This window comes from Kitasatospora sp. NBC_01539 (genome assembly GCF_045040525.1).
Taxonomy (GTDB): domain Bacteria; phylum Actinomycetota; class Actinomycetes; order Streptomycetales; family Streptomycetaceae; genus Kitasatospora.
In genome coordinates this window covers 6119479-6234137 of the sequence record NZ_CP109390.1, presented here as the reverse complement: position 1 = coordinate 6234137, position 114659 = coordinate 6119479, and the positions used below count along the sequence as shown (strand labels likewise).

At 73.5% G+C, this 114659-nt stretch carries 97 protein-coding genes, 1 pseudogene and 2 riboswitches (2 of these 100 only partly in view); of the genes and pseudogenes, 44 read left to right on the top strand and 54 right to left on the bottom strand.

Annotation, left to right across the window (positions count from 1 at the left end; translation table 11 throughout):
- The 6 genes from OG335_RS27015 to OG335_RS26990 all read right to left on the bottom strand — a co-directional run.
- Positions 1 to 1033: the 5' portion of a hypothetical protein gene (locus tag OG335_RS27015; RefSeq protein WP_405013717.1), read on the bottom strand. 197 nt of this gene lie to the left of the window's left edge; the window shows 1033 of its 1230 coding nt (coding positions 1-1033); it begins with the start codon at positions 1031 to 1033; the stop codon falls past the left edge of the window.
- 110 nt (positions 1034 to 1143) lie between these two features.
- Positions 1144 to 2211: an NlpC/P60 family protein gene (locus OG335_RS27010; RefSeq protein WP_405013716.1), complete on the bottom strand. Its 1068-nt coding sequence runs from the start codon at positions 2209 to 2211 to the stop codon at positions 1144 to 1146.
- A gap of 247 nt (positions 2212 to 2458) precedes the next feature.
- Positions 2459 to 3526 (bottom strand): NlpC/P60 family protein, encoded by a 1068-nt coding sequence (locus OG335_RS27005; RefSeq protein ID WP_405013715.1) that lies wholly within the window; start codon positions 3524 to 3526, stop codon positions 2459 to 2461.
- A 10-nt stretch (positions 3527 to 3536) separates the two neighbouring features.
- Positions 3537 to 3721, bottom strand: a riboswitch (cyclic di-AMP (ydaO/yuaA leader).
- Between the two features lie 358 nt (positions 3722 to 4079).
- Positions 4080 to 5105, bottom strand: a complete 1026-nt coding sequence (locus OG335_RS27000; RefSeq protein ID WP_405013714.1) for an NlpC/P60 family protein — start codon at positions 5103 to 5105, stop codon at positions 4080 to 4082.
- 190 nt (positions 5106 to 5295) lie between these two features.
- A complete protein-coding gene (locus OG335_RS26995; protein WP_405015537.1) occupies positions 5296 to 6657 on the bottom strand; it encodes an NYN domain-containing protein in 1362 nt (453 codons plus the stop codon).
- 248 nt (positions 6658 to 6905) lie between these two features.
- Positions 6906 to 7190: a hypothetical protein gene (locus tag OG335_RS26990; protein ID WP_405013713.1), complete on the bottom strand. Its 285-nt coding sequence runs from the start codon at positions 7188 to 7190 to the stop codon at positions 6906 to 6908.
- A gap of 150 nt (positions 7191 to 7340) precedes the next feature.
- Here OG335_RS26990 and OG335_RS26985 point away from each other — a divergent pair, with 150 nt between their 5' ends.
- Entirely contained in the window at positions 7341 to 8126 is a 786-nt protein-coding gene (locus tag OG335_RS26985; RefSeq protein WP_405013712.1) for a rhomboid family intramembrane serine protease, read from the top strand.
- A gap of 45 nt (positions 8127 to 8171) precedes the next feature.
- A complete protein-coding gene (locus tag OG335_RS26980) occupies positions 8172 to 8453 on the top strand; it encodes an Lrp/AsnC ligand binding domain-containing protein (RefSeq protein ID WP_405013711.1) in 282 nt (93 codons plus the stop codon).
- 1 nt (position 8454) lies between these two features.
- Here the strand turns inward: OG335_RS26980 and OG335_RS26975 are convergent, their stop codons facing one another.
- The 3 genes from OG335_RS26975 to OG335_RS26965 form a co-directional block, all read right to left on the bottom strand.
- Positions 8455 to 9819: an aminotransferase class V-fold PLP-dependent enzyme gene (locus tag OG335_RS26975; protein ID WP_405013710.1), complete on the bottom strand. Its 1365-nt coding sequence runs from the start codon at positions 9817 to 9819 to the stop codon at positions 8455 to 8457.
- Between the two features lie 46 nt (positions 9820 to 9865).
- Positions 9866 to 9983, bottom strand: a riboswitch (SAM riboswitch).
- A gap of 102 nt (positions 9984 to 10085) precedes the next feature.
- On the bottom strand, positions 10086 to 11162 hold the full coding sequence (trpD, locus tag OG335_RS26970; protein ID WP_405013709.1) for an anthranilate phosphoribosyltransferase: 1077 nt from the start codon (positions 11160 to 11162) through the stop codon (positions 10086 to 10088).
- Between the two features lie 132 nt (positions 11163 to 11294).
- Positions 11295 to 11720, bottom strand: a complete 426-nt coding sequence (locus OG335_RS26965) for a hypothetical protein (protein ID WP_405013708.1) — start codon at positions 11718 to 11720, stop codon at positions 11295 to 11297.
- Between the two features lie 326 nt (positions 11721 to 12046).
- Between OG335_RS26965 and OG335_RS26960 the strand changes: the two genes are divergently transcribed.
- The 5 genes from OG335_RS26960 to OG335_RS26940 all read left to right on the top strand — a co-directional run bounded on the left by OG335_RS26960 (position 12047) and on the right by OG335_RS26940 (position 16835).
- Entirely contained in the window at positions 12047 to 12667 is a 621-nt protein-coding gene (locus tag OG335_RS26960) for a heme-copper oxidase subunit III (RefSeq protein ID WP_405013707.1), read from the top strand.
- 158 nt (positions 12668 to 12825) lie between these two features.
- Positions 12826 to 13632: a c-type cytochrome gene (locus tag OG335_RS26955; RefSeq protein ID WP_405013706.1), complete on the top strand. Its 807-nt coding sequence runs from the start codon at positions 12826 to 12828 to the stop codon at positions 13630 to 13632.
- Between the two features lie 8 nt (positions 13633 to 13640).
- Positions 13641 to 14693: a Rieske 2Fe-2S domain-containing protein gene (locus OG335_RS26950; protein WP_405015536.1), complete on the top strand. Its 1053-nt coding sequence runs from the start codon at positions 13641 to 13643 to the stop codon at positions 14691 to 14693.
- On the top strand, positions 14690 to 16348 hold the full coding sequence (locus tag OG335_RS26945; RefSeq protein ID WP_405013705.1) for a cytochrome bc complex cytochrome b subunit: 1659 nt from the start codon (positions 14690 to 14692) through the stop codon (positions 16346 to 16348). Before OG335_RS26950 ends, OG335_RS26945 begins: the two co-directional genes overlap by 4 nt.
- A 118-nt stretch (positions 16349 to 16466) precedes the next feature.
- Entirely contained in the window at positions 16467 to 16835 is a 369-nt protein-coding gene (locus OG335_RS26940; protein WP_405013704.1) for a GntR family transcriptional regulator, read from the top strand.
- Positions 16836 to 16908: 73 nt separating this feature from the next.
- Here OG335_RS26940 and OG335_RS26935 read toward each other — a convergent pair whose 3' ends face one another.
- From OG335_RS26935 to coxB, 4 genes are all read right to left on the bottom strand, one after another.
- Entirely contained in the window at positions 16909 to 18135 is a 1227-nt protein-coding gene (locus tag OG335_RS26935) for an Ig-like domain-containing protein (RefSeq protein ID WP_405013703.1), read from the bottom strand.
- A 220-nt stretch (positions 18136 to 18355) separates the two neighbouring features.
- Positions 18356 to 18772 (bottom strand): cytochrome c oxidase subunit 4, encoded by a 417-nt coding sequence (locus tag OG335_RS26930; protein WP_405013702.1) that lies wholly within the window; start codon positions 18770 to 18772, stop codon positions 18356 to 18358.
- Positions 18772 to 20550, bottom strand: a complete 1779-nt coding sequence (ctaD, locus tag OG335_RS26925) for a cytochrome c oxidase subunit I (protein ID WP_405013701.1) — start codon at positions 20548 to 20550, stop codon at positions 18772 to 18774. The genes OG335_RS26930 and ctaD overlap by 1 nt, the downstream gene beginning before the upstream one ends.
- Positions 20547 to 21401 carry a cytochrome c oxidase subunit II gene (gene coxB / locus OG335_RS26920; protein ID WP_405013700.1) on the bottom strand — a complete coding sequence of 285 codons (855 nt, stop codon included), beginning with the start codon at positions 21399 to 21401 and terminating at the stop codon, positions 20547 to 20549. The genes ctaD and coxB overlap by 4 nt, the downstream gene beginning before the upstream one ends.
- Positions 21402 to 21741: 340 nt before the next feature.
- Here coxB and OG335_RS26915 point away from each other — a divergent pair, with 340 nt between their 5' ends.
- A complete protein-coding gene (locus OG335_RS26915; protein WP_405013699.1) occupies positions 21742 to 23187 on the top strand; it encodes a cysteine desulfurase/sulfurtransferase TusA family protein in 1446 nt (481 codons plus the stop codon).
- Here the strand turns inward: OG335_RS26915 and OG335_RS26910 are convergent.
- Positions 23180 to 24154 (bottom strand): carbohydrate kinase family protein, encoded by a 975-nt coding sequence (locus OG335_RS26910; RefSeq protein WP_405013698.1) that lies wholly within the window; start codon positions 24152 to 24154, stop codon positions 23180 to 23182. The two genes, OG335_RS26915 and OG335_RS26910, sit on opposite strands and share 8 nt — an antisense overlap.
- Before the next feature lie 232 nt (positions 24155 to 24386).
- On the opposite strand from OG335_RS26910, the gene OG335_RS26905 reads away from it, so the two are divergent.
- Entirely contained in the window at positions 24387 to 24602 is a 216-nt protein-coding gene (locus OG335_RS26905) for a hypothetical protein (RefSeq protein ID WP_405013697.1), read from the top strand.
- 103 nt (positions 24603 to 24705) lie between these two features.
- The gene (locus OG335_RS26900) at positions 24706 to 25302 is read left to right on the top strand and encodes a hypothetical protein (protein ID WP_405013696.1); all 597 of its coding nucleotides are present in this window, start codon (positions 24706 to 24708) and stop codon (positions 25300 to 25302) included.
- A 79-nt stretch (positions 25303 to 25381) separates the two neighbouring features.
- On the opposite strand, the gene OG335_RS26895 is transcribed toward OG335_RS26900, so the two are convergent.
- Positions 25382 to 25735 carry a HesB/IscA family protein gene (locus tag OG335_RS26895; protein ID WP_405013695.1) on the bottom strand — a complete coding sequence of 118 codons (354 nt, stop codon included), beginning with the start codon at positions 25733 to 25735 and terminating at the stop codon, positions 25382 to 25384.
- A gap of 154 nt (positions 25736 to 25889) precedes the next feature.
- Here OG335_RS26895 and OG335_RS26890 point away from each other — a divergent pair, with 154 nt between their 5' ends.
- Positions 25890 to 26801 (top strand): GNAT family N-acetyltransferase, encoded by a 912-nt coding sequence (locus tag OG335_RS26890; protein WP_405015535.1) that lies wholly within the window; start codon positions 25890 to 25892, stop codon positions 26799 to 26801.
- A gap of 34 nt (positions 26802 to 26835) precedes the next feature.
- On the opposite strand, the gene OG335_RS26885 is transcribed toward OG335_RS26890, so the two are convergent.
- From OG335_RS26885 to OG335_RS26875, 3 genes are all read right to left on the bottom strand, one after another.
- A complete protein-coding gene (locus tag OG335_RS26885; protein WP_405013694.1) occupies positions 26836 to 28203 on the bottom strand; it encodes a pyridoxal phosphate-dependent decarboxylase family protein in 1368 nt (455 codons plus the stop codon).
- A 201-nt stretch (positions 28204 to 28404) separates the two neighbouring features.
- Positions 28405 to 28869: an Lrp/AsnC family transcriptional regulator gene (locus OG335_RS26880; protein ID WP_405013693.1), complete on the bottom strand. Its 465-nt coding sequence runs from the start codon at positions 28867 to 28869 to the stop codon at positions 28405 to 28407.
- 86 nt (positions 28870 to 28955) lie between these two features.
- The gene (locus tag OG335_RS26875) at positions 28956 to 29882 is read right to left on the bottom strand and encodes an NADP-dependent oxidoreductase (protein ID WP_405013692.1); all 927 of its coding nucleotides are present in this window, start codon (positions 29880 to 29882) and stop codon (positions 28956 to 28958) included.
- Positions 29883 to 30099: 217 nt separating this feature from the next.
- On the opposite strand from OG335_RS26875, the gene nadA reads away from it, so the two are divergent.
- Entirely contained in the window at positions 30100 to 31281 is a 1182-nt protein-coding gene (nadA, locus tag OG335_RS26870) for a quinolinate synthase NadA (protein WP_405013691.1), read from the top strand.
- A gap of 82 nt (positions 31282 to 31363) precedes the next feature.
- On the opposite strand, the gene OG335_RS26865 is transcribed toward nadA, so the two are convergent.
- Positions 31364 to 31657, bottom strand: coding sequence for a hypothetical protein (locus OG335_RS26865; RefSeq protein ID WP_405013690.1), 294 nt, complete (start codon positions 31655 to 31657; stop codon positions 31364 to 31366).
- Positions 31658 to 31741: 84 nt separating this feature from the next.
- A complete protein-coding gene (locus tag OG335_RS26860) occupies positions 31742 to 32524 on the bottom strand; it encodes a PspA/IM30 family protein (protein ID WP_405013689.1) in 783 nt (260 codons plus the stop codon).
- A 295-nt stretch (positions 32525 to 32819) separates the two neighbouring features.
- Between OG335_RS26860 and OG335_RS26855 the strand changes: the two genes are divergently transcribed.
- Positions 32820 to 33419 carry a DUF3043 domain-containing protein gene (locus OG335_RS26855; protein ID WP_405013688.1) on the top strand — a complete coding sequence of 200 codons (600 nt, stop codon included), beginning with the start codon at positions 32820 to 32822 and terminating at the stop codon, positions 33417 to 33419.
- Positions 33420 to 33430: 11 nt separating this feature from the next.
- Positions 33431 to 34303 carry a class I SAM-dependent methyltransferase gene (locus OG335_RS26850; RefSeq protein WP_405013687.1) on the top strand — a complete coding sequence of 291 codons (873 nt, stop codon included), beginning with the start codon at positions 33431 to 33433 and terminating at the stop codon, positions 34301 to 34303.
- A 40-nt stretch (positions 34304 to 34343) separates the two neighbouring features.
- On the opposite strand, the gene OG335_RS26845 is transcribed toward OG335_RS26850, so the two are convergent.
- Positions 34344 to 34544: a hypothetical protein gene (locus OG335_RS26845; RefSeq protein WP_405013686.1), complete on the bottom strand. Its 201-nt coding sequence runs from the start codon at positions 34542 to 34544 to the stop codon at positions 34344 to 34346.
- Between the two features lie 97 nt (positions 34545 to 34641).
- On the opposite strand from OG335_RS26845, the pseudogene cobU reads away from it, so the two are divergent.
- The 7 genes and pseudogenes from cobU to OG335_RS26810 all read left to right on the top strand — a co-directional run.
- Positions 34642 to 35199 (top strand): annotated as a pseudogene (cobU, locus tag OG335_RS26840) (bifunctional adenosylcobinamide kinase/adenosylcobinamide-phosphate guanylyltransferase); the annotation flags it as partial.
- A gap of 11 nt (positions 35200 to 35210) precedes the next feature.
- Positions 35211 to 36335 carry a nicotinate-nucleotide--dimethylbenzimidazole phosphoribosyltransferase gene (locus OG335_RS26835; RefSeq protein WP_405013685.1) on the top strand — a complete coding sequence of 375 codons (1125 nt, stop codon included), beginning with the start codon at positions 35211 to 35213 and terminating at the stop codon, positions 36333 to 36335.
- 2 nt (positions 36336 to 36337) lie between these two features.
- A complete protein-coding gene (locus tag OG335_RS26830; RefSeq protein ID WP_405013684.1) occupies positions 36338 to 37108 on the top strand; it encodes an adenosylcobinamide-GDP ribazoletransferase in 771 nt (256 codons plus the stop codon).
- Positions 37109 to 37371: 263 nt separating this feature from the next.
- Positions 37372 to 38868, top strand: coding sequence for a leucyl aminopeptidase (locus OG335_RS26825; RefSeq protein WP_405013683.1), 1497 nt, complete (start codon positions 37372 to 37374; stop codon positions 38866 to 38868).
- A gap of 440 nt (positions 38869 to 39308) precedes the next feature.
- Positions 39309 to 40697 (top strand): dihydrolipoyl dehydrogenase, encoded by a 1389-nt coding sequence (gene lpdA, locus OG335_RS26820; RefSeq protein WP_405013682.1) that lies wholly within the window; start codon positions 39309 to 39311, stop codon positions 40695 to 40697.
- Between the two features lie 63 nt (positions 40698 to 40760).
- Positions 40761 to 42545, top strand: coding sequence for a 2-oxoglutarate dehydrogenase, E2 component, dihydrolipoamide succinyltransferase (gene sucB, locus OG335_RS26815; protein WP_405013681.1), 1785 nt, complete (start codon positions 40761 to 40763; stop codon positions 42543 to 42545).
- 278 nt (positions 42546 to 42823) lie between these two features.
- Positions 42824 to 43339, top strand: a complete 516-nt coding sequence (locus OG335_RS26810) for a DUF4240 domain-containing protein (protein WP_405015534.1) — start codon at positions 42824 to 42826, stop codon at positions 43337 to 43339.
- Between the two features lie 33 nt (positions 43340 to 43372).
- Here the strand turns inward: OG335_RS26810 and OG335_RS26805 are convergent, their stop codons facing one another.
- Together OG335_RS26805 and OG335_RS26800 are read right to left on the bottom strand one after the other, a co-directional pair.
- On the bottom strand, positions 43373 to 44374 hold the full coding sequence (locus OG335_RS26805; protein ID WP_405013680.1) for a DUF2510 domain-containing protein: 1002 nt from the start codon (positions 44372 to 44374) through the stop codon (positions 43373 to 43375).
- A gap of 82 nt (positions 44375 to 44456) precedes the next feature.
- Positions 44457 to 44963 carry a GNAT family N-acetyltransferase gene (locus OG335_RS26800; RefSeq protein ID WP_405013679.1) on the bottom strand — a complete coding sequence of 169 codons (507 nt, stop codon included), beginning with the start codon at positions 44961 to 44963 and terminating at the stop codon, positions 44457 to 44459.
- Between the two features lie 54 nt (positions 44964 to 45017).
- Here OG335_RS26800 and OG335_RS26795 point away from each other — a divergent pair, with 54 nt between their 5' ends.
- Positions 45018 to 45929 carry a TIGR01777 family oxidoreductase gene (locus tag OG335_RS26795; protein WP_405013678.1) on the top strand — a complete coding sequence of 304 codons (912 nt, stop codon included), beginning with the start codon at positions 45018 to 45020 and terminating at the stop codon, positions 45927 to 45929.
- A 351-nt stretch (positions 45930 to 46280) separates the two neighbouring features.
- Positions 46281 to 47654, top strand: a complete 1374-nt coding sequence (locus OG335_RS26790) for an FAD-dependent oxidoreductase (RefSeq protein WP_405013677.1) — start codon at positions 46281 to 46283, stop codon at positions 47652 to 47654.
- Positions 47655 to 47731: 77 nt separating this feature from the next.
- Here OG335_RS26790 and OG335_RS26785 read toward each other — a convergent pair whose 3' ends face one another.
- Positions 47732 to 49399, bottom strand: a complete 1668-nt coding sequence (locus OG335_RS26785; RefSeq protein ID WP_405013676.1) for a regulator — start codon at positions 49397 to 49399, stop codon at positions 47732 to 47734.
- 298 nt (positions 49400 to 49697) lie between these two features.
- Here OG335_RS26785 and OG335_RS26780 point away from each other — a divergent pair, with 298 nt between their 5' ends.
- From OG335_RS26780 to OG335_RS26750, 7 genes are all read left to right on the top strand, one after another.
- On the top strand, positions 49698 to 50471 hold the full coding sequence (locus OG335_RS26780; protein WP_405013675.1) for a 3-hydroxybutyrate dehydrogenase: 774 nt from the start codon (positions 49698 to 49700) through the stop codon (positions 50469 to 50471).
- Positions 50472 to 50538: 67 nt separating this feature from the next.
- A complete protein-coding gene (locus OG335_RS26775) occupies positions 50539 to 51903 on the top strand; it encodes an MFS transporter (RefSeq protein WP_405013674.1) in 1365 nt (454 codons plus the stop codon).
- Positions 51904 to 51985: 82 nt separating this feature from the next.
- Complete coding sequence (locus OG335_RS26770) at positions 51986 to 53878, top strand: helix-turn-helix domain-containing protein (RefSeq protein WP_405013673.1); 1893 nt, start codon at positions 51986 to 51988, stop codon at positions 53876 to 53878.
- A gap of 101 nt (positions 53879 to 53979) precedes the next feature.
- On the top strand, positions 53980 to 54750 hold the full coding sequence (gene lipB, locus OG335_RS26765) for a lipoyl(octanoyl) transferase LipB (RefSeq protein WP_405015533.1): 771 nt from the start codon (positions 53980 to 53982) through the stop codon (positions 54748 to 54750).
- Positions 54751 to 54870: 120 nt separating this feature from the next.
- Complete coding sequence (locus tag OG335_RS26760; protein WP_405013672.1) at positions 54871 to 55824, top strand: lipoyl synthase; 954 nt, start codon at positions 54871 to 54873, stop codon at positions 55822 to 55824.
- Positions 55825 to 56070: 246 nt separating this feature from the next.
- The gene (locus tag OG335_RS26755) at positions 56071 to 56283 is read left to right on the top strand and encodes a hypothetical protein (protein WP_405013671.1); all 213 of its coding nucleotides are present in this window, start codon (positions 56071 to 56073) and stop codon (positions 56281 to 56283) included.
- A gap of 247 nt (positions 56284 to 56530) precedes the next feature.
- Positions 56531 to 57220: a DUF4191 domain-containing protein gene (locus tag OG335_RS26750; protein ID WP_405013670.1), complete on the top strand. Its 690-nt coding sequence runs from the start codon at positions 56531 to 56533 to the stop codon at positions 57218 to 57220.
- A gap of 96 nt (positions 57221 to 57316) precedes the next feature.
- Here OG335_RS26750 and OG335_RS26745 read toward each other — a convergent pair whose 3' ends face one another.
- The gene (locus OG335_RS26745) at positions 57317 to 57784 is read right to left on the bottom strand and encodes an RDD family protein (protein ID WP_405013669.1); all 468 of its coding nucleotides are present in this window, start codon (positions 57782 to 57784) and stop codon (positions 57317 to 57319) included.
- A 267-nt stretch (positions 57785 to 58051) separates the two neighbouring features.
- Between OG335_RS26745 and glnA (OG335_RS26740) the strand changes: the two genes are divergently transcribed.
- On the top strand, positions 58052 to 59467 hold the full coding sequence (gene glnA, locus OG335_RS26740; protein ID WP_405013668.1) for a type I glutamate--ammonia ligase: 1416 nt from the start codon (positions 58052 to 58054) through the stop codon (positions 59465 to 59467).
- A gap of 45 nt (positions 59468 to 59512) precedes the next feature.
- On the opposite strand, the gene murQ is transcribed toward glnA (OG335_RS26740), so the two are convergent.
- The 5 genes from murQ to OG335_RS26715 form a co-directional block, all read right to left on the bottom strand.
- A complete protein-coding gene (gene murQ, locus OG335_RS26735) occupies positions 59513 to 60442 on the bottom strand; it encodes an N-acetylmuramic acid 6-phosphate etherase (RefSeq protein ID WP_405013667.1) in 930 nt (309 codons plus the stop codon).
- Entirely contained in the window at positions 60439 to 60732 is a 294-nt protein-coding gene (locus tag OG335_RS26730; RefSeq protein ID WP_405013666.1) for a DUF6011 domain-containing protein, read from the bottom strand. Before OG335_RS26730 ends, murQ begins: the two co-directional genes overlap by 4 nt.
- A gap of 68 nt (positions 60733 to 60800) precedes the next feature.
- Positions 60801 to 61175 (bottom strand): VOC family protein, encoded by a 375-nt coding sequence (locus OG335_RS26725; protein WP_405013665.1) that lies wholly within the window; start codon positions 61173 to 61175, stop codon positions 60801 to 60803.
- A 253-nt stretch (positions 61176 to 61428) separates the two neighbouring features.
- Positions 61429 to 62565 carry a PP2C family protein-serine/threonine phosphatase gene (locus OG335_RS26720; protein WP_405013664.1) on the bottom strand — a complete coding sequence of 379 codons (1137 nt, stop codon included), beginning with the start codon at positions 62563 to 62565 and terminating at the stop codon, positions 61429 to 61431.
- 256 nt (positions 62566 to 62821) lie between these two features.
- Positions 62822 to 64039: a cytochrome P450 gene (locus tag OG335_RS26715; protein WP_405013663.1), complete on the bottom strand. Its 1218-nt coding sequence runs from the start codon at positions 64037 to 64039 to the stop codon at positions 62822 to 62824.
- 92 nt (positions 64040 to 64131) lie between these two features.
- Between OG335_RS26715 and OG335_RS26710 the strand changes: the two genes are divergently transcribed.
- On the top strand, positions 64132 to 64491 hold the full coding sequence (locus OG335_RS26710; protein WP_405013662.1) for an arsenate reductase family protein: 360 nt from the start codon (positions 64132 to 64134) through the stop codon (positions 64489 to 64491).
- Between the two features lie 17 nt (positions 64492 to 64508).
- Here OG335_RS26710 and OG335_RS26705 read toward each other — a convergent pair whose 3' ends face one another.
- On the bottom strand, positions 64509 to 64979 hold the full coding sequence (locus OG335_RS26705) for a pyridoxamine 5'-phosphate oxidase family protein (protein WP_405013661.1): 471 nt from the start codon (positions 64977 to 64979) through the stop codon (positions 64509 to 64511).
- Positions 64980 to 65017: 38 nt separating this feature from the next.
- Here OG335_RS26705 and OG335_RS26700 point away from each other — a divergent pair, with 38 nt between their 5' ends.
- Positions 65018 to 65563 (top strand): DUF1697 domain-containing protein, encoded by a 546-nt coding sequence (locus tag OG335_RS26700; RefSeq protein WP_405013660.1) that lies wholly within the window; start codon positions 65018 to 65020, stop codon positions 65561 to 65563.
- 171 nt (positions 65564 to 65734) lie between these two features.
- Here the strand turns inward: OG335_RS26700 and OG335_RS26695 are convergent, their stop codons facing one another.
- The 4 genes from OG335_RS26695 to OG335_RS26680 form a co-directional block, all read right to left on the bottom strand.
- The gene (locus OG335_RS26695; RefSeq protein ID WP_405013659.1) at positions 65735 to 68056 is read right to left on the bottom strand and encodes a germacradienol/geosmin synthase; all 2322 of its coding nucleotides are present in this window, start codon (positions 68054 to 68056) and stop codon (positions 65735 to 65737) included.
- 226 nt (positions 68057 to 68282) lie between these two features.
- Positions 68283 to 69245 carry a DUF1152 domain-containing protein gene (locus tag OG335_RS26690; RefSeq protein WP_405013658.1) on the bottom strand — a complete coding sequence of 321 codons (963 nt, stop codon included), beginning with the start codon at positions 69243 to 69245 and terminating at the stop codon, positions 68283 to 68285.
- Positions 69246 to 69479: 234 nt separating this feature from the next.
- The gene (locus tag OG335_RS26685; RefSeq protein WP_405013657.1) at positions 69480 to 70061 is read right to left on the bottom strand and encodes a Uma2 family endonuclease; all 582 of its coding nucleotides are present in this window, start codon (positions 70059 to 70061) and stop codon (positions 69480 to 69482) included.
- Between the two features lie 122 nt (positions 70062 to 70183).
- On the bottom strand, positions 70184 to 70825 hold the full coding sequence (locus OG335_RS26680) for a TetR/AcrR family transcriptional regulator C-terminal domain-containing protein (protein ID WP_405013656.1): 642 nt from the start codon (positions 70823 to 70825) through the stop codon (positions 70184 to 70186).
- Between the two features lie 93 nt (positions 70826 to 70918).
- Between OG335_RS26680 and OG335_RS26675 the strand changes: the two genes are divergently transcribed.
- The gene (locus OG335_RS26675) at positions 70919 to 72364 is read left to right on the top strand and encodes an FAD-dependent monooxygenase (RefSeq protein ID WP_405013655.1); all 1446 of its coding nucleotides are present in this window, start codon (positions 70919 to 70921) and stop codon (positions 72362 to 72364) included.
- A gap of 43 nt (positions 72365 to 72407) precedes the next feature.
- Here OG335_RS26675 and OG335_RS26670 read toward each other — a convergent pair whose 3' ends face one another.
- Complete coding sequence (locus tag OG335_RS26670) at positions 72408 to 73133, bottom strand: hemerythrin domain-containing protein (protein WP_405013654.1); 726 nt, start codon at positions 73131 to 73133, stop codon at positions 72408 to 72410.
- Between the two features lie 324 nt (positions 73134 to 73457).
- Entirely contained in the window at positions 73458 to 74477 is a 1020-nt protein-coding gene (locus OG335_RS26665) for an alpha/beta hydrolase (RefSeq protein WP_405013653.1), read from the bottom strand.
- Positions 74478 to 74870: 393 nt separating this feature from the next.
- On the opposite strand from OG335_RS26665, the gene OG335_RS26660 reads away from it, so the two are divergent.
- Positions 74871 to 75614, top strand: a complete 744-nt coding sequence (locus tag OG335_RS26660; protein ID WP_405013652.1) for an SDR family oxidoreductase — start codon at positions 74871 to 74873, stop codon at positions 75612 to 75614.
- A 100-nt stretch (positions 75615 to 75714) separates the two neighbouring features.
- Here OG335_RS26660 and OG335_RS26655 read toward each other — a convergent pair whose 3' ends face one another.
- Positions 75715 to 75945, bottom strand: a complete 231-nt coding sequence (locus OG335_RS26655; RefSeq protein ID WP_405013651.1) for a hypothetical protein — start codon at positions 75943 to 75945, stop codon at positions 75715 to 75717.
- Between the two features lie 140 nt (positions 75946 to 76085).
- Complete coding sequence (locus OG335_RS26650; protein WP_405015532.1) at positions 76086 to 78164, bottom strand: carbohydrate-binding module family 20 domain-containing protein; 2079 nt, start codon at positions 78162 to 78164, stop codon at positions 76086 to 76088.
- A gap of 417 nt (positions 78165 to 78581) precedes the next feature.
- Between OG335_RS26650 and OG335_RS26645 the strand changes: the two genes are divergently transcribed.
- Both OG335_RS26645 and OG335_RS26640 read left to right on the top strand, forming a co-directional pair.
- Positions 78582 to 79091, top strand: a complete 510-nt coding sequence (locus OG335_RS26645; RefSeq protein ID WP_405013650.1) for a SigE family RNA polymerase sigma factor — start codon at positions 78582 to 78584, stop codon at positions 79089 to 79091.
- Between the two features lie 38 nt (positions 79092 to 79129).
- Positions 79130 to 79969, top strand: a complete 840-nt coding sequence (locus tag OG335_RS26640) for a hypothetical protein (RefSeq protein WP_405013649.1) — start codon at positions 79130 to 79132, stop codon at positions 79967 to 79969.
- 23 nt (positions 79970 to 79992) lie between these two features.
- Here the strand turns inward: OG335_RS26640 and OG335_RS26635 are convergent, their stop codons facing one another.
- The 4 genes from OG335_RS26635 to pulA form a co-directional block, all read right to left on the bottom strand.
- Positions 79993 to 80331 carry a P-II family nitrogen regulator gene (locus tag OG335_RS26635; protein ID WP_405013648.1) on the bottom strand — a complete coding sequence of 113 codons (339 nt, stop codon included), beginning with the start codon at positions 80329 to 80331 and terminating at the stop codon, positions 79993 to 79995.
- A complete protein-coding gene (locus OG335_RS26630; RefSeq protein ID WP_405013647.1) occupies positions 80328 to 81647 on the bottom strand; it encodes an ammonium transporter in 1320 nt (439 codons plus the stop codon). Before OG335_RS26630 ends, OG335_RS26635 begins: the two co-directional genes overlap by 4 nt.
- A gap of 252 nt (positions 81648 to 81899) precedes the next feature.
- Entirely contained in the window at positions 81900 to 84227 is a 2328-nt protein-coding gene (locus OG335_RS26625; RefSeq protein ID WP_405013646.1) for a M4 family metallopeptidase, read from the bottom strand.
- A gap of 507 nt (positions 84228 to 84734) precedes the next feature.
- On the bottom strand, positions 84735 to 90269 hold the full coding sequence (pulA, locus tag OG335_RS26620; RefSeq protein WP_405013645.1) for a pullulanase-type alpha-1,6-glucosidase: 5535 nt from the start codon (positions 90267 to 90269) through the stop codon (positions 84735 to 84737).
- A 599-nt stretch (positions 90270 to 90868) separates the two neighbouring features.
- On the opposite strand from pulA, the gene OG335_RS26615 reads away from it, so the two are divergent.
- The gene (locus tag OG335_RS26615; protein ID WP_405013644.1) at positions 90869 to 91831 is read left to right on the top strand and encodes a phosphatase PAP2 family protein; all 963 of its coding nucleotides are present in this window, start codon (positions 90869 to 90871) and stop codon (positions 91829 to 91831) included.
- 81 nt (positions 91832 to 91912) lie between these two features.
- Here the strand turns inward: OG335_RS26615 and OG335_RS26610 are convergent, their stop codons facing one another.
- From OG335_RS26610 to OG335_RS26595, 4 genes are all read right to left on the bottom strand, one after another.
- On the bottom strand, positions 91913 to 92734 hold the full coding sequence (locus OG335_RS26610) for a hypothetical protein (protein ID WP_405013643.1): 822 nt from the start codon (positions 92732 to 92734) through the stop codon (positions 91913 to 91915).
- An 80-nt stretch (positions 92735 to 92814) separates the two neighbouring features.
- Entirely contained in the window at positions 92815 to 93357 is a 543-nt protein-coding gene (locus OG335_RS26605) for a SigE family RNA polymerase sigma factor (protein ID WP_405013642.1), read from the bottom strand.
- 93 nt (positions 93358 to 93450) lie between these two features.
- Positions 93451 to 96474, bottom strand: a complete 3024-nt coding sequence (locus OG335_RS26600; protein WP_405013641.1) for a bifunctional [glutamine synthetase] adenylyltransferase/[glutamine synthetase]-adenylyl-L-tyrosine phosphorylase — start codon at positions 96472 to 96474, stop codon at positions 93451 to 93453.
- Between the two features lie 85 nt (positions 96475 to 96559).
- Positions 96560 to 97768: a glycosyltransferase gene (locus OG335_RS26595; RefSeq protein ID WP_405015531.1), complete on the bottom strand. Its 1209-nt coding sequence runs from the start codon at positions 97766 to 97768 to the stop codon at positions 96560 to 96562.
- A gap of 384 nt (positions 97769 to 98152) precedes the next feature.
- Here OG335_RS26595 and OG335_RS26590 point away from each other — a divergent pair, with 384 nt between their 5' ends.
- A complete protein-coding gene (locus tag OG335_RS26590; protein WP_405013640.1) occupies positions 98153 to 98962 on the top strand; it encodes a beta-glucanase in 810 nt (269 codons plus the stop codon).
- Between the two features lie 431 nt (positions 98963 to 99393).
- On the opposite strand, the gene glnA (OG335_RS26585) is transcribed toward OG335_RS26590, so the two are convergent.
- Positions 99394 to 100755, bottom strand: coding sequence for a type I glutamate--ammonia ligase (glnA, locus tag OG335_RS26585; RefSeq protein WP_405013639.1), 1362 nt, complete (start codon positions 100753 to 100755; stop codon positions 99394 to 99396).
- Between the two features lie 196 nt (positions 100756 to 100951).
- Between glnA (OG335_RS26585) and OG335_RS26580 the strand changes: the two genes are divergently transcribed.
- Entirely contained in the window at positions 100952 to 102706 is a 1755-nt protein-coding gene (locus OG335_RS26580) for an NAD+ synthase (protein ID WP_405013638.1), read from the top strand.
- A 44-nt stretch (positions 102707 to 102750) separates the two neighbouring features.
- Here the strand turns inward: OG335_RS26580 and OG335_RS26575 are convergent, their stop codons facing one another.
- The 4 genes from OG335_RS26575 to OG335_RS26560 form a co-directional block, all read right to left on the bottom strand.
- Positions 102751 to 103317 (bottom strand): maleylpyruvate isomerase N-terminal domain-containing protein, encoded by a 567-nt coding sequence (locus OG335_RS26575; RefSeq protein WP_405013637.1) that lies wholly within the window; start codon positions 103315 to 103317, stop codon positions 102751 to 102753.
- 60 nt (positions 103318 to 103377) lie between these two features.
- The gene (locus OG335_RS26570; RefSeq protein WP_405013636.1) at positions 103378 to 104376 is read right to left on the bottom strand and encodes an endonuclease/exonuclease/phosphatase family protein; all 999 of its coding nucleotides are present in this window, start codon (positions 104374 to 104376) and stop codon (positions 103378 to 103380) included.
- 184 nt (positions 104377 to 104560) lie between these two features.
- A complete protein-coding gene (locus tag OG335_RS26565) occupies positions 104561 to 105274 on the bottom strand; it encodes a TetR/AcrR family transcriptional regulator (RefSeq protein WP_405013635.1) in 714 nt (237 codons plus the stop codon).
- A gap of 22 nt (positions 105275 to 105296) precedes the next feature.
- Positions 105297 to 106883: an MFS transporter gene (locus OG335_RS26560; protein WP_405013634.1), complete on the bottom strand. Its 1587-nt coding sequence runs from the start codon at positions 106881 to 106883 to the stop codon at positions 105297 to 105299.
- A gap of 243 nt (positions 106884 to 107126) precedes the next feature.
- On the opposite strand from OG335_RS26560, the gene panB reads away from it, so the two are divergent.
- The 3 genes from panB to OG335_RS26545 all read left to right on the top strand — a co-directional run bounded on the left by panB (position 107127) and on the right by OG335_RS26545 (position 110027).
- Positions 107127 to 107993, top strand: coding sequence for a 3-methyl-2-oxobutanoate hydroxymethyltransferase (panB, locus tag OG335_RS26555; protein WP_405013633.1), 867 nt, complete (start codon positions 107127 to 107129; stop codon positions 107991 to 107993).
- Positions 107994 to 108198: 205 nt separating this feature from the next.
- Positions 108199 to 109215: an ATP-binding cassette domain-containing protein gene (locus OG335_RS26550; protein WP_405013632.1), complete on the top strand. Its 1017-nt coding sequence runs from the start codon at positions 108199 to 108201 to the stop codon at positions 109213 to 109215.
- Positions 109212 to 110027 (top strand): ABC transporter permease, encoded by an 816-nt coding sequence (locus OG335_RS26545; RefSeq protein ID WP_405013631.1) that lies wholly within the window; start codon positions 109212 to 109214, stop codon positions 110025 to 110027. Before OG335_RS26550 ends, OG335_RS26545 begins: the two co-directional genes overlap by 4 nt.
- A 7-nt stretch (positions 110028 to 110034) precedes the next feature.
- Here OG335_RS26545 and OG335_RS26540 read toward each other — a convergent pair whose 3' ends face one another.
- Positions 110035 to 113433 (bottom strand): AfsR/SARP family transcriptional regulator, encoded by a 3399-nt coding sequence (locus tag OG335_RS26540; protein ID WP_405013630.1) that lies wholly within the window; start codon positions 113431 to 113433, stop codon positions 110035 to 110037.
- Positions 113434 to 113615: 182 nt separating this feature from the next.
- Between OG335_RS26540 and OG335_RS26535 the strand changes: the two genes are divergently transcribed.
- On the top strand, positions 113616 to 114425 hold the full coding sequence (locus tag OG335_RS26535; RefSeq protein ID WP_405013629.1) for a site-2 protease family protein: 810 nt from the start codon (positions 113616 to 113618) through the stop codon (positions 114423 to 114425).
- Between the two features lie 57 nt (positions 114426 to 114482).
- Here OG335_RS26535 and OG335_RS26530 read toward each other — a convergent pair whose 3' ends face one another.
- Positions 114483 to 114659, bottom strand: partial view of a hypothetical protein gene (locus OG335_RS26530; protein ID WP_405013628.1) — the 3' portion only. 15 nt of this gene lie beyond the right edge of the window; 177 of the gene's 192 nt are visible here — the last part of the coding sequence; its start codon lies beyond the right edge, outside the window — the gene reads right to left on this strand; its stop codon occupies positions 114483 to 114485.

The following is a 114659-nucleotide window of genomic DNA, read 5'->3' as shown; positions in this document are numbered from 1 at the left end:
AGGCCTGGGCGATGCCCGCGGCGCCGGCGGTGAAGTCGGAGTCCGCGGGCAGGGCGGTGGGCACCCGGCCGTCGGTGACGTCGCGGCCGAGCTCGGGTGCGATCTGGCGCGGGGTGCGCCGGGCGCCCCGGTAGCCGGTGTAGTCGGCGACGCCCTCGGAGAGCCAGAGCGGCGTCCAGCTGCGGGTGGACGCCCGGGTGGCCACATGGGTGGCCTCGTGGGTGACGACGACCTTCCGTCCGAGGTCGCTCAGGCCGCGGAACGCCTCCGGGTTGACGAGCACCCGGTCGGCCGGGGTGCCGGCCGGGGCACCGCCGGCCGCGACGGTGACGGCGGCGATGCCCTCGTACGCGTCGGGGGCGACGTCGAGCATGCGGGCGAACTCCGGCTCGGTGGCGGGGGTGATGATCAGCAGCCGGCCGGGCCACGCGTCGCCCCAGAGCTCCGAGACGGCCGGCACGGCGTCGTCCGCGACGGCGGCGAGAGCGGCCAGTTCGGGTGCGCCGCCGAGGCCGAGCACCAGCGAGCGCTCCCCGTGGGCGACACCGACCTTCCCGAGGTCCCACAGGGCGGCGGCGGAGGCGGGCACGTCCGCGGCGAGGAGCCAGCCGTCGGCGGTCCGGTCGAAGGTGAGCCGCCGCGACAGCACGGCCGGCTGGTCGTCGATGCCGCGCAGCCGGTGGGCGAGGCCCGCGGTCACGGTGAGGCTGCCGTCGGCGCCGGGTTCGCCGACCTCGCTGATGCGGTACTCGACGGCGGCGAACGGCACGGCGGCCGTGCGGTCGGCCAGCTGGGCCTGGGCCGCCCGGGCGGCCGGGGCGGTGCCGGCGAGCAGGGCCGTGCGGTCGGCCCGCAGCAGGGCCCGGGCGCGGGCGGCGAGCAGGTCGGTGACGCGCGGGGGCACCCCCGGCACCGGCGCGCCGGGCTGACCGGGCGCGAGGGCCGTGCGGCGGGCGGCGGCGGAGGGGACGGTGGGTGCGGAGAGCTGGGCCAGCCCGCCGAGGGCCAGCAGCAGGGCGGTGCGGCGCGGCACGCGGCCGCCGCCGGCCAGCACGGACCGGCCCGCCCCGAAGCGTCGGGGCAGGTCGGTGACCAGGGGTTCGGCGTCCCCGCCGGCCGGGCCGGGGTGCCGGTAGGCGCCGCTCAGACCCGCACCACCCCGCTGACGGGCATGGCCTTGACGCTCTCGTAGCGGACCCGGGCACCGGGGTAGGGGGCGTGCACGACGACCCCGCCGCCGGCGTACATACCGACGTGGTGCATGTCCTTGTAGAAGATCACCAGGTCTCCAGGTCGTGCCTCGGAGAGGCTCACTCGCCGCCCCGCGTACGCCTGTGCCTGCGAGGTGCGCGGCAGGCTCACTCCGGCCTGCCGCCAGCTCCAGTACATCAGACCGGAGCAGTCGAAGGTGCCGGGCCCGGTCGATCCGTAGACGTACGGGGAGCCGATCCGGGAGACCGCGGCGGCCAGGGCGGCCGCGGCCCGATCGGAGGAGGGGGGCTGGTCGCCGAGGTCGATGCGGTCGGCGCCGCGGCCGGCCCGGCGGGCCGCGTCGCGGGCGTCGTCGGCGACGAGCCGGCTCCGCTCACCGGCGGTGAGGCCGCCGAGGAGGCGCTGGGCGTCGCCGAGGCGCTGCCGGATGCGCTCCTTGCTGTCGGCGAGGGAGCGGCGGACGTCCTCCAGCTCGGCGAGCTTGCCGGTGGCCTCGGTCCGGCGCTGGTCGAGCCGGCGCTGGCGGTCGAGCACGTGGCGGAGGGTGTCGTTCTGCCGGGTGTTGGCCTGGTCGAGGGCGCGGGCGCGGGTCAGGTAGCCGTCGGGGTCGGATTCCAGCATCAGCCGGACGGCCGGGTCGATGCCGCCGTCCCGGTACTGCGCGGCGGCGGCCGTCGCGAGGTCGACGCCGAGGCGGTTGAGCTCGTCCTGCCCCCTGGCGACCTGCGCCTGGAGGGCCGAGGCCTCGGCCTGGAGGCGCTTCTGCTGGTCGAGGGCGGCGTTGGCCTGCTCGCTGGCGCGCTCGGCCTCGTCGTACAGCAGCTCGACCCGGGTCTTGACGTCGGCGGTGTGCGCGGACGGGTCCGCGGGGGCCTCGGGTGCGCCGTACGCGCTGCCGCCGACGGTGACGCCGAGGGCGGTGGTGGCCGCGGCCGTGAGCACCAGGGCCCGGGCGAGGCCGTGGGCGCCGGGCAGTTGGGGGCGGCGGTGCGCGGGCATGCGGCGGTGGCTCCGTTCCTGCGGCGGGACGCCGCCGCCGCCCGGGTCGGGCGGCCGTCCTCGCGGACGTCCGGGGGCAGACGTTAGCGAGTCGGACCGATCTAGTCCAAACCCCTCCATCGCCGAATATTTGACCCCTTATCGGACATCAGCTCGGCCGCGGACCCCGACGTCCCTCCCGGACGGCCGCGGGCCCGGTCCCTCCGTCGACGGAGGGACCGGGCCCGGGCGGGGTGCTGCGTGCGCGTCAGATCCGCACGATGGCCGAGATGGGCATCACGGTGGCGGAGGCGTACCGCACGTTGGCGCCGGTGTGCGGGGCGTGGATGATCTGGCCGCCGCCCACGTACATGCCGACGTGGTGCCGGTCGCCGAAGTAGACGATCAGGTCGCCGGGCTTGGCGTTGGCGATGTTGGTGCCGATGTTGGTGCCGGCGCCCGCCTGCGACTGCGAGGTGCGCGGGATGGAGACACCCGCCTGACGGTAGGCCCACTGCATGAGGCCGGAGCAGTCGAAGTTGGCGGGCCCGGCGGCGCCGTAGACGTACGCCACGCCGAGCTTGCTCTTGGCCGCGGCGACGGCGACGGCGGCGTGGGAGCCGGCCGGCAGGTCGACGGTGCCGAGGTCCGGCCGCGCGGTGTCGCGGGAGGCGCGGTCGGCGCTGGCCTTCGCGGCGGAGGCGGCCTTGGCCTCGGCGGCGGCGAGCTCCTCGTGCTCCTTCTGGGTGAGGGAGTTGAGCAGGGCGGCGGCCTTGGCCAGCTTGCCCTGGATCTCCTCCTTCTTCGTCCTGAGCGAGCGGGTGGTGCTGTCGAGGTCGGCGAGCTTGTGCTCGGCCTCGGCCTTCTGGCCGTCGAGCTTGGCCTGCTCGGTCTTGAAGGACTTCAGGGTGTCGGCCTGGGTGGCGTTCATCCGGCTGACCGACCCGGCCTGGCTCAGGAACTGGTCGGGGTCGCTGGAGAGCATCATCTGCACGGTGGGCGAGATGCCGCCGTCGCGGTACTGCTGGGCGGCGACCTCGGCGAGGCGGCCCTGCACCCCGCTCACCTGGGCCTGCTGACGGGCGACCTGGTCCTGCAGCTGGGTGACCTGCTTCTGCAGGGTCTGCTGCTTCTCGGCCGCCGCGTTGTACTGCTCGCTGGCGACCTCGGCCTGCTCGTTGAGCTGGTCGACCTGGGTCTTGACCTGGTCCTTGGTCGGCGCGGGGTCGGCGTGGGCACCGGCCTGGGAGGAGAGCGCGACCGCGGTGGCGGCGGCGGCCGTCAGGATCGAGGCACGCGTGCGGCCGACGGGCTTGGGACGACGATGGGACGCCACGAAGGCGGACTCCTTCTTCCTCACACCGCCTACCGGGTGAGCTGACGGGTTCGGGCCGGAAGCTGCCCTACGACGCCTCACCGCCCGCCCCTGCGGCCCGCGGACTCCCGCGGGCCGGCCGGCGCGGCCGACCTGACGCCGATTCACCCCGGGGGAACGTGGTTCCCCGGCTCCGTTCGACAGCGCCCCCTCAGGGGCCTCCCCGTAGGCAGTTCGCACTGCCCAGCTGCGTCGCGGATTCGGCGGCGACCACCGCCGTCACCCGGGCTGGGTGATCGACTCCGCGGTGGTCCGTGGGATGACCCTAGTAACCAATCCGTGATCCGTTCAAATCCTTGTCGGAAAAATCTCGGGTCGACGACCATTCCCGTCGGTGAATACGACCGGTGTTGAACGGATTTCCATGGTCAGCTGATGGTTTCTCATCCGATGAGCAGAAAACCGAACGCCCGGACGTGGTGGAGATCACAGGATGATCCCGACCCGCCCGGGCGTGTCACGCGGCATCAGAAACGCCGCGGATGAGGCATATGTCCGATCTGCTACCGCGGGGTCAGACCCGGCGGATGGTCTTGATCGGCATGACGGTCGCCGACGCCACCTTCACCACGTCACCGGTGTGCGGGGCGTGCACCATCAGGCCGTTGCCGATGTACATCGCCACGTGGTGCGCGTCCGAGTGGTAGATGATCAGGTCGCCGGGCTGCGCGTTGGCGATGTTGGTGCCGACGTTGACGCCCACGCTCGCCTGCGACTGCGAGGTGCGCGGCAGCGAGACGCCCGCCTTCGCGTACGCCCACACCATCAGGCCGGAGCAGTCGAAGGAGTTCGGGCCGGTGGCGCCCCAGACGTACGGCACACCGCGCTTGCTGAGGGCGGCGGCCACGGCCGTGGCCGCGTAGCCGGAAGCCGGCGGCAGGTTGCCGATGTCGACGCGGTCGCCGCCGCGGGAGGCGCGGCCCGTGAGGGCGGCGCGCTCGGCGGCGGTCAGCGAGCTGAGCAGGCGCTGCGACTCGGCGAGCTTCTTCTGGACCTCGGCCTTGGCCTCGTTCAGCGTCTGGGTGGAGCGGTCCAGCTCGGCGAGGATGGCCGCGGCCTCCTGCTTCTGCTGGTCGAGCCGGCGCTGCTGCTCCTTCAGGCTCTTGAGCGTGGAGGCCTGGGTGTCGGTGGCCTGCTCGTTGCTCGACGCCTTGTCGAGGTAGTTGTCGGGGTCCGACGAGAGCATGAGCGCCACGGTCGGGTCGACACCGCCGGTGCGGTACTGGTCGCCTGCGACCGCGGACAGCCCGGACGCGACATCGGTCAGCTGCTGCTGACCGCGGGCGATCTGGTCCTGCAGCTGGTCGGCCTGCTTGCGGAGCTGCTCGCCCCGCTCCTTGGCGCCGTTGTACGTCTCGGACGCCTGCTCCTGCTCCTCGAGGAGCTTGTCGACCTGGACCTTGACCTCGTCCTTGGTGGGCTTTGCCGGGGCGGCGTGGGCGCTCGCCTGGGCGGAGAGGGCGACCGCGGTCGCGGCTGCAGCGGTGAGCACGGAGACCCGCGCGCGGCTCGGCTGCTTGGGACGGCGGTGGGAGGCCAAGGGACTAGCTCCTTCTTCCTGCTGGACTCACTCGATCGAGTGAGGTCCGGAAAATAGGTTTGACGCCAGACCCTAGTGAAGATCCGCCTCCGGCGCCACTCCCCTCCCGTGCGAACCCGGCCCCCCGACCGGGATTTCACCAGCCCGACACAACCTCGCCACCACCGCTCCGACCTGGGCCGACGCTCCGTCAGGGCCGGGCGAGCCGGTTGAGCAGCAGAATCGACGCCACGGGGCGGGCTCCCGCCTTGCGCACGCCCTCCGCGACCTCGCGGTCCGTGGAGACCACCACCAGCGGCCGTCCCTCCGGCTCGGCCCGCACCATCCGCCGGATCAGTTCGTCCGCGGTCTCCCCGGTACGGCTGAAGCGCACCCGGACCCCCCGCGGCGGCGCCATGATCACCGGCACGTCGAGGTCCTGCCCGTCGAACACGCAGGTCACCTCGGCATGGGTGCGCTGCGCCAGCATGGCCAGCCCGCCCAGCAGCCGCAGCCGCTGCTGCTCCAGCGGCAGTGCGGGGTAGCCGGTCTTCGTGACGTTGTAGCCGTCCACCACCAGGTGCACCTGAGGAATCGCCAGCAGTTGGTCGAGCAGCGCCGGGTCGTCCTCGGCCAGACCCCGGCGGGCCACGTCGTGCGGGTTCGCCGAGGACGGCTCCACCGCCTCCACCAGGTCGGCCGGCCGCAGCTGGGCCACCGGCAGCGCCAGCTCCCGCTGCAGGCCCTGCGCCGACTGCAGCACCGTGTCGAGCAGCAGCCGCAGCCGCATGTCCTCCACGCTGCGGCCCTCCCGCGCCGAGCGGCGGCCCGCCTCCGAGGCGGTCTCCAGCTCGGTGATGCGGTGCCGCAGCCGCCGGGCCTCGCCGTCCGCGGCGCTGCGCTCCGCCGCGGCCGCCGTCCGGGCGCCGTCCAGCTCGGCCTGCACCTTGCGGGTCTCCGCCTGGGCCCGCCGGGTGTCGCTCTCCAGGGAGCGGACGCGCTTGCGCAGCGACTCGGCCTCCCGGCGCACGCCCTCCGACTCCGCGCGGTGGCGCTCCAGGTCGGCGCGCGCCGCCGCCCGGACCTCGGCCAGCTCGCCCTGCAGCTTCTCCACGATCCGGGCCGCCTCGGCGGCCGCGCCCTCGGCGTCGGCCCGCTCGGCCTCGTCACCGGCGTCGGCGACGAGTCGGCTCCAGCCCGCGGGGCGCAGCAGGTAGGCGGCGGCGGCGACGTCCATCGGGTCGGCGGCGGCGGGCACCGTCCCGGCCTCCAGCGCCCTGGCGAGCTCCGGCTGGCCGAGGCGCAGGCGTTCGGCTATGCGCACCCGGAAGAACGGTTCGGCGTCCAGCGCCGCCGCCAGCGCGGTCGCCGCGTACTTCGCCCGGCGGGCGGGCGTGAACTTCGCGTAGGGGCGCAGGCCCGACGGCAGGTCGGCGGCCGGGATCGCTCCCAGCGCGTCGGCGGCGATGCCGACCACGCGGCGCCGCACGCCCTCGGGCAGCGGGCGGTCCAGCTGCTCGGACGGCGTGCCGTCGGCCCCGTCCACCGGCCCGGCCCCGGGCGCGTCCGGCAGGCCTCCGTCCGCAGCGGGCTGCTGCCCCTGCGGCTCGGACGGCCCGCTCGCTGCGTCCACCACGTCCCTGGCTCCGATCCTGCTCCCCGGCTTTCGCGGCCTTCTGCCGCCCGCCGCCCTCGAATGCACCGCGCCGTGCCCCTGCACCGCTCTGTGCAATTGTCCCGTCTACCGTGCCCCGACGGGTACCGCGCCACACGCCCCGGCGGTGCGCGTGCTCCGCCGGGGTGCGCCGTGCCGTCGCCGGCTCAGGCCTGCGGCTCGCCCTTGCCGGACTCCGCCTGGGCCGCGGCCTCGGCCTCGGCACCCGGGCGGGCGACCAGCTCGACCTGGTCGACGGCGTTGCACCAGCGGCAGCGCACCGACTCCAGCGTCTCGCTGAGGACCTCGGTCTCCTCCACCTTCGACTCGCCGCTCAGGTCGAAGTGCAGGTACTCCACCACCCGGGCCGAGCGGGTCACGTCGAAGCGGGTCAGGTTGCCGCACAGGGTGCAGCGCCAGCGGGTCTCGGCAGTGGGGGCGGCGATGGTCATCGGCGGTCCTCTCGGGTGGTCCCTGGTCCGGTCGGCCAAGCCTATTGCGTGCAGGCCCGACGGCCGTCACCGGTCCGCGCACCGGTACGGGTCACCCGCGTGCAGCAGCGCCTGGTGTCGGGCGGCGGCCGGGGAGGAATGCTCGCTGTCATGGCCGTCCCCGCCCCCGTGCGTGGGCGGGCGGGCGCCGCGACCCCGGCCCCGGCCCGTACCCCGCACGTCACCTACGCGCTGATCGCGGTCGGCACGCTCGTCCTGCTGGCCGGCCCGAGCTTCGGCCTCAACCCGGGGTACGGCACCGGCGACGCCCGGGTGTGCGCGGAGCAGCGCTTCGAACAGCGCTGGGGTGCGGTGCCGGCGGAACTCCTCGGCCACGCACCGCCGGACGCCGGACGGCTCGCCGCGCTGCCGCCGGTCGTGAAGGGCTGCACGCCGGCCCCGGACCCGGGCAAGATCCCGGTGCTGTCCGTGCTCACCTCGCTCTTCGTGCACGCGGGCTGGCTACACCTGGTCGGCAACGTGCTGTTCCTGTACGTCTTCGGCCCCGGCGTGGAGCAGCGGCTCGGCCGGGCCCGCTTCCTCCTCTTCTACCTGGGCATCGGCTACCTGGCGACGTACGGCTACGCGCTGGCCGAGGTCGGCTCGGAGGAGTCGGTGCGGGCGCTGGTCGGCGCGTCGGGGGCGATCTCGGGCGTGCTCGGCGGCTACCTGCGGCTGTACCCGCGGGCGCGGGTGACGACGCTGGTGCCGGTGCTGCTGTTCCTGCCGCTGCGGTTCCCGGCGTGGCTGGTGCTGGGGCTGTGGTTCGCGCTGCAGTGGTGGCCGGTCGGGTCCGCGGTGCCGGGCGTGGCGTACCTGGTGCACGTGATCGGGTTCAGCGCGGGCTGGCTGGCGGTGTGGGCGGCGGGTCTGTGGCAGGGCAGACGCGCGAGCTGACGGCGGATACGCTGGGCCTCACCCCAGCACCCAGGAGCGCGCACCGTGATCACCGCGATCGTCCTCGTCAGGACCAGCGTCGACCGGATCCCCGAGATCGCCGAGGCGATCGCCGCGATCGAGGGCGTCAGCGAGGTCTACTCGGTGACCGGCGGCTACGACCTCGTGGCGATGGTGCGGGTGCGGCGCCACGAGGATCTCGCCGCGGTGATCCCCGGCCGGCTCAACAAGGTGCCGGGTGTGGAGCACACCGAGACGCAGATCGCCTTCCGCACCTACTCGCAGCACGATCTGGAGGCGGCGTTCGCGCTGGGCCTGGACGAGTAGGTCAGGCCGCGGCGGTGTCGACGACGCAGCGGCCGCCCTCGTTGCGGTAGCTCCAGCGGGCGCCGTCGGTGACGAGCGCGCGGACGGCGGCGAGGAAGCGGTCGATGTGCTCGTCGGGCGTGCCGGCGCCGAAGCTCACCCGGATCGCGTTGAGGCTGCGCTCGCCGGGCAGCGAGGGCTCGGGCGCACCGCACTCGGACGGCGCCGCGTCCTCCCCGCCGAGCAGGGTGCGCACCAGCGGGTGCGCGCAGAACAGGCCGTCGCGCACGCCGATGCCGTACTCGGCGGAGAGTGCCGCCGAGAAGTGCGAGCTGTTCCAGCCGCGGACCACGAAGGACAGCACACCGACGCGGGCGGAGCCCTCGCCGAAGAGGTTGAGCACCTTCACCTCGGGGATCCCGGCGAGTCCGGCGGTGAGCCGCTCGACGAGCGCCTGCTCCCGGGCCTCCAGGGTGTCGAAGCCTGCGGCGGTCAGCGCGCGGCAGGCCGAGGCGATGGCGTAGGCGCCGATGACGTTGGGCGAGCCGGCCTCGTGCCGGGCCGGGCCCTGGTGCCACTCGACGGCGACGGAACCGTCCTCCTCGCGGGCCACGGTCCGGCTGGCGCCGCCGCCGGCGAGGTACGGCTCCGCGGCGTCCAGCCAGTCGCTGCGCCCGGCGAGCACGCCGGAGCCGAACGGCGCGTACAGCTTGTGACCGGAGAAGGCGACCCAGTCGACGCCGAGGTCGCGCACGGACAGCCGGTGGTGCGGGGCGAGCTGGGCGGCGTCCAGGACGACGCGCGCGCCGTGCCGGTGGGCGGTCTCGGTGAGTTCGGCGATCGGCCACAGCTCGCCGGTGACGTTGGAGGCGCCGGTGACGCAGAGCAGGCGCGGGCCGGTGGGGTCGCCCGCGGCGAGCGCGGCGTCGAGGGCGGCGACGGCCTCGGCGCGGGAGCGCGGGGCCCGCAGGTACTCGACCGTCAGGCCGGCGTGGCGCCAGGGCAGCAGCGAGGCGTGGTGCTCGGTCTCGAAGGCGTAGACGCGGGTGCCGGCGGGCAGCGCCCCGGCGAGCAGGTTGAGCGAGTCGGTGGTGGCGCGGGTGAAGACGACCTGGTCGCCGTCGCGCAGGTCGAGGAAGTCGGCGACGGTGCGGCGGCTCTGCTCGAAGAGGTCGGTGGAGAGCTGCGAGAGGTAGCCGGCGCCGCGGTGCACGCTGCCGTAGTAGGGGGCGTACGCGGCGATGTCGTCCCAGACCTGCTGGAGCGCCGGGGCGCTGGCGGCGTAGTCGAGGGCGGCGTAGGTGACCTTCTCGCCGGAGGCGAGCGGCACCTGGACGTCGTGGCCGAGGACGGCGAGCGGGGCGCAGAATTCGGTGGAAAGCGACATGGCGGTGCTCCTCACGGGGTGGGGACCCCGGGGATGCATCGCCGGTGGTCCGCGCTTGCCACGCGGACGACATGCCGCGCGGCCCGGTCCTCACCCAGGGCACCCCGCCACGGACGGAGGGTTGCCGGACAGCAAGCTGGGGCTTGTCGCTGCCACTCATGACCTGGTGAGGACTCTAGGCGAGAGCTGAGGAGCGGTCAAGGCCGGGCGGGTGCGGGGGCCGCCGCCCCCGCACCCGGCGGCCGTGTCAGCGGCGCGTGGTGGCGTCAGCGGCGCATGGTGGCGTCGGCCCAGCGCTTGAGCGTGGCCTCGGCGGCTCCGGAGTCGATCGCCGCGGCGGCCCGCTCGATGCCGGCCGCGAGCTGCCCGGTGAGCGGCGCGTCGGTGAGGTCGAGCGCGGCGAGGGCGGCGGCCGTGTTGAGCAGGACGGCGTCCCGGACGGGCCCGCGCTCGCCGGCGAAGAGGCGCCGGGCGACGGCGGCGTTGTACTCGGCGTCCGCGCCGCGCAGCGCCTCGATGCCCACCAGCTCGATGCCGACGTCCCGCGGGTCGAAGGCGGTCTCCGTGACGGCGCCGTCCTTGACGATCCACACGTGCGAGGTGGTGGAGACGGTGAGCTCGTCGAGGCCGTCGTCCCCGCGGAAGACGAGGGCGCGGGCGCCGCGCCGGGCGAGCACGCCGGCGATCAGCCCGGCGAGCCGGGTGTCGAAACAGCCGATGGCGTGGGCGGTGACCCTGGCCGGGTTGGTGAGCGGGCCGAGGATGTTGAAGGCCGTGGGCACGCCGAGGTCGCGGCGGGCCGGGGCGGCGTGCCGCATCGCGGGGTGGAACTTGGCGGCGAAGCAGAACGTGAGGCCGACCTCCTCGGCGACCGCGGCGACCTGCCGGGCGTCGAGGTCGAGGCTGATGCCCAGCTTCTCCAGCACGTCGGAGGAGCCGCTCGCGGAGGAGGCGGCCCGGTTGCCGTGCTTGACGACCTTGGCGCCGGCCGCGGCGGCGACGATCGCGGACATGGTGGAGATGTTGACCGTCTTCGCCCGGTCGCCGCCGGTGCCGACGATGTCGACCGCCGGGCCGGGGATGTCGAGCGGTTCGGCGTGCGCGTACATGGCGTCGACGAGGCCGCTGATCTCCTCGACCGTCTCGCCCTTGGCCCGCAGCGCGACCATGAAGCCGGCGACCTGGACGGGCACGGCCTCGCCGGCCATGATCCGGTCCATCGCCCAGGCGGTGTCGGCCCGCGTGAGGTCCTGGCCGGCGAGCAGCGAGGTCAGCAGATCCGGCCAGGTGCGGACCACCTGCACGGGGTCCTTGCCGCCGTTCGCAGGGTTCACGTTCACCATGGCCGACTCCAGCTCTCATCGGTGGTACCGAAACAGGGATGGAGTCAGCCTAGCGAGCACGGACGGGCGGCCGGACCGATCCGGCCGCCCCTTCTCTCCTGGTGAGACGGCCCTCCGGCGGGCCGGGAGCGGTCAGTGGTGGGCGGGGGTCCGCCGGGCGATCCGGGCGCGCAGGAGGGTGGCCGCGGCCTCGGCGAGGGCCATCGGGTCGACCGGCTGGGCGATGGCGGCGTCGGCCCGGCTCCAGGCGGCGAGCCAGGCGTCCTGCGGGCGTCCGATGAGGACGAGCACCGGCGGGCAGCCGTAGATCTCGTCCTTCAGCTGGCGGGTGAGGCCGAGCCCGCCGGCGGGGACGGCCTCGCCGTCGAGCACGCAGAGGTCGATGCCGCCCTTCTCCAGGGCGCGGAGCACGGCGGGGGTGGTCGCGCACTCCAGGTACTCGACCTGCGGCAGGTCGGCGGCGGGCCGGCGGCCGAGCGCCAGGGTGACCTGCTCGCGGGTGGTGCGGTCGTCGCTGTAGACGAGAACGGTGAGCGTCTCGTCGGTCGTGTGCGCCATGGGCCCTGCTCCCGGGTGCTCGTCCTCTTAATATGTGCCGCGCTCCGAACGGCCCAGTGTGATCCGGACCACGTTCTCCCTCGGATGCTACTCCCGTGCACCCCTCCCGGTGAGCCCCTGGCACGATCTCTCTCAAGCCGCCGCGCGCGGATCTCACCCGATCGGGGGACATCCGCTCACCCGTCTCGAACAACCGTCAGAAAACGGACAGTGCGCAGACCCACCGGCCCGGCTCCCCCGCCCCGGAGGCCAGGGGGGCATACCGCACGCACCGGACACTCCGAGGAGCACCCCCCGGCGTGAAGACGGAATAAGGGACCGACATAATGTCCGTCGTGGCGACAGCAACAGCAACAGAAACCGGACACGCGCACGGAGCGGTCAACAGGCCGAACCTGGTCAGCGTCGGAACCATCGTCTGGCTGAGCTCCGAGCTGATGTTCTTCGCGGCCCTGTTCGCGATGTACTTCACGCTCCGCTCGGTCATGGGGCAGGAGTTCTGGCACGAGAAGGCGGAAGCCCTCAACGTGCCGTTCTCCTCGGTGAACACCACGATCCTGGTGCTCTCCTCCCTCACCTGCCAGCTCGGCGTCTTCGCCGCCGAGCGCGGTGACGTCAAGAAGCTCCGCTCGTGGTTCGTCATCACCTTCGTGATGGGCGCGATCTTCATCGGCGGTCAGATCTTCGAGTACACCGAGCTCGTGAAGGTGGACGGCCTGTCGCTGTCCTCCGACCCGTACGGAACGGTGTTCTATCTGACCACCGGCTTCCACGGCCTTCACGTGACGGGTGGTCTGATCGCCTTCCTGCTGGTCCTGGGGCGGACGTACGCCGCCAGGCGGTTCACGCACGAGCAGGCCACCGCCGCGATCGTGGTGTCGTACTACTGGCACTTCGTCGACGTCGTGTGGATCGGCCTGTTCGCGACCATCTACCTGATCAAGTAAAGGCTGATCAGGTCGCTGGCCGCGGCCGGAGACAGCGCCCGCCCTCACGCGGACGCCCCGCCGACCGGTCCGCGCCCCACCCGGGTACCGGCCCCGAGCAGACCGGTGTCCCCCGGGCGCAGCCACCAGCCGACCAGATCCTGACACCGGGGTAATCCGTGAAAAAGCTCTCCGCACGACGGCGCCACCCACTGGCGGCGCTGGTCGTCCTACTTCTCGCCCTGGCGGCCACCGGGGGGCTGTACGCCGCGTTCGCGCCCGCCGAGCGGGCGCAGGCCGACACTTCCTCGCAGTCGCTCGCGATCGACGAGGGCAAGAAGCTCTTCGCCGTGGGCTGCTCCTCCTGCCACGGCCTCGACGGCCAGGGCAGCTCCGACGGCCCGAGCCTGGTCGGCGTCGGCTCGGCCGCGGTCGACTTCCAGGTCGGCACCGGCCGCATGCCCGCGCAGCAGGCCGGCGCCCAGGTGCCCAAGAAGCCCGTCGTCTACTCCCAGGCGCAGATCGACCAGCTGGCCGCGTTCGTGGCCTCGCTCGGCCCCGGCCCGGTCGCGCCGACCAAGGAGCAGTACACCTCGGCCGACCCGAAGGACGTGTCCGCCGGCGGCGAGCTCTTCCGCACCAACTGCGCCCAGTGCCACAACTTCGCCGGCAAGGGCGGTGCCCTGACGCAGGGCAAGTACGCCCCGTCGCTGGAGGGTGTCGACGCCAAGCACATCTACGAGGCCATGCAGACCGGCCCGCAGAACATGCCGTCGTTCCCCGACACGACGATGCCGGAGGAGCAGAAGAAGCAGATCGTGGCGTTCGTCCGCCACACGAACGATGAGCCCAACCCGGGCGGTCTCGCGCTGGGCAGTCTCGGTCCGGTGACCGAGGGCCTGTTCGGCTGGATCTTCGGCCTCGGCCTGCTCATCTTCGTCGCGATCTGGGTCGCCGCCCACACCACCAAGGCCAAGAAGTCATGAGCCACGAGATGTCTGACGAGAAGCTTCCGGAGTCGTACGGCTCCGAAGGGCACGAGGTCGCCACGCACGGCGACCCCTTCGCCGACCCCGGGCTGCCGGCCCACGAGCCCCGCCGTACGGACATCGACGAGCGCGCCGCCAAGCGCGCGGAGCGGCAGGTCTCCCTGCTGTTCATCGTGTCGATGCTCGCCACGATCGGGTTCATCGCCTCGTACGTGATCTTCGACATCGACAAGATCATCTACGTCTTCCCGCTGGGTCACATCAGCGCGCTGAACTTCGCGCTCGGCATGACCCTCGGCGTGGCGCTCTTCTGCATCGGCGCGGGTGCCGTCCACTGGGCGCGCACCCTGATGTCCGACCACGAGATCCCGGCCGAGCGCCACGCGATCGAGGCGGACGACGAGCTGCGCGCCGACGTCATCGAGCAGTTCAGGACGGGTGCGGCGGAGTCCGGCTTCGGCCGGCGCAAGATGCTGCGCAACACCCTGATCGGCTCGATGGCCCTGGTGCCGCTGTCCGGCGTCGTGCTGCTGCGCGACCTGGGCCCGCTGCCCGAGGACAAGCTGCAGCACACCGGCTGGATCGAGGCCACCCCGGCCAGGCCGATCCCGCTGATCAACATGAACACCAACGAGCCGATGAAGCCCGAGGACATCGTGGTCGGCTCGCTGACCTTCGCCAAGCCCGAGGGCCTGGAGGAGGACCAGGAGTTCTTCCAGCAGCAGATCGCCAAGGACGCCCTGATGCTCGTCCGGATCGCTCCGGAGGACCTCAAGGACAAGTCGTCCGCCGAGCTCGGCTTCGAGGGCATCCTCGCCTACTCGAAGATCTGCACCCACGTCGGCTGCCCGATCAGCCTGTACGAGCAGCAGACCCACCACGCGCTCTGCCCCTGCCACCAGTCGACCTTCGACCTGGCGGACGGCGCGCGCGTCATCTTCGGCCCGGCCGGCCACCCCCTGCCGCAGCTGAAGATCACCACTGACGAGAAGGGCTTCCTGGTCGCCACCGGCGACTTCGAGGAGCCCGTCGGCCCGAGCTTCTGGGAGCGCGCGTGAGTACCGCGAAGAGCGCCGCCACCGGCGCCTCCAAGCCGGCCAGCACCCGCGCCAAGCCTGCGAACAAGTTCGAGGCTGCCGCTGACTGGACGGACGGACGGCTGGGGATCTACACCCTCGCCAAGTCCAACCTGCGCAAGATCTTCCCGGACCACTGGTCCTTCATGCTCGGCGAGATCTGCCTCTACACCTTCATCATCATCATCCTGACCGGCGTCTACCTGACGCTGTTCTTCAAGCCGAGCATGGCCGAGGTCGTCTACCACGGCCCGTACGCCCCGCTCGACGGCATCCGGATGTCCGAGGCGTACGCCTCGACCATGGACATCAGCTTCGAGGTGCGCGGCGGTCTGCTGATCCGCCAGATCCACCACTGGGCCGCGATCGTCTTCGTCGCCGCGATGCTCGTGCACATGATGCGCGTCTTCTTCACCGGCGCGTTCCGCAAGCCGCGCGAGATCAACTGGCTCTTCGGCGCCGGTCTGCTCTTCCTCGGCATGTTCGACGGCTTCATGGGCTACTCCCTCCCCGACGACCTGCTGTCGGGCACCGGCATCCGGTTCATGGAGGGCGCGATCCTGGCGGTGCCGCTGGTCGGCACGTACCTGCAGTTCTTCCTGTACGGCGGGCAGTTCCCCGGCACCGACATCGTGCCGCGGTTCTTCACCATCCACGTGCTGCTCATCCCGGGCATCATGCTGGGCCTGCTGGTGGCGCACCTGATCCTGGTCTTCTACCACAAGCACACCCAGTTCGCGGGTCCCGGCCGCACCGAGAAGAACGTCGTCGGCATGCCGCTGATGCCGGTCTACATGGCGAAGGCCGGCGGCTTCTTCTTCCTGGTGTTCGGCGTCATCTCGGTGATGTCCGCGGTCGCCACGGTCAACCCGATCTGGGCGTACGGCCCGTACCGCCCGGACCAGGTCTCCACCGACGCGCAGCCCGACTGGTACATGGGCTTCTCCGAGGGCCTGATCCGCGTCATGCCCGGCTGGGAGATCCGCGCCTGGGGCCACACCCTCAACATGGGCGTGTTCGTCCCGCTGATGGTCTTCCCGCTGGTGCTCGCCGTCATCTGGCTGTACCCGTTCGTCGAGGCCTGGGTCACCGGCGACAAGCGCGAGCACCACATCGCCGACCGCCCGCGCAACGCCCCGGTCCGCACCGCCTTCGGCGCGGCCTGGATCAGCGAGTACCTGCTGCTGCTCATCGGTGGCGGCAACGACCTGATCGCGACGCACCTGCACCTGTCGATCAACTCGATCACGTACTTCGTGCGCGTCGGCTTCTTCGTCGTCCCGGTGCTGGTCTTCTTCATCACCAAGCGGTGGTGCATGGGCCTGCAGCGGCGCGACAAGGACAAGGTGCTGCACGGCCGCGAGAGCGGCGTCATCAAGCGCCTGCCGCACGGTGAGTTCATCGAGGTCCACCAGCAGCTCCCGCAGGAGCGGCTGTACACGCTCACCGCCCACGAGCAGCCGCAGCCGGCCGAGCTCCCGGCCGCGGTCGACGAGAACGGGGTGGCCCGCAAGGTCGGCCCGGTCGAGCGGACCCGCGCCAAGCTCTCCGAGTCGTTCTACGGCGACGGCTCCCAGGTCGCCAAGCCGACCTCCGAGGAGCACCACGAGATCACCAGCGGCCACGGCCACCACTGATCCCGCGCCGACGTCACGGCACCCCGGGGGCCCCTGCCGAACGGCAGGGGCCCCCGGGCGTTCCGGCGCCGTCCACAGGCCGTCCTGACGGGGCCTGCGGCCTGCCAGAATGGGCCGCGTGCAGCTGACCATCGATCACACCGCCGCCACTCCCCCGTACGAGCAGGTGCGGGCCCAGATCGCCGAGCAGGCCCGGAGCGGGACCCTGCCGGTGGGCCTGAAGCTCCCCACCGTGCGGGCCCTCGCCGAGGAGCTGGGGCTGGCCGCCAACACCGTCGCGCGTGCCTACCGGGAGCTGGAGGCCGACGGCGTGGTGGAGACCCACGGGCGCCGCGGCACCACGGTCGCCGCGGCCGGCGACTCCGCCCACCGCTTCGCGGCCGCCGCGGCCGCCGAGTACGCCGAGCGGGCCCTGCGGCTGGGCGTCTCCCGGGACGAGGCGCTGGCCGCCGTCCGCACGGCCGTGCAGGTCGCCTACGGGTCCTGAACGCCCGTGGGCCGGCCCGGCGGGTGGAGGACATCCCACCCGCCGGGCCGGCCCACGGGCCTGCCGGCTCCGGTCAGAGCAGGGGCCGCATCGCCCCGGACGCCTGGGCCGCGCCCTCCGCGGCCCCGACGGTGGAGATCTGACCGCCCGCCGCCGAGTGCTTCACCCAGTCCGTCCAGGTGATGTTCCAGTCGCCGAAGCCGTTGCCGAACGGCTCCATCTCGTGGCCGAGGCTGTTGACCACCTGGACGACGTCGCCGATCCGGGTGTTGTCGAAGAACCACTTGGCGTCGGCGGTGCTCATCCCGGTGCAGCCGTGGCTGACGTTCGCCCGGCCCTGCGAGCCCACCGACCAGGGCGCGGCGTGCACGTACTCGCCGCTCCACGTCACCCGGGTCGCCCACTCGACGTTCAGGTCGTACGAGTCGGCGCTGCCCGCCGCGATGCCTATCGTCTCGCCGCTCATCCGGACGGCGGCCTCCTGGCCGAGCACGACCTTGATGCCGTTGCGGGTGTCGAACCCGGGCTTGCCGGTGGTCACCGGTATCGTCCTGACCACCTCGCCGTTGCGGCGGTACGTCAGTTCGTGCGCGGCCGCGTCCACGACGGCCTCGACACGGTCGCCGGTGCGGAACGAGAGGGTGCTCGGTGCGCCGCCGTACAGGCCGTCCGAGACGGGGGTGCCCGCGATGTCGAACGCGAGCTTCACGGTGGCGTCCGTCGGCCAGTACTCCTGCGGACGGAAGTGCAGGTTGCTGTCGTCGACCCAGTACCAGGCGCCGGTGACGGCGGGCTGCGAGGTGACGGTCAGACCGCGCTCGACCTCCCGGCGGGCCGCCGCGTCCTTCACCGGGGCCGAGAGCTTGACCGTGAGCGGCTGGCCGACGCCGTAGACGCCGCTGCCGGCCGAATCCGGGCCGAGCTGGGCGGTGAGCAGGTTCGTCGCGTCCGCCGTGGTGAACGGGGTGACGGTCTCCCCCCGGCCGCCCTTGCCGTCGTCGGCGGCTATTCGTGCGGTGTACGCCGTCCCGGCCCGCAGGTGGGCGGTGGTCCGCCAGCTGCGCCCGTCGTCCGCGAGGCGGCCGGCCACGAGCTTGCCGTCCGGTCCCGTCACGGTGACGTCCGTGAGGGTGCTGCCGGCCTGGGCGGTCACCGTGAAGGGTTTGGCCGGGTCGACCCGGCCGGCCGCCGACGTGTGCACCAGGGGTGCGGCGTCGACGGTGCGGGTGGCGGGCACCGTGGTGTCCGCCGATCCGGACGAGCATGCTGCCAGTGGGGCGAGGAATATGAGGGCCGCCATACCGGCCCGGCCGTGTGCGAGTCTCCGACAACCGTTCACCGGTGCCTCCGAGGTCTCCCGACGATGTACCAGAGCCTAGGAACGCGCCGGAGCCGTCAGCACCCCGGGAGGGGCTCCCGTTGCCCCACCCGGGTGAGATCCGTGGGCGGTTCGGGTCGGACACGCACCAGGGCCGGCCACCCCGTGGGGATGGCCGGCCCTGGTGCGGACGTGCCGGAACCTACTGGTTCTGGTCCTCGCCGCGGTAGAACTCGAAGACCCAGCCGAACAGGCCGACCAGGATGATCGGGAGCGACCAGTAGAGCAGCCACCAGCCGAAGATCACACCGAGGAAGGCGAGCGCACCACCGCAGGCGAGCGCGAGCGGCTGCCAGCTGTGCGGGGCGAAGAAGCCCACCTCGCCCGCGTCGTCGGCGACCTCGGCCTCGGGGTTGTCACCCGCGCCGCTGTCGACCCGGCGCGCGGTGAACGCGAGGTAGTAGCCGATGAACGCGCACAGGCCGAAGGCCAGGAACAGCGCGGTGGTGCCGGCCGGCTCCGCACCCTGGCTGCTGTTCGAGGTCCAGAGGCCGTACACGATGGCCATGATCAGGATGAAGACGGCGAACCCGCCGAAGATCTTGCCCTGCTCCTTCATCAGACGTCGCCCTCCTTCTTGGGCTTGTCCAGCTGCGGACGGTCGTACTGGGCCGGGGTCACGCCGGCGAAGTGCTTCGCGGCCTCACCGTGGTTCTCCAGGTAGTCCAGCGCGGCGATCTCCGGGTGGTGGAGGTCGAACGCCGGGGACTCGGACCGGATGCGCGGCAGCGTGAGGAAGTTGTGCCGCGGCGGCGGGCAGGAGGTCGCCCACTCCAGCGAACGGCCGTAGCCCCACGGGTCGTCGACCTCGACCTTCTCGCCGTACTTGGCCGTCTTCCAGACGTTGTACAGGAACGGCAGGATCGACAGGCCGAGCAGGAACGAGCCGATCGTCGAGATGGAGTTCAGCGTGGTGAAGCCGTCCGAGGCCAGGTAGTCGGCGTAGCGGCGGGGCATGCCCTCCGCGCCGAGCCAGTGCTGCACCAGGAAGGTCAGGTGGAAGCCGATGAACAGCGTCCAGAAGGTGACCTTGCCGAGGCGCTCGTCGAGCATCTTGCCGCTCATCTTCGGCCACCAGAAGTGGAAGCCGGCGAACATCGCGAACACGACGGTGCCGAAGACCACGTAGTGGAAGTGGGCGACGACGAAGTACGAGTCGGAGACGCTGAAGTCGATCGGCGGGGCCGCGAGCAGCACACCCGTCAGACCGCCGAAGAGGAAGGTGACGAGGAAGCCGACCGTCCACAGCATCGGGGTCTCGAAGCTGAGCGAGCCCTTCCACATGGTTCCGACCCAGTTGAAGAACTTCACACCGGTGGGCACCGCGATCAGGAAGGTCATGAAGGAGAAGAACGGCAGCAGCACCTGGCCGGTGACGTACATGTGGTGCGCCCACACCGTCACCGAGAGGCCGGCGATCGCGATGGTGGCCGCGATGAGGCCGGAGTAGCCGAACATCGGCTTGCGGCTGAAGACCGGGATGATCTCCGACACGATGCCGAAGAACGGCAGCGCGATGATGTACACCTCGGGGTGGCCGAAGAACCAGAAGAGGTGTTGCCACAGCAGGGCGCCGCCGTTGGCCGGATCGAAGACGTGGGCGCCGAACTTGCGGTCCGCCTCCAGGGCGAACAGCGCGGCGGCCAGCACCGGGAAGGCCAGCAGGACGAGCACGGCGGTGAGGAGGACGTTCCAGACGAAGATCGACATCCGGAACATCGTCATGCCGGGCGCGCGCATGCAGATGATCGTGGTGATGAAGTTGACCGCACCGAGGATCGTGCCGAAGCCGGAGAAGGCCAGGCCCATGATCCACATGTCGGCGCCGATGCCCGGCGAGCGGACGGCGTCGGAGAGCGGCGAGTACGCGAACCAGCCGAAGTCGGCGGCACCCTGCGGGGTGATGAAGCCGGCCACCGCGATGACCGAGCCGAACAGGTAGAGCCAGTAGGCGAACATGTTCAGCCGCGGGAACGCGACGTCGGGCGCACCGATCTGCAGCGGCATGATCCAGTTCGCGAAGCCGGCGAAGAGCGGCGTCGCGAACATCAGCAGCATGATCGTGCCGTGCATGGTGAACGCCTGGTTGAACTGCTCGTTCGAGAGGATCTGCGTCCCCGGACGGGCGAGCTCGGCGCGCATGACCAGGGCGAGGATGCCGCCGATCAGGAAGAAGGCGAACGACGTCGCCAGGTACATGGTGCCGATCGTCTTGTGGTCGGTGGTGGTCAGCCACTTGATGATCTGGCTGCCGCGCTTGGCCCGGCGGGCGCTACTGCCGACCGTGACGGCCCCGGCGCCCCCTCCGGCCGCGGCGGGCTCGTTGAGGATGGTCACTCTTCTTCACTTCCCGTGCTCGTGATGCCGGAGGGCACCGCACCGCTCTGGCCCTTGGCCTGCAGGTCCTTCAGGTGCTTCTCGTACTCGTCGTGGGTCACGACCTTGACGTTGAACAGCATCCGGGAGTGGTCCTGGCCGCAAAGCTCGGCACACTTGCCGGCGAAGGTGCCGAAGGAGGTCGGGGTGACCTCGAACGTGTTCACCACGCCCGGCACGACGTCCATCTTCATGAGGAAGTTGACGGGCCAGAAGTCGTGGATGACGTCCGTCGAGGTCAGCACGAACTGCACCGACTCGTTGATCGGCAGGTACAGCGTGGGCGGGTTGTTCGGCGTGCCGACGTCGTACGCGGCGGCGGTGTTGGCCGGGTCCGCGATCTCGGTGTTCTCGTAGTTGAACGCCCAGTTCCACTGGAAGCCGACCACGTTCACCACGTGCTGCGGCTTGGCGCTGACCTGGGTCAGGCGCGCCTCGTCGCGGGCGACGAAGTAGAACAGCACCGAGACGATGACGAGGGGGACCGCGGTGTACAGCGCCTCGATGGGCACGTTGTACCGGGTCTGAGCGGGGATCTCCACCTTGGTGCGGCTACGCCGGTGGAAGATCACGCTCCAGAGGATCAGACCCCACATCAGTGCGCCCACTGCCAGCGCCGCGATCCACGAGCCCTGCCACATGTGGAGGACCAGGGGGCCTTCCTCGGTGACGGGCGACGGGAGGCCAAGCCTGGGGAGGTCGTTGGCCGAGCAGCCGGTGGCGGTCGCGATGACGAGGCCCAGTGCCAGCGCCTGAGGCAGCTTCCGCCGCATCGTGCGCCGCGGCGAGCGGTCGGAGCCGTTGGGACTCACGTAGCGCCTTCCCGAAGTCTCGCCCGCGATCGCGTCACCCCCGGGAGTGCTGTGCGCCTCCCCGGCGACCCGGCCACGGGCACGGTTTGAATGCTTATGCGGGCCAAACGCTACTCCATCCTTATGCGGCACTCACGAGCAGCCCCCGGTAACACGCCCCCCGGCTACCCGATCAGCCGCCGCGGGCACGGACGTGCAGGTCATGGCGGACATTCGGGGCTCGCACACCCGATCGGGGGACCCGATTGCGACACGCGGGTGACGGAGCGTCGGATGGGACGAAAGCGGACAGACCGGACGGCTTCCGGGTGGCTCCGCGGCACCGGGATAGCGTGGACGCGTGTCGTACTTCGATGTGGCCTCCACCGCACCCCTGCACCCTGTCGCCCGGCAGGCCCTGACCGCCGCACTCGACGAGGGCTGGGCGGACCCCGCGCGACTGTACCGGTCGGGCCGTCAGGCCGCGATGCTGCTGGACGCGGCCCGCGGCACCGTCGCCGAGGTGCTCGGCGCCCGCGCCGACGAGATCTCCTTCACCGCGAGCGGCACCCAGGCCGTGCACCTCGGCATCCTCGGCACGCTGCGGGGCAACCGCCGCCGCGGCGGCCACCTGCTGCACTCCGCGGTCGAGCACTCCTCCGTGCTGCACGCCGCCGACCTGCACGAGGCGTCCGGCGGTGAGGTCTCCGTCGCCCCCGTCGACCGGCTCGGCCGGGTGGAGGCGGCGCGGTTCGCCGCCCTCCTCCGCGACACCACCGCGCTGGCCGTGCTCCAGCACGCCAACCACGAGGTCGGCAGCCTCCAGCCGGTCGACGAGGTCGCCGGCCTGTGCCGGGACGCCGGCGTGCCGCTGCTGGTCGACGCGGCGCAGAGCGCCGGCCGGCTCGACGTCCCCGCGGGCTGGTCGCTGCTGACGGCCAGTGCGCACAAGTGGGGCGGTCCCGCCGGGGTCGGCGTGCTCGCCGTCCGCAAGGGCGTGCGGTACGCGTCGCCGCTGCCCGCCGACGAGCGCGAGCGCGGCCGGGTGCCCGGATACGTCAACGTGCCGGCGATCGTCGCCGCCGCGGCCTCGCTGCGCGCCGTCCGGGCCGAGGCCGAGCGGGAGAACGCCCGGCTGCACGCCCTCGTGGAGCGGATCCGCGCCCGGGTGCCGCAGTTGGTGCCGGAGGTCGAGGTGGTGGGCGACCCGGTGCGCCGCCTGCCGCACCTCGTCACCTTCTCCTGCCTGTACGTCGACGGGGAGGTGCTGCTCGGCGAGCTGGACCGGGCCGGGTTCGCCGTCTCCTCCGGCTCCTCCTGCAGCTCCTCCACCCTGACCCCCAGCCATGTGCTCGCGGCGATGGGCGTCCTGACCGAGGGCAACGTCCGGGTCTCGCTGCCGTACGGCACGGCCGAGGCGGACGTCGAACGGTTCCTCGCCGTGCTGCCCGGCCTGGTCGCCGGTGTCCGGGAGCCGCTCGGGCTCGACCTCCCGCAGCCCGCGCGGCAGGAGCCCGCACGGCCGCAGCCCGGCGCGGGCACGCCAGCCGTCGACACCCCGGCCGTCGACGCCCTGGTCGTCGACGCCCTGGGCAAGCGCTGCCCGCTGCCGGTGATCGAGCTGGCGAAGCGGATCGGCGAGGTGCCGCCCGGCGGCACCGTGGCCGTGCTGGCCGACGACGAGGCCGCCCGGCTCGACATCCCCGCCTGGTGCCAGATGCGCGAGCAGGAGTACGTGGGCGAGGCCCCGGCCGCCGCCTACGGGGGCGACCGGGGCCTCGCCTACGTCGTGCGCAGGCTCAGCTGAGCTTCGCGCGGACCTCCGCCGCGGCCTCGTCGCCGTAGGCGGCGGCGAAGCGGTCGACGAAGTGGCCGCGGCGCAGCTCGTACTCCTGGGTGCCGACGGTCTCGATCACCAGGGTGGCCAGCATGCAGCCGAGCTGGGCGGCGCGCTCCAGGCCGAGGCCCCAGGACAGGCCCGCGAGGAAGCCCGCGCGGAAGCCGTCGCCGACGCCGGTGGGGTCGGCCTTGCGCACCTCGGCCGCGCAGCCGACGGTGATGGCCGGCTCGCCCTCGCGCTCGATGCGCACGCCCTTGGGGCCGAGGGTGGTGACGCGGGTGCCGACGCGGCCCAGCAGCTCCTCGGCGCTCCAGCCGGTCTTCGACTCGATGAGCGCGGCCTCGTACTCGTTGGTGAAGAGGTACGCGGCGCCGTCGACGATCTCGCGGATGTCGTCGCCCTCCAGGCGGGCCAGCTGCTGGGAGGGGTCGGCGGCGAAGGCGTAGCCGCGGCTGCGGCACTCCTGGGTGTGGCGGACCATCGCCTGCGGGTCGTCGGCGCCGATGAGCACGAGGTCGAGGCCGCCGACGCGGTCGGCGATCGGCTTGAGCTCGATGTTGCGGGCCTCGGCCATGGCGCCGGTGTAGAAGGACGCGATCTGGTTGTGGTCCAGGTCGGTGGTGCACATGAAGCGGGCGGTGTGGCGGGTCTCCGAGATGTGTACGGAGTCGGTGTCCACGCCGTTGCGCTCCAGCCAGCTGCGGTACTCGTCGAAGTCCGCGCCGGCCGCGCCGACCAGGATCGGGCGCAGGCCGAGCACGCCCATGCCGAAGGCGATGTTCGGGCCGACGCCGCCGCGGCGGATGTCGAGGGTGTCGACCAGGAAGGAGAGCGAGACGGTGTGCAGCTGCTCCGCGACGAGCTGGTCGGCGAAGCGGCCGGGGAAGGTCGTCAGGTGGTCGGTGGCGATCGAGCCGGCGACGGCGATGCGCACGGGGGTCTCCTCGGGTGGCCTGCTGGGCGGCCGGAAGCAGTGGTGGACCTGTCCACGGTACAGCCACGGCGCCCTCGGGCCGGGCCGACCCGGACAACGTCGCTACCGCGCGGTAGACCTGGTGGGGGCCCGTACGGGGGCCTAGGGTCGCAGGCATGGGGCCGGTGTCCGGTCCCGGCGAGGCGCCGCGGCGACGAGGCCGCGGCCCGGCGATCGGAGCGATGGACCGATGATGCCCACCCAGCCCTCCGTACGGATCCCGAGCCACCTGAAGGGTGACGCGGATCCGGACACCCTCGACGCCCTGGTGCACTCCTCCCGGCGGCTCGGGCGTTTCTGGCCACTGCTGGCGGCCGGCCCGCAGCCCGCGTCGTCCGCACCGGTCGGCGTCTCGGTGCCGCCCGGCGTCCAGCGGCTCGTGGCGTCGATGGCCGAGTACGGGGGCTGACCCCGGCGCCGTCCGCGGGGTGGAACCGTTTTCCTCCGGGACACGTCAGAGCGGTGCGGCATCCGCCGGGTGGCGGTGCCGAACCCTCGGGAGGAAGCCCACCATGGACGCAAGGACCGCAGTCGTACCGCGTCGGACCCGCCGTCGGCGGACGGCCGGACCGGCCGGGCTGGTGATCGCGGCGCTGGCACTGGCCGGGTGCGGGTCGGCCGCCGGCACGGGCGCGGCCCCCGGCACGGGGGTGCCGTCCTCGGCGGCCGGCACCGTGTCGCCCGTGCCGTCGGCGTCGCCCTCGGACCCGGCGGCGACGCCCGTCCCGTCGTCCCCCGTGCCGACGGCGAGCCCGCAGCCGGGGCAGCCGACCGGGCCCGGCATAGCCGTCGGGGAGCCGGCGCCGACGGCGGCGAGCCTCCCGGCGACGGGGTACGCGCTGAAGGACGGCACGCACCTGACGGTGGTGTTCCAGGCCGGGGTGTGCGAGAAGTACGGCCTGCGGGCGGACGAGCAGGCGCCCGGACTGGTGCGGGTGCGGGTGGTGGTCACGCAGCCGGCGCCGCGCGGCACGGCGTGCACGGCGGTGGTGGAGACGCAGTCGGTGGGGGCGCAGCTGGCCTCGCCGCTGGGCGACCGCAAGGTGGTCGACATGGCGTCCGGCACCACGCTCACCGTGCGGGGTGACGTGCCGGGCGGGCCGCGCTGAGCGGGGGACGCGGAGACGCCCGGGGGGCGGTCCCGTCGGAACGGGACCGCCCCCCGGGCGTCGTGCGTGCGTGCGGGGCTCAGCTGAAGGAGTCGCCGCAGGCGCAGGACCCGGTGGCGTTCGGGTTGTCGATCGTGAAGCCCTGCTTCTCGATGGTGTCGACGAAGTCGACGCTGGCACCGCCGAGGTAGGGGGCGCTCATGCGGTCGGTGACGACCTTGACGCCGCCGAAGTCCTTGACGACGTCGCCGTCGAGCGAGCGCTCGTCGAAGAAGAGCTGGTAGCGCAGGCCGGAGCAGCCGCCGGGCTGCACCGCGACGCGCAGCGCGAGGTCCTCGCGGCCTTCCTGCTCGAGCAGGCCCTTGACCTTGGCCGCGGCGGCGTCGGTGAGGAGAATGCCACTTTCGACGGTGGTCTCGTCCTGGACGGTCATGCTTACTCCCGGTCTGTGACGACTGTGTGCCGCCAGTGCCAACCGGCGGCCTCCCGGATTCATTCCGGTCGGTGGTCTTTTCGGGGGACGTTCCGGTCGCCCGGTCCCCCACGTCATCCATGCTCGCACACCGGCGGCCGGTACTCGGTGCCCGATCTGGGCAAAGCGGCCGCGCGGTCCGCGGCGGCGGGCCAGGATGGCTGGCGTGATCGTTCGCCGGATCCAGGACACGTCTGCGGATGCCTCGGCCGTCCGCGAGGTCGCGTGGGCGGCCCTCGGGGGACCGTCTGAGCTGTCGGACGGCCCGCGGAGGGCCGTGCTGCACGAGGCGCGGACCCGTCATCTGGTGGGGTCCGACCCGGAGGGCTGCTGGCTCGCCGAGCTGGACGGCCGGGTGGTGGGCACCGCCCTGTCGCTGCGGCGCGAGGGGGTGTGGGTGCTGGCGCTGTTCGCGGTGCACCCGGAGGTCCAGGGCCGGGGGGTGGGCCGGATGCTGCTGGAGCGGGCGGTCGTGCACGGGCGGGGGTGCCTGCGGGGCATGCTGTGCGCCTCGTCCTCGCAGGCGGCGGTGCGCAGCTACCGCCGGGCCGGGTTCACGCTGCATCCGACGATGGTGCTGCGGGGTGCGGTCGACCGCTCGGGGCTGCTGGATCCGGGCGACATCCCGGTGCATCCGGGCGGGGCGGCGCAGCTGCACCTGCTGGACTCGGTGGACCGCCGGCTGCGGGGTGCGGCGCACGGGGTGGACCACGCGTTCCTGCTGGCGCACCACGACGAGCTGCTGGTGGCGGACTCGCTGGCGGGCAGCGGCTACTGCTACCGGGACGGCGGGGCGGTGAAGCTGCTGGCGGCGACGTCGAGGCGGATCGCCACGCGGCTGCTGCGGGAGGCGCTGGCGCGGGTGCCGGACGGGACGGAGGCGTCGGTGGAGTTCCTGACGGCGGAGCAGGAGTGGGCCGTGGACGTCGGCCTGGAGGTGGGGCTGTCGGTGGGCACCCGGGGCTACCTGGGGCTGCGCGGGATGCGGCCGCCGGTGCCGTACGTGCCGAGCGGCGGGTTCCTGTAGGCGGGACGGCCGGGTGGCCGCCCCGCCGGGTAGGTCACGCCATGGTGGCGAGGATCTCCCGGACCATCTCCGGGGTGGTGCCGGGGTGGAGGAAGGCGAAGCGGGCGACGGTCTCGCCGTCCCAGCCGGTGGGGGTGACGAAGCCGATCTGGTCGGCGAGGAGCTGCCGGGACCAGCGGTAGTAGTCGTCCGAGGTCCAGCCGGTGCGGCGGAAGCAGACGGCGGACAGCTGCGGGTCGTGCAGCAGTTCGAGGTACTCGGTGTCGCGGACGAGCTGCGCGGTGTCGCGGGCGAGGGTGATGCCGGCCTCAATGGCGTCGGTGTACGCCTGGGTGCCGTGCACGGCGAGGGAGAACCAGAGCGGCAGGCCGCGGGCGCGCCGGGTGAGGTGGTAGGCGTAGTCGGTGGGGTTCCACTCGTCGCCCTCGGTGTGCAGGACGTCGAGGTAGGAGGCGTCCTGGGTGTGGACGGCGCGGGCGAGCTGCGGGTTGCGGTAGATCAGCGCGGCGCAGTCGAACGGCGCGAACAGCCACTTGTGCGGGTCGACGACGAAGGAGTCGGCGTGCTCGATGCCGTCGTACCGCTCGCGCACGGAGGGGGCGAAGAGGCCCGCGCCGCCGTACGCGCCGTCGACGTGGAACCAGAGGCCGCGCTCGCGGGTGACCTCGGAGAGCCCCTGGAGGTCGTCGACGATGCCCTCGTTGGTCGTGCCGGCCGTGCCGACGACGGCGATGACCGTCTCCGGGTGGGGGTCGGCGGCGAGCGCGGCGCGCAGGGCCTCGCCGGTGAAGCGGCGGTCGACGGTGGGGACGACGAACGCCTCGACGCCGATGATGTTGAAGGTGTTCTTGACCGAGGAGTGCACCTGGTCGGCGACGGCGATCCGCAGCCTGGTCTCCGGGCCCGCGCCGCGGGCGCGGCGGGCGGTGTCCCGTGCGACGACCAGGGCGGAGAGGTTGCCGGCGGAGCCGCCGGAGACGAAGGTGCCGCCGGCCGTGGCGGGGAGTCCGGCGCGGTCCGCTATGAGACGCAGCACCTGGTTCTCGGCGGCGATGGCGCCGGCCGCCTCCAGCCAGGAGATGCCCTGGAGGGAGGCGCAGGAGACCACCATGTCGAAGAGGAGGGCGGCCTTGGTGGGGGCGCAGGGGATGAAGGAGAGGTAGCGGGGGCTGTCGGCGGAGATGACGGCCCGGGAGAGCTCGTGGTCGTAGAGCTTGAGGACGTCGGCGGGGGCGTTGCCGTGCTCGTTGAGCAGGCCGGCGAGGTGGGTGCGCAGGTGGTCGCCGTCGCCGGGGTGGTCCAGCGGTACGGGGTCGTACTGCAGCCGTTCGCGCATGTAGTCGAAGACGAGGTCGACCAGGCCGTTGTCGGGCTGGTGCATGCGGTCGGCGGCTGCGGACACGGGGGTCCCTCTCGTTCTGGCCGGAAGCGTGTGCGGGCCGGTGCGGGTGGGGCAGGAGGGGCACACCGGACACGATCAGCCTAGGCAGCGGCGTCCGCCGGGCGCGCGTCGGAACGGGGCCGCCGGGGCAGCTTTCCGGCGTGTTCGACGGGGGCGGCGCAGGTTTCCTGCGCGGCGTGCGGCGGGGCCCGCCGCGGTGCCTCAGCCGATGAGGCGGGAGAGCACGACGGAGCTGCGGCTGCGCTGGACGCCGGGCTCCTTGCGGATGCGCTCGATGACGGCTTCGAGGTGGCGGGTGTCGGCGGCCCGCAGGTGGACGAGGGCGTCGGGGTCGCCGGTGACCGTCCAGGCGGCGACGACCTCGGGGAACTGCCGGAGGCTGGCGAGGAGCTCCTCGGGGCTGGTGCGGGCGCGGCAGTAGACCTCGACGAAGGCCTCGGTCTGCCAGCCGAGCAGGGCGGGGTCGAGGACGACGGTGAAGCCCCGGACGATGCCGCGGGCACGCAGCCGGTCGATGCGGCGGCGGACGGCGGTGGCGGAGAGGTTGGCGAGCAGGCCGATCTCGGCGTAGGAGGCGCGGCCGTCCCTGCTGAGGTGGGCGAGCAGGTGCCGGTCGGTGTCGTCCAGGGGTGCCCCGACCGGGTCCGGGGGTCGGTGCGTGCTCATGCTGCGGGCTCCACGGGTGGTGCGTGTGAGGGCGGTGGTGCCTCCGGTGCGGCGGCACACCGCCCCATTCTGGCGGACGGCGGAGGTCAGTCCACCAGCAGCACGATCTTGCCGCGGGTGCGGCCCTCGGCGTTGAGGGCCTGCGCGGACGCGGCCTGGGCGAGCGGGAAGGTGGAGGCGACGGGCACCCGGAGCCGGCCCTCGTCGGCGAGCCGGGCGAGTTCGGTGAGGTCGGCGGCGTCCGGGCGGGCCCAGACGTAGTGGCCTCCGCGGGCGGCGACGCCGTAGTCGGCGGCGGAGGCGACGGCGGCCGGGTCGCGGACGAGCTGGGCTGAGGCGTCGAGCGCGTCGCCGCCGACGAGGTCGAGCACGGCGTCGACGCCGTCGGGGGCGAGGGCGCGGACGCGGTCGACGAGGCCGTCGCCGTGGGCGACGGGTTCGGCGCCGAGGCCGCGGAGGTAGGCGTGGTTGCGTTCGCTCGCGGTGCCGATGACGCGGGCGCCGTACGCGGTGGCGATCTGGACGGCGAGGCTGCCGACGCCGCCGGCCGCGGCGTGGACGAGGACGGTCCGGCCGGGCCCGACGCGCAGGGTCCGCACGAGTGCCTGGTAGGCGGTGAGGCCGGCCAGCGGGAGGCCGCCGGCCTGGGCCCAGTCGAGGGCGGCGGGTTTGCGGGCGAGGGTGCGGACGGGTGCGGAGACCAGCTCGGCGTAGGTGCCGTGCTCGACGGTGTCCTTGCGGACGTACCCGACGACCTCGTCGCCGGGCCGGAACTCCGTGACGCCGCCGCCGACGGCCTGGACGACGCCCGCGACGTCCCAGCCCATGATCAGCGGGAAGCGGACGTCGAGGATGCCGTCGAGCAGGCCCTCGCGGATCTTCCGGTCGACGGGGTTCACGCCCACCGCGCGGACGCGGACGAGGACGGAGTCGGGGCCGACCCTGGGGTCGGGCACCTCCGTGTGCTCGACGACCTCGGGGCCGCCGTACTCCCTGATCACCATGGCCTTCATGGGGCAAGCCAACGCGATGACGGGGTCCGGGGCGGTGCGGCCACGCCGGGAAGGCGCCGATTCGGCGAGCGGTTCTCGTCACATCGACAGCTCGGCCATCGTCGATGTGACGCTAACGGGTTATCATAGATAGCGTCAGATGGACGAAAAGGCCCCGCGGCGACGCCGCATACCGGTAGGGGCCGGACAGAACGGCCGCACAGGAGGGCACCCGCCCGTGACCACGACCACCGAGACCTACGGCGTCGACCCCGCTCCGACGCCGCTTGCGCTGCTCCTGCTCGGCCGCGAGGCCGACCCGGCGAGCGAGCGCGGCGTCGAGTGCCCCGGCGACCTGCCCGCCGCCTCCGACCCCGACCTCGTCGCGCGCGCCCGTGCCGCGAAGGAGAAGCTGGGCGAGCGCGTCTTCATCCTGGGCCACCACTACCAGCGCGACGAGGTCATCGAGTTCGCCGACGTCACCGGCGACTCCTTCAAGCTGGCCCGTGACGCCGCCGCCCGCCCGGAGGCCGAGTACATCGTCTTCTGCGGCGTGCACTTCATGGCCGAGTCGGCCGACATCCTCACCACGCAGGCCCAGCAGGTCGTCCTGCCGGACCTCGCCGCCGGCTGCTCGATGGCCGACATGGCCACCGCCGAGCAGGTCGCCGAGTGCTGGGACGTCCTCACCGAGGCCGGCGTCGCCGGCACCACCGTGCCGGTGTCGTACATGAACTCCTCCGCCGACATCAAGGCCTTCACCGGCCGGCACGGCGGCACCATCTGCACCTCCTCCAACGCGAAGCGCGCGCTGGAGTGGGCCTTCGAGCAGGGGCAGAAGGTGCTGTTCCTGCCCGACCAGCACCTCGGCCGCAACACCGCCGTGCTGGAGATGGGCATCTCCCTCGACGAGTGCGTGCTCTACAACCCGCACAAGCCGAACGGCGGCCTCACCGCCGAGCAGCTGCGGGACGCGAAGATGATCCTCTGGCGCGGCCACTGCTCGGTGCACGGCCGCTTCTCGGTGGACTCCGTGAACGAGGTGCGCGCGCGGATCCCCGGCGTCAACGTGCTGGTGCACCCCGAGTGCAAGCACGAGGTGGTCACCGCGGCCGACATGGTCGGCTCGACCGAGTACATCATCAAGGCGCTGGACGCCGCCGAGCCCGGCTCGAAGTGGGCGATCGGCACCGAGCTCAACCTCGTGCGCCGCCTCGCCAAGGCGCACCCGGACAAGGAGGTCGTCTTCCTCGACCGGGCGGTCTGCTTCTGCTCGACCATGAACCGCATCGACCTGCCGCACCTGGTCTGGGCGCTGGAGTCGCTGGTGGACGGCCGGGTGCCGAACGTCATCACGGTCGACCCGGAGACCGAGAAGTACGCGAAGGCCGCGCTCGACCGGATGCTGGCGCTGCCGTAGCCACACCCGGACGGCGGTGGGGGCGGGCACCCGGCGGGTGCCCGCCCCCACGGCGGTCGTGCACGGCACCCGGGGGCGCCGGTTACCCGGGGATGCCGGGGATCAGCCCGTCGCCCTCGGTCCGCAGCAACCGGTTGACCTCGTCGATGGTGGCGTCGGAGCCGGGGAGGATGAGGTCCGACGGCTCCAGCGCGTCGTCCGGCAGCGGGGTGCCGTACTCCCTGACGGCGCCCAGCAGTCCGGCGAGCGCGGCCCGGAAGCGGGCCTCGTCGCCCGACTCCAGTGCCTTGAGCAGGTCGTCGTCCAGCCGGTTGAGGCGGTCGAGGTGGCTCGCGGCCACCTCGAACTGGCCTTCGCCCATGACCCTCATGATCATGCCGCTGCGTCCTTCTGTCGGTGGGGACTGCCCTGGTGTCTCAGACGACCCTGGTGTCTCGGACGACGTGCCGCGCGTCCCGGATCACTTGTTGTAGTTGATCTTCGACTGGTCCTGCTGGCCCTGCTCGATCGCCTGCGGGGCCGCCGCCGGGGATCCGCCGGTCAGCTCGGCCTTCATCCGGGCCAGCTCCAGCTCGACGTCGCTGCCGCCGGCCACCCGCTCCAGCTCCGCCTCGATGTCGTCCTTGCGGCCGAGACCGCTGGCGTCGTCCAGGGCGCCGGAGGCGAGCAGTTCGTCGATCGCGCCGGCCCGCGCCTGCATCTGCGCGGTCTTGTCCTCGGCCCGCTGGATGGCCAGGCCGACGTCGCCCATCTCCTCCGAGATGCCGGAGAACGACTCCGCGATCCGCGTCTGCGCCTGCGCCGCGGTGTACGTGGCCTTGATGGTCTCCTTCTTCGTGCGGAAGGCGTCCACCTTGGCCTGCAGCCGCTGGGAGGCGAGCGTCAGCTTCTCCTCCTCGCCCTGGAGCTGCTGGTACTGCACCTCCAGGTCGGTGATCTGCGACTGCAGGTTCGACTTGCGGGTGAGCGCCTCGCGGGCGAGGTCCTCACGGCCGAGCGACAGCGCCTTGCGGCCCTGGTCCTCGTACTTCGCGGACTGCTGCTGGAGCTGGGTGAGCTGGAGTTCGAGGCGCTTGCGCGAGGTGGCCACGTCGGCGACACCCCTGCGCACCTTCTGCAGCAGCTCCAGCTGCTTCTGGTAGGAGTAGTCGAGCGTCTCTCGCGGGTCCTCCGCACGGTCCAGGGCCTTGTTCGCCTTGGAGCGGAAGATCAGCCCCATACGCTTCATGATTCCGTCGCTCATGGGCCTCGGGTGCCCCCTTCTACGGGCCTGCGGATTCCGTCTCGTAACACATCGAGTCTATGTGCAGCGAGCTGGTCGCCGCAGTGCACGAGCTGCAACAAGACTGCTACAGCGGCACACTGTCCGGCATCGTTCCTGGGGTGGACACGACCCTGAGACCATGATCCGCACGGACGGCCCGGCCCCGTACGGGAGGACTCCGCCGGACGGCGCACGGGCCGTCGGCGGGATGATCGATATCTCTTCGGGTCCGAGGGCACTCGGAAAGCGTCCGGCCAGCACGTACGCTGGGGGTGTGTTCCGACGCCGCTCTGATGAAGCCTCCTCCTCCACCGCGACCGCGCTGGCCGAGCAGGACGAGAAGACCACCCGCGACCCGCAGGCCAAGAAGGGCCGGCCCACGCCGAAGCGCAGCGAGGCCGAGGCCCACCGCCGCACCCGGGTGACCGTCCCCAAGGACCGCAAGGAAGCCTCCCGGCAGTCCCGCGAGCGCATGCGCTCCGAGCGGGAGAAGCAGCGCACCGCCCTCCTGGAGGGCGACGAGCGCTACCTGCCGGCCCGCGACAAGGGCCCCGTGCGGCGCTTCGTCCGCGACTACGTGGACTCCCGCTGGTCGCTGGCCGAGTTCTTCCTGCCGTACGCCGTGGTCGTGCTGGTGCTCAGCATCGTCCGCGTGCCCGCGCTGCAGGTGCTCTCCACCCTGCTGTTCGTCGTCTTCTTCGTCCTGGTCGTCCTCGACTTCCTGCGCCTGGGCCTCGGCCTGCGCAAGACGCTCCGGGTGCGGTTCCCCGACCAGAACACCCGCGGCGCCGTCCCGTACGGCCTGATGCGCACCCTGCAGATGCGCCGGCTGCGGCTGCCCAAGCCGCAGGTGAAGCGGGGCGAGCGGTCCTGACCGCGGAGCCGGTGCCGCCGCCCTGGGCCCTGCCGCTGCAGCAGCAGGACGGTCCCGGGCTGTACGCCCTGCCCGGGCAGGGCGCGGGCGGCCACGACCGGCTGCCCGCCCGCGGCGGGGGCGGACGGCACGCGGCCGGCCCCTGGCCCTCCCGGCAGGGCGGGCTGCACGGCCTCGTCCGGGACGACCTCGTCACCCGGCAGCTCGGCGAGCAGCTCGTCGGCCGCGTCGGTCTGCGGGTCCTCGACGTCGGCTGCGGGCAGGGCGTCCAGACGGTGCGCCTCGCCCGCGCCGGGCACCTCGTCACCGGGGTCGACCCGGACCCCGTCACGCTCGGCGCCGCCCAGGCCGCGGTCGCCGCGGAGGCGCCCGAGGTGCAGGAGCGCGTCCGGCTGATCGGCGGCGACGGCCACAGCTGCGGCCGGTGGTTCCCGCCGCGCTCCTTCGACGTCGTGCTGTGCCACGGCGCCCTGACGTACCTCGCCGACCCCGACCCGCTGCTCGCCGCGCTCGCCCGGGTGCTCGACCTCGGCGGCGTGCTGTCGCTGCTGGTCCGCAACGCGGACGCGCTGGCCATGCACCCCGGCCTCACCGGCGACTGGCGCGGCGCGCTCTCCGCCTTCGACTCCTACCGCTACACCGACCGCCACGGCGTGCCCGCCCGCGCCCACCGGCTCGCCGAGCTGACGACCACGCTCGCCGGGATCTCGGTGCCGCTGCGCGACTGGTACGGCGTGCGGGTCTTCACCGACGCCGTGCCCGACGACACCGCCCCGGTCGACGGCCGGCAGCTGGCCCAGCTGCTCGACGCCGAGGAGCGGGCCGGCCGCCAGGATCCCTACCGGCAGATCGCGGCCCTGCTCCACGTCGTCGGCGCGAAGTAGCGCCCCGCCGGACGGCTGCGCACGGCTGCGCCGCGTACGGCTACGCCTCGTGCAGGCTCATCGTGTAGATCTCCCGGCCGTCCTCGATCAGGACCGCCCGGTCGACGCCGTCCGCGAGCAGCTGCTTCCAGGTCTCACCGATCCACGACTCGGCGTCGCCCTGCCCGGGGAACTCCTCCAGCCCGTCGGGCTGCGCGACCTGTGTGCCGTCCTGCTGCTCGAAACGCCACGTCCACACCATGCCGGGCTCCTCCCACCGTCGACCTCGCTGTCGTGCGCACACTAGCGTGCCCGCGCCGCGTGCCCGCGAAGCCTGCTGCGGCAGGATGATCCGCATGGTCCCCACCCGCACCCTCCTCCTCGGCGGCGCCCGATCCGGCAAGTCCACCCGCGCCGAACGGCTCCTCGCCACCCACGACGACGTGCTGTACGTCGCCACCGGCGGCACCCGCGACGGCGACCGCGAGTGGGCCGACCGCGTACGGCTGCACCGCGAACGGCGCCCCGCCTCCTGGCGGACCGCCGAGACCTGCGCGCTGGAACCGCTGCTCGCCGACCCGGCCGACCCCGCCCCCGTCCTGATCGACTGCCTCGCGCTGTGGCTGACCTCGGTGATGGACGAGCACGACGCCTGGGACGACGACGCGTGGTTCGCCGGCGGCGAGCAGGCCGTGCAGCGGCGCTGCGACGCGCTCGCCGCGGCCTGGCGGGCCACCCGCCGCCCGGCCGTCGCGGTGAGCAACGAGGTCGGCATGGGCGTCGTGCCGGCCACGGCCGCCGGACGGCGGTTCCGCGACACCCTCGGCCGCCTCAACATGGCCGTCGCCGACGCCTCCGCGCACGTGCTGCTGGTGGTCGCCGGACAGGTACTGACCATCAAAGCCGACGCCGTGTAGCCTTCCGGACGATGGACACGACCGTGGATCTCGACATCTTCTCCTCCCTCGTGGAGCGCCCGGACGAGAGCGCCCGCAAGGCCGCCGAGGAGCACCGGCGGGAGCTCGACCTGCCACCGGGCGGCCTGGGCGCGCTGGAGGAACTCGGCGCCTGGCTCGCCGGCGTCCAGGGTGCCGCCCCGGTGCGCCCGATCGCCGCGCCCAAGGTCCTGCTGTTCGCCGGTGACCACGGGGTCGCCGCGCTCGGTGTCTCCCGGCCCGGCGCCCGCGGCACGGCGGAACGCATCCACGCCGTCCTCGACGGCACCGCCCCCGTCGCCCTGCTGGCCCGCCGCTACGGCGCCGCCGTCCGCGTGGTCGACATCGCCGTGGACGCCGACACGGACGCCTTCCCCGACGGGGTCTCCCTGCACCGCGTGCGCCGCGGCTCCGGCCGGATCGACGTCGAGGACGCCCTCACCGCCGCGGAGGCCGCGACGGCCTTCCGCGCCGGCATGGCGATCGCCGACGAGGAGGCCGACGCCGGCACCGACCTGGTGCTGCTCGGCGACATCGGCAGCGGCTCCACCACGGTCGCCGCCGTGCTGATCGGCGCCCTGTGCGGCACCGACGCGGCCGCCGTCACCGGGCGCGGCTCCGGCGTCGACGACCGGGTGTGGATGGTCAAGTGCGCGACCGTCCGCGACGCGCTGCGCCGGGCCCGCCCCGTCCTCGGCGACCAGATCGCCCTGCTCGCCGCGACCGGCGGGGCCGACTTCGCCGCCCTCACCGGCTTCCTGCTGCAGGCCGCCGTCCGCCGGCTGCCCGTGGTGCTCGACGGGGTGGTGTCCGCGGCGTGCGCCCTCGTCGCCCAGCGCATCGCCTTCCGCGCCCCCGAGTGGTGGCGGGCCGGCCAGGACAGCGGCGAGCCCGCCCAGGCCAAGGCCTACGACCGGCTCACCCTCAGCCCCCTGCAGCAGCTCGGCGTGCGCACCGGCGAGGGCACCGGCTCCCTGCTGGCGCTGCCCCTGCTGCAGGCCGCCTCCGACGCCCTCGCCGAGCCCTCCGCGGTGCCCGCCGCCGCACCGGCCGCACCGGCCGCACCGCGGCCGCCCCTGAAGCTGCCGAGCGCGGCGGAGCTGCTGGACCTGGCCTGACCGTGCAGGACGCGCTCCGCTTCGCCTTCGGCACCCTGTCGGTGCTGCACGTCCGGGTCGACCGCTGGGACCGCCCGACCGCCGGGCACGCCATGCTCGCCGCGCCCGTCGTCGGACTGGTGCTGGGCGCCTTCGCGGCCGCCGCCGGCGCCCTGACGGCCTGGCGGGCGGGCCCGCTGCCCGGCGCGGTCGCCGCCGTCGCCGCGCTCGCCGCGCTCACCCGGGGCCTGCACCTGGACGGCCTGGCCGACGTCGCCGACGGCCTCGGCAGCGGCAAGCCCGCCGAGGACGCGCTGCGCATCATGAAGCAGTCCGACATCGGGCCGTTCGGCGTCCTGACGCTCCTTCTGGTGATGCTCGGTCAGATCGCGCTGATCGCAGGGCAGTTCGGCCACTCCCCCGCGCGCGGCGCGCTCGCCGTGCTGACCGCGGCCGTCACCGCGCGCTGCGCACTCGCCTGGGGCTGCCGCCGCGGCGTGCCGGCCGCCCGGCCCGGCGGACTCGGCGCGGCGGTCGCGGGCACGGTGCCGGGCCCCGCCGCGGCCGCCGTCACCGCGGCCTGCGCCCTGCTGCTCACCGCCGCCGGACTCCCTTACGGGCGGGGCGCGTTGGCCTTCCCCGCGGCCCTGCTGGCCGGCCTGGGCTGCGCGGCGCTGCTGCTGCGGCGCTGCGTCCGCCGGTTCGAGGGTGTCACCGGTGACGTGCTCGGCGCCATGGCGGAGACCGCGGCGACCGGTTCCCTGCTCGCCCTGGCCGTCGTCGCCCCCGTCTGACCGACCGCCCGACCGCCCCGCGCACGCCCCTGACCGGCGGGGGTGACGGAGCGTTGCCACCGCCGGGGAACCGCGTCCGCCGACCGGGCCCGGCCGCCGGACGGGCCACCTGGCGCCGCGTGATCCCAACATGCGGACTACCATGCGGGGAGCACCGTAGCCCTGCGCCCCGTTTCCCCGCGGAGTATGCCGGGGTTATGCCGGTACGGCACACCCGGAGCCGTCACCGGCCATGGACCGCGAAAGAACAGGACGCATTTGCCGTGACAACACTGTCTGTGAGCACCTCCTCCGCCGCGAGCCTGCGTGCGGACGCCCTGGTGGTGGGCGTGGCCAAGGGACCCAAGGGCCCGGTGCTCGCGCCCGGCTCCGAGACCGTCGCCGAGGCGTTCGACGGCACACTGGCCGACGTCCTCGCCACCCTGGGCGCCGTCGGCGCCGAGGGTGAGGCGGTCAAGGTCCCCGCCCCCGCAGGCCTGAAGGCGCCGCTCGTCCTGGCGGTCGGCCTCGGCGAGGCGACCGAGGACGGCTACGCCCAGGAGACCCTGCGCCGCGCCGCCGGTGTCGCGGCCCGCACGCTGGCCGGCACCAAGAAGGCCGCGCTGCTGCTCCCCGCGGAGTCGGCGGCCGAGGTCGAGGCCGTCGCGCTGGGCGCCCTGCTCGGCGCGTACGCCTTCGGCACGTACAAGGGCGAGAACGGCAAGGTGCCGGTCGGCGAGCTGATCGTGGCCTCGACCCGCAAGGGCGGCAAGGACGCGAAGGCCGCCGTCGAGCGGGCCGCCGCGATCGGCGAGGAGATGAACCGCGCCCGCGACCTCGTCAACACCGCACCGAACGACCTGAACCCGAAGTCGTTCGCGACGATCGCCCAGGCCGCCGGCAAGGAGCACGGCCTCAAGGTCGAGGTGCTGGACGAGAAGGCGCTCCTCAAGGGCGGCTTCGGCGGCATCCTCGGCGTGGGCGTCGGCTCCGCCAACCCGCCGCGGCTGGTGAAGGTGGCCTACACCCACCCGAAGGCGAAGGCCACGCTGGCGTTCGTCGGCAAGGGCATCACCTACGACTCCGGCGGCATCTCGCTGAAGCCGGCGGGCCACAACGAGACCATGAAGTGCGACATGTCCGGCGCCGCCGCGGTGTTCGCCGCCGTGGTCGCCGCCAAGCGCCTCGGCCTGCAGGTCAACGTCACCGCGTGGCTCGCCCTCGCCGAGAACATGCCGTCCGGCAGCGCCACCCGCCCCGGCGACGTGCTGCGGATGTACGGCGGCAAGACCGTCGAGGTGCTCAACACCGACGCCGAGGGCCGCCTCGTGCTGGCCGACGCGATCGTCCGGGCCGGCGAGGAGAAGCCGGACGTCATCGTCGACGTGGCCACCCTCACCGGCGCCATGGTGCTGGCCCTGGGCACCCGCACCTTCGGTGTGATGTCCAACGACGACGCGCTGCGCACCCGTCTGCACGAGACCGCGGGCGCCGTCGGCGAGCAGTCCTGGCCGATGCCGCTGCCCGCGGACCTGCGCAAGGGCATGACGGAGTCGACCATCGCCGACCTCGCCAACATGGGCGAGCGGATGGGCGGCGGCCTGGTGGCCGGCCTGTTCCTCAAGGAGTTCGTGGCCGAGGGCATCGACTGGGCGCACCTCGACATCGCGGGCCCGGCCTTCAACGAGGGCGGCCCGTTCGGCTACACCCCCAAGGGCGGCACGGCGAGCGCGGTCCGCACCCTGGTGCGGTACGCGGAGGACGTCGCGGCCGGCGCCTGACGGCCGGAGTGTTCGCGGGGAGGGGTCCGGTGCCGGTCGGCACCGGACCCCTCCGGCGTTTTTCGCATTACCGGTCGGTAATACCAGGATGAGAACGCCGCGCGCGACCACCTGCGTGGTGTTCGCCACATTCCGCGCGGTGTTCGCCGCGGGCGAAACTCCGTTCCGCAGAGCGGAACCAGCCCGGCACACAGCCGCTCCCCCACCGGCTCTCGCTTCGAGGGGCACCGCTGTGAGCTGCGACGATACCCACCCAACCGGGCCAACCGGACACCCCGCGGCAAGCCGCCCGTGGACGCTGGGGCAGCCCCGGACACCAGTCGCCGCGAACAAGTGCAAAGATGTATTTCCGGCACGACTGGGCGCCTTACAAAGGCTTCCCGCACCACCGGACCGCGACCGGCCCGGCGAACCGCACCCCTTTGCATGGAGGACGTGACGTGGCGAACGACGCCAGCACCGTTTTCGACGTAGTCATTCTCGGAGGCGGAAGCGGCGGTTACGCCGCGGCGCTTCGCGCCGCCCAGCTGGGTCTGAGCGTCGCACTGATCGAGAAGGGTGAGCTCGGCGGCACCTGCCTGCACCGCGGCTGCATCCCGACCAAGGCCCTGCTGCACGCGGCCGAGGTCGCCGACGAGACCCGCGAGGCCGCCGAGTTCGGTGTCCTCGCGACGTTCCAGGGCATCGACATCAAGGGCGTCCACAGGTACAAGGACGACGTCGTCAGCGGCCTCTACAAGGGCCTGCAGGGCCTGGTCGCCTCCCGCAAGGTCACCTTCGTCCAGGGCGAGGGCCGGCTCTCCTCGCCGACCTCGGTGGACGTCGACGGCCGGCGCATCGAGGGCCGCCACATCGTGCTGGCCACCGGCTCCGTCCCCAAGTCGCTGCCGGGCCTGACCATCGACGGCGACCGGGTCATCTCCTCGGACCACGCCCTCAAGCTCGACTACATCCCGAAGTCCGCCGTGATCCTGGGCGGCGGCGTGATCGGCGTGGAGTTCGCGTCGGTCTGGAAGTCCTTCGGCGTCGACGTCACCATCGTCGAGGGCCTGCCGCACCTGGTGCCGCTGGAGGACGACAACTCCTCCAAGCTGCTGGAGCGCGCCTTCCGCAAGCGCGGCATCAAGTTCGAGCTGAAGGCCCGCTTCTCGGGCGTGGAGTACACCGAGAACGGTGTCCGCGTCTCCACCGAGAACGGCAAGCAGATCGACGCCGACCTGCTGCTCGTCGCCATCGGCCGCGGCCCCGTCTCGGCCGGCCTGGGCTACGAGGAGCAGGGCATCGCGATGGACCGCGGCTACGTCCTGGTCGACGAGTACCTGCGCACCAACGTGCCGACCGTCTCCGCCGTCGGCGACCTCGTGCCGACCCTGCAGCTCGCCCACGTCGGCTTCGCCGAGGGCATGCTCGTCGCCGAGCGCCTGGCCGGCCTGAAGACCGTCCCGATCGACTACGACGGCATCCCGCGGGTGACGTACTCCAACCCCGAGGTCGCCTCCGTGGGCCTCTCGGAGGCCAAGGCCGTCGAGCAGTACGGCAAGGACAAGATCGTCACGCTCAAGTACAACCTCGCCGGGAACGGCAAGAGCAAGATCCTCAAGACCGCCGGCGAGATCAAGCTCGTCCAGGTCAGGGACGGCGCCGTCGTGGGTGTCCACATGGTCGGCGCCCGCATGGGCGAGCAGGTCGGCGAAGCCCAGCTGATCTACAACTGGGAGGCGCTGCCCGCCGAGGTCGCGCAGCTCATCCACGCGCACCCCAGCCAGTCCGAGGCCCTCGGCGAGGCACACCTCGCACTGGCCGGCAAGCCGCTGCACGCGCACGACTGATCCGCGGGCCCCCCGCAGTCCATCCATTCCCGAACGCAAGACTTGATAGGAGTCGCTGACACCATGGCGGTCTCAGTAACACTGCCCGCACTGGGCGAGAGCGTGACCGAGGGCACCGTCACCCGCTGGCTGAAGGCCGAGGGTGAGCGCGTGGAGGTCGACGAGCCGCTGCTCGAGGTCTCCACCGACAAGGTCGACACCGAGATCCCGGCCCCCGTCGCCGGCATCCTCGCCTCGATCAAGGTCGGCGAGGACGAGACGGTCGAGGTCGGCGCCGAACTCGCCGTCATCGACGACGGCACCGGCACCCCCACCGCCGAACCCGCCGCCGAACCCGCCCCCGCCGCGGAAACCGCACCGGCAGCCCCCGCCGCCGAGGCCCCCGCCGCACCGGCCGCCCCCGCCCCCGTCACGGAAGCCGCCCCGGCCGCCCCCGCCGGTGACGCCACCCCCGTGGTGCTCCCCGCGCTCGGCGAGTCGGTCACCGAGGGCACCGTCACCCGCTGGCTGAAGGCCGAGGGTGACAGTGTCGAGGTCGACGAGCCGCTGCTGGAGGTCTCCACCGACAAGGTCGACACCGAGATCCCGTCGCCGGTCGCCGGCACGCTCGTGAAGATCCTCGTCGGCGAGGACGAGACCGCCGAGGTCGGCGCCCAGCTCGCGCTGATCGGCGCCGCAGGTGCCGTCGCCGCCGCCCCGGCACCCGCCGCCGCCCCGGCCCCGGTCGCTGCCCCGGCTCCGGCTCCGGCTCCGGCTCCGGTCGCTGCTCCGGCTCCGGTCGCCGCCCCGGCTGCTCCCGCTCCGGTCGCGGCCGCACCGGCTCCGGTCGCCGCTCCGGCTCCGGCCCCCGTGGCCGCTCCGGCCCCCGCCGCCCCCGCTCCGGCGCCCGCGCCGGTCGCGGCCGCCCCGGCCCCGGCCGCCGCGGCCGACAACGGCGACGCCTACGTGACCCCGCTGGTCCGCAAGCTCGCCGCCGAGCACGGCGTGGCCCTGTCGTCCGTCACCGGCAGCGGTGTCGGCGGCCGGATCCGCAAGCAGGACGTCATCGCCGCCGCCGAGGCCGCGAAGGCCGCCGCCGCCGCTCCGGCCCCCGTGGCCGCCGCGCCGAAGGCCGCCGCCGCGTCCCCGCTGCGTGGCCAGACGGTCAAGATGAGCCGCATGCGCAAGGTCATCGGCGACAACATGCTGAAGGCCCTGCACGAGCAGGCCCAGCTGACCAGCGTGGTCGAGGTGGACATCACCAAGATCATGGCGCTGCGCGGCAAGGCCAAGGAGTCCTTCCTGGCCCGCGAGGGCGTGAAGCTGTCCCCGATGCCGTTCTTCGTCAAGGCCGCGGCCCAGGCGCTGAAGAGCAACCCGGTGGTCAACGCCCGCATCAACGAGGCCGAGGGCACCATCACCTACTTCGACACCGAGAACATCGGTATCGCGGTGGACTCCGAGAAGGGTCTGATGACCCCGGTCATCAAGGGTGCGGGCGACCTCAACATCGCGGGCATCTCGAAGAAGACCGCGGAGCTGGCCGGCAAGGTGCGCGGCAGCAAGATCACTCCGGACGAGCTGTCCGGCGCGACCTTCACCATCAGCAACACCGGCTCGCGCGGCGCGCTCTTCGACACCGTCATCGTGCCGCCGAACCAGGTCGCGATCCTGGGCATCGGCGCCACCGTGAAGCGCCCGGTCGTCATCGAGGCCGAGGGCGGCACCGCCATCGGCATCCGTGACATGACCTACCTCTCGCTCTCCTACGACCACCGCCTGGTGGACGGCGCCGACGCCGCCCGCTACCTGGTGGCGGTCAAGGAGATCCTGGAGGCCGGCGAGTTCGAGGTCGAACTCGGCCTGTAAGGACCCGCTGCGGGCCCCACGGCCCGCAGCACCGCAGCACTCAGTACGGCGGACGCCCGCCCCGGACCACCGGGGCGGGCGTCCGCCGTTCCGCGGCACCGGCCCCGCCACAGCCGCCACCGCCACCGCGACCGCCACCGTCACCACCACCGCGACCGTCCGGACGGGGTGCGGGCCCCGCTGCGGGGCGCGCCGGTCGTACTGTCCGACGGTTGCCCCCCGGTCCCGTCCGTGTGTCGCATGCATCGGATGGGGTGAGCGTGGATGCTGGAGCAGTGATGTACGAGACGGACTTCTGGCAGCTGATCGACGAGACCCGGGCCACCGCCGACGGCGACCCGGACGAGCAGGCCGACGCGCTGGTCGACCGGCTGGTGCAGCTCACCCCCGACGACGTCATCGACTTCGCGCGACTGTTCGAGGCGCGGTTCCAGCGGGCCTTCACGACCGAGCTGTGGGGCGCGGCGCACCTGTTGCTCGGCGGCGCCTCGGAGGAGGACTTCGACTTCTTCCGCTGCTGGCTGATCGGCCAGGGCCGCGAGGTCTACGAGCACGCGGTGCACCACCCCGACGAGCTGGCGGACCTCCTGCCGGACTTCGACGAGGAGGACGACGGCGACGCCGAGGACCTCGGCTACGCCGCCGACGAGGCGCACGAGCAGCTGACCGGCATGCCCCTGCCGGACCTCGACCTGCCGCCGCAGGACGGCCCGGAGGGCCCGCCGCTGGACTTCGAGGACGACGACGTCATGGCGAAGTACCTCCCGCAGCTGTGGGAGCGGTTCGGCCGGTGACCGCCCCGGGCCCGCGGCCCGGGGCGGCGGCGGTCAGGCGGTGCTGCCGGCCGTGAGCGGGCGGATGCCGGCCACGATCTGGTCGAGCACGGCGGCCTTGGGCGCCAGGCTGTCGTCGTCGACCCCGCCGTGCATCAGCACGAAGCCGCTGCCCTTCGGGTCCGGCACGGCGATCATGAGGACGTAGCCCTTGGCGCCGGACGTGGGTGTGACGTACCAGCGCACCGCGTAGCCGGTGGCACCGGCGACGGTGACCGGGCCGGTGCTCACCTCCTCGTGGGCGGTGAGGTCACCGAAGATCCGCGGGGCGTAGTCGGCCATGGCGGCCCGGGCGAGGGAGCCCGCGTCGGTGCCCGGCACGGAGTCCTTCTCGATGGAGAACTGCCCGCGGATGCACTGCGTCTCCAGACCGCAGTCGTACGGGCCGGTGACCTCGTACAGTGAGCTGGCGCCGCTGGAGGTGTGGATCGTCCAGGCGGTGGGCCGCGGAACGCGCCAGCCGTGCGTGACGTCCGTGAGGGTGCCGCCGCCGAGCGCGGGCGTACTGGCCCGCGGGCTCGGGCTCGTCCGCGGCGCGGTGGGGCTGCTGCCCGGCGCGGTGGGGGCGGTCGGCGAGGGCAGCGGCGGGACGACGACCGGGTCGTCGTCCCCGGAGAGCACCACGACGACGCCGACGAGGACGGCCAGGGCGAGGACACCCGCCGCGATGCCGATGATCAGGCCGTTGCGGTTCCCGGCCGGGGGCACCGCCGACGGGTAGGCGTACTGCGGGACGCCCTGCTGCTGCGGGAAGCCCTGGTGCTGCGGGTAGCCGTACGGCTGCTGCTGCTCCGGGTAGCCGTACCCGGCGGACGGCTGCACGGCCGGGCCCTGCCAGGCCTGGGTCGGCGCGTCGGCGATCTGCGCGGGCGCCACGGGCTGGGTGGCCCGGACCTCGGCCGTCCAGACGCTGCCGTCCCACCAGCGCTCCTGTGCGGCGCCGCCCGGTCCGGGCTCCGGGACGGGGTACCAGCCGGGGGGTGTCGAAGTGCTCACGGCCGTACGGTACCGGTCCGCGGGTGGGGGCGGGCAGGGGAGGCGAGGTCACGACTTGGACCGGCCGCGCCGTGACGGCGGGTCAGGTCGTGAGGCTGCGGCCCATCAGCACGTCGTCGACGTACGTACCGTCGAGCAGGAACTCCTCGGGCAGGACGCCTTCGACGCGGAACCCGCAGGCCTCGTAGAGCCGCCGGGCGGGGGTGTTGTGGCCGAGCACGCGCAGGGTGATCCGGCGGGCGCCCGCGGCCCGCACGGCCTCGCAGACCGCCTCGACGAGGGCCCGGCCGACGCCGCGTCCGCGGGCCTCGCGGGCCACCGCGAGGCCCTGGATCTGCCGGACGTGCCGGTTGGCCTCCAGCGGCGTCGCCGGGACGTTCCTGACGTACCCCACGATGCCGCCCGCGAGTTCCGCCACCAGGTACTGGTCGGGGGTGTGGCGCTCGTCGAAGAGGTCGCGCACCGCGGGCGGCCGCGGGGAGACGTCGGAGAGCGTCGACCAGGCGGCGCGGTCGAGCGCGGCGAGCGGGGCGTCGTCCCCGGTGCGGGCCGTACGGATCGTCAGGTCGTTCGGTGCCATGGCCGACATGCTAGGACCGGTCGGCTGCCGGCCTCACGGGCGGGGGCCTGCGAGGATGGGCGGATGCGTATCGCGGTGACAGGTTCCACGGGTCTGATCGGTTCGGCGCTCGTCCGCTCGCTGCTCGCGGACGGGCACGAGGTGGTGCGGCTGGTGCGGCGGCGCAGCCGGGTCGGACCGCAGGCGGACGGCACCGTCGGGGTGGGCTGGAACCCGCACCTGCTGCAGGTGGACGCGGCCGGGCTGGAGGGCGCGGACGCGGTCGTGCACCTGGCCGGGGCGGGCGTCGGCGACCGGCGCTGGACGCAGGCGTACAAGCGGGAGATCCGGGACAGCCGGGTGCTCGGCACGGAGACGGTGGCCGGGGCGCTGGCGAAGCTGAAGCGGCCGCCGGCGGTGCTGGTGAGCGCGTCCGCCGTCGGGTTCTACGGGCAGACCGGCAGTCTGGAGATCGACGAGGACTCCCCGGCGGGCGACGACTTCCTCGCCCGGGTGTGCGTGGAGTGGGAGGCTGCCGCCCGGCCCGCGGCGGACGCGGGGATCCGGGTGGTGCACCCCCGTACGGGCCTGGTGCTGTCGGCGGCGGGCGGCGCGGCCGGCCGGATGCTGCCGCTGTTCCGGCTGGGGCTGGGCGGGCGGCTCGGCTCGGGCGGGCAGTACTGGAGCATCATCGCGCTGGCGGACGAGGTGGCGGCCCTGCGGTTCCTGATCGACCGCCGGGAGATGTCCGGGCCGGTGAACCTGACCGGTCCGGCGCCGGTGACGAACGCCGAGCTGACGGAGGCGCTGGGCCGCGTGCTGGGCCGGCCGACGGCGCTGGCGGTGCCGTCGTTCGCGCTGAAGGCGGCGCTGGGCGAGATGGCGGTGGAGGTGGCGGGCAGTCACCGGGTGGTGCCGGCGCGGCTGCTGGCGGCCGGCTTCCGGTTCCGGTACCCGGACGTGGACTCGGCGGTGCGGGCCGCGCTGGAGGACTGAGAGGCTCCGCTTCCGGGTATCCCCCCGGACAGGCGGTGCCGTGCGGGCCGCGGCACCGGGGGCGCACGGGTGCAGAGGCAGGGCGCGCCGTGCGCTGTCCGGCAAGGCGGTGCGTGGCGCTGTCGGCGGATCGCCGCTGGTCCGGCGGGCACGGTCGGTGACCGGGCCCTCGCAGGGCGCGACCGCGTGTGCGCGCCTGGGCGATTGGGTCGACCTCTGCGGTCTGATGACCACACTGACGGGGCATCAGGTTGTCGGACCGTATCCCGGCACCCGCTGCCCGCCTCGGCCGGACGCACCCGGGCCGGTCGCGTGCGGGCCCGGAGGCCGTCGTCAGGGAGGGAGCACCCCGTGCCCGCTTACGACTTCACCCGTCGCAGCCGCCCGCCGTCCGACCCGGACGTCGTGGTGGTCGGTGCCGGGCTCGCCGGGCTGGCCGCCGCCCGCGCACTCACCGCCCAGGGCCTCGACGTCCAGGTGCTGGAGGCCGCACCGCACATCGGCGGCCGCGCGGCCACGGACGAGCTGGACGGATTCCGGCTCGGCCACGGCGTCCACCTGCTCAACACGGACCACCCCGAACCGGCCCGCCGCCTCGACCTCGACCGGCTCGACCTGTGCCCGCTCGCCCCCGGCGTCCTCGTGCACGCCGCCGGTCGCCGTCAGCGGATCGGCGTGCCCCCCGCACCCACCCGGCAGACCGCCGCCCGCGGCGCCCTCACGGGCGGCCTGGGCCACGGGCTCGGCAGCAGCCTCGCCGGACCGCTCAACGGACCGCTCGGCAGCCCCCTCGACCGGGCCCGGCTCTCCTCCGCGCTCGGCCGGCTCGCCGCGACCCCGGTGCCCCGGCTGCTGGCCCGGCCCGAGACCGGCGCGGGCAGGGCCTTCACCGACCGCGGCCTCGCCACCCGCACCGTGGAGGGCTTCCTCCGCCCGCTGCTCGGCGCCCTGCTGGCCGACCGCTCGCTGACCACCAGCAGCAGGGTCGCCGACCTCGCGCTGCGCTCGTACGCCCGGGGACGGCTCTGCCTCCCCGCGGCGGGCCCGGGGGCGGTGCCGGCGCAGCTCGCAGAGGGCCTGCCGGCCGGCAGCGTGCGGCTGGGCACCGAGGTGACCGCCGTGTCGACGGACGGCGTGCAGACCGCCCGGCACGGCCGGATCACCGCCCGGGCCGTCGTGCTGGCCTGCGACGCCCGCGCCGCCGCCACCCTGCTGCCCGGCCTGCGGCTGCCCGGCTTCCACCCCGTCACGACGTACTTCCACGTCGCGGACCGCTCACCGCTCGGGGAGCCCGCGCTGCTGCTCGACGCCGACCGCTCCGGGGTCGCGCACTCGCTCGTGCTCAGCGACGTGCACGCCTCGTACGCCCCGGCCGGGCGGGCGCTGATCGCCACCACCGTGCTCGGCAGGCGCGGCTACGGCGCGGGCGGGCCGGCCGGCTTCGAGCCCGCGGTGCGGCGCCGGCTCGCGGAGCTGTACGGCACCTCCACCACGGGCTGGGACTTCCTGGCGGTGCGGCACTCCCCGGACGCCGTGCCGGCGATGCCCGCCCCGCACCACTTCCGCCGGTCCGTCCGGCTGCTCGCGGGGCTGTACGTCTGCGGGGACCACCGCGACACCAGCAGCGTGCAGGGCGCGCTGGTCTCCGGGCGGCGGGCCGCCCGGGCGGTGCTGCGCGACCTGGGGCTCGACACGTCCGCCGGGGCCGCCGAGGTCGCGGCGTAGGGCCCCGCCCCCGGCGGTGCGGTCCCGCGGTCTCCGGCCCGGTCGGGCCGGAGACCGCGGGACCGTGCGAGGACCCGTCAGATCACCCCCGCCTGCCGGGCGGCCTCCTCGAAGGCGCGGACGGCGGGGGTGGCCCGGTACGGCGTGAGGCGGCGGTGGAAGTCGCGGAGGTACTCCACGGTGCGGGCGGAGCGCATCTCCCCGGCCGCGCGCAGCGACTCGCCGGCCATGGTGCACGACTCCTCCAGCTCGCCCATGCCGAGCCGGGCGGTGGCCAGCACCAGGCGGCACAGGATGCGGCTGCGGGCGTACGCGGGCGCCCGCAGCCGCAGCGACTTCTCGGCGTGCTGCGCGGCGGGCCGCCACTGCTGGAGGTCGCGGTAGCAGTGCGCGAACTCGTCGGCGAGCTGGGCCTCGTCGAAGTGCCGGGACCAGGACGGCGCCTCGTCGCCGGGGCGGGCCGCGGCCAGCGCGCGTTCGCAGCGGACGAGGGCCGTGGTGCAGGCCCGGACGTCGCCGAGCAGGGCGTGGCCGCGGGCCTCGGCGGCGTGCATCAGGGCCTGCACGACGGGCGCCGCGGAGGTGCCGACGCCCTGCTGGGCGACCCGGGCGAGCTGGATGGCCTCGCGGCCGTGCCCGAGGTGAACGGCCTGCTGGCTCATCGTGGTGAGGACGAAGCCGCCGAGCACCCGGTCGCCGGCCGCCTGGGAGAGGCGCAGCGACTGCACGAAGTACCGCTGGGCGAGGCCGTGGGCGGCGATGTCGAACGACGTCCAGCCGGCCAGCCGGGTGAGGTCGGCGACCGCGCCGAACAGCGCGCGGCCGATCTGCTCGCCGTAGCGGCCGCGCAGCATGGGCTCGGCCTCGCTCTCCAGGTACCGCACCAGGGCCTGGCGGGCGTGGCCGCCGCCGTAGGCGTGGTCGAGGGCGCGGAAGAGGTCGCCGACGGCGCGGATGGCCGCGATGTCTCCGCGCCCGACCCGGACGGCGGGGCGGTGGTCGCGGCCGCCCGTGGAGGTCTCGCCGCCGTCCGGGGCGGCGGGCAGCGGGCGGCGGGCCTGCTGCGGCACCCGGCCGGCGGCCGGGCGGGCGCCCGGGGGTGCGGTCCGGCCGGCGGCTGCCGCGGGCCGGACGACCGCGAGCTCCTCGGGGGGCATGGTGGTGGCGTCGCGGGCGACCCGTTCGTCGGTTCGGCCGATCAGCCAGTCGCGGCTGGGCACGACGAGGCCGGCCGGGGTGAAGGCGATCTTGCGGAGTTCGGCGTACGGGCCGTTGTCCTTGCGCCACATGGAGGCGACGATGTCGACGGCCTCCTGCGGGGTCTCGGCGAACTCCAGCCCGGCGTAGACCGGGGCGCAGGCGTCGAGGCCGACGTCCTGGGCGGTGAGCCGGCGGCCGAGGCGCCGGGTGAACACCTCGGCGATGAGGGCCGGAGTGGCGCCGCGCGGCTGCTGGCCGCGCAGCCAGCGGGTCACGGAGGTCTTGTCGTAGCGCAGGTCGAGGCCGTGTTCGAGGCCGAGTTGGTCGACCCGCCGGGCGAGTCCGGCGTGCGAGAAGCCGGACTCCTCGATCAGTGCGGCGAGCTGGGGGTTCTGCGTGCGGTGGTGGGCTCCGGCGCCGGACCCCGTGGGGGGGTCGTCGTCCTCGTCGGGAACGTGCGGAGGGGCCCCGGCCTGCACTTCGTGCGGGTCGAGCGCATCGAGCGGTCCGAACGCCGGGCTGTCGGTCACAGGCTGTTGGGGCATATCAGTCAACACCTCTCGAGCGCCGCACCGGTCCCCCCGGTGCTGGGGCGGCGCCCCCTGTCGGGAATCGGCGTGACAGTAGCGAGCATTCGGGCGCTATGGGCCGATTCGGGCAGGCAATCCTCCGAACGGGTGACGTAAGGGCGCCCGTTCCGGGGAAGCAGGCGCACAGCGGGTTTGGCCCGCACCCCCATCGCGCCCCGGCTGCCTCCATGGAGCCGGACACCATGCCCCGGCGTGGCCCTGTGGCGACGGCACACATAGGAGTGCGGGCCGCGGATTCCTACCGTTCTCGGCCATGGACACCACTTCAGCCACGGCCCCGCGGCGGCCGCTCGACGGCCGGACGGCCCTGGTCACCGGCGCCGCGTCCGGCATCGGCCGGGCCTGTGCCGAGGCCTTCGCCGCGGCCGGCGCCAAGGTCTACGTCGTCGACGTCGCCGCCGGGCCCGCCGAGGAGCTCGCGGCGCGGATCGGCGGTGTCGCCACCGTCGCCGACCTCTCCGACCCGGGTGCCGTGGACGCCCTGCCGGACGACGCCGACATCGTGGTCAACAACGCCGGCCTGCAGCACGTCGCCCCGCTGCACGAGTTCCCCACCGACCGATTCACCCTCATCCAGCGGGTCATGGTCGAAGCGCCGTTCCGGATCATCCGGCGCACCCTGCCGCACATGTACGAACGCGAGTGGGGCCGCATCATCAACATCTCCTCCGTGCACGGGCTGCGCGCCAGCGCCTTCAAGTCGGCGTACGTCACCGCCAAGCACGGCCTGGAGGGGCTCAGCAAGACCGCCGCCCTGGAGGGCGCGCCCCACGGCGTGACCAGCAACTGCATCAACCCCGGCTACGTGCGCACCGCCCTCGTCGAGCGGCAGATCGCCGCGCAGGCCCTGGCCCACGGCATCCGGGAGGACGAGGTGGTCGAGCAGATCATGCTCGACCGCACCGCCGTGAAGCGGCTGATCGAACCCGAGGAGGTCGCCCAGTTCGCCCTCTGGCTGTGCTCCCCCTCGGCCTCCTACATCACGGGCGCCAGCCTTCCCCTGGACGGCGGCTGGACCGCACACTGACCACCGCGGCGCCCGACCCCTGCCACTCCCCCGCCCGTCCCCGCCCCGAGAACAAGGTGAACCCCTCATGGCCCCCTCTCCCGACGTCGCGAGATCAGGCTCGAAACTCCGCAAGGTCGTCGCCGCCAGCCTCATCGGCACCACCATCGAGTGGTACGACTACTTCCTCTATGGCACCGCCGCCGCGCTGGTCTTCGGCAAGGTGTTCTTCCCGGACAGCGACCCGCTGACCGGCACCCTGCTCTCCTTCCTCACCTACGCCATCGGCTTCGCCGCCCGGCCGCTGGGCGCCCTCGTCTTCGGCCACTTCGGCGACCGGATCGGCCGCAAGCGGCTGCTGGTGCTGAGCCTCGTGCTCATGGGCGGGGCGACCACCCTGATCGGCTTCCTGCCGACGTACCGCCAGATCGGCGTCGCCGCACCGCTGCTGCTGACCGCGCTGCGCCTGGTGCAGGGCTTCGCGCTCGGCGGCGAGTGGGGCGGCGCGGTGCTGCTGGTGTCGGAGCACGGCGACAGCAGGCGGCGCGGCTTCTGGGCGTCCTGGCCGCAGGGCGGCGCCCCGGCGGGCAACCTGCTGGCGGCCGGTGTGCTGTCGGTGCTGACGGGGGTGCTCTCCGACGAGGCGTTCCTGTCCTGGGGCTGGCGGGTGCCGTTCCTGCTGTCCGCGGTGCTGGTGATGGTCGGGCTGTGGATCCGGCTGTCGGTCGACGAGTCGCCGCTGTTCCGGCAGGCGCTGGCCGCGGCGAAGGCCCGGGAGAGCGTCGAGCAGCCGCCGCTGGTGGCGGTGCTGCGCAACCACTGGCGGGACGTGCTGATCGCGATGGGCGCCCGCATGGCGGAGAACATCTCGTACTACGTGATGACCACCTTCGTGCTGGCGTACGCGGTCGGCCACGTGCACCTGCCCAAGCAGACCGCGCTGAACGCGGTGCTGATCGCCTCCGCGATCCAGTTCGCGCTGATCCCGGTCTTCGGCGCGCTCTCCGACCGGGTCGGCCGCAAGCCGGTCTACCTGGTGGGCGCGGTCGGCGTGGGCGTCTGGGCGTTCGTCTTCTTCGGGCTCGTCGACACGAAGTCCTTCGGCGCGATGGTGCTGGCGATCACGATCGGCCTGGTCTTCCACAGCGCCATGTACGCGCCCCAGGCGGCGTTCTTCTCCGAGCTGTTCGCCACCCGCATGCGGTACTCCGGGGCCTCGATCGGCGCGCAGTTCTCGTCCGTCGCGGCCGGCGCCCCCGCGCCGCTCATCGCCACCGCCCTGCTGAAGGACTACGGCAGCTCCACCCCGATCGCGGTGTACGTGGCGATCGCCGCGGTCGTCACCGTGTTCGCGGTGCTGTGCGCCCGGGAGACCCGCGGCAGCGACCTCGCCGACGCCGGCCGGCCGGCGGAGGCCGGCACGAAGCCCGCCGACGCGGCCGTCACGGCCTGACCCGGCCCGGCCGGCGCCCCCTCCCCCCGGGGGCGCCGGCCGTTCCCCCCACCACCCGAGACCTGGCACGATGGCCCGCACCATGAACGACCCCCACGACAGCGCGGCCCCCGCCCTGCGGCGGCTGATCGACCTGCTGGCCTCCGGCGCCGCGAGCGAGGACTTCACCGAGGTCCTCGCCGACGCGCGCCGCCAGGGCGCGCCCGCCCAGGTGCTCGCCGAGATCGACGCCGCCGCCTGGCAGGCACTGCGCGTGCACCGGACGATGCGTCAGCACCGCCGCCGCGAGGCCGAGCTGACGGCGCTCTTCGACACCGCCGGCGACCTCGCCGCCTCCCGCGACCTCGACGCGGTGCTGCAGGCCATCGTGCGGCGCGCCCGCATGCTGCTCGGCACCGACACCGCCTACCTGACCCTGCCGGACGAGCAGGCGGGCGACACCTACATGCGGGTCACCGACGGCTCGGTCTCGCAGCTCTTCCAGACGCTGCGGCTCAGCCTCGGCGACGGCCTCGGCGGACTGGTCGCGCAGACCGCCCGCCCGTACGCCACCCCGGACTACCGCACCGACGAGCGGTTCCACCACACCGGCACCATCGACGCCGGCGTGCTCGACGAGGGCCTGGTCGCGATCATCGGCGTGCCGCTGCTGCTCGGCGGCCGGGTGATCGGCGTGCTCTTCGCCGCCGACCGCTCGCCGCGCGCCTTCTCCCCCGACGAGGTCGCGCTGCTCTGCACGCTCGCCGCGCACGCCGCGATCGCCCTCGACACCGCCAAGGCCCTCGCCGACACCCGCACGGCGCTCGCCGAGCTCGCCGGCGCCAACCACGTCATCCAGGCGCACTCCGCCGCCGTGCAGCGCGCCGAACAGGCCCACGACCGGCTCACCGACCTGGTGCTGCGCGGCGCCGAGGTCGCCGACGTCGCCGACGAGGTCGCCGCCCTGCTCGACGGCGAGGTCTCGGTGCACGACACCGACGGCCACCCGCTCAGCGGCCGGCCCGGCGACCCCGCCCGGCTGGCCGCGGCCCTCACCGCCTCCCGCGCCGAGGGCCGGGCCGTCCGGCACGGCGACGACTGGGTGTGCGCGGTGCTCGCCGGGCAGGACCCGCTGGGCAGCCTGGTGCTGCGCGGCCGCCCCGACCTCGACGACCCCGACCGGCGCATCTTCGAACGCGCCAGCATCGTCACCGCGCTGCTCCTCCTGCTGCGCCGGTCCGTCGCCGAGACGGAGAACCGGGTGCGCGGCGAACTCCTCACCGACCTCCTCACCTCCCCCGGCCGCGACCCGGCCGGGCTGGCGGCCCGCGGCCGGCGGCTCGGCGTCGACCTGAACCGCCCGCACCTCGTGCTCGTCGCCCGCACCGACCCGGCGGACCGCTCCCGGCTCGCCGGCGCCGCCACCCGCTACCTCTTCGGCACCCGCGGCATCAGCGCCGAGCACGGCGAGGCCGTCGTGCTGCTGCTGCCCGACGACGGCACCCCCGGCGGGCAGGCGGCCGCCGACGCCGCCGAGCGCCTGGCCCGGCTGGCGGGCTGCCCGGTCACCGTCGGCGCGGGCCGTCCGGCGTCCGGACCGGCCGCGCTGGCCGCCGCCCACGCCGAGGGCCTGCGCTGCGTCCGGGCGCTGCAGGTGCTCGGACGCGACGGCGACGGCGCCTCCGCGGCCGGGCTCGGCTTCCTCGGGGTGCTGCTGGGTGACGGACACGACGTGGAGGGCTTCGTCACAGCGGCGCTCGGCCCGCTCGTGACGTACGACACCCGCCGCGGCACCGAACTGGTCCGCACCCTGCGCGCGTACTTCGACTGCGGCGGCAGCCTCACCCGGGCCAAGGACGAGCTCCACGTGCACGTGAACACCGTCGTGCAGCGCCTCGACCGGATCGAGGTGCTGCTCGGCCGGGACTGGAGCAGCCCCGAACGGTCGCTGGAACTCCGGCTCGCGCTGCGCCTCCAGCTGCTGGCCGGCGGCTGAGACCGGCCGGCCGCACCGTACGGCGCCGGGCGTACAGTGGCCGGGTTGGTCTCGACGCCTGGCAAGGAGCAGCGGTGAGCGGCGACGTACGGTTCGTGACGATGGGCATCGGCGACTCCGCCGTCCCCTACCCCGAGGCCTGGGAGGAGCAGCAGCGGCTGCACGCGTTGCGGGCCGCGGACGAGATCCCGGACACCGTGCTGCTGCTGGAGCACCCGCCGGTCTACACCGCCGGGAAGCGCACCAACCCCGAGGACTACCCGCTGGACGGCACCCCCGTGGTGCCGGTCAACCGCGGCGGCGAGATCACCTGGCACGGCCCGGGCCAGCTGGTCGGCTACCCGATCGTGAAGCTGCCGGACCCGATCGACGTGGTGGCGTACGTGCGGCGGCTGGAGGAGGCATTGATCCGCTCCTGCGCCGAGCTGGGCGTGGCGACCTCCCGGATCGAGGGCCGCAGCGGCGTGTGGGTGCTGGGCCGGGAGATCCCGGACGCGGTGGTCGACCCCGCGCAGGTGGTGGAGATCGGCAGCCTGACGCTGCGGATGGGCCTGCCGCTGGGCATCGACCCGCGGCTGGCCGGCCCGGAGTACGCGCCGTCCAACGCCGGGCAGCGCGGCGACGACCGCAAGCTCGCCGCGATCGGGGTGCGGGTGGCGCGCGGCGTGACGATGCACGGCTTCGCCCTCAACTGCGACCCGGACATGACGTGGTTCGACCGGATCGTGCCGTGCGGCATCCGGGACGCCGGGGTCGGGTCGCTGGCCGGCGAGCTCGGCCGCCCGTTCGGCGTCGCGGACGCGCTGCCGGTGGTGCAGAGGCACCTGGCGGCCGTCCTCGCGGAGCTGCCGGAGCCCGTACTCACCCGCTGAGACCGGGAATCTACTGCCCGGTATCCGAGTTGCCCTGCGAATGCCGGGCACCGGCCCGGTGAAGGCACGGAAAGCAGAGGCGTACCCTGGGGGTACCCCGTCTAGTTCTAGGAGTTGCACGTGTCCGCTGTCGCGCCCGACGGCAGGAAGCTTCTCCGCCTGGAGGTCCGCAACAGCGAGACCCCCATCGAGCGGAAGCCCGAGTGGATCAAGACCCGGGCGAAGATGGGCCCGGAGTACAACGCCCTCCACGCGCTGGTGAAGAAGGAGGGGCTGCACACGGTCTGCCAGGAGGCCGGCTGCCCCAACATCTTCGAGTGCTGGGAGGACCGCGAGGCCACCTTCCTCATCGGCGGCGACCAGTGCACCCGCCGCTGCGACTTCTGCCAGATCGACACCGGCAAGCCCGCCGACTTCGACCGGGACGAGCCGCGCCGCGTCGCCGAGTCCATCGTCACGATGGACCTCAACTACGCCACCATCACCGGTGTCGCCCGCGACGACCTGGAGGACGGCGGCTCCTGGCTGTACGCCGAGACGGTGCGCCAGGTGCACACGCTGACCGCGGGCCGCGCGACCGGCCGCACCGGCGTCGAGCTGCTGATCCCCGACTTCAACGCGGTGCCCGAGCAGCTCGCCGAGGTCTTCTCCTCCCGTCCCGAGGTGCTGGCGCACAACGTCGAGACGGTGCCGCGCATCTTCAAGCGCATCCGCCCGGCGTTCCGCTACGAGCGCTCGCTGGACGTCATCACCCAGGCCCGCGCGGCCGGGCTGGTCACCAAGTCGAACCTCATCCTGGGCATGGGCGAGACCCGCGAGGAGGTCAGCCAGGCCCTGGCCGACCTGGTCGGCGCGGGCTGCGAGCTGATCACCATCACGCAGTACCTGCGGCCGTCGCTGCGCCACCACCCGGTCGAGCGCTGGGTGAAGCCGCACGAGTTCGTGGAGCTGCAGGAGGAGGCCGAGGAGCTCGGCTTCGCCGGCGTCATGTCCGGCCCGCTGGTGCGGTCCTCCTACCGTGCCGGCCGGCTGTACCGGCAGGCGCTGGAGCACCGCGAGCGCACGGCGGTCTGACGGCCGCCGGGGCCGGCCACGGTGGACCCGGACGTACGAGGAGGCGGCGGGCCCGGCCCGCCGCCTCCTCGCGTGCCCGTGCGGCCTGCCGTGCCGTACGGCCGCACGGCGGCGTGGCCGCCTTGCAGCCGTGCGGCTTTCATGCGACTTTGACCGGCAGGTCACCGATCGGTAACACCACCGGGCGACTCTGGGTACGTCGACCAGTCGACCCGGCCACGAGGGGAGCTGTTGAACATGGGGGCAGTGAGCGGAACCGGGCGCGGCCCGGCGCCGATCCGCATGCGGTCCGTGGGCGGCGCGCTGCGCTACGCGGAGAGCGTGCTGCTGGCGGGCGGCCAGCGCCAGGCCCGTCGCAACGCCTGGGCGGCGGTCTGCGAGGACCGCAAGCACGCCGCGGAGCGCGAGTACGACGCGGCACCCGCGGCCGCCGCGGGCACCGGCCTGCGTAACGTCTGACACACCCGCCCGGCCGTACGGCACCGCACCGGTGGCGGCGGGCGGGCGCGGGCGGGTCCGTACGCCCGGCGGGCTCCGGCCTGCCCGGCACCGGGCTCCCGGCCCGTCCGGACCCGTCCCCAGGGCCGGTGCGGCGGCGGTCCGACGGCCGTGCGATGGCGGTCCGACGGCGGTCCCCGGACCGCGCGGGGGACCCCAGGGGCACCGCCCTTGGATATCCGTCCCCCCCGCCACGTACCATGAGGCCATGGCGAGGGAAACATCCGAGAGTTCCGGGCGGCTCAAGCAGATCCGCACGGCGTACACCATGACCAAGAAGGTCGACACCAAGATCGGCCTGATCATCGCCGGCGTCGGCCTCATCACCTTCGGCGTGTTCCTCGCCATCGGCTTTGCGGTCGACCACCCCGTCTACCTGGGCATCCTCGGCTTCGTCGTGGCCGTCCTGGCGATGGCCGTGGTCTTCGGGCGCCGGGCCGAGCGGGCCGCCTTCGGGCAGATGGAGGGCCAGCCGGGCGCGGTCGCGGCGGTGCTGGACAACATCCGGCGCGGCTGGAGCACCAACACGACGCCGGTCGCGGTCACCCGCAACCAGGACGCGGTCTACCGCGCCGTCGGCCGTCCCGGCATCGCGCTGATCGGCGAGGGCAACCCGAACCGGGTGCGTCCGCTGCTCGCGGCCGAGAAGAAGAAGATGGCGCGCGTCGTCGGTGACGTGCCGGTGCACGACATCATGGTGGGCAACGGCGAGGGCGAGGTCCCGCTGAAGAAGCTCCAGGTCACCCTGATGCGTCTGCCGCGCTCCATCACCCCGGCCCAGGTCACCCAGACCAACGACCGGCTGCGCGCGCTGGGCGACCTGCTCTCCAGGGCGCCGATCCCCAAGGGCCCGATGCCCAAGGGCGCCCGGATGCCCAAGGGCGGCCAGGTCCGCTGAGCACGGCCCCACCCGACCGACACCACGGCCCCGTCGCGAACGCTCGCGGCGGGGCCGTTCGACGTCCCCGCCCGGGCGGGCGGGACGGCGGGGGTGTCAGATGCGGACCTCGACGGTGCCGACGGCCTTGTCGTGCAGGCCTCGGGTGTCGCGGTCCCAGACCGCGGCGGGGACGATCAGGCAGAGCAGCAGGGTGCGCAGCAGCACCTGCGGGATGGACGCGCGGGTGCCGTCCAGCCGCACGACCCGCAGCCCGAACAGCCGCTTGCCGACCGTGGTGCCGCTGGTCGCCAGCAGGAGCACCGTGACGACGTAGAACAGCGGGGTCGTCCACAGGTTCGCCGCGCCCTGGTCGCCGCGGGAGATCAGCCCGTACGCGACGAGGCTGCACAGCCAGCCGTCGACGACCAGCGCGCCGAGGCGGCGGCCCGGGCCGCCCATGGAGCCGGGGCCCTCCTTCGGCAGGCCGAGGCGCTCGCCGCGGTGGCCGAAGTCGGCGCCCATCTTCTCGGCGGCGGCCTTCGGGCCGTCCAGCCACGATCCCAACGCTTCTCTGGTGTCCACGAATCCACACTATCCGGGCAGTGCGGGCGATCTTCGGCGGCCTCCCCCCGACGGGCCGGGCGGCCGCACGGCACCCGGGGCGCCCCGGTCTTCGGCGGGCGGCGGCGGGCGGCGGGCGCCCTCGGGCGGTGAGTCGTTTTGCCCGGGCCCGTATGGCTTTGCGGCCGGCGAACGGGCGGCTGGTTAACATGCAGAGGACGGGGAAAATCACCAACCGGAAACGGCCGGCTCCTACGGTTGGCCGACACCGCACGCCGAGGAGGATCGATGTTCACCAACGCCGACGAGGTCAGGCAGTACATCACGGACAACGACATCAAGTTCGTCGACGTCCGGTTCTGCGACCTGCCGGGCGTCATGCAGCACTTCTCGGTGCCCGCATCGACCTTCGACCCGTCCGAGACCCTGATGTTCGACGGCTCCTCGATCCGCGGATTCCAGGCGATCCACGAATCCGACATGGCACTCGTCCCGGATCTGGCCACCGCCCGCCTGGACACGTTCCGGGCCGAGAAGCACCTCAACATCAACTTCTTCATCCAGGACCCGATCACCGGCGAGGCCTACAGCCGCGACCCGCGCAACGTCGCCAGGAAGGCCGAGGCCTACCTCGCCTCCTCCGGCATCGCCGACACCGCGTTCTTCGGCCCCGAGGCGGAGTTCTACGTCTTCGACGACGTGCGCTACGAGACCAGCGCCAACGCGTCGTACTATCACATCGACTCGATCGCCGGCGCCTGGAACACCGGCCGGATCGAGGAGGGCGGCAACCGCGGCTACAAGGTGAAGTACAAGGGCGGCTACTTCCCCGTGCCGCCCGTCGACCACTTCGCCGACCTGCGCGCCGAGATGTCGCTCGAACTCGCCGCGGCCGGCCTCCAGGTCGAGCGGCAGCACCACGAGGTCGGCACCGCCGGCCAGGCCGAGATCAACTACAAGTTCAACACCCTGCTGCACGCCGCCGACGACCTGATGCTGTTCAAGTACATCATCAAGAACGTCGCCTGGCGGAACGGCAAGACCGCCACCTTCATGCCCAAGCCGATCTTCGGCGACAACGGCTCCGGCATGCACGTCCACCAGTCGCTGTGGACCGAGGGCTCCCCGCTCTTCTACGACGAGCAGGGCTACGCCGGCCTCTCCGACACCGCCCGCTACTACATCGGCGGCCTGCTCAAGCACGCCCCGTCGCTGCTGGCGTTCACCAACCCGTCGGTCAACTCGTACCACCGCCTGGTGCCGGGCTTCGAGGCCCCCGTCAACCTCGTCTACTCGCAGCGCAACCGCTCCGCCGCGATCCGCATCCCGATCACCGGCTCCAACGCCAAGGCCAAGCGCATCGAGTTCCGCGCGCCCGACCCGTCCTCCAACCCCTACCTGGCCTTCGCCGCCATGCTGATGGCCGGCCTGGACGGCATCAAGAACAAGATCGAGCCGCTCCAGCCCGTCGACAAGGACCTGTACGAGCTGGCGCCCGACGAGCACGACGCGGTGCCGCAGGTGCCGTCCTCGCTGCCCGCCGTGCTGGAGGCCCTGGAGGCCGACCACGAGTACCTGCTCGCGGGCGGGGTGTTCACCCCCGACCTGATCGAGACCTGGATCGACTTCAAGCGCACCAACGAGATCGCCCCGATCGCCCTGCGCCCGCACCCGCACGAGTTCGAGCTGTACTTCGACCTGTAGGCAGCCCGCACCACGCGTTCCCACGGTCCGGGGGCCGGCGGGAGTTCACGGCCCCGCGGCGGCGGCCGCGTCGAGGGCGGCGCGGAGGCGCCCGGTGTGCGCGGCGAGCAGCGCGGTGGCGTCGGCCGGGGCGAGGCCGGTGAGCAGGGTGAGGATCGCGGGCTTCACCTCGCCGTCGGCGGCGTCCAGCGCGCGGGTGACGGCGGCGGGGTCGGCGCCCGTGGCGAGGGTGACGATGCGGTGGCAGCGGGCGCGGAGCTTCGCGTTGGTGGCGCGGAGGTCGACCATCAGGTTCCCGTAGGTGCGGCCGAGCCGGACCATGGTGATCGTCGAGACCATGTTGAGCACGAGCTTCTGCGCGGTGCCGGCCTTCAGCCGGGTGGAACCGGTGAGGAGTTCGGGCCCGACCACCACCTCGATCGGGTGCTCGGCGGCGGCGCCGAGCTCGGAGCCCTCGGTGCAGGCCAGCCCCACGGTCAGCGCCCCGCGGGCGCGCGCGTGCTCGACGGCGGCGACCGCGTACGGGGTGCGCCCGGACGCGGAGACGCCGATCACGGCGTCGTCGGCGGTGATCCCCAGGCCGTCGAGGTCGCGGACGGCGAGCCCGCGGTCGTCCTCGGCGCCCTCGACGGCCTGCAGCACGGCCTCCGGTCCGCCCGCGATGAGGCCCACGACCAGCTCGGGCGGGGTGGAGAAGGTCGGCGGGCACTCGGCGGCGTCGAGGACGCCGACCCGGCCGGCGGTGCCGGCGCCCGCGTAGACCAGGCGGCCCCCGCGGGCGAGGCGGTCCGCGATCGCGTCGACGGCTGCGGAGATCTCCGGCAGGAGTCGGCCGACGGCCTCGGGAACGGTGCGGTCCTCGCCGTTCATGAGCTCGGCGATCCGCAGGGTGGGGAGCAGGTCGAGGTCGGCGAGTTCCGGACGGAACGCCTCGGTGGCGAGGGTGTCCAGCCGGGCGCGGAGGTCGTCGGTCACGGTGCGGTGCCTTCCGCGGGTGCGGTCCCGGGGCCTGCCGGGGCGGTGCGCGGCGGCACGTCCGGCGCCGGGTCCGGGCCGGGGCTCGCCACCGGGCCGCCCGCGGACAGGCCGGGGAGGGTGTCCTGCTCCCCCGCCACGACCCGTGCCGCGTCCTCCGGCCCCCGGCACTCGCGCCCCAGCCGGAGCATGCGCGAGACGGGGTCGTGCAGGGGGCGGCCGCAGCGGCGGCAGCTGACGCGCTCCGGCAGTCGCTGCGGCACGGGCGGGATGAGGGCGGGCTCCGGCATGCACCGATTCTCCCCGCTCCGGGGCGGCCGCCGCGAGCCCCGGCCGGGAACCCGCGGCGGCCGTACGGTCAGCGTTCCTGCATCACGGCGATGACGTTGCCCGCCGGGTCGGTGAACCAGGCGATCATCGGGCCGCCCTCGGCCCGGACGATGCCGCGGCCGTCGGCCTCGAAGCCCGGGTAGCGCTCGAAGGAGACGCCGCGGGCCGCCAGGTCGTCGACGGCCTGCTCGATGTCGCCGACGGAGAAGTTGAGCACCGTGAAGCCGGCCGGGGTGTGGTCGGGCTTCGGGTAGACGAAGACGCTCGCGCCGCCGGCGAGGCGGAGGCCGAGCAGGCCGTTCTCCTCCGACACGTCGAGCCCGAGGGTCTCGCCGTAGAACCGCCGGGCCGCCGGGATGTCGTTCACGGCGAAGCTGCTGAAGGCCTTGGTGGTGCCGAACACGGCTCGTCCTCTCCGCGGGCCGCCGAAGCGGCGGCCGGACGGACCGAATGTAGGCGCCACCGGGTGCCGCGCGGGGCCGCGCGGGCGCGGTGTCGCGAGGTCGGGGCGCACGGTCACCGGATCGGCCGACCCGGGACGGGCGGACGGGGCGTGGCCGGCAGCATGTGGCCGGGCAGCGTGTGGCCGGGCGGCGCCGGGCAGGACGCGCCGGGCAGCGTGTCCGTGCGGCGCCGGCCGGCGCGGGCCCCGGCCGTCAGCCCACGTCGGGGCTGAGGGCGAGCACGGCCAGGTCGTCCCCGAGGCTGCCCGCGTGCCGGCGCACGTCGCGGTCGAGGAAGTCGACCACCACCGCCGGGTCGGTGCTGCCGAGCCCGGTGAGGCGCTCGGTCAGCGGATAGAACTCGCCGTGCGCGTCCCGTGCCTCGCTGACGCCGTCCGTGTGCAGGAGCAGGGTGTGCCCGGGCGGCAGCTCGACCACCACCGGCGCGGACGGCTCGACGCCGAGGTGGCCGAGGCCGAGCGGCAGGCACTCGGGGCAGCGCACCGGGCGCACCCCGGCGGGGGTGAGCAGCAGCGGGCTGAGGTGGCCGCGGTTGACCAGCTCGACGAACAGGCCGTCCGGGCGGTGCTGGAGGAGAACGGCCGTGACGAAGAGTTCGTCGTCGTCGCCCTCGGCGGCGTCCCGGAGCACCTGGCGGTCGAGCTGGTCGGCGAGTTCGCTCAGGTCGGCGGTCTCGTGGGCGGTGACCCGGAAGGCCCCGAGCACGTCGGCGACCGTACGGACGGCGTCGAGGCCCTTGCCGCGGACGTCGCCGAGCAGCACCCGGGTGCCGAAGCGGGTGTCGCAGACCTCGTAGAGGTCGCCGCCGACCCCGATGTCGGCGTGCGCGGGCAGGTAGCGGCCCACCGTCCGGAGGCTGCCGACGCGGGCCGGCACCGGGCGCAGCACCGTGTACTGGAGGGTGTCGGCGATGCTGCGCACCCGGACGAGGTCGCGGGACCGCCGCAGCCGCTGCCAGGACAGGGCGGTGCCCATGATCCCGGCGAGGGTGGTGGCGATGTAGATCCACACGTGGTGCTGCTCGGAGAGGTGGCCGGCCCGGGCGGCGAGCAGGATCTGGAGGCCGACGGCGACGACCGTGGAGCCCGCGACGGCGAGCGGGCCGTAGCCGAAGGCGGAGACGACCGGCAGCACGGTGAGCAGGAACCCGGCGGCGGTGGTCACCGGCCAGCCGAAGTCGAACACCAGGTCGACGGCGAGCAGCAGCACGGGCAGGAGAAGCACCCACAGCGGCGCCCGGACGTCGTCGGACGCCCGGTGCAGCCAGGCCGTGCCGCGTGCGTCGCCGGGCCTGGCCCGGGCGGCCGACGGCGGGGTGAGGGCACGCACGCGGTCCTCCTCGGCTGGGGCGTCCGCGGCGGGTGGGGCCGCAGGCGTTCGCATCCTCACCATCCTCGCCGAGACCGGGGGGTTCCCGCGCGGGCGGGACCTGCCCACGGGACCGGGCGCCACCGTCGGGCGCCACCACCGGGCGCCACCACCGGGCGCCACCACCGGGCGCCGTCGTCGGACGACCGGAGCAGGCGGGCGGGTGGGACAGGCGTGCGGGCGGGCGGGCCGGGGCGGACGGGGTTCGGATCCCGGATCAGCCCACGGTCACCGGGAGGGTCCGGAATCCTCGCAGGACGAGCCTGTCCCGCCGCTCGGGCCGTCCGGCCGGGGCGAGTGCGGGGAACCGCGCGAGCAGGGCGGGGAACGCCACGGCCGCCTCCAGCCGGGCCAGCTGGGCCCCCAGGCAGTAGTGCGGGCCGCCGCCGAAGCTGAGCGGACGGCTGTCGCGCCGTCCGGGGTCGAACCGCGACGGGTCCGCGTACCGGGACGGGTCGTGGTTGGCCGCGCCGAGCAGCAGGAACACCCCGGTGCCGCGGGGCGCCGGCAGCCCGCCGACCGCCAGGCCGTCGGCGTACGCCAGCCGCGAGGTGAACTGCACCGGGGAGTCGAACCGCAGCACCTCGTCGGTCAGGCCGGCCGGGGTGACCGTGCCGGACCGCAGCGCGACCGCGGCGTCCGGGTGCTCGAAGAGCAGCGCGAGCCCGTTGCCGAGCAGGTTGGTGGTGGTCTCGAACCCGGCCACCAGCAGGAGGACGAGGTTGGCCAGCAGCTCCGCACCGGAGAGGCGTTCCGGGTCGGCGGCGGCCACCTGGACGAGGGCGCTCACCAGGTCGTCCGCGGGCTCGGCCGCCCGCCGGGCGGCGAGCCCGGCGAAGAAGCCGGCGAGCTCGTCGGCGGCCGCGTCCGCGGCGGCGATCTCGGCGTCGCCGGCGACCAGCTCCAGGGCGACGGTCAGGTCGGCGGCCAGGTCGCGGAAGCGGTGGCGGTCCTCGGCGGGGACACCGAGGAGCTCGCAGATCACCCCGACCGGCAGCGGGCACGCGAAGGCGTCCATGAAGTCGACCGGGGCTCCGCCCGCGCCCTGCTCCGCCATCGTGTCGAGCAGGCCGTGCACGGCCGCGGTGACCGCGGGCTCCAGCGCGGCGACCCGGCGCGGGGTGAACACCGAGGCGATCAGGGACCGCACCCGGCCGTGGTCGGGGGCGTTGCGCTCCAGCACCGACCGGGCGAGGAGCGTCCGCGCGGAGTGGGTGGAGAAGCCCGGATCCCACTCCTCGCGTATCGCGGTGTCGGCGACACCGAAGGCCGGGTTGCGCAGCACCTCGTCCGCCTCGCGATGGCCGGACACCAGGAGCGTGCCGGGCCAGCACGGCGCGACCGGGCCGAGCTTGCGCGCCCGCTCGTACAGCGGGTACGGGTCGGCCCGCCCCTCCGGTGTCATCAGCTGCTCGATGACGGCTGCACCGTCCACCTGAGGCTCCCCTCTCGCGGCCCGCCCGTACAACCGCCCCGGCCCGCCGTGGAGTTCCCGGGCCGTGGAGCTTCGCTCGATAGGGTGGCGCCATGGAGATCTGGATCAACCCGCGGTGCAGCAAGTGCAGCACCGCCGTCGGGGAACTCGACGCCGCCGGCGCCGAGTACACCGTCCGCCGCTACCTGGAGGACCCGCCCACCCCGGCGGAGCTGCGGGACGTGCTCGCCCGACTCGGCCTGGACCCCTGGGACATCACCCGCCTCGACGAGCGGGCCGCCGGGGACCTCGGCCTCCGGCAGTGGCCGCGCGAGCCCGCCGACCGGGAACGCTGGATCGCGGCGCTCGCCGAGCACCCGATCCTGATCCAGCGCCCCATCGTCACCGCCGACGACGGGCACGCCGTGGTCGCCCGCACGCCCGAGGCCCTGCGGTCGGTGCTGCCCGGCTGACCCGCCCCGCGCCGCCCTCAGCTGCGGTACACCGAGCGGACCTCCTCGCCCGGCCGCCAGGTACGGATCCGCAGCCGGTCGCCCTCCACGGTGGTCAGCACCACCAGGTCCGGCGCCAACCGGAACGCGTGGAACGCGCCCGGCGGCGCCTGCGGGAGGTCCGACTCGTACGCGGCCAGCTCCACCGGGTCGGTGATCTCGACCGCCGTGCCGGAGACCTTCGCGTCACCACCGGCCATCGTCTCGTCGCCCGGGTTGCTGTGCAGCGCGAAACGGCCGTCCCGGCGCAGGTCGACGGCCTTCACCGCGCCCCACATCGACCCGATGGTCAGGTCGGCGCCGATGAACTGCACCTCCGTGCCGCTCACCCGGGGTGCACCGTCCCGGCGCAGGGTGGCCAGCACGTGGTGGCGGTTCGCCTCGAAACGGGCCCGCACCAGCGGCGCGAGATCGGGTGCTTCGTGTTCGAAATCCTGCCACGTCGTCATCCCTCCAGTCTGACAGTGGCCGCTGACACACTGCCGGTATGACGCAGACGTACATGGCCTTCCTCCGGGCGATCAACGTGGGTGGGCACACGGTCACGATGGAGCGCCTCCGCGGGCTCTTCACGGAGCTCGGCCTCGGCGCGGTCCGCTCGTACATCCAGAGCGGCAACGTCTTCTTCACCACGGACGAGACCGACCGCGCCGCGCTCACCGCCCGCATCGAGCGGCACCTGGAGGCGGCCCTCGGCTACGCCGTGCCGACGGTGCTGTGCACGGTCGCGGAGGTCGAGGCGATCGTCGACGCCGACCCGTTCGCCGGGGTGGAGGTGACCCCCGAGGTGCGGCTCTGCGTGCTCTTCCTCTCCGAGCCGCTGCCCGCCGAGCTGACCCCGCCGGTCTCCTCCCCCAAGGGCGACTGGGACCTGGTCGGCACGATCGGCCCGGCCGCGTTCGTGGTGATGCACCTGCGCAACGGCCGGCCCGGCGGCAACCCGGCCGCCCTGTTCGGCAAGACCTACCCGGGCACCGCCACCGCGCGGTTCTTCCACACCACCGTCAAGATCCTGGCGGCGGCGAAGAAGTGACGGGTCGGACTCCGGCGGAACCTGTACCTGCGACCGTCCCTGCGCGCCTGGACGGTCGCCGAAGCAGCCGCTGCAGGTCACGACCTCACGGTGGTGCCGGGCGGGGAGTTCCTCCGGCTGCACGCCGGTGCCGCCGAGGCGCTGGTGGTCTCGGCGGCACCGGACGTACCGCTACCGGAGGGCGGGGACGGCGGCCGCGGGGAGGCGGACGCCTGAGGTGCCGAGGCCGGTCGGTCCGAGCGGGACGGGCGGCAGGGCCGGGCGCGCCGGCGCCGGCTCGGCCGCCCGTGCCGCCGGGGCGGGGACGGGGGCCGCGGGCGGGGGTACGGCGGTGCCCGCGGGGGCGGCCGGGAGCGCGGGCCGGTGGTGGCGGACGAGGTCCGGCTCGGCGTAGCGGTGGCACTCCCGGTGCCAGGTGAGGATGGCGGACATCCAGTCCTGGAGTTCGACGACGTAGCCGTCGAGGACGGCGCGGGCGGCCGCGTCGAGCTCGAAGTCGTCGTAGAGCTGCGGGAGTTCGTTGTCGGCGACGTGCTGGAACTGACTCATCCTCGACTTCATGAGGTCGTGGACGACGCCGAGGGCCGTCGGGTAGTCGCAGTCGAAGAAGTTCTGCGTGACCAGGACGAGGTTGTGCACCTCGCCCTCGTACTCGACCTCCTTCTGGTAGGAGAAGACGTCGTTGATGAGCATCGCGTAGTCGGCGGCGGAGTTCTCCAGCGCCAGCATGGAGGCGTGGCGGTACACCTCGTCGGGGACGCTGCGGCCGTGGCCGAACCGGGCGAGGCTCATGGTGAGGTCGGAGCCGAAGGTGAGGCGGCGCATCTCCAGGTAGTCGACCGGGTCGGGGATGCGGTTCTGGGCCTGGTTGAGGAGCTCCCACAGCCAGGCGTCGAGCATCTTCTCGACGGCGGCGCGGAACCGGCGGCGGGATCCGTCGTCCATGGGCGCGGTGGTGCGCCGCCAGAGGTCGGCGAGGCCGCGTTCGAGGCCGTTCAGCGGGACGGCGGTGATCGGCCCGTCGAGCGGCATGAACGCCAGCAGCCGGTCGTTGCAGTGCTTGGCGCCGGTCAGGTCACGGGCGGCTCCGAAGACCACGGGGTAGTAGTCGTCGCCGTACGTGCCCCAGGCGAGCCAGCCGGAGGAGAGGTCGAGCTCCTCCGGGGTGGCGTCCGGGTCGATGCCGGCGGAGCACAGCGGGAAGTCGTAGTCGACGAGCTTCTCCTCGTTCCACACGCCGGGCACGGCGTCCATGAGCTGCACCCGGTGCGCCCAGTCGACGAGGTTGCGCCGGGAGGCGTCCAGGTGTGGGCTGAGGCGGGTCGGGTACGGCATCTCGAAGTCCGGCAGCACGGACGGCCCGACCTTGCGGAACGGCGTGTGGGTGAAGCTGCGGACGCGGGCCGGGCCGACCAGGCCGCGGATCGACTTGAGGAGGTCGGCGGCCTGGGTGCCGACGCCGGTCGGGCCGGGCAGGTCGGGGGTGCGCTCGGCGGCGGCTCCGCCGTTGTTCATGTACCGGCTGGAGCGCATGTGCCACTCGTGGCCGCCGGACTGCCAGTCCTGGAGGCCCTTGACGTACTTCATGACGTCGGCGCAGGACGCCGGGTCGAGGCCGTGCGCGGCGAAGAGCAGGGGGAGTTCGGCGAAGACGGTGTTCTCGAACTGGTGCAGCCGGGAGGTGAGGAGGTCGTTGACCCGGTCGGCGGCCTCCTGGGTGGTGCAGCCGAGGAAGGTCTCCAGCACGAGGACGCCGTTGGAGAGTTCGCCCTCGTCCTCGACCTCGCGCTGGTAGGAGAAGAGGTCGTTGCGCAGGTGGACGCCGTCGGAGAAGGCGTCCCGCAGGACGCCCATCGGGCGGCTGGCGGCGATCGCGGCGGGCACCTCGGCGCCGACGGCGTGCTCGACCAGGCCGGCCGACCAGGGGGCGCCGCCGACCTTTCGGCGCATCTCGATGTACTCGACCGGGTTGGAGATCCGGCCGGCGTTGATGTTGGAGAGCTCCCACATCGACTCGTTGAGCAGGTGTTCGGTGTTCTCCCGGAAGCGCTCGCGCCAGGCGGTCGACATGCCGGGCACGGTGCGCAGCCACAGGTCGGCGAGGCCGGCCTCGACGGGGTTGGTGGGTTCCGGCATGCCGTCGGAGAGGTCCATGGGCATGAACGCGGGGAGGCGGTCGAGGTACGCCTTGCCGCCCTTGCGGTCGAGGGTGCGCTTGAAGAGCTCCAGGAAGTGGTCGTCGAAGAAGAACACCCACACGTACCAGTCGGTGACGAGGGCGAGTTCGGCGGCGTCGCAGTCGGGGTGGGTGTACGCGCAGAGCAGGGCGTAGTCGTGGGAGTCGAGGTCGTGCTCGTCCCAGACCCCGGAGCCCTCCAGCATGCCCATGCCGCGGGCCCACTGCCTGGTGTGGGTGCGGGCGTGCTCCAGATGGGGGTTGAGCGTGGCCGGATGCGGTACGTAGAAGTCCGGCAGCTCGAACGGTTGGGCCACTGCCGCGTCACCTTTCCTCGGCCGTCGGCAGGTGCCGGACGGGGTCGTCCGGGCCGACGGTCATGATCGCGGCGAAGCCTGCCCGGGGCCGGACGGTGGCACACCGATGGCCGAGCGGCTGCGGAGGCCCGGGAGTTGGGCGCACGCCCGCGCGCATGACCACGCGCCCGGCGCGCGCGGCCCCGTACGCGCCCCTCCGCTCCGCCGGCCGGCACCGGCGCAGCGGTCAGTGCGGGAAAACCCGAGGTGGGCGGGGTGCGGGCAGGGTGTCGCGGAACTCCTCGACGGCCGAACTGATCTGCCGCATCAGAACGGTGCGTTCGATCCGGTCCAGATAGAGGTGCCGGGCGGCGAGCGCCTCGACCGTCACACCGAAGTAGAGCGTCATCAGCGGGTTGACGAACAGAGCGCCGTGCTTCGTCCGCTCGGTGAACCGCACGTCCCCGAACTCGCCGCGCAGCGCCGCCGCGACCGAGCCGTGCACGATGCTCGGGTGCTCCGGGAAGACCGCCCGCGCGTGCTCGACGGCGTCCAGGTAGAGCGCGCCCTCGCGGCTCCCCCGCGGCAGCGAGAACGCACCGAGGTAGCCGCCCTCCCGTTCGAGCGCGGCGAGGTTCTCCAGCACCAGTGCGTGGTTGACCCCGTGGTAGGCGTCGATGCCGAACCCCAGGCAGGCGACGAGGCGTTCGGGGATGTCCGGCAGCCCGGCGAGCGCGCCGAGCGAGGCCATGTCCTCCTCGGGGGTGCCGAGCCCGGACTCGTCGCCGCGCAGGAGGATGTCGGTGCCGCCGTCAACGAGCAGCACCGCGTCGACGTCCAGGTGCCGGGTCAGCGCCCGGTACGCGGCGCGCAGCGGTTGGACGCCGACCGACGCGAACGCCCAGACGGTGTCGGGCATGCCGTGCAGCCGCAGCCAGCGGGCGAGGGTGCGTTCCGGGAAGTACCCCTCGGCGCTGCGGGTGTCCGGGCGGATCGCGGCGACGTCCGGCTCCAGCCAGACGTCGGCGTCGAGGCCGTAGAGGTGGCTGAACGAGAGGTTGGCGAGGTGCACCTCCTTGCCGGCCGCCCGCAGGGCGAGCGCTATCGGCAGGCCCGCGTAGATGTCGAAGCCGCCGCCGGCGCCGGCGATCAGGATGCGCTCCGCCGCCTTGAGCCGGGTGAGCAGCGCAGGTTCGAACAGGTTCGTCACCGGGCGGAGGCTAGCAGGGCGCCACCGGGGAGGCGTTCGGTTCGGGGCGCCCGCCCGGACGGCCCGGCGGCCGGGGCGCAGCGTGGTCTCAGGGCGGCAGCACGGCCTCGGCCCCGGCGACGATCACCGCGAGGCCGCGTTCGAAGCGGTGGTCGTGGTCGGTGAAGAGTCCCTCGCCGCGCCGGTCGGTGTCCGGGCCCGGGGCGGCGGGGCGGCGGGCACCGCACCGGCCGGTCAGCGGGCCCAGTTCTTGAGCGGTTCGGTGTCCAGGCCGATGCCCACCGGTTCGGGCAGGAGCACCGGCCGGCCGAAAGGCACCGTCCGGCACTGTTCGTACCGGACACCGTCGGGTTCGCTGTACACGGTGACCTCGCCGCTGTCCCGGTCCACGAGGAGGTAGACGGGGATACCCGCCTCGGCATAGGCACGGGGCTTGTCGACCCGGTCACGACGATCGGTGTCCGAGTCGTAGGACGTCACCTCCAACGCCATCAGGACCGGCTCGGTCGGGGCCCACTCGCCCTGCCCGACGAAGGCCTCGCTCGGCGCGAGCACGCCGTCCGGTCTGGCGTGGCCTCCGCGGTAGGTGCGGATCCTCAGGCCCTGGTCGTGCAGCCACAGCTCCGGCCGTGCCTGGATGCACAGGCGCATGAGCCACTGGACGATCCGGCCGTGGTCGCCGTCGGGCACCGGCTTGACCCCCAGCCTTCCGTTGATGAGCTCGACCCGGAGGCCTTCGCCTATCCGCGCGGCGGACCGCGCGAGCTCCTCGAACTCCTCGGGCAGGAGGTGGGGCCGGTCGGAGAGCGCTGTCATGTGCTGTCCTCCTGAGGGCGCGGATTCCTGCGTTCCCTCTCCGACGATAGCGGCTGTGGCCGCACAGGTCACCCAGCGTCACGGCGGGGACGGGCCCGGTGGCTGCCGCGCGCAGCGTGGTCTCAGGGCAGCAGCACGGCCTCGGCCCCGGCGACGATCACCGCGAGGCCGCGTTCGAAGCGGTGGTCGTGGTCGGTGAAGAGTCCCTCGCCCGAGGCGGCGGTGAGCGGGTGGTCGGGTCCGATGGCCTCGGCCCGGGCGCCGGGGTCGTAGCCCGGGGCACGGGTGCCGGGCAGCGGGTGGACGGCCTGCTCCTCGATGACGAAGCCGATGGTGAAGGCGTAGGCGGTGAAGTAGGCGTGCACCGCGTCGGCCAGGGCGAAGCCGCCGCGGACGAACGCCTGGAGCTGCTCCTCGAAGCGGGCGGCGTGGCCCATGTCGGTGAGGCGGGTGCCGCTGAAGACCTTGGCGCCGTCGCGGTGGCCGAGGAGTGCGCGGCGCAGGGTGCGGCAGGTGGCGAGGAGCCAGTCGCGCCAGTCGGCGTCCGGGCCTGGGGGCGGCGATGCGGCGAGCATCCGGCGGAGCATCTCGGTGGCCATCTCGTCGAGCAGGGCCTGCTTGTTGGCGAAGTGCCAGTAGAGGGCGGGCGCCTTGACGTCGAGCTCGGCGGCGATGCGGCGCAGGGTGAGGCCGTCGAGGCCGGTCTCGTCGAGCAGCCGCAGGGCGGTGTCGACCACCCGGGCGCGGTCAAGTTTGGGCGGCATGGCTGCATCCTGCGCTGTCGGATCCCCCTTGACAATTTAACGGCGTTAAGTGGATCCTCGGAAGCGCCACTTAACAACGTTAAGGAGACTCCCTTGCACACCGACGTCCTGATCGCCGGAGCCGGACCGACCGGCCTCGTCCTCGCCTGCGACCTCGCCCGCCGCGGGGTGGCGTTCCGCCTGGTCGAACAGGCCGAACGGCTCTTCCCCGGAGCCCGCGGCAAGGGCCTGCAGCCCCGCACGCAGGAGGTGCTGCACGACCTCGGCGTCCTCGACGCCGTGCACGCCGCCGGCTCCCGCTACCCGCTGATGCTCACCTGGGAGGACGGCGTGCCCGGCCAGGAGTGGGACCTGATGGAGCGCCACCCCGCCGAGGACGGCGTGCCGTGGCCGGAGGTCTGGATGATCCCGCAGTGGCGCACCCAGGAGATCCTGTACGCGCGGCTGTTGGAGCTCGGCAGGGAGGTGGAGTTCGGCACCGCCGTCACCGCCGTACGGCAGGACGCCGCCGGCGTGGAGGTCGGGCTCACCGGGCCCGGCGGCCCCGTCACGGCCACCGCCGGCTACCTGGTCGCCGCGGACGGCGGCCGCAGCACCGTCCGCCGGGCGGTGGGCATCCCCATGGCCGGCGAGAGCGTCGACCCGACACCCGCCCTGGTCGCCGACGTGCGGATCACCGGCCTGGAGCGCGACCACTGGCACATCTGGCCGAAGGCGCCCGGCGGTCCGGCCCTGCTGTGCCCGATGCCCGGCGGCGACCCGACCGACTTCCAGCTGTTCGCGCAGTACGCCGAGGGCGAGCCCGACACCGCCCCGGCCGCCGTGCGGCAGCTCGTCGCCGACCGCACCCACCTGCCCGCGGAGGCCGTCGCCGAGGTCGGCTGGGCCTCCGTCTTCCGGCCGACCGCCGCCCTCGCCGACCGCTTCCGGCTCGGCCGGGTGTTCCTCGCCGGCGACGCCGCGCACGTGCACTCGCCGGCCGGCGGCCAGGGCCTCAACACCAGTGTCCAGGACGCCTACAACCTCGGCTGGAAGCTCGGCCGGGTGCTGCGGCACGGCGCCGATCCCGCCCTGCTCGACACCTACGAGCTGGAGCGGCTGCCGGTCGCCGCGGACGTCCTGGAGATCTCCACCTCGCTGCACCGGGCCGGCGCCGTCTCCCCCGGCGTCCGGCGCGGCCCGCGCACCGAACAGCTCGGCGTCGGCTACCGCGGCGGGCCGCTCACCGCCGAGCACCGCACCGGCCTCGCCGAGGACGCCCTGCAGGCCGGCGACCGTGCGCCGGACACCGCGTGCACCACCCCGGACGGCGCCGTCCACCGGCTCTTCGACGTGCTGCGCGGCCCCCACCCGACCCTGGTCGTCGCCGGGTCCGCCCTGCCGGACGTGCCCCGGCCGCCGTCGGGCGTCCCGGTCGTCCGGGTCGCCGACGGGTACGGCGAGGGCTACCTGCTGATCCGCCCCGACGGCTACATCGGCCTGGCCACGGCCGATCCGGCCGACCTCGCACCGTACCTGGCCGCCCTGGGCACCGCCTGAGCCAGGACCGGCGGGGTACGGACCGGCGGGGTACGGACGCGGGTCAGCGGGTGCGGCCCCACAGCTGCTCGGAGCAGCGGGCGTAGGTGTCCCGCCAGTGCGGCCAGTGCCGCACGGTGGTGTCGTCGCAGTCGGCGAGCAGGAGGTCGACCTGCCGCTCGTCGACGCCGTCGAGCAGCCAGACGAGGGCGTCCGAGGAGGCCGGTCCGTCCGCGGCGCGCAGCAGGTCGAGCAGCTCGGGCAGCGTGCCGATCCGGGAGCCCGCCGGGAAGACCCCCGCCATGCGGGGCAGCAACTGCCGCTCCTCGATGCGCAGGTGGGTCTCGACCCGGGCGGCGAGCTCCTCGACGGCGTACGCCACCGGCCAGGCGCTGGCGGGGTCGCGGGTCGCGATGCGGACGAGCGTGGTGACCCGGGTGAAGGAGTGGTCGAGGTTGTGGTGGTCGGCCTCCAGCCAGTTGAGCAGCAGGCGCAGCTCGGGGGCGAACCGGCGGAGCAGCGGCCAGAGGCGGGAGTCCTGCTGCTCGTGGTGGCAGGTCAGCATGGCGGTCATGAAGTCCCAGTGGCGCTGCAGCGCCTGCGCGGCGGGCTCGTCCTCGGGCTGGAGGAGGCGCAGCGCGTTGGGCAGTCGGGCGAGGTCGCGGCGCAGGGCCGCGTGCACGAGCTGGAGGCCGGCGAACGGGACGGGCTCGACGTCCGGCATCCGGCGCTCCGCGTGCGGCTGGGCGGGGATCTGGGGCGGGTCGACGGACAGCAGATGGCTGGGCATGGCGCTCTCTTCGCGGCTGACTGGGGCTGGAAGGATTCCGGCACCGCGAGTGGTGCTCGGCCAGGGCTCCAGCGTGGGGTCAGCCCATCAGAGTCGAATCAATGACCGATTGACGCGCAGGTCAGCGCGGGGATCGGGCGGTCCGGGAGGGCCCGGCCGACCACCGCGGGGCTCGCGCGCCGGGGTGCCCGGCGCCCGGGGAGGCGCGGCGGCAGGAACGGCACGGATCGGCGGTCGCCCGCCGGCTCCTACGGAGTATCCCGCTCCGCGGCCCCGCCCGCAGTCAGACGCGCCGGTTCGTCCGCACGGGTGCGCGACGGCGTGTCAGCCGCGCTGCGGGCCGGTGAGGTTCCGGCTGAGCCACTCCAGGGCGACCGGGATCATCCTCCCGAAGTCGGAGGTCAGGTGCTTGCCGCCGGGCTGCTCGTAGTACTCGACGGTCACCGGGAGCACCGCCCGCTTCACCCAGGCCTTGACCAGGCCGGTCTCGTAGCGGTTGGCGCCGCCCGCGGTCGCGAGCATCCGGACGTCGGCGCGGCCCTGCGCGACGAGCTCGCGCGGGCTGTTGGCGCGCCGCTCCTGCTCGTGGCCCTTCCACAGCGGGGAGTCGGGGTCGTAGTAGCCGTCGATCGGCACGGCCGCCCGGAAGACGTCCGGGTGCTGCAGGGCCAGCTTGGCGCTGCAGAACGCGCCGGTGGACGCGCCCATCAGGCCCCAGCCGTCGCGCCCCCTGACGGTGCGGAAGTTGGCGCGGACGAAGTCCGGCACGTCCTCCGCCATCCAGGTGCCCATCCGCGGACGGCCGGGGATGTCGGAGCACTCCAGTGCCTTCGACTCGGCGGCGTCGAGGTTCTGCACCGGCATCACGAGGATGAAGGGGTGCGCCCGGCCCTCCTTCGCGAGGCGGTCGTCGATCTCCTGCACCGGCAGCTGATCGTCCGTCCAGGTGTTGTAGCCGGCGCTCTGGCCGCCGGAGTAGAGCGTGAGCACCGGGAAGCCGTGGGAGGCGTACGCCGGGTCGTGGTACTGCGGCGGCAGCCACACCCAGACCTTGCCCGTGACCCCGGACTTCGCACCGTACAGGGTGGTGAGGAGGATCGGCCCGGCGGCGGTGTCGCGCGCCTTCGTCAGCGCCGCGGCGGGGCCGGACGGCATCAGCACCTTCCCCCGGCCCGGCGGCGGACCACCCGGTGCCGTCCGGGAGGCGGCGCGGTCCTGCGAGCCGGACGGCGCGGCGTACCCGCAGCCCGCGACGGCCGCCGCCAGGGCGAGCGCGGCGGCAGCCGCCGGAAGGGCACGGGAGCGCGCCGCGCGGGAGCGGGCACGAGGGGGCTGGGGGTGCACGGTGGGCGTCTCCGGCGGTGTGGCGCCCGGCGGCGGCCGGGCGGGGCGGCCCGGGTGCGGAGCCTGGTCCGGGCCGGGGCGGCGGGCCCGGGCACCCCGGGACGGCTCGGCCGCGGGGCGTCCTCGCCGTCCGTGATCCTACGACGGCGAAGCGTGCGCACCCGGTTGCGACGGGGCGCGGCGGCGGGCGCGTCCCGGCCGGTCGGCGGGGGTGCGGGGGCGACCGGCCCCGCCGGACGACGGGGTCGCAGGCCGGACCCCGGAGGTTGCCACAGCCCGGCGGGGCCCTGCGGCCGGGCGTGTCGGACGGACCGACGGGTGACACCCGGGCGGGCCCGGCACGATCATCGGAGACGGCCGCCCGGCCGCCGTACCCACCGAGGGAGTTCCGCCGTGCCGCAGCAGATCGCCGTCGTCACCGGGGCCGGCAGCGGGATCGGCCGGGCGGTCGCGCTGGAACTCGCCGCCGGCGGCTGGCAGGTGGTGCTGGCCGGGCGCCGTGCCGACGCGCTGCGGGAGACCGCCGCGCTGGCGGACGGCCGGGCCGTGGCGATCCCCGCCGACGTCACCGAGCCGGCCTCGGTGGACGCGCTCTTCGCGGAGACCGCGGAGCGCTTCGGCCGGGTCGACCTGCTCTTCAACAACGCCGGGACCTTCGGCGCGCCCACCCCGGTCGAGGACCTGACGGTGGAGGCGTGGCGGGCGGTGGTCGACCTCAACCTCACCGGCGCCTTCCTCTGCGCGCAGGCGGCCTTCCGCCTCATGAAGGCCCAGGCCCCGCAGGGCGGGCGCATCATCAACAACGGTTCGGTCTCCGCGCACGCCCCGCGGCCCCACTCGGTCGCCTACACGGCGACCAAGCACGCGGTCACCGGGCTCACCCGGTCGCTGTCGCTGGACGGCCGGCCGTACCGGATCGCGTGCGGGCAGATCGACGTCGGCAACGCCGCCACCGAGATGACGGCGGCGATGGCCGCGGGCGCCCGCCAGGCGGACGGCCGGATCGTCCCCGAACCCGTCATGGACGCCGCCGACGTCGCCCGGACGGTGCGGCACATGGCGGAGCTGCCTCTGGAGGCCAACGTGCAGTACGCCACCGTGATGGCGACGGCGATGCCGTACATCGGCCGGGGCTGACGCCGCACGGCGGGGGCGCGGACGGCCGCGCGGTCCACGCCTCCGCGAGCTCCTCACCGCCGCCGGACTCCTCGGCCCGCCGGGCACCGCCCGTGCGCGCTCACTCGTCGTACGAGTGCCGGTAGCCCGTCACCGGCCCGTCCGGGTCGAGCAGGTAGACGCTGGTGGTCGGCCAGTACTCGCCCGCCTCGGCGGACGGGAGTTCGGCGCGCAGCGCCATCCGCAGGGCGGGAGGGGGCGCGAAGGCGTGGACGCGCTTGCGATGGCCGTCCCAGCGGCCGCCGCGGAGTTCGAGGTGCAGGAGGGTCGGGGTGGCGGGGGTGGTGGTCACCCGGGCGATGCTGACACCTCGCGCGTGGCGCGGGCGCGATCACCGCTGCCGGTCCACTCGTTCGGGCGGTTTCGGCCCGGCAACCGTGACGGCCGCCGCACCCTGGGTGGGTGCGGCGGCCGTCCGGGTGGGGGATCGTGTCAGCTGCGGAACGTGTCGCTCAGGGTGACCGCGCCGCTCGCGGGCACGGTGGCCGTCCGGTTCGCGCCGGACTCCCAGGTGACGGTGCCGCTCGCGTCCTTGCGGATGTACTTGTACTCGAACGCGGTGCCGGCGGCCAGCGTGACGTCCAGCTTCCAGACCGGGTAGCTCGCCGAGGAGAGCAGCAGGGCGGCCGAGGTGTTCCAGGTGCCGAGGGCGGCGTTGCTGCCGACCACGTAGATGTTCTGGCCGGTGGTCGTGGTCGCGGTGACCGCGAACGACGCGCCGCCGGTGGCGGAGGTCGGGGACGCGGTGGCGGTCGGGGTGGCCGAGGCGGTGGCGGTGGCGGTGGCGCACGGGTCGCCGCTGCCGATCACGCCGTCCTTGACGGTGACGTTGCCGGTGCCCAGCGCGTAGTTGGCGCTGTTGTTGTTGTCCCAGGTGCCGGAGCCGTTGTTGAAGGTGGCCGCGAGGCCCGAGGCGGTGCCGAGGCTCGCCGTGTACTTCACCCAGCCGGTGCAGGCGGCGGTCATCGCGACACCGGGAGCGGTGGTCCAGGTGCCGCCGGTCGGGGCGTAGTGCAGGTAGTACGCCGACCAGTTCTTGTTCGTCGAGTAGAAGACGGTGGCGGAGGCGGTGCCGGTCGGCGTCGCCGTGGCGGTGGGCGTGGCGGTCGGGGAGGCGGTCGCGCCCGCACCGACGTACAGGGCGACGGCCTCGCCGGCCGCGACGGTCGCGGTGAACTGCCCGGTGGAGCCGACGGTGTAGGCGGGGCCGCTGCAGCCGCCGCCGGTGGTCGGGTCACCGTGCTGGACGTCGCAGTAGGTGCCGGCGGGCAGCGAGGTCTGGAAGGTCTGGGTGATCGAGCCGCTCTCGCGGTTGATCGCCACGTAGCCCTTGCTGCCGCGACCGAAGCCGATCGCGTTGTTGCCGTTGGACCACCAGTTGGTCATCGCGGTGCCGGAGACGGCGTTGCGGAAGCCGACCATGTTGGCGACCTGGCGCCAGGCGTGGGTGCAGTTCCAGCCGTCGCTGTAGCAGGCGTTGACCGTGCCGCCGTTCGGCGGGCCGTCGTCGTTGCCCGAGAAGGCGTAGCCGGAGTAGACGTTCGGCGAGCCGTAGGGGTTGGCCAGCAGGAAGACGTTGGCCAGCGTGTAGGCGGAGCCGTACTTGTAGTTGAGGGTCGAGCCGTTGCGCTCGGTGTCCCAGTTGTCGACGAAGGTGCGGGCCTGGCTGCTGCCGAGCAGGCCGCTGCCCCAGCTGGAGAGGTCGGAGATCTTGCCGCCGTTGAAGGCGCTCTTCAGCCAGGTCGCCGAGCGGAACTCGTCGACGTCGCCGGTGCCGGTGTACTCGGAGGGCTGGATCGGCTCGCCGGAGCCGTAGATGACCTCCTGCACCCAGTAGGCGTTGGGGTTGGTCATCTTCGCCTTGATGGCGGAGAGTTCGGAGGCGGCGATGTGCTTGGCCGCGTCGACCCGGAAGCCGTCGACGCCCAGGTTCGCCATGTCGCTCAGGTAGTTGGCGATGGTCTGCTGGACGTAGCTGGAGCCGGTGTTGAGGTCCGAGAGGTTGACCAGCTCGCAGTTCTGCACGTTGGCGCGGTCGCCGTAGTTGCTGATCGCGCTCCGGCAGGAGTGGAAGTCCTGGTCCTGGTAGTAGCCCGGGTAGTTGTACTTGGTGTAGTTGGTGCCGCCGGTGCCGGTGCCGGAGCCTGCGGCCATGTGGTTGATCACCGAGTCGGCGATGACCTTGACGCCCGCCGCGTGGCAGGTGTTGATCATGTTCTGGAAGGAGGTGCGGTCACCGAGGCGGCCGGCGATCTTGTAGCTCACGGGCTGGTAGGACGTCCACCACTGCGAGCCCTGGATGTGCTCCTGCGGCGGGGAGACCTCGACGAAGCCGTAGCCCTTGGGGCCGAGCGTGTCGGTACAGGCCTTGGCGACCGAGTCGAACTTCCACTCGAAGAGGGTGGCGGTGACGTCCTTGCTGCCGGGCGGGGTGGCCTCGGCGGTGGGCGCGAGCGAGAGGCCGGCGCCGACCGAGAGGGCCAGGGCGGCGGACGCGGTGAGCGCGCCGATGACGCGGCCGCGGCGGCCCTCGCTGACGGTGGTGACCACGATGTCTCCTGGGGCTGGGTGGGGGTTGCCAGGTCGCCCGCGGCGCAGGGGTGGCGGGCGGTGGTGCACGGTGGGGGGTGCACAACGGTGGTACGGGGTGGTGGTGCAGGGTGGTGGGGCACGTGGGGGCGGGCCTGCCGGTAATGCACCGTCGGGCCGCGGCCGGAGCGACTTTCTGCAAGAACACTGAAACTTGCAGGAAACTTTCAGCGCGCCGAACTTACGACTCCCGTGAACGGAGCGTCAAGAGAGCGGAATACAACGGTTCGGACTCGCCACGCCCGGTGGCCGAAACCCGCCGCGACCTTTCGCCCCGCCACCGCGTGGAACAGGACGAACGCAGCACCGCGCCGGCAACGCACCACGGGGGACACACGCATGGAGAGCGCACCGGGCTTCGAGGAGTTCGCGGCCACCCGTACGCGCCGCCTCTTCCAGGTCGCCCACCTCATGTGCGGCGACTGGCACCAGGCCCAGGACCTCGTCCAGACGACGCTCGCGAAGATGTACGCGGTCTGGCCCCGGCTGCGCCGCGGCGAGGACGAACCCGGCCTCGACGCCTACGCGCGTACCGTGCTGCTGCGGACCTACCTCTCGCAGCGCCGGCTGCGACGCTCCTCAGAGGTCGTGCTCGCCGAGGTGCCCGACGGCCCGCTGCACAGCGGCCCCGGCAGCGACCTGCGACTCACCCTGGCCGCCGCACTCGGCCAACTCCCGCCGCGCAACCGGGCGGTGGTGGTGCTGCGCTACCTGGAGGACCACAGCATCGAGGCGGTAGCCGACATGATGGGCATGTCCGCGGGCGCCGTGAAGAGTCTCAACACCCGATCGCTGGCCAAGCTGCGCACCATACTCGGCGACGACCGCGAGCTCCTCTTCCGGCTCTGACCCGACCGCCCGACCCGCTTCCCCCGGAGCACTGCACCATGGACATCGAAGACCGACTCGGCAGGATGCTCGACGCGGACGCCGCACGGACGGCCGTGCCCGTGCACACCATCGTCGCCGAAGCCACCCGGCGCGGCCGGAAGCTGCGGCGGCGACGGCGGATCGTCCGCTGCCTGGGCGCCGTGCTCGCGGTGGGACTGATCGCCGGCGGTGCGGCCGTCGTCCGGCTCGACCCGTTCGGCCGCCCCCCGGCGGTCGCGCCGGCGGGCGGCGGGGTGTCGGATCCGGCCACCCCGGCCGCCGGCGGGTCGGTCGAGGCGACCCCCGCGGGGCTCCTCGGTGTCTTCGCCAAGATCGGCACGGCCACGGCGTACCGGCACTTCACACCGATCTCCGACGAGACGGACGGCCTGCTGGGCTTCCAGGTCGACCAGGACCTCGGGCAGGGGGTGTGGAGCACCGTCCGGGTGCAGATGACCTTCGACACCTTCACCAACAGGCAGGGCCCGTGCCCCGCATCACCGTACTTCCCCGTCCTGACCGGCCCCGAGGGCTGCGCGGCGTACACCGACGGGGTCACGACCTTCCTGGAGGAACGCCCGGCGGGCGGGGACGGCCTCTCCCGCCGGATCGTGGCCCAGCGCCCGGGTGGGCCGACCGTCGAGATCACGTCCTTCGACGGCGTGCTCCGGGACAGCGACGAGGGGCCGATCCTGCAGCGCACCCTGCCCGGCCCGCCGCTCACCGCCACGGCTCTGGCGGACCTCGCCGCCTCCACCGCGTGGGGCGCAGAGGTCGACGCCGTCACGGCGGGGCGGGGCGCCGAGCTGGCCCGGGCCGCGGGCCTGGGCATCACGGTGGTCCCGACCACGGGCTGACGCCGGGCCGGGCCCCGTCGGGCTCAGACCGCGTCGGGCCCGCGCTCGCCGGTGCGGACCCGGACGATCCCGTCGACCGGCACGCACCACACCTTGCCGTCGCCGATCTTGCCGGTGCGGGCGGCGGCCACGATGGTGTCCATCACGGACTCGGCGTCCTCGTCCTCGACGACGATCTCGATCCGCACCTTGGGCACCAGGTCGATCCGGTACTCCGCGCCGCGGTAGACCTCGGTGTGCCCGTGCTGGCGCCCGTAGCCGCTGGCCTCGGTCACGGTCAGGCCGTGCACCCCGCGCTCCTGGAGCGCGGTCTTGACCTCGTCGAGCTTGAACGGCTTGACGACGGCGGTGATCAGCTTCATGCGGTGGCGGCCTTGTCGGACGGGTGCGCGAGCACGCTGGCGTGGGCCGCGGTCCCGTGGCCCAGAACGCCGTGATCGTACGCGGTCTCGGCGTGCACGGCGAGGTCCAGACCGGTCAGTTCGTGCTCGGGATCGGCCCGGAAGCCCATCACCCGGTCGACGACCCGGCCGATGCCGTACGTGGCGGCGAAGGCGTACGCGCCCACGGCCAGCACGGCCAGCGCCTGCTTGCCGGCCAGCGCGAGGCCGCCGCCGTGCAGCAGCCCCTCCGGCCCGCCGGTCATCACGGCGGACGCGAAGACGCCGATCAGCAGGGTGCCGATGACCCCGGCCACCAGGTGCACGCCCACGACGTCGAGCGAGTCGTCGTAGCCGAAGCGGAACTTCCAGCTCACCGCGTACGAGCAGACCACGCCGGCGGCCAGGCCGATCGCGAGCGCGCCGAGCAGGTCGACGCTGCCGCAGGAGGGGGTGACAGCCACCAGGCCCGCCACCGCGCCGGAGGCGGCGCCGAGCGTCGTGGCGTGGCCGTCACGTCGCTTCTCGACCAGCAGCCAGCCCAGGAGGCCGGTGCAGCCCGCCGCCTGGGTGTTGAGGAGGACGGCCGCGGCGGTGCCGTTGGCACCGAGCGCGGAGCCCGCGTTGAAGCCGAACCAGCCGAACCACAGCAGCCCGGCGCCGAGCAGCACGAGCGGCAGGTTGTGCGGGCGCATGGCCTCCTTGCGGAAGCCCAGGCGGGGGCCGAGGAGCAGGGCCAGGGCGAGGCCGCTGGCGCCGCAGTTGACCTCGACGACGGTGCCGCCCGCGTAGTCGAGCGCGCCGAGCTTCGCGACCACCCAGCCGTCGGGCGAGAACACCCAGTGCGCGACGGGCACGTAGACCAGGAGGGTCCAGGCGGCGGTGAAGACGACCCAGGCCCCGAACCGGGTGCGGTCGGCCACGGCGCCGCTGATCAGGGCGGCGGTGATGATCGCGAAGGTGAGCTGGAAGGTCGCGAAGAGCAGCGTCGGCACGTGCCCGGTGAGGTCGGTGGGCTTGATGCCCGCCATGCCGAGGTGGTCGAGGCTTCCGATGAGGCCCCAGCCGCCGGCGTCGGAGCCGAAGGCCAGCGAGTAGCCGGCGACCAGCCAGACGACGGTGACGACGGCGATCGAGACGAAGCTCATCATGATCATGTTGAGCACGCTCTTGGTGCGGACCATGCCGCCGTAGAAGAGCGCGAGCCCGGGCGTCATGAGCAGGACGAGCGCGGTGGCGGCCAGCAGCCAGGCGGTGTCGCCCGTGTCGAGGCCGGCGGCGGAGTCGGCGAGGAGCATGCGGAACCTTCCGTCGGCGCACGACTGGGTGGGAGGGGGCGCCGATCGGGAGAGTTTGTCCGGATCGCATTTCCGGCTGCGGACAGGGGTGTTTCCGACGTGTTTCGTGTTGCGCGGCGGTTTCCGGACTCTCACACGTCCGGGTGAGTCGGTCGCCGGTCGTGTGAGAGTCCGGGTACGCCGGGGGCCCGGCGGCTGGTGCCGCCGGGCCCTGGGGTGGCTTTCAGACCCTCGGGGGGCCGTCGGGCCGGATCAGCTGGTCTGGATCGCGGTGTCGTCGATCACGAAGCTGGTCTGGAGCGAGGAGTCCTCGACACCGTTGAACTTGAGGGTGACCGACTGGCCCGCGTAGGAGGACAGGTCGATCGTCTTCTGGGTGTAGCCGGTGGCCGCGTTCACGTTCGAGTGCGTGGCGACGGACGTGCCGTTGACGGTGACGGTGAGCTTGTCGTAGACCGTGGTGCCGGTCTCGGCGGTGTCGATGTGCAGCCAGTAGCTGAGGGTGGCCCTGCAGCCGGCCGGGATGGTGACCGTCTGGGTGGCGCTGTCGGTGTGGGCGGAGCCGTAGCCGTTCAGCCAGGCCTTCCAGGAGCCGCCGTGCGAGGCCTCGGAGGAGCTGTTGTCGACGACGCCGCTGGTGGTGGTCCACGGCGCGGCGGTGCCGGTCTCGAAGCCGGCGTTGCCGAGCAGCTGGGCCGGGGTGCAGGTGCCGCCGCCCGTGCTGACCGTCCAGGTGAAGCTCGTCGTGCCGGTCTTGGCGGCGGCGTCCTTGGCGGTGACGGTCACGTTGTACGTGCCGGCGGTGGTCGCGGTGCCGGTGATCTTGCCGGCGGTGCTGATCGACAGGCCGGTCGGCAGACCGGTCGCGGTGAAGGTCAGCGGCGCGGTGCCGCCGGTCGCCGCGATCTGCAGGTTCGCGGTGCCGTTCACCGCCGTCGACTGGTTGCCCGGGTTCGTCACCGTCACGCCGCCGCTGGGCAGCGAGCCGACGTTGACGCCCGCCCACGCGGTGGCCACCGCGTTGTACTCGGCGCTGCCGGCGCCGTACAGGTCGGTCGCCGCGCTGAGCGTCGCGGTGCGGGCCGCGGCGTAGTTGGTGGTGGAGGTCATGTAGACGTCCAGCGCACGGAACCAGATCTTCTCGGCCTTGTTCCGGCCGATGCCGGTGACCGCGATGCTGTTCACCGTGGGCGAGTTGTAGCTGACGCCGTTGATGGTCTTGGCGCCGCTGCCCTCGGAGAGCAGGTAGAAGAAGTGGTTGGCGACGCCGGACGAGTAGTGGACGTCCAGGTTGCCGACGCCGGAGTACCACGAGTCGGCGGAGCCGCCGTCCTTCGAGGGCTTGTCCATGTAGCGCAGCGGCGTGCCGTTGCCGTTGATGTTGATGAGTTCGCCGATGAGGTAGTCGGGGTTGTCCGACGGGATGTTGGCGTAGAACTCGACCATGCTGCCGAAGATGTCGGAGGTGGCCTCGTTGAGGCCGCCGGACTCGCCCGAGTAGTTCAGGCCTGCGGTGTTCGAGGTGACACCGTGGCTCATCTCGTGGCCCGCGACGTCGAGTTCGGTGAGCGGGGCGTTGTTGCCCGAGCCGTCGCCGTACGTCATGCAGAAGCAGGCATCGTCCCAGAACGCGTTCACGTAGTTGTTGCCGTAGTGGACGCGGCTGTAGGCGCCGACGCCGTCGCCCTTGATGCCGCTGCGGCCGTGCACGTTCTTGAAGTAGTCCCAGGTGGCCGCGACGCCGTAGTGGGCGTCGACCGCAGCGGACTCCGAGTTGGAGGCCGAGCCGTTGCCCCAGGTGTCGGTCGACTTGGTGTAGAGGGTGCCGGCGCCGGACGTCCCGTGGTTGAGGTTGGTGGTGTAGCCGTTGCCGCGGCCCGCGTCCTTCATCTGGTACGTCGACCCGGAGAGGGTGGTGCCGATGGTGACGTTGCCGACGAAGACACCGGTGCCGGTGCCGGTCTGGATGCCCTCCCACTTGGTGATCACCGAACCGCTGGTGGCGTCGGTGAGCACGTGCAGGCGGCTCGGGGTGCCGTCGGCCTCGGTGCCGGAGACGACCGTCTCCCAGGCGAGCCGGGGCGCGTTGTCGCCGGCCCAGACGACCAGGCGCGGCGCGGTGTCGAGGGCGGAGCCCGACTCGGCTGCCAGCGCGGCGGCCTGGGCCTTGGGCGCGGCCAGCTTCGGCGTGGTCTGCACCCCGGTCAGGGAGGCCTGGGTCGCGCGGTCCACGCTCTTGGTCACGCCGCCCGCGGTCTGGTGCACGACGAGATCGCCGCCGAGCACCGGGAGGCCGCCGTAGGTGCGCTCGAAGCGGAGGTGGCGGCTGCCGTCGGTGTCCGCGACGACGTCCTTGACGACGAGCTTCTCCTGGGCGCCGAGGCCGAGGGACTGGCCGATGGCGGCGCTCTTCTGGCCGGCGTCGGAGATCAGCTGGGCGCGGTTGAGGGCTGCCTGCGGCGAGACCGCCGAGGGCGTCGAGGGGGCGGCGTTGGCCACGACCGGGATGCCGGTCACCAGCAGGGCTGTGGTGGCCGCCAGCGCGGCGAAGGTCACCCGGGCATGGGCGTTGCGGGACATGCGGACTCCTTACCGACCGTTCGCGGGGTCACGAACGGTGGAGAGAACCTGGCCGCGGGGTTGCGGCGCAGCGGGGGCCCGGCCGGTGGGTGCGCGGCGCGGGTGCGGTGCAATCAAGTGCGATGCAGGGGGGAAGCGTTGGCACTGAACCTCGCTGGATCAGCCGCATCGGGAGTGGGGTCAGCCCGCTTGCGGCCGGGGGAATCGTGGCAGCAAACGCCAGATGAATGACAGATGCATGCCACCAGATGGCCAAGAAACGCCAACGGCCTTTCGGGGCTGACGGGAAGTCGCCTAGATCCGTTCGGCGGTTCTCCGCCGCGGCGGGCCGCCCGTGAGGGTGCGACGGATCCGGCCCGACCGGCGCGGTGACCGGGAGCGGGAGCGTCCGGACGGCCGGCGGGCGGGTGCGCCCGGTACGCCATCCCGCCGCGGGGCGACGGTTTTCGGCCAACGCCGAAGGGGCCCCGCGCGGTTGCGGAGCCCCTTCGTCCTACGGACAATCCGTCAGCCGGTGACGAACACCGCCACCGTGCGGGCGGGCACCGTGAAGGTGCCGGTGGCCGCGTCGAAGGCGGACTGCCTGACGACCGCGTCCGCACCGTTCGCCTGCACCCGGTGCAGCGCCTGGGCGGTGCCCTTCAGGCCGTCGAGGGTCTGCTTCTGCACGGTGGGCGTGGCGTTGAAGACCACCGTGATGCCCTTCTCCGCGCCGCGCAGGCCGGTGCCGTCGAGGTGCATGGTGATCACGCCGGGCGTCTCCGAGGCCGTGCCGGAGAGCGGGAAGGAGAGCCGCTTCTGCACCTCCGCGGCGGACGGGAGGGCGAACAGCGGCGACGACTGCCGGATCCGCAGGTACTGCTGGTACATCGAGGTCGAGGCGTCGATCTCGTTGCAGCCGACCGCCAGCTTCGGCTCGGTCAGCAGCGACTTGGCGGTGGCCCACATCGACTGGTTGTCGGCCGCCATCGGCAGGCCGCGGCCCCAGCCGTTGCCCTGGGTGCAGTCCCAGTGGACGGAGTTGAACCAGTCGCCGGAGTCGAAGGAGTTGGCGTCCAGCGACTTCGAGCGCAGCAGGTCGCTGCCGGCCTGGGCGAAGCCCGGGCCCTGGCTCAGGGCGGTCAGGGAGAGGCCGAGGGCCTGCATGCGGGCGCGGTCGGCCGGCGAGGTGCCGGTGGGCAGCTTGTAGGCGAGCGCGTCGAAGAGGTCGGTGTTGTCGTGGGCGTCGACGTACTCGACGGCCTCGCCCGGCTGGGCCGCGTAGCCGGTGGGGGCGCCGTTGTAGTCGACTCCCTTGCCGGTGACGGCCTTTCCGGCGCTGTCGGTGAAGGCGTACCCGGCGAGGTTGCCGGTCAGGCCGACCTTCAGCTGGTCCATCTGGTGCAGCAGGCGGGCCTTCTGCTCGGCCTCGGTGCCGTTGTCGGGCGAGCCGTTGGGGTCGGTGTACAGGCCGGAGGCGAAGCCCTGCTGCGGGGCGGACGAGAGCATGTAGTTGCCGCCGCGGGCGGCGTCGCGGATGCGGTCGTTGAAGGTGGCTATGCCGGTGCCGGCCATGTTGGTCTGGGTGGCCTGGACGAAGCGGGCGTCGTTGGCGACGACGCCGAAGTTCCAGCCCTCGCCGTAGAGGAAGACGTTCTTGCCGTCGACGCCGTCCTTCTGCTTCGTGAGCCTGCCCAGGGCGGACTGCACGTCGAGCATGGTGGACTTCGGGTCGAGGCCCATGAGGTCGAAGCGGAAGCCGTCCACGCGGTACTGCCTGGCCCAGGTGACGACCGAGTCGACGATCAGCTTGTTCATCATGGCGTGCTCGGGCGCGGTGTCGGCGCAGCAGCTGTCCGTGGTGACCTTGCCGGTGTCGCTGAGCCGCTGGTAGTAGCCGGGGACGACCTTGTCGAGCACCGAGTGGTCGTCCTGCCCGGCGGCGGCGGTGTGGTTGTAGACCACGTCGAGCACGACCCGCAGGCCGGCGTCGTGCATGGCCTGCACCATCGCGCGGAACTGCACGGTGCGCGCGGTGCCGTTGGGGTCGGTGGCGTAGGAGCCCTCGGGCACGGTGTAGTGCAGCGGGTCGTAGCCCCAGTTGTACGCGTCGTCGGCCTGCACGGCGGCGACGCACTCCTGCTGCCCGTCGCCGTCGGCGGCGAGCGCGGTCAGGTCGCAGGCGGGGAGCTTCTGGTCGGCGCGGTTCTCGCGGATGGTGGCGATGTCGAAGGTCGGCAGCAGGTGGATGGTGGTGACGCCGGCCCTGGCGAGTTCGCGCAGGTGCTTCATGCCGGCCGAGGCCGACTCGGTGAAGGCCAGGTAGGTGCCGCGCTCGTCGGCCGGCACGGTGGTGTCGGCGGTGGAGAAGTCGCGGACGTGCAGCTCCTGGATCTGCTGCTTCGCTGCCGGAACGACCTCCGGGCTGCTGTGCCGGTCCCAGCCCTTGGGCTTGTTCCGGTCGGCCGCCAGGTCGGTGACGAGGCTGCGCTTCGAGTCGGTGGAGAGGGCGACCGCGTACGGGTCGGTGACGGTGTTGGTGACCACCTGCTGCACGCTCGGCGCCCAGACCTTCACCTGGTAGGTGTAGTACTTCCCGTCGAGGTCGTCGTGGTCGCGGGTGAGCGACCAGACGCCGGTGGCGTCGTCGCGCTTGAGCGGCACGGTCTTCGCGGTGCCGCCGGAGGCCTTGTCCCAGAGCTGGACGGAGACCTCGGTGGCGGTGGGCGCCCAGAGGGAGAGGGTGACCTTGCGGTGGTCGTCGCCGAACCAGCCGCCCTCCTTGCGGCCGCTGTAGACCGGGCCGAGCTGGGCCCCGGCGGCCTTGGCCGCGTACAGGTCGTCCAGGACGCCGGGGGTCTGGACGCCGGTGGCGGCCAGCGCGGCGCCGTTGGGCAGGTGCTCGGTGAAGAGCAGCTGGCTGCGGAGGGCGTCGGTGATGCGGCCGGTGTCCCGCTTGTCGACGGTGAAGGCGCGGTAGCCGGCGAGGTGCGGGTACTTCGCCTTCTGGGCGTCGGTGAGGCTGCCGGGGGTGAGGCGGATCCACCGGCCGGGCTTGCTGAGCACACCCTTGTCGACGGTGATGCCGCCGGCGGGGTCGTAGACCAGCTGGGCGCTGGTGCCGCCGCCGAGGGCGGTGTCGGTGGCGCCGTAGGCGGCGGGCACGACGACGGTCTTCGCGTCGATCCACTGGGCGCGGGCGGAGGTGGGGTCGAGCTGCGAGGAGGCGCCGGCGGCCTGCGGCAGCAGGTAGCCCTCCTGGCCGCCGACGATCCAGATCTCCCGGCCGCTGGCGGCGAAGTTGAGCGCCTGGTCCTGCGGGAGGTCCTTGTCGTTGCCGTTGTGGAGGATGTAGTTGAGGCTGGTGGCGCCCGCGGCGAGCGGCACCTCGTAGACCGCGCCGTAGCCGTCCTTGCGGACGGGCATCAGCGGGCTGGCCCAGTCGGTGGGGTTGGCGGCGCCCGTCCAGTCGTGCAGGCCCCAGCCGTCGTAGTCGCCGTCGGCGCGGTGGTAGTGGATGACCGCGGTGTCGTCCTTGACCGGCACGGCCGGGTCCGGGTTCGCGGTGCGGACGGTGGCGTCGCCCTCCTTGATCCACACCTCGCCGGTGGCCGAGACGTCGATGTGGCGGTCGGAGTCGACGTCCTTGGTGCCGTTGTTCTCGACGACGAAGCCGACGTCGGACGCGCCGGACCTGAGCTTCACGTACGCGAAGGCGCCGTACGCGTCGCGGCCGGTGAAGCCGTGGCCGTCGGGCCAGGTGGTGGCCTCGCCGTCGGCGATGTCGCCCCAGGCGTAGAGGTTCCAGCCGGTGTAGTCGCCGTCCTTGCGCTGGTAGTGCACGATCGCGTACGGGCGGGAGGTGGCGCTGGGCGCCTGCTGCGGCACCGGGCTGCCGGTGGTGAAGGACCCGGTGGTGGAGGCGAGCCGGCCGGCGGAGTCCTGCACGACGGCCTTGTAGCGGACGACGGTGCCGGGGGCGGCCGCGCCGACGTCCTGGGTGACCTTGTACGTGCCGTTGTCGGCGGTGCCGAGGATCTGCCAGGGGCCGGTGCCGACCTGTGCGGCGAAGCTGACGCGGTCGAAGCCGCCGCCGGGCACGCCGGCGCCGACCGTGACGGTGCCGGTGGAGCCGTCCGCGGGGGCCTGCAGGGTGATCTGCGGGGCGGCGGCGGGCTTGGCGAGCTTGCCCTTGGCCTTGTAGACGACCGAGGAGAGCGGCGGCACGGTGACGGTGAGCTTCCTGTCGGCGCCGGTGGTGGCCTTCGCGCCGGCCGCCGGGTAGATCTGCTGGAAGCCCAGGCCGGCGGAGTACGTGTCGAGCGCGACGGTCTTCGGCTCGGCCGCGTTGTTGACCGCGACGACGTACTCGACCTGCTGCTTGGCGTCGATGCGGGAGAAGGCGTACACGCCGGGCCCGTCGGCGGCGTACCGCTCGATCTGGGCGCCGTCGGTGAGCGCCGGGTTGGCCTGGCGCAGCGAGGCGAGGTCGGAGATGCCCTCGTAGAGCGCGCCGTGCGTGCCGTAGCGGTCGGCGGAGCCCTTGGTGCCGCCGATGACGGTGTCGGTGTTGTACGACGGGGTCTTCGAGGCGAACATGTCCTGGCGGGCGTCCTTGTCGCCGCCCGCGCCGGTGAAGCCCTGCTCGTCGCCGTAGTAGACGACCGGCTGGCCGCGGGTGAGGAACTGCAGCTCGTTGGCGAAGAGGTCCTTGCGCAGCAGCAGTTCGGCGCTCGCGCCGGGGTTGTCGGTCTGCAGGTAGCTGCCGAAGCGGCCCATGTCGTGGTTGCCGAGGAAGGTCGGCAGCTCGTAGGCGTCGGTGTCGGCGGTGGTGTAGCGGTAGTCCTGGCCGTAGACGTCGGCGAGGGACTTGGCGGAGCCGCCCTGGGAGACGTAGCGGCGGGCGGCGTCCTGGAAGGCGAAGTCGAGGGTGGCCTGGAGCTTGCCCTTGGTGACGTACGAGGAGCTGACGGCCGGGTCGGCCGAGTAGACCTCGCCGAACATGAAGAAGTCCTTGTCGCCGCGCCCGGCGGCGTACTGCTTCAGCGCGGGGGCGAACTTCTGCCAGAAGGCCATGTTGACGTGCTTGACGGTGTCGATCCGGAAGCCGTCGACGCCGCTCTCGGCGACCCAGGTCTGGTAGAGCTTCGTGAAGCCCTCGACGACCTTGGGGTTCTGGGTGTCGAGGTCGTCCAGGCCGGTGAAGTCGCCCTCGGTCGCGGACTCGCCGGCCCAGGTCGAGTTGCCGCGGTTGTGGTAGAGCGACGGGTCGTTCAGCCACGAGGGCGTCTTCGCGTCGGCGTCGGCGGCGGAGCGCAGCACCGGGCTGTACGGGAAGGAGTCGGCGGTGATCTTCGGCCAGGCGGTGCCGGCGTCGGCGGTGGCGGTCTCGTCGACCGGGTTGCCGTCGGCGTCGAGGGTCGGGTAGGCGCCGGAGCTGCGGTAGTCGTAGCTCTGCTCGGCGTAGTCGACGACGTCGGCGGTGTGGTTGGTGATGACGTCGAAGAAGACCTTGATGCCCTTGGCGTGCGCCTTGCGGATCAGCTCCTTGAGCTGGTCGTTGGTGCCGAAGTGCGGGTCGACCTGGGTGAAGTCGGTGATCCAGTAGCCGTGGTAGCCGGCGGAGGCGTCGGCGCCGGTGCCCTGGACGGCCTTGTTCTTGAAGATCGGCGCCATCCAGATGGCCGTGGTGCCGAGGTCCTCGATGTAGTCGAGCTTCTTGATCAGGCCCTGGAGGTCGCCACCGTGGTAGAAGCCCTTGTCGGTGGGGTCGAGGCCGCTGTCGAGGCGGCCGCCCGTGATGCCGCCGGTGTCGTTGGCGGTGCTGCCGTTGGCGAAGCGGTCGGGAAGGACGAAGTAGAACTGTTCCTTCGTGAGGTCGTGCCGGCCGGCGGAGGCGGCGAGAGCGGCGTCGGACGGCGGCGCGGGCGGCTGTGCGGCCGCGGCGGCCAGCGGCGCGGAGCCCAGCGTGGCGGAGATCAGCGAGGCCGCGAGCAGGACGGCTGCGCGGCGGGGTCTGCGGTACGGGGTGGTGCTCCGTCGACGGGGCTGGACTTCGGCCACAGCGGGCTCCCTTGGGGCGGCTCGTCGTCATTGAGGTGAGGTGGCGTGGACGCTAGCGCGCTGCAAGATGTTTCAGCAAGATGCTGAAAATGTTGCAACACACCTCTTGACCGAACCGTTGCGGAGCCCTCAGAGTCTTTCGTGTGCCCCTCGCGACGACATGACCGCAAGGCACGACGCGCGGCGCCCGGCGGGGCGTTCCGCGCGGGGGTGGTAGCCCGTCGGGTCCGGCCGCGGTCCGGAACCTGACAGCCCGACGGGCTTCTCCCCCTCCCCCTGTCGCCCCACACCCCGGCCCGGCCCCACGCCCGCCCGCCCGCCCGGCGGCCCGCTCCCCGGCCGCACAGCCCGGTCCCCGCCCTCCCGGCCCGCGGACACCCCGCCCGTGGACACCCGCCGGCCCCGGACCGGACCGTCCGCACCCCGGCCGACCTGCGGCGGCGCGACCCCGGTCGACCCCCGCCCTCCGCACACGCAACAATGGCTTCATGCGTCCCTCCAGGCTCACACCCCCTCCACCCGCAGGGGGACAGCCGGTGAAGAATCCCCGACCGGAGGATGAGCGGACGGCCACAGGACGTCTGGCAGACTTCTCGTCCATGGGGGAACCGACCGAGATCCACGCAGCCGACGCCGACCGCGCCGGCGCGGCGTCCACCGGCGGTTCCGTCCCCGGCGAGGCCACCACCGGTAGCCCGCTGCCGGACGGAGCCACCCGCGCCGCCCGCACGCGCTCCGCAGCGCTCCGCGGCCGCATCCGCGACCAGCGGAGGTCTCCTGCGCGCCCCCGGCTCTGGTTCGAGCTGGCGCTGATCGGCGTCAGCTACTGGCTGTACTCCCTCGTCCGCAACGCCGTCCCCGAGCAGGCCGCCGCCGCCCAGCGCCACGCGGCCTGGATCTGGGACTTCGAGCGCGCCGTCGGCGTCGGCATAGAGCGGGCGGTCAACCACACGGTCAACCGGGCCGAGTGGCTGATCGTCGGTATGAACTACTACTACGCGACGCTGCACTTCATCGTCACGATCAGCGTCCTCGTCTGGCTCTACCGCCGGCATCCGGGCCGCTACGCGGCCGCCCGCACGGTGCTCTTCGTCACCACCGGCATCGCCCTCGTGGGCTTCTACTGCTTCCCCCTGGCACCGCCCCGGCTCATGACCGGCGGCCGCTTCGTCGACACCGTCGCCGTGCACCACACCTGGGGCTCGATGGCCTCCGGCCCGGCCGCGCACGTCTCCAACCAGTACGCGGCGATGCCGTCGATGCACATCGGCTGGTCGCTCTGGTGCGGCCTCACGATCTTCTTCCTCGCCCGCCGCACCTGGGTGCGGGTGCTCGGCCTGCTCTATCCGGCCGCGACCCTCGTCGTGATCATCTCCACCGGGAACCACTTCTGGATGGACGCGGTCGGCGGCATGGTCTGCCTCGCGGTCGGCTTCCTCGCCGCCCGCCTGATCTACCACGCCTGGGCCTACGAGCTGCCGAGACGGCCCGGCGGCGCCTCGCAGCGGCCGGTCACGGTGCCGGTCGACTGGACCGCGCCGGTCGGCGCCGGCCGCCGCTAGCCACCCGCCCGCACGGCATGCGGCGGCCCCGCCCGGGACGATCCCGGGCGGGGCCGCCGCCGTGCGGGCGGGTGGGCGCGGTCAGCCCTTCGCGCCGCCCGGGGCGGGGGGCAGCGGCCTGCGGAACACCGGGTCGTCCGCCAGCGCCTTCAGCCGGGCCACGTCCAGCGGCGGGGTCGTCCGGGTGGCCTTCTGCTCCTTCTGGGTCCGCGCCCCGGCCGCGACCACGATCACGTGGCGGCCGGACGGTGTCACGAGCATGGCCGTCCGGAGCTCCGTGGGCTCCGCCGCGGAGGAGGCGGCTCCCGTCCGGCCGGCGTGCTCCGTGCGGGTGGTGAGGGTCGAGCCGTCCGGCAGGACGGTCTGCGTGCACTCCTCGGCCGTCGGCCCGCACACCGCCAGGTAGGTCCACATGCCGAGGGCCGGGGGGTCCTGCGCGACCGTGACGGTGACCGATCCCACCCCGGCCCCGTCGTCGGCCGCCGCCCAGGCCCCGACCCGCGAATAGCCCGTGAAGAGGGCCGTACCGGGCGTCATGTCGGACGCCTCCGAGTCGACGACCCTCCAGCCGTTCAGGTAGCGCGCGATCACCGCCGTCACGGCGTCCCCGGTGAGGTCGCCGGCCGGCTCCGCGGACGCCGGCCCGGCGGCCGGCTCCGCCGTGGCCGCGACCGGTCCGGCCCCGCCGCCGGAGGCCGGGGTGAGCGAGGCCACCCCGGTGGCGACGGCCAGCACCAGGCCCGTCGCCACGGCGGCACGGGCCGCCGCGGCCCGCCGGTGCCTCCGGGTGCCGCGCGCGCTGCCGCCCGCGACCAGCCGGGGCTCGTCGGGGTGGTAGCCGTCCGCTTCCTCGCGGAAGAGCGACACCAGCATCGCGTCGTCCGTGTCCTCGTGGTGGGGCATGGGTCGGTCACCGTCCTTGCGGTCGTGTTCGGGATGGGGCGGAGCGGGCGGAGCGGTACGGCGACGGGCCGCAGGGGTGTTCAGGGCCGGGCCATGTCGTGCAGGGAGTCGCCGAGCTGCAGCCGGAGCCGGGCCAGCGCCCGCGAGGCCTGGGTCCGTACGGCGCCTGGGGTCGACCCGACGATGGCCGCGGTCTCCTCGGCGCTGACGTCCTCCCAGTAGCGCAGCACGAGCACCGCGCGGTCCCGCGGCGGCAGGGCGGCCAGGGCCTGGGTCAGGGTGATCCGCAGGCTGCCGTCGCCCTCGGGGCCCGCCCGGTCGGGGAACTCCCGCACGGGGTACTCGCTGCTGCTGCGCCGCCGCCGGTGGTCGATGAACAGCCGGTACAGCACCCCCTGCGCGTAGGCGGCCGGGTCCTCGATCGTGCGGGCCCCGAAGATCCGGCCCGACCCGCGCCACACCGCGTACATCCGGCCGAGCGTCTCCTGCACGAGGTCCTCGGCGAGATGGCTGTCCCCGCCGGTCAACAGGCACGCCGCGCGGTAGAGGTGCCCCGCCCGGGCGTGGGCGAACGCCTCGTAGCCCTCCTCCGCGGCACCGCGGTCGACGCCGATTCCGAACATCTGCCCTCCTTCGCTCCGTCCGTCTCCACCTGGTAGACGGGTTCGGTGCGGAGGGTCGTTACAGCGGCACCGGGCGCGAGGGCGGCACGGGCGTCACGGCCCGTAGAACAGCCGCTCCACGACGGCCCGTGCCCGCCGGGTGGTGCGGCGGTAGTCGTCGACCAGCTCGCCGCTGTGCCCGGCGCCGTAGCCGAGGTAGCGGGCCACACCGGACAGCTCGCGGGCGTCCCCGGGGAAGCTGTCGCCGGGCCGCCCGCGCACCAGCATCACCGCGCTGCGCACCCGCGAGGCGAGCACCCAGGCGGCGTCCAGCACGGCGGCGTCCTCGGCGTCCAGGAGCCCCGCCCCGGCCGCCTGCTCCAGCGCGGGCCGGGTACGGGTGGTGCGCAGCCCGGGCAGCCGGTGGCCGTGCTGGAGCTGGAGCAGCTGCACGACCCACTCGACGTCGGCGAGGCCGCCGCGGCCGATCTTGGTGTGGGTGGTCGGGTCGGCGCCGCGGGGCAGGCGTTCCGTCTCGATCCGTGCCTTGATCCGCCGGATCTCCGTCAGGTCGCGCTCGGGCACCCCGGCCCCGGGGTAGCGCAGCGGGTCGATCAGCGCCCGGAACCGCTCCCCCAGCCCCGGGTCGCCCGCCAGCGGTTCCGCCCGCAGCAGCGCCTGGCTCTCCCAGACGTGCGACCAGCGCCGGTAGTACGCGGCGTACGAGGCCAGGGTGCGCACCAGCGGGCCGTTGCGGCCCTCCGGGCGGAGGTCGGCGTCGACGAGCAGCGGCGGCTCGGTGGAGGGCGAGGCCAGCAGGGTGCGCAGCTCGTGGCAGACGGCGTGGGCGGCCCGGGCGGCGTCCTCGTCGAGGGCCTCCAGGAGCGGCTCGTGGACGAAGAGCACGTCCGCGTCGGAGCCGTAGCCGAGTTCGTGGCCGCCGAAGCGGCCCATGGCGATCACCGCGAGCCGGGTCGGCAGCTCGCCGTTGCGGGCCTCCCAGCCGGCGATGCAGGCGCGCAGCGCGCCCTGCAGGGTGGCGGCGTTGAGGTCGGTCAGTGCCTCTCCGGCGGTGGTGACAGCCTGGCCGGGGGTGTCGCCGAGGCGGCCGAGCACGTCGGCGGCGGCCGTGCGGAAGAGTTCGCGGCGCCGCACCGAGCGGGCCGCGGAGACGCCGGCGGCGGCCGTCCCGGCGCGGCCCACGGCGGCGAGGATCTCCTGTTCGAGCACGGCCCGGCCGCGGGGCTGCAGGCCCTGCGGGTCGCCGAGCATGGCGACCGCCTCCGGGGCGCGCAGCAGGAGGTCCGGGGCGAGGCGTCCGGCCGACAGCACGCGGGCGAGCTGCTCGGCGGCGGCGCCCTCGTCGCGCAGCAGCCGCAGGTACCAGGGGGTGCGGCCGAGCGCGTCGGAGATCTGGCGGAAGTTGAGCAGGCCGGCGTCCGGGTCGGCGGAGTCGGCGAACCAGCCGAGCATCACCGGCAGCAGGGTCCGCTGGATGGCGGCCTTGCGGCTGACGCCGGAGGCCAGCGCGGAGAGGTGGCGCAGTGCGGCGGCCGGGTCGGCGTAGCCGAGGGCCTCCAGCCGGGCCTTGGCGGCCTCGCTGCTGAGGCCGGCCGCGCCGAGTGGGAGCTCGGCGACGGCGTCCAGCAGCGGGCGGTAGAACAGGCGCTCGTGCAGCCGGCGCACCTCGACGGCGTGCCGCCTCCACTCGCGCTGCAGGGCGGCGACCGGGTCGGCCCGGGTGTCGTCGTTGATCAGCGTGTTGAGCGAGCGGGCGAGCCGGCGCTGGTCGGCCGGGTCGGTGGGCATGAGGTGGGTGCGGCGCAGCCGGTGCAGCTGGATGCGGTGCTCGAGCGCGCGCAGGAAGCGGTAGGCGGCGTCGAGGGAGGCGGCGTCGGCGCGGCCGACGTAGCCGCCGTCGCTGAGCGCGGCCAGGGCCTGCAGGGTGTTGCCGCTGCGCAGCGTCGGGTCGGTGCGGCCGTGGACGAGCTGTAGCAGCTGCACGGAGAACTCGACGTCGCGCAGGCCGCCGGGGCCGAGTTTGAGCTGCCGGTCGAGTTCGGTGGCGGGGATGGCGTCGACGACGCGGCGGCGCATCTGCTGCACGTCGGTGACGAAGTTGTCGCGGGCGGCGGCCTGCCAGACGAGCGGGGCGATCGCGGCGGCGTACGCGGCGCCGAGCTCGGTGTCCCCGGCGATCGGCCGGGCCTTCAGCAGCGCCTGGAACTCCCAGGTCTTGGCCCAGCGCTGGTAGTAGGCGAGGTGGCTGGCCAGGGTGCGCACGAGCGGGCCGTTGCGGCCCTCGGGGCGCAGGTTGGCGTCGACCGGCCAGATGACGCCCTCGCCGGTGGTGTCGGAGCAGATCCGCATGAGCCGGGCGGCGAGCCTCGTCGCGGCCTGCACGGCGTGGTGCTCGTCGACGTCCTCGCGGGGTTCGGCGACGAAGATCACGTCGACGTCGGAGACGTAGTTGAGTTCGCGGCCGCCGCACTTGCCCATGCCGATCACGGCGAGGCGGCAGGCCGCCGCGGTGTCCGGGTCCTCGGCGGCGGCGATGTCGAGCGCGGTCTGCAGGGTGGCGCCCGCCAGGTCGGCGAGCTCGGCGGAGGCCTGCGGCAGGTCGGTGGTGCCGGTGAGGTCGCGGGCGGCGATGGTGAGCAGGCAGCGCCGGTAGGCGGTGCGCAGCACGTCCGGTCGGCGGGCGGGCTCGGCGGCCCACACGCGCTCGGTGAGCGCGTGCCGGAAGTCGGCGGCACCGGGGTGCATGTCCTGCAGCTCGAAGGTGACCAGCGCGTGCCAGTCCTCCGGGTGCCGGGCGAGGTGGTCGGCGAGCGCGTCGGAGGCGCCGAGCACGCCGAGCAGCCGGTCGCGCAGTGGCTTCGAGGTGGTCAGGGTGTCGCGCAGGGTGTGCTGCTCCGGCTCGTCGAGCGCCTCCAGCAGCCGGGCGAGGCCGAGCAGGGCCTGGTCCGGGTCGGCGGTCGCGCCGAGCGCGTCCAGCAGCACGGTGTCGCCGGCCAGCCCGTGCAGGGCGGGTTCGGCCAGCCGCCGGACGGCTGCGTCCGGGTCGGCGAAGCCGCGCCGCACCAGGCGGATCTCCGGCCGGCTGGTACGGCCTCCGGTCCGTTCCTCCACCGACATCGCCCCTCCGGTCCGACAGCAGACCCGCACCGGGGTGCGGGTCTACGAGCCTACGGGCCGAGCGCGGCGGCGGCGCATCAGGCCGTCATGCCAACAGGAACGTCCGCCTGATCCGCTGCCACGGCAGCGCCGCGAACGGGAGGGCGGTCGCCATCGCCATGCCGATCACCGGGAGCTCGCGGTCGCCGAGCACGAGCCCGGCGGTCACGGTCGCCCAGCCGGCCGCCCCGCCGAGGAGGCCGAGGGTCTGCCGCCGGCGGTCGGAGATCCTGGTGATGACGGTGCGCCGCCGCTGGCGTCCCGTCCAGGAGACCAGGTGCCGGCCCAGGACCCACTCCCGGAACATCACCCAGAGCGAGAACGCGGTGCCGAGCGTGCCGACGATCAGGTACGCCGGGTAGCAGGCCAGGGCCCGCCGCACCCCGAGCTGGAGGCTGGCCACGCCGAGCGTGATCGCCGCCATCACCAGGAACCACGAGCCGAACCACCGCACCGCGTCGAACTCGGTGAAGCCCGTGGCCAGGTGGTAGAGCAGGGAGGCGTAGCCGACGGCGAGCAGCGCGCTGTCGACCAGCATCGCGCCGAAGACCTTGGTGAAGCCCCAGCTCCGGAAGAACAGGCCCTTGTGCTTGTAGATGGCCTGCGCCCAGCCGGCGGCCCAGCGGTGGGTCTGCGCCCAGTACTCCCGCCAGTTCCGCGGGTCGCGGACGGCGACGAACTCGCCGGGCACGAAGCCCGCCGGGCGGCCCGAGCGGTTCATCTTGAGGGCGAGCTCGACGTCCTCGCAGAGGCTGTCGGTCGACCAGCCGCCGACCGTCCGGAGGTCGTCCGTGCGGTAGACGCCGGCCGAGCCGGAGAGGACCGCCACCCAGCCGTGCCAGGACTCGACGACCCGCGAGACGCGGTGCGCGGAGGCCCACTCGATGGTGCGGGACCGCTGGAACAGCCCCTTGGTGCCGTGCGGGGTGACGGAGAGGCAGACGCCGCCGTAGCCGCGCTCCCCCATCACCCGCAGGCAGGTCTCGAAGACGTGCTCGGAGGCGAAGTAGCCGTCGGCGTCGAGCAGCGCGACGTGACTGGTCGTCACCCGTTCCAGCGCGGCGTTGAGCGACTTCGGCTTGCTCGCGTGGGCGACCTCCATCACCTCCGCGCCGCACTCGGCGGCGATCCGCGCGGTTTCGTCGGTGCAGGAATCGGCAATGACCAGAACGGTTTGCGGAGGCACGGTCTGACGAAAAGCGGATTCCACCGCGCTCGCGATGAAATCCGCCTCGTTGTGTGCCGGAATCAGCACGGTGAGCGAATCGGTCACCGCCGGGCGAACCACTTCACGGCCGCGCCGACCGCGGTGCTGGCCCCACCGATGGCCAGCATGGCGAGGGAGGCAACGCCTGTGTGGGCGAGTGCGTACATTCCTTTTCCTCCGGATTCCTTGGCGATATCGTGTCTGCACCGCACGGCACGGACCGGCACGAAGTGATTTTCGGCCCGGTTCGGCAAGCGGTTCAGATTTACCACGCCGACGACATCGGTCTGCTCATAACACAGTCACCTCGGGAGCCGACGCGGCTAATTCATCCGGACAGCTCTGGGTACGGGCGGTCCGCGTCCGAACCGCTCATGGTGAAACCACCGGAGAGACGCCGTCATCCGGACGGCCCCCGGCCCGAGGAGAGACATGCTTCCGCTCAACCTGCTGCTCGCCACCGCGCTCGCGGCCGTACCCGGCGCCGCCGAACCCCGCGCCGTCACGGCCGCCGTCAGCCGCATCGTCTTCGTCGACACCTTCCGCACCCTCGACGTCGGCCCGGGACGCACCTGGGGGTGGCAGACCGCCGCCTACTCGCGGTGCACCGACAGCAGCGACAACCCCGCCGCCTGGAAGCTCGACCGGCTGACCACCGACGCGCTCAGCACCGCCTCCGGCCACCTCGTGATCACCGCCACCCCGCGCCCCGACGGCGCCTGGAACACCGGGCTGCTCACCACCGGCGACTCCTGCGACTCCGGCGGCAACGGCGCCCAGGTGCGCACCGGCGACTTCCTCCTCGCCCACATACGCCTGCCCGAGGCGAACACCGGCACCTGGCCCGGACTCTGGACCTGGCGCGACGGCAAGAACGAGGTCGACGTCTTCGAATGGCACGCCGACCGCCCGGAGAACATCGAGTTCGTCAACCACGTCCGCAGCGGCGACACCGTCTTCACCGCCCCCTACGTCGGCGCCGGCAAGTGGATCTACATCGGCGCACGCTTCGGCGCCGACAACACCACCTGGTACATCGGCACCGACAGCACGCAGCTGACCCCCGCCTTCTCCGACCGCACCGGGGTCGGGCCCGACTTCGCCGCCTACCCGATCCTCAACCTGTCGGTCAGCGACGGCGCCTTCCACCGGCCCCCCGCCGGCACGACCCCGGCCACGCTGGAGTCCGACCTCTTCATGATCCAGCGGCCCGCCCCCGCGAGCCTCCCCGACGGCCCCTGACCCGGAGCGCCCCGCCCCGAAGGCCGGTGAGCGGCCGCCGCCGACGCAGCGGCCGGTGCCCGAGACGCCGCGCTCGGCACACTGCGACCGGGCCCCGCCGCGGTCAGGGCGTGGCGGTCAGGACCAGGCGTACGAGACCGACGCCGACATGGTCGCCAACCCCTACGGCGAGGTTCCGCCCGAAGCCGTAGCGGCCGCCCGGACGATCGACGATCAGGGTCGGCCGACCGGGGAGTACCGGGCGAACCCGGGGCATCGCCGGCCGGATCAGCGGGACGCCGACCCGCACCCGGGCCGACGCCCGGTCCCGGGCCCGACGGCCCACGGACGGCCCGGGACCGGACGGAAGCCCCGAAAACGCCCCTCGGGCCGACGGATCACGTCCGTCGACCCGAGGGGCTCTTTGCGTTTCAGACCGCTCCGACCTGCGGTTACAGCACCTGGAGGTTCTTGCGCAGCTCGAACGGGGTGACCTCGGAGCGGTACTCCTCCCACTCCTGGCGCTTGTTGCGCAGGAAGAAGTCGAAGACGTGCTCTCCGAGGGTCTCGGCGACGAGTTCGCTGCGCTGCATGAGGTCGATGGCCTCGCCGAGGTTCTGCGGCATGGGCTGGATGCCCAGGGCGCGGCGCTCGGCGTCGGAGAGCGCCCACACGTCGTCGTCGGCGCCGGACGGGAGCTCGTAGCCCTCCTCGATGCCCTTGAGGCCCGCGGCGAGGGTGACGGCGTAGGCCAGGTAGGGGTTGCAGCCGGTGTCGAGCGAGCGGACCTCGACGCGGGTGGAACCCTGCTTGCCGGGCTTGTACATGGGCACGCGGATCAGCGCGGAGCGGTTGTTGTGGCCCCAGCAGATGTACGAGGGGGCCTCGCCACCGGCGCCGGCGGTGCGCTGGGAGCCGCCCCAGATGCGCTTGTAGGAGTTGACCCACTGGTTGGTGACGGCGGCGGTCTCGGCGGCGTGCTTCAGGAGGCCGGCGATGAACGAGCGGCCGACCTTGGAGAGCTGGTACTCGGCGCCGGACTCGTGGAAGGCGTTGCGGTCGCCCTCGAAGAGGGAGACGTGGGTGTGCATGCCGGAGCCGGGGTGGTCGGAGAAGGGCTTCGGCATGAAGCTGGCGTGCACGCCCTGCTCCAGCGCGACCTCCTTCATGACCAGGCGGAAGGTCATGATGTTGTCGGCGGTGGAGAGCGCGTCGGCGTAGCGGAGGTCGATCTCCTGCTGGCCGGGGGCGCCCTCGTGGTGGGAGAACTCCACCGAGATGCCCATCGACTCCAGCATGGTGATGGCCTGGCGACGGAAGTCGTGGCCGACACCGCGCGGGGTGTGGTCGAAGTAGCCGGACTGGTCGGCAGGGATCGGCGCGGTGCCGTCGCCCGGGAGGTTCTTCAGGAGGAAGAACTCGATCTCGGGGTGGGTGTAGAAGGTGAAGCCGAGGCTTGAGGCCTTCTCCAGCGTGCGCTTGAGCACGTACCGGGGGTCGGCGTAGGAGGGCGAGCCGTCGGGCATGAGGATGTCGCAGAACATCCGTGCGGTGCCCGGGGTCTCGGAGCGCCACGGCAGTATCTGGAAGGTGGTGGGGTCAGGCTTGGCGATCATGTCGGACTCGTAGACCCGGGCGAAGCCCTCGATCGCCGATCCGTCGAAGCCGATGCCTTCCTCGAAGGCCTGCTCGAGCTCCGCGGGCGCGACGGCGACCGACTTGAGGAACCCGAGCACGTCGGTGAACCACAGCCGGACGAAACGGATGTCACGCTCTTCGAGCGTACGAAGCACGAACTCCTGCTGCTTGCCCATGGGGACAGTCTCACCTCTGCTCTTTACATCCGTGTTACGCCCGGCGGCGGCCCTGTCGGCTCGTGGTCCCGCGACCGATCCCATCATGTCGGATCATCGGCGTACGTCCACCCCTGGGTGGTCGCGGACACGGTGAACGGAAGGCAACGGGGACCCCCCGCGACATAACGTCAGTTCGACGATTACACTCGGGGCCATGCCGAATCTCCGTCTCGCCCTGTGCCAGATCGACCCGTGGGTCGGTGACCTCTCCCGCAACGGCGACGAGGTGGTGCGCTGGACCAGGCAGGCCGCCGACGCCGGCGCCCAGCTGGTCGCCTTCCCCGAGATGGCCCTGACCGGGTACCCGGTCGAGGACCTCGCCCTGCGTTCGTCGTTCGTGGAGGCGTCCCGCGCGGCCCTGGTGGAGCTGGCCGCCCGGCTGGCCGCCGAGGGCCTCGGCGAGGTGCCGGTGGTGGTCGGCTACCTCGGCCGGTCCGAGCACGACTCGCCGAAGCTGCACCGCGCGGCGGGTTCGCCGCAGAACTGCGCGGCGGTGCTGCACCGCGGCACGGTGGTGACCCGGTTCGCCAAGCACTACCTGCCCAACTACGGCGTCTTCGACGAGTACCGGTACTTCGTGCCGGGCGACCAGCTGGTGGTGCTCAACCTGCACGGCGTCGACGTGGCGCTGGCGATCTGCGAGGACATCTGGCAGGACGGCGGCCGGGTCGCCGCGGCCGGGGAGGCGGGGGCCGGCCTGCTGCTGTCGATCAACGGCTCGCCGTACGAGCGGAACAAGGACGACGTGCGGCTGGAGCTCGTACGGCGCCGGGCCGCCGAGGCGGGCTGCACCCTCGCCTACCTCAACATGGTCGGCGCGCAGGACGAGCTGGTCTTCGACGGCGAGACCCTCGTGGTGTCGGCGGAGGGCGAGGTGCTGGCCCGCGCACCGCAGTTCGAGGAGAAGCTGCTGGTCGTCGACCTGGAGCTGCCGGCCGCGGCCGGGGGCCGCACCGACGGGCTGATCCTCACCGACGGCCTGCACCTCGTCCGCGCCGAGCTGGGCGGCGAACCGCTGCCGGCGCCCGCCGAGCCGCTCGTCAACGAGATCGCGCCGCGGCTGGACGACGAGGCGGAGATCTACGCGGCGCTGGTCGAGGGCACCCGGGCGTACGTCCGCAAGAACGGCTTCCGGTCGGTGCTGATCGGCCTCTCCGGCGGCATCGACTCGGCGCTGGTCGCCGCGATCGCGGTGGACGCGATCGGGGCGGAGAACGTGCACTGCGTGTCGATGCCGAGCCGGTACTCCTCGGAGCACTCCAAGGACGACGCGGCCGACCTGGCCCGCCGTACGGGTCTCAACTTCCGCACCGTGCCGATCGCGCCGATGTTCGACGCCTACATGGCCTCGCTGGGCCTGACCGGCCTCGCGGAGGAGAACCTGCAGTCGCGGCTGCGCGGCACGCTGCTGATGGCGATCTCCAACCAGGAGGGGCACATCGTGCTCGCGCCCGGCAACAAGAGCGAGCTGGCCGTCGGCTACTCGACGCTGTACGGCGACTCGGTGGGCGCCTACGGGCCCATCAAGGACGTCTACAAGTCGCTGATCTTCCGCCTCGCGACGTGGCGCAACGAGGCCGCCGTGCAGCGCGGCGAGGAGCCGCCGATCCCGCAGAACACCATCACCAAGCCGCCGTCGGCGGAGCTGCGGCCCGACCAGGTCGACACCGACTCGCTGCCCGACTACGACCTGCTGGACACCGTGCTCGACCTGTACGTGGAGGGCGACCTCGGCCGGGACGCGATCGTCGCCGCCGGGTTCGCGCCGGAGGTGGTGGACCGGATCGTCCGCCTCGTCGACACGGCCGAGTACAAGCGCCGGCAGTACCCGCCGGGCCCGAAGATCTCCCCGAAGGGCTTCGGCCGGGACCGGCGCCTGCCGATCACCAACCGCTGGCGCCGCGGCTGACCCCGCCCGCGCCCTCTCCCCGCCCGCGCCGGGCCCGCCCCGGCTCAGCCGAGGGAGGCCTGCCACGTCCAGCTGGTGCGCCGCGCCCGGCCCGCGAGGGCGGCCCGGCCGGTGCACCACAGGAGCACCTCGGCGGGGTCGCCCCCGGGGGCGTCCGGGAAGAGCCGCGCCAGCACGGCCGCCGCGAGGGGCGCCGGCAGGTGCCAGTCGACCCGGAGGCCCCGGGTGATGTCCCAGGTGTGCAGGAGGATCTCGGCCGTTCCCATGGCCGCGAAACCGGACGGGTCGCACGGCCCCCAGTGCCAGGCGCGGACGTCGGGCCCGGCGAGGGCGAGCGCGCCGGTCAGCAGGCCGCCGCCGGCCCGCACCACCTGGAGGAGTTCGGCGACCGGCGCCTCGGGACGGACCACCAGGTCGAACGGCAGGTAGCCCTCGCGGGGCCGGGCGGCGAGCTGCCCGGCGTACGCCGCCAGGTCGTGCGCGACGTGCTCGGCGGCCTCGCGGCACGTCCAGGTGAGCGGCCCCGCGCGGACCGACCAGTCGTCGTCCGCACGGCCGGCGAGCACGGCCAGCGACTCGGCGAGGGCGCGGTCGACGTCACGTCCGTCCATGCCTGCCATCGTCCCACGCACGGCCGGACCGACGCGGGCGGGCGGGCAGGGCGGGGCGGGTCAGTACCGGTAGTCGGCGGCGACGGCCCGGTGGTCGCTGCCGTCGGCGGGCAGCACCCACGAGTCGGTGGGCTTCAGCCCGCCCTTGCTGAGGATCTGGTCGATCCGCGCCATCGGGAAGGCGGACGGCCAGGAGAAGCCGAAGCCGTCGCCCGCGGCGCCCTGGGCGGAGCGCATCTGGGAGGTGACGGGGGCGAGGCTGCGGTCGTTCATGGTGCCGTTGAGGTCGCCGAGCAGGATGACCTTGGGGAGCTTCTCGGCCTCGATGGCGTCGCCGAGGGCCTGCGCGCTGTGGTCGCGGCGGCCCGCGGTGAAGCCGCTCGCCGACTTGAGGCGCACCGACGGCAGGTGCGCGACGTACACCGCCAGCGGGCCGGCCGGGGTGGCGACGCTGGCACGGAAGGCCCGGGTCCAGCCGATGCGGATGTCGACCACGCGCACGTCGCCGATCGGGTACGTGGACCAGAGGCCGACGGTGCCCTCGACCACGTGGTACGGGTAGCGGTCGGCCAGGCCCGTGGAGTAGGCGGCCACCGCGCTCGGGGCGAGCTCCTCCAGGGCGACGATCTCGGCGCCGGAGCCGTTGAGCAGCTTCACGGTGCCGGCGGTGTCGCGGTTGGCGGCGGCGACGTTGTGCGTGAGCACGGTGAAGTCGCCCTCGCCGCCGGACTTGTCGGTGACCAGGCCGCCGAAGAGGTTGAGCCAGACGATCGCCGGGAGCAGCACCGCCGTGAGGGCGGTCGCCGAGCGGCGCCACAGCCCGACCAGGGCGAGGACGGGCACGGCCAGTCCGAGCCACGGGAGGAAGGTCTCCACCAGGCTGCCGAGGTTGCCCCAGCGGTTGGGGACGACCGCGTGGGCGGCGAGCACCACGGCGGTGAGGACGGCGAGGGCGGCGGTGATCCAGCCGCGGCGGGGGTCGAGCCAGCGGCTCCGGGAGCGGGCCGGCCCGCTGCGGGTGCTGCCGGCCGCCGTCACTGCCTCGTCCGCCCGCACCATGCGCCGCCCGCTCCCGTGTTCCCGTTGTGCCGTCGGGCCCGTGCCGTGGTGCCCGTGCCGCCGTGTCGCCGTGTCGCCGTGCAGGTCCGCGCGCCGGGAGGCGCCCGGGTTTGTCGGATTCTCGGCTCAGCCTATGACGGCATGGACGCGAATCCACCCCCGGGGGGTTGCGGCACGCCCCGGATCAGCGGGAACGCCCGTCCGGCGGTGGCGCGGCGACCCCGTTGAGGACGGCGTCGACCATCTGCTCCGGGAGCCCGGGGTCCTCCAGCGGGGCCTCGTCCCACAGGACGGTCCGCAGCAGGATCGGGCCGATGACGATCTCGCAGAGGAGTTCGATGTCGAGGTCGGAGCGGAGCACGCCCTCCTCGACGCCGCGGCGCACGATGTCGCGCGCCATCGCACGGCGGGGCCGGACGATCTGCTCCTGGTAGACCTCGCGGAGCTCCGGCCAGGAGTTCATCTGGCTGAGCGCGGACCTCAGCATCCAGCGGGACCGCTTGGCGAGGCCGCGCTGGCGCATGTACTCGACCATGGCGATCAGCTCGTCGCGGACGCTGCCGTCGCTGCGGGTCCGGACGGGGGCCGGGGCCTCCAGCCGGGCGACGACGTCGACGAGCAGCGCCTCCTTGTTGGGCCAGCGCCGGTAGATGGTGGCCTTGCCGACGCCCGCGGCGGCGGCGATCCGTTCGACGGAGAGGTCGGAGAGGCTGCGGCCGGCCTCCATCAGCTCCTCGACGGCGGCGAAGATCGCCTGCTCGGCCGCCTCGCTGCGCGGACGGCCCCGCCGCGGGGCGCAGAGCTCCGCGGCGGGGCCCCCGTCGAGGGCGTCGCAGGCCGGGTCGGTCGGCGCCGGGTGGGTCGTCGCCGTGGCCTGGGCGGTCGGTTCGGTGTGCATGGCGCCATTGTCTCCCGGTCGCTCAGACGCGGGCCGTGCGAGGCTCGCTGTCGGTGGGGGCCTGCTGCACGGCCGGGGCGGCGGGGGCCTTGCCGGGGAGCAGCAGGAGTGCGAGGAGGACGCCGACGGCGGTGATGCCCGCGGAGAGCCCGGCGACGACGTGCATGGCGTGCACGAAGGCGTCCTGGGCGGGGACGAGCAGGCCGGGGAGCCCCGCCTTGTCGGCGACGGCGGTGGTGGCCTCCAGGGACTCGCCGGCCTTGCCGCGGAGGGCGGCGGGCACCTGGTCGAGGTGGTCGGCCATGCCGTCGCGGTAGACGGTCGACAGGACGGCGCCCAGGACGGCGACGCCGAGCGAGCCGCCGACCTGGCGGAAGGTGTTGTTGATCGCGGAGCCGGCGCCGGCCTTCTCCCGGGGCAGGGCTCCCATGATGGCGACGGTCACGGGCGGCATGACGTGGGCCATGCCGGCGCCCATGACGAAGCCGATCACGACGAGCACCCAGATGGGGGTGGTGGCGTCGAGCAGGAGGTAGCCGAGGAAGCCGACGGCGATCAGCGCCATGCCGGCGGCGCAGGTGGCGCGGATGCCGAAGCGGTCGACGACGAGGCGGGCGCGGGGGGCGAAGGCCATCTGGGCGCCGGCGAGCGGCAGCATCAGCATGCCGGCCTGGAGGGCGCTGTAGCCGCGGACGCTCTGGGTGTAGAAGACGCCGAAGAACGAGACGCCCATGAGGGCGAAGAAGACGACGCCGATGACCACGACGGAGGCGGAGAACACCTTGTTGCGGAACCAGGTGACGTCCAGCGCCGGGTGGGAGGTGCGGCGCTCGAAGACGACGAACGCGGCGAGGGCGAGGAGGCCGACGAGGATCGGCACCCAGGCGCCGGGCGCGGTGAAGTCGGCGAGTTCGCCGCCCTTGATGATGCCGTAGATCAGTGCGACGAGGCCGATGATGGAGAGCAGCACGCCGATCGGGTCGAGCTTGCCGGGGCGCGGGTCGCGGGAGTTGGGCACGAGCAGGCTCATGGCGACGAGCGCGACGATCACGATCGGGACGTTGACGAGGAAGACCGAGCCCCACCAGAAGTGCTCGATGAGCAGGCCGCCGGTGATCGGGCCGACGGCGATGGCGAGGCCGACGGCACCGGCCCAGATGCCGATGGCCTTGGGCTGCTCGTGGCGCTCGAAGACGTTCATGATGATCGCGAGGGTGGCGGGCATGACGAACGCCCCGCCGAGGCCCATGACCGCGCGGAACGCGACGAGCTGGCCGGGGCTGTCCGCGAAGGCGGAGAGCAGCGAGCCGATGCCGAAGACGACCATGCCGCCGAGGAGCGCCCACTTGCGGCCGAGGCGGTCGCCGAGGAGTCCGGCGGTGAAGAGCAGGCCGGCGAAGACGAGCGTGTAGGAGTTGATCGCCCACTCGAGGTCGCTCTGGCTGGCGCCGAGCCCGGTGGGGGCGGGGGCGGCGATGGTCTTCATCGCGACGTTGAGGATGGAGTTGTCGAGCACGACGACGAGCAGGGCGAGGATCAGGGTGCCCAGGATCGCCCAGCGGCGGCGGTGGATGGCTTCGGGTACACGCGGTGGCGCGGCGGTGCTCATGTGGTTCTCCCCGTCCGTACGAGAGGTGCAGACTTACGAGTCGCCTTCGTCTCGTAACCCGTTCGGGGCAAGCCTAGCGCCTTTTGCGATACGAGACGGGATCGTATCGTAAAGCCCGGGTAAAGAGTGCCGTGAACCGTCCGGACCCGGGCCTTTGCGGCGGGCGCACGGCGTGCAAGCATGGGTGCAGATCCGGGGACGCCGTAAGGCGCCACGAGACGACAACCTTCTGGAGTCTGTTCGATGAACGCTTCTCCGCTTCAGCCTGCCCAGCCGCAGGAGGGCACCGTCCTCTACGGCGGCGTCACCAACCGGCGCGTGACCGTCCGCGACCTGGCCAGGGCCAAGCAGCACGGCGAGCGCTGGGCGATGCTCACCGCGTACGACGCCCTGACCGCCGGCGTGTTCGACGAGGCCGGCATCCCGGTGCTGCTCGTCGGCGACTCGGCCGGCAACTGCCACCTCGGCTACGAGACCACCGTGCCCGTGACCATGGACCAGATGGTGATGCTCTCCGCCGCCGTCGTCCGCGGCACGAAGCGCGCCATGGTCGTCGGCGACATGCCGTTCGGCTCCTACCAGGAGTCGCCCGCGCAGGCCATGCACAACGCCGCCCGCCTCATGAAGGAGGCCGGGGTCGGCGCCGTCAAGCTGGAGGGCGGCGAGCGCAGCGCCCGCTCCATCGAACTGCTCGTCGAGGCGGGCATCCCGGTGATGGCCCACATCGGCCTCACCCCGCAGTCCGTGCACGCCTTCGGCGGCTACCCGGTGCAGGGCCGCGGCGACGAGGCCGCCCACCGGCTGCTGCGCGACGCCAAGGCCGTCCAGCAGGCCGGCGCCTTCTCCGTCGTGCTGGAGGCCGTGCCCGCCGAACTCGCCGCCGAGGTCACCGCGCAGCTCGCGATCCCGACGGTCGGCATCGGCGCCGGGATCTCCACCGACGCGCAGGTGCTCGTCTGGACGGACATGGCCGGCATGACCGCCGGCCGGGTGCCGAAGTTCGTCAAGCAGTACGCGAACCTGCGGGCCGTCCTCGGCGACGCCGCCCGCGAGTTCGCCGCGGACGTCACCTCCGGCGCCTTCCCGGCGCCCGAGCACAGCTTCAGCTGATCCCCTCCCCCGGGTGCCGGGGCCGCGAGCCGCGGCCCCGGCACCCGTGCGTCCGGGCCCGGACGGCACCGCCCGCCCTCACCCGCACCCGCCGCACGGCCCGGACGGCCGCCCGGCAGCACCGCGACAGCGCCCTGCCGGTACGCCCGCGGCGCTGACAGCAGGGTGACAGCGGGCTGACAGCAGGGCCCGGCAGTCTGAGGGCATGACATCGAACGCAACCGCCCCGAACGACCGGGGGCAGCTCGACCGCGGCAACGCCGTGGAGGTCCGCGGCATCGTCAAGACCTTCGGCGCCACCCGGGCGCTCGACGGCGTCGACCTCAGCGTCCGCGAGGGCACCGTGCTCGGCCTGCTCGGCCCGAACGGCGCCGGCAAGACCACCCTCGTCCGCGTCCTCTCCACCCTCGTGAAGCCGGACGCCGGCACCGCGTTCGTCGGCGGCTACGACGTGCTGCGCCAGCCCAAGCAGCTGCGCCGCACGATCGGCCTCACCGGCCAGTACGCCTCCGTCGACGAGCTGCTCTCCGGCTACGAGAACCTCTACCTCATCGGGCGGCTGCTCGACCTCTCCGCGAAGGAGTCGAAGACCCGCGCCGGCGAGCTGCTGGAGCGCTTCTCCCTCACCGAGGCCGCCAAGCGCCCCGCCAAGACGTACTCCGGCGGCATGCGGCGCCGGCTCGACCTCGCCGCCTCCATGATCGGCCGGCCCAAGGTGCTCTACCTGGACGAGCCCACCACCGGCCTCGACCCCCGCACCCGCAACGAGGTCTGGGACGAGGTGCAGCGGATGGTCGCCGAGGGCTCCACCGTGCTCCTCACCACCCAGTACATGGAGGAGGCGGAGCAGCTCGCCCACGAGCTGACCGTCATCGACCGCGGCCGGGTGATCGCCGCGGGCGGCATCGACGAGCTGAAGACGCAGGTCGGCGGCCAGACCCTCCAGGTGCGCCCGCTGAACCCCGCCGACCTGCCCGAGATGGCCCGGTGCCTGCAGGAGTCGGGCACCGCGGCGACGTTCTCCGCCGACACGGGGCTCCTCTCCGTGCAGCTCACCGAGGACGGCCAGCTGACGTCGGTGATCGGCGTGCTCGGCACCCGCGGCTTCGGCATCGCGGGCATCGACACCGAACTCCCCAGCCTGGACGAGGTGTTCCTCACCATCACCGGCAAGCCGTCCACGCCGGCCGCCCCGACCCGCGACAAGGAGCCCGTGGCATGACCACCGCCGCCCCGACCTTCGCCCCGGCCCACGCGGACGACCCGCGGATCGGCCTCGCCGGGCACCTGCGCCACGTCGGCGCGCTCACCCGCCGCAACCTGATGCGCATCAAGGCCGACCCCGAGTCGATGCTCGACGCGCTGCTCATCCCGATCATCTTCACGGTGCTGTTCGTCTACGTGTTCGGCGGCGCGGTCTCCGGCAGCCAGCACGACTACATCCAGTACATGATCCCCGGCCTGCTCGGCACCACCGGCCTCAACCTGGCGATGGCCGTCGGCACCGGTCTCAACAGCGACTTCCAGAGCGGCGTGATGGACCGCTTCCGCACCCTGCCGATCGGCCGGTCCGCGGTGCTGCTGTCGAAGATCGTCGCCGAGACCTGCCGCGGGCTGGTCTCCTTCACCATCCTCATCGGCTTCTCGATGATCCTCGGCCTGGAGATCAAGACCGGCTTCCTGCAGCTGCTCGCCGCCGTCGGCCTCTCCCTGCTCTTCGGCATGTCGATCGTCTGGATCTCCATGCTGCTCGGCATGTCGCTGCGCAGCGCCCAGGCCGTGCAGGGCGTCAGCATGCTGGTGATCATGCCTCTGCAGTTCGGCAGCTCGATCTTCGCGCCGACCAGCACCATGCCCGGCTGGCTGCAGGCCTTCACCGAGTACAACCCGCTCTCCGCGCTGGCCGACGCCTGCCGCAGCCTGATCAACGGCGGCCCGCTCACCCACTCGGTGACGATCGTGGTGGTCTGGTCGCTGGCGATCACCGCCGTCACCGCGCCGCTCGCGGTGGCCCGCTTCCGCAAGCGCACCTGACGGGGGCTCAGAGACTCCCGAGACCGTCGAGCAGGGCGGCCGCCTCCGCGAGGGAGAGGCGGCCGCCCTCCTCGCGCGCCGCGCGGAGCCCGTCCGCACCGAGCAGTTCCTCCAGCCGCCCGACCAGCCGCTCACGCTCCACCCGCTCCATGTGCGAGCCCATCGACCCGTGCAGCACGTCGGCGGCGCCGACCAGGACCCCGGCGCGGTACGCCGCCACGGGCAGCGCCTGCTGCTCCGCGAGGGCCAGCACCACGCCCGCGGCGGGCATCAGGAGCATCGCGGCCATGTGCTCGACGAAGACGGTGGCGCCGCCGGGCGAGGCGGTCATCCGCCGGCGCCCGCCGATCATCAGCTCCAGGCCGCGCCCGGCGTCGCCGGCCCGCGCCACGACCCAGCCCCGTATGCAGGCCACGACGCCGAAGAACACGTCCGGCACGATCGGCCCCAACGTGCTCTGGGTGAGCAGGAGTTCGTCCAGCTCGCGCAACGCCGCGGCGTGGTCGCCCTGGCGGACCCGCAGGTTGCACAGCACCAGTCGGCCGTACATCGTGGCGCCGTCCGCCGCGTGGTTGCCGCTCGCCCGGACCTCCTCCAGGGCGGCGAGCACCATCCGCTCGCCCTCGACCGGATCGATCCCGAACAGCGTCTCGCCGAGCCGCACCTGGAGCAGCGGCACCTCCTGCGAGGCCCCCAGCTCCTCGGCGATGCCGATGGCCTGGCGGTAGGCGGCGGCGGCGCGCCGGTCGTCGCCCTGCTTGGCCGCGTTCTCCGCCTGCGCCGACAGCGCCTCGGACATGCCCCAGAGGTCGCCGGCCGCGGTGAAGAGCTCCAGCGCCTCGGCGCTGTCCGCGACGGCCTGGTCGAGGCCGCCGACCAGGTCGTTGAGCAGCCGGGCGCGCAGTTGCAGGGCGAAGGCGAGGTCGATCGGCCGTCCGTGGCGGCGGGCGCCCGCCACGGCGTCGTCCATCAGGCCCGTCATCCGGTCGAACTCCCCGGTGAGGAACGCGCCGAACACCCGCAGCAGCACCGGGAAGCGGTACGACTGCGGCAGGTCCGGCGTGTACGTCTCCAGCACCCGCCGGCTGATCCGCATCGCCTCGTGGTCGCCGAGCATCGCCATGTTGCCGGTGAACATCGCCACCAGCCGGTGCAGCTGCACCTGCCGGCGGGCCTCGGCGAGCATCGCGGGCGCCAGCGGCGGCGGGGCGTCCAGCGGGCCCGCCAGCAGCGGCTGCGGCGGCTCCGCGTCGTCCGCGTACGCGTCGGGGCCGAGCGCGGTCACCGCCTCGAACCAGCTGTGCGCCTCGCGGCGGTAGTCGCGCAGCGACCAGAACCAGCTCATGCCGAGGGCCAGGAGCAGCGCCTCCTCCTCGTCGGCGCGGTCGACGGCGGTGCGCAGCGCGGCGCGGATGTTCTCCTGGTCGCGGTCGAGCACGGAGAGCCAGTGCAGCTGCGCGGGGCCGTGCAGGCTGAGCTCGGCGGCGCGCACCAGCTCGCGGAAGCAGCGGACGTGGCGCTGCCGGGCGGCGGCTTCGTCCTCGGCGGCCTCGGAGAGCCGTTCGGCCGCGTACTCGTGGATGGTCTCCAGCATCGCGTAGCGGGGCCCGCCGTCGAGGTCGGCGACCACGAGGGACTTGTCGACGAGGGAGAGCAGCAGGTCGGCGACGTCCTCGCGGTGCACCTCGGCGCCGTCGGCGACGACGTCCTCGGCGGCCTCCAGGGTGCAGCCGCCGGCGAAGACGGAGAGCCGCCGCAGCACGGCGCGCTCCCGCCGGCCGAGCAGGTCCCAGCTCCAGTCGACGACGGCCCGCAGGGTCTGCTGGCGGGGCAGCAGCGTGCGGGAGCCCGCGGTGAGCAGGGCGAACCGGCCGTCGAGGCGGTCGGCGAGCTGGCGGGGCGTCAGGCCGCGCAGCCGGGCGGCGGCGAGCTCGATGGCGAGCGGCAGGCCGTCGAGGCGGCGGCAGATCTCCGCGCAGGCCTCCGGGTCGTCCGCGGGGTCGAAGCCGGGCCGGGCCGCGGCGCCGCGCTCGGCGAGCAGCCGCAGGGCGGCCGGGTCGGGCAGCGGTTCGACGGGCAGCACGGCCTCGCCGGGCACGCCGAGCGGTTCGCGGCTGGTGGCGAGGACGGTCAGGCCGGGGCACTCGGCGAGCAGCCGGTCGGCGAGGTCGGCGGCGGCCTGGATCAGGTGCTCGCAGTTGTCGAGGACGAGGAGCATCCGGCGGCCGGCGCAGTGTTCGACGAGCCGGAACACGGGGTCGCCGCGGCGGCCGTCGATGGCCTCGGCGACGGCGCTGCTGCCGGTGTGCAGCACGGTCTCGCGCAGGCCGAGGGCCGCGACGACCGCCTCGGGCACGGCCTCGGCGTCCTCCAGCGGGGCGAGTTCGGCCATCCAGACGCCGTCCGGCCAGGCGCCGTCGGCGAGCTGGACCCGACCGGCCTCCAGGGAGAGCCTGGTCTTGCCGGAGCCGCCGGGGCCGGTGAGCGTGGTGAGCCGGCCCGCGGCGAGGGCGCGGCCGACGGAGGCGAGGTCGGTGTCCCGGCCGACGAAACTGGTGAGGCGGGGCCGGAGGTTGCCGACGGGTGCCGGACGGGTCGGCGGCCTCGCCTCCACGGCGCGGGGTGCGGGTACGGCTTCCGGCGCGGGGTCCGCGGCGGGGCCGGGCCGGGCGGCCGCTGGGGCGGGGGCGTCGCCCGCGGCGAGCAGCCCGGCGTGCAGGGCGCGCAGCTCCGGTCCGGGGTCGGTGCCGAGCCGGTCGGCGAGGGCGCGGCGCAGCCGGTCGTAGCGCTGGAGCGCCTCGGCGGTGCGGCCCTCGGCCTGCAGGGCGCGCAGGAGCAGTGCGTGCAGGGGTTCGTCGAGGGGTTCGCCCGCGCAGAGTTCGGCGAGTTCGGCGGTGAGGTCCGCGGCGCGGCCGAGGGCGAGGTCGGCGGTGATCCGGTGCCGGCGGGCCTCGTCGCGCTGGGCCTCCAGGCGGACGGCCGCGCCGGCCCGGTCGGGGAGGTCGGCGAGGGCCGGGCCGCGCCACAGGGCGAGGGCGGCGCGCAGCAGGTCGGCGGCCTCGCGGGGGTCCCCGGCGGCGAGGGCGCGGCGGCCGTCCGCGGCGAGGCGCTGGAAGTCGCCGGCGTCGGTGCCGCCGCCGGCCAGCCAGTAGCCGGACGGGCCGGAGCCCACCTCGTCGCGGCCGACGGTGCGGCGCAGCCGTCCGACGAGGGTCTGGAGGGCGGCGGAGGCGTCCTGCGGCGGGTCGTCACCCCAGACCTCGTCCACCAGCAGGTCCGCCGGGACGGGCCGGCCCTGCCGGAGGGCCAGGGCGGCGAGCAGGGCACGCAGCCGGGCGCCGCCGAGCGGCACCGGGGTGCCGTCGTCGTGGTGGGCCGTGGTGGTTCCGAGGATGCCGTAGTGCACGGCCCCATTCTGGTCGACGGCGGGGCGGGCGGGCGCCCGGGTGCCGGTGGCCGTCCGGCGGGGGCCGCGGAACCGGGGGCGCGTGCCGTGCGTTCACCGGGGACGGCTTGTCCCCGCCTCGCGGCGCGGGGCATGATCGGTCCCCCTGTCCGCACCCCGGCCGATTTCGGAGCGCCGCCACCATGACCTTCGCCGACACGCAGCGCCGCAGCGAGGAGAACCGGATCAGTCCGGTGTTCTGGGTGCTGCTCGCGACCCTGGCCACCTCGGCGTGGGCGGTGGTGAGCGGCTACGGGAGCGCGCGGTTCGGCGTGTTCCTGTTCGTGGTGTCGGGCTGGATGGTCTCGCTGTGCCTGCACGAGTACGCGCACGCGCGGACGGCGATGCACAGCGGCGACATCACGATCGGCGCCAAGGGCTATCTGACGCTCAACCCGTTCAAGTACGCGCACGCGCTGCTGAGCTTCGTGCTGCCGGTGATCTTCGTGATCATGGGCGGCATCGGTCTGCCCGGCGGCGCGGTCTACATCGAGCGGCACCGCATCCGAGGGCGGCTGAAGCACAGCCTGATCTCGGCGGCCGGGCCGCTGGTGAACGTGCTGTTCGGGGTGGCCCTGCTGGTGCTGGTGAGCTCCGGGGCCTTCGACGACCAGGACCGGCCCGCGGTGCTCGACGGCCAGCAGCTGACCGTCTCGGCCTTCCCGGCGGCACTCGGCTTCCTGGCGTTCCTGCAGGTCAGCGCGTCCCTGCTGAACCTGCTGCCGATCCCGGGCCTGGACGGCTACGGCATCGTCGAGCCGTGGCTGTCGCCGAAGACCCGCCGGTCGATCGAGCCGTTCGCGCCGTACGGGATGCTCGCGGTGTTCGTGGTCTTCTGGCAGACGTCGGTCGGCCAGTGGTTCTCCGACCTGGTGTTCTCGATCATCCGCCTGTTCGGCGTCTCCGAGGCGTACCCGGTGGTCGGCCACTACCTCTTCCGCTTCTGGCAGTGAGACCCGTCCTCCGGCGGTGAGGCCCGTCCGGGGCCCGGCGTCCGCGGCCGCGGGGCGTTACGGCTGCCGGGCCGCCGCCGCGGCGCGCTCCAGGCGCTCCCTGCGGATGTAGTACCAGGCCATGTTCGAGGACAGGCCGGCGAGCAGCACCCAGATCACGCCGAACCAGTTGCCCTGCACGAAGGAGACGACGGCGGCCGTCACCGCGAGCACGAGGACGATCGAGGCGAAGAG

Bases quoted from the DNA above. Each gene is read 5' to 3' on its own strand.
- OG335_RS26685 (WP_405013657.1), bottom strand. From the start codon at position 70,061: ATGACAGCGCTCTCCGACCGGCCCCACCTCCTGCCCGAGGAGTTCGAG.
- OG335_RS26935 (WP_405013703.1), bottom strand. From the start codon at position 18,135: ATGGCGGCCCTCATATTCCTCGCCCCACTGGCAGCATGCTCGTCCGGA.
- OG335_RS26575 (WP_405013637.1), bottom strand. From the start codon at position 103,317: ATGGACGGACGTGACGTCGACCGCGCCCTCGCCGAGTCGCTGGCCGTG.
- OG335_RS26670 (WP_405013654.1), bottom strand. From the start codon at position 73,133: ATGCCCAGCCATCTGCTGTCCGTCGACCCGCCCCAGATCCCCGCCCAG.
- OG335_RS26640 (WP_405013649.1), top strand. From the start codon at position 79,130: ATGGACATCGAAGACCGACTCGGCAGGATGCTCGACGCGGACGCCGCA.
- lipB (WP_405015533.1), top strand. From the start codon at position 53,980: ATGGGCATCGGCGACTCCGCCGTCCCCTACCCCGAGGCCTGGGAGGAG.
- OG335_RS26630 (WP_405013647.1), bottom strand. From the start codon at position 81,647: ATGCTCCTCGCCGACTCCGCCGCCGGCCTCGACACGGGCGACACCGCC.
- OG335_RS26810 (WP_405015534.1), top strand. From the start codon at position 42,824: ATGTACGAGACGGACTTCTGGCAGCTGATCGACGAGACCCGGGCCACC.
- OG335_RS26600 (WP_405013641.1), bottom strand. From the start codon at position 96,474: ATGTCGGTGGAGGAACGGACCGGAGGCCGTACCAGCCGGCCGGAGATC.
- sucB (WP_405013681.1), top strand. From the start codon at position 40,761: ATGGCGGTCTCAGTAACACTGCCCGCACTGGGCGAGAGCGTGACCGAG.
- OG335_RS26615 (WP_405013644.1), top strand. From the start codon at position 90,869: ATGGGGGAACCGACCGAGATCCACGCAGCCGACGCCGACCGCGCCGGC.
- OG335_RS26730 (WP_405013666.1), bottom strand. From the start codon at position 60,732: ATGCCGGAGCCCGCCCTCATCCCGCCCGTGCCGCAGCGACTGCCGGAG.
- OG335_RS26960 (WP_405013707.1), top strand. From the start codon at position 12,047: ATGTCCGTCGTGGCGACAGCAACAGCAACAGAAACCGGACACGCGCAC.
- OG335_RS26900 (WP_405013696.1), top strand. From the start codon at position 24,706: ATGGACGCAAGGACCGCAGTCGTACCGCGTCGGACCCGCCGTCGGCGG.
- OG335_RS26605 (WP_405013642.1), bottom strand. From the start codon at position 93,357: ATGTTCGGAATCGGCGTCGACCGCGGTGCCGCGGAGGAGGGCTACGAG.
- OG335_RS26975 (WP_405013710.1), bottom strand. From the start codon at position 9,819: ATGTCGCTTTCCACCGAATTCTGCGCCCCGCTCGCCGTCCTCGGCCAC.
- OG335_RS26610 (WP_405013643.1), bottom strand. From the start codon at position 92,734: ATGCCCCACCACGAGGACACGGACGACGCGATGCTGGTGTCGCTCTTC.
- OG335_RS26535 (WP_405013629.1), top strand. From the start codon at position 113,616: ATGACCTTCGCCGACACGCAGCGCCGCAGCGAGGAGAACCGGATCAGT.
- OG335_RS26580 (WP_405013638.1), top strand. From the start codon at position 100,952: ATGCCGAATCTCCGTCTCGCCCTGTGCCAGATCGACCCGTGGGTCGGT.
- OG335_RS26965 (WP_405013708.1), bottom strand. From the start codon at position 11,720: ATGGCGCACACGACCGACGAGACGCTCACCGTTCTCGTCTACAGCGAC.
- OG335_RS26895 (WP_405013695.1), bottom strand. From the start codon at position 25,735: ATGACCGTCCAGGACGAGACCACCGTCGAAAGTGGCATTCTCCTCACC.
- OG335_RS26775 (WP_405013674.1), top strand. From the start codon at position 50,539: ATGGCCCCCTCTCCCGACGTCGCGAGATCAGGCTCGAAACTCCGCAAG.
- OG335_RS26845 (WP_405013686.1), bottom strand. From the start codon at position 34,544: ATGGTGTGGACGTGGCGTTTCGAGCAGCAGGACGGCACACAGGTCGCG.
- OG335_RS26565 (WP_405013635.1), bottom strand. From the start codon at position 105,274: ATGCACACCGAACCGACCGCCCAGGCCACGGCGACGACCCACCCGGCG.
- OG335_RS26680 (WP_405013656.1), bottom strand. From the start codon at position 70,825: ATGCCGCCCAAACTTGACCGCGCCCGGGTGGTCGACACCGCCCTGCGG.
- OG335_RS26700 (WP_405013660.1), top strand. From the start codon at position 65,018: ATGACGCAGACGTACATGGCCTTCCTCCGGGCGATCAACGTGGGTGGG.
- OG335_RS26570 (WP_405013636.1), bottom strand. From the start codon at position 104,376: ATGGTGCGGGCGGACGAGGCAGTGACGGCGGCCGGCAGCACCCGCAGC.
- OG335_RS26800 (WP_405013679.1), bottom strand. From the start codon at position 44,963: ATGTCGGCCATGGCACCGAACGACCTGACGATCCGTACGGCCCGCACC.
- OG335_RS26710 (WP_405013662.1), top strand. From the start codon at position 64,132: ATGGAGATCTGGATCAACCCGCGGTGCAGCAAGTGCAGCACCGCCGTC.
- OG335_RS26770 (WP_405013673.1), top strand. From the start codon at position 51,986: ATGAACGACCCCCACGACAGCGCGGCCCCCGCCCTGCGGCGGCTGATC.
- OG335_RS26990 (WP_405013713.1), bottom strand. From the start codon at position 7,190: ATGACCATCGCCGCCCCCACTGCCGAGACCCGCTGGCGCTGCACCCTG.
- OG335_RS26625 (WP_405013646.1), bottom strand. From the start codon at position 84,227: ATGTCCCGCAACGCCCATGCCCGGGTGACCTTCGCCGCGCTGGCGGCC.
- OG335_RS26545 (WP_405013631.1), top strand. From the start codon at position 109,212: ATGACCACCGCCGCCCCGACCTTCGCCCCGGCCCACGCGGACGACCCG.
- OG335_RS26750 (WP_405013670.1), top strand. From the start codon at position 56,531: ATGGCGAGGGAAACATCCGAGAGTTCCGGGCGGCTCAAGCAGATCCGC.
- OG335_RS26795 (WP_405013678.1), top strand. From the start codon at position 45,018: ATGCGTATCGCGGTGACAGGTTCCACGGGTCTGATCGGTTCGGCGCTC.
- OG335_RS26860 (WP_405013689.1), bottom strand. From the start codon at position 32,524: ATGAGCGACGGAATCATGAAGCGTATGGGGCTGATCTTCCGCTCCAAG.
- OG335_RS26865 (WP_405013690.1), bottom strand. From the start codon at position 31,657: ATGATCATGAGGGTCATGGGCGAAGGCCAGTTCGAGGTGGCCGCGAGC.
- OG335_RS26905 (WP_405013697.1), top strand. From the start codon at position 24,387: ATGCCCACCCAGCCCTCCGTACGGATCCCGAGCCACCTGAAGGGTGAC.
- OG335_RS26785 (WP_405013676.1), bottom strand. From the start codon at position 49,399: ATGCCCCAACAGCCTGTGACCGACAGCCCGGCGTTCGGACCGCTCGAT.
- OG335_RS26985 (WP_405013712.1), top strand. From the start codon at position 7,341: ATGGCCGTCCCCGCCCCCGTGCGTGGGCGGGCGGGCGCCGCGACCCCG.
- glnA (WP_405013668.1), top strand. From the start codon at position 58,052: ATGTTCACCAACGCCGACGAGGTCAGGCAGTACATCACGGACAACGAC.
- OG335_RS26635 (WP_405013648.1), bottom strand. From the start codon at position 80,331: ATGAAGCTGATCACCGCCGTCGTCAAGCCGTTCAAGCTCGACGAGGTC.
- OG335_RS26590 (WP_405013640.1), top strand. From the start codon at position 98,153: ATGCTTCCGCTCAACCTGCTGCTCGCCACCGCGCTCGCGGCCGTACCC.
- OG335_RS26930 (WP_405013702.1), bottom strand. From the start codon at position 18,772: ATGAAGGAGCAGGGCAAGATCTTCGGCGGGTTCGCCGTCTTCATCCTG.
- OG335_RS26835 (WP_405013685.1), top strand. From the start codon at position 35,211: ATGGACACGACCGTGGATCTCGACATCTTCTCCTCCCTCGTGGAGCGC.
- OG335_RS26880 (WP_405013693.1), bottom strand. From the start codon at position 28,869: ATGAGCACGCACCGACCCCCGGACCCGGTCGGGGCACCCCTGGACGAC.
- panB (WP_405013633.1), top strand. From the start codon at position 107,127: ATGAACGCTTCTCCGCTTCAGCCTGCCCAGCCGCAGGAGGGCACCGTC.
- OG335_RS26875 (WP_405013692.1), bottom strand. From the start codon at position 29,882: ATGAAGGCCATGGTGATCAGGGAGTACGGCGGCCCCGAGGTCGTCGAG.
- OG335_RS27010 (WP_405013716.1), bottom strand. From the start codon at position 2,211: ATGCCCGCGCACCGCCGCCCCCAACTGCCCGGCGCCCACGGCCTCGCC.
- OG335_RS26950 (WP_405015536.1), top strand. From the start codon at position 13,641: ATGTCTGACGAGAAGCTTCCGGAGTCGTACGGCTCCGAAGGGCACGAG.
- glnA (WP_405013639.1), bottom strand. From the start codon at position 100,755: ATGGGCAAGCAGCAGGAGTTCGTGCTTCGTACGCTCGAAGAGCGTGAC.
- OG335_RS26550 (WP_405013632.1), top strand. From the start codon at position 108,199: ATGACATCGAACGCAACCGCCCCGAACGACCGGGGGCAGCTCGACCGC.
- OG335_RS26780 (WP_405013675.1), top strand. From the start codon at position 49,698: ATGGACACCACTTCAGCCACGGCCCCGCGGCGGCCGCTCGACGGCCGG.
- trpD (WP_405013709.1), bottom strand. From the start codon at position 11,162: ATGGTGAACGTGAACCCTGCGAACGGCGGCAAGGACCCCGTGCAGGTG.
- OG335_RS26705 (WP_405013661.1), bottom strand. From the start codon at position 64,979: ATGACGACGTGGCAGGATTTCGAACACGAAGCACCCGATCTCGCGCCG.
- OG335_RS26560 (WP_405013634.1), bottom strand. From the start codon at position 106,883: ATGAGCACCGCCGCGCCACCGCGTGTACCCGAAGCCATCCACCGCCGC.
- OG335_RS26645 (WP_405013650.1), top strand. From the start codon at position 78,582: ATGGAGAGCGCACCGGGCTTCGAGGAGTTCGCGGCCACCCGTACGCGC.